Annotated in this window: 91 protein-coding genes and 2 riboswitches (2 of these 93 only partly in view); of the genes, 54 read left to right on the top strand and 37 right to left on the bottom strand. The window is 70.7% G+C overall.

Annotated features, from left to right (window positions below; translation table 11 throughout):
• The 3 genes from ACIRA5_RS12565 to ACIRA5_RS12555 all read right to left on the bottom strand — a co-directional run.
• On the bottom strand, positions 1-89 hold the 5' end (the start) of the coding sequence (locus tag ACIRA5_RS12565; RefSeq protein ID WP_403690139.1) for a hypothetical protein. 748 nt of this gene lie to the left of the window's left edge; the window shows 89 of its 837 coding nt (coding positions 1-89); it begins with the start codon at positions 87-89; the stop codon falls past the left edge of the window.
• Between the two features lie 146 nt (positions 90-235).
• Positions 236-2,206, bottom strand: a complete 1,971-nt coding sequence (locus tag ACIRA5_RS12560) for a glycosyltransferase family 2 protein (RefSeq protein WP_403690136.1) — start codon at positions 2,204-2,206, stop codon at positions 236-238.
• A gap of 183 nt (positions 2,207-2,389) precedes the next feature.
• Positions 2,390-4,387: a glycosyltransferase family 2 protein gene (locus ACIRA5_RS12555; protein ID WP_403690134.1), complete on the bottom strand. Its 1,998-nt coding sequence runs from the start codon at positions 4,385-4,387 to the stop codon at positions 2,390-2,392.
• 458 nt (positions 4,388-4,845) lie between these two features.
• Between ACIRA5_RS12555 and ACIRA5_RS12550 the strand changes: the two genes are divergently transcribed.
• The 4 genes from ACIRA5_RS12550 (at position 4,846) to ACIRA5_RS12535 (ending at position 17,434) form a co-directional block, all read left to right on the top strand.
• On the top strand, positions 4,846-6,360 hold the full coding sequence (locus ACIRA5_RS12550) for a hypothetical protein (protein WP_403690132.1): 1,515 nt from the start codon (positions 4,846-4,848) through the stop codon (positions 6,358-6,360).
• Between the two features lie 119 nt (positions 6,361-6,479).
• Positions 6,480-10,055, top strand: coding sequence for a LamG-like jellyroll fold domain-containing protein (locus ACIRA5_RS12545; RefSeq protein WP_403690130.1), 3,576 nt, complete (start codon positions 6,480-6,482; stop codon positions 10,053-10,055).
• A gap of 127 nt (positions 10,056-10,182) precedes the next feature.
• Positions 10,183-16,995 (top strand): RHS repeat-associated core domain-containing protein, encoded by a 6,813-nt coding sequence (locus ACIRA5_RS12540; RefSeq protein WP_403690128.1) that lies wholly within the window; start codon positions 10,183-10,185, stop codon positions 16,993-16,995.
• Between the two features lie 109 nt (positions 16,996-17,104).
• Positions 17,105-17,434 carry a hypothetical protein gene (locus ACIRA5_RS12535; protein ID WP_403690125.1) on the top strand — a complete coding sequence of 110 codons (330 nt, stop codon included), beginning with the start codon at positions 17,105-17,107 and terminating at the stop codon, positions 17,432-17,434.
• 186 nt (positions 17,435-17,620) lie between these two features.
• Here the strand turns inward: ACIRA5_RS12535 and ACIRA5_RS12530 are convergent, their stop codons facing one another.
• On the bottom strand, positions 17,621-17,800 hold the full coding sequence (locus ACIRA5_RS12530; RefSeq protein WP_403690124.1) for a DUF397 domain-containing protein: 180 nt from the start codon (positions 17,798-17,800) through the stop codon (positions 17,621-17,623).
• Between the two features lie 3 nt (positions 17,801-17,803).
• Positions 17,804-18,655: a helix-turn-helix domain-containing protein gene (locus tag ACIRA5_RS12525; RefSeq protein ID WP_403690122.1), complete on the bottom strand. Its 852-nt coding sequence runs from the start codon at positions 18,653-18,655 to the stop codon at positions 17,804-17,806.
• A 249-nt stretch (positions 18,656-18,904) separates the two neighbouring features.
• On the opposite strand from ACIRA5_RS12525, the gene ACIRA5_RS12520 reads away from it, so the two are divergent.
• The 4 genes from ACIRA5_RS12520 (at position 18,905) to ACIRA5_RS12505 (ending at position 23,734) form a co-directional block, all read left to right on the top strand.
• Entirely contained in the window at positions 18,905-19,384 is a 480-nt protein-coding gene (locus ACIRA5_RS12520) for an ATP-binding protein (protein ID WP_403690120.1), read from the top strand.
• 91 nt (positions 19,385-19,475) lie between these two features.
• Positions 19,476-20,072 carry a Uma2 family endonuclease gene (locus ACIRA5_RS12515; protein WP_403690703.1) on the top strand — a complete coding sequence of 199 codons (597 nt, stop codon included), beginning with the start codon at positions 19,476-19,478 and terminating at the stop codon, positions 20,070-20,072.
• Positions 20,073-20,226: 154 nt separating this feature from the next.
• Positions 20,227-21,864: a succinic semialdehyde dehydrogenase gene (locus ACIRA5_RS12510; protein ID WP_403690119.1), complete on the top strand. Its 1,638-nt coding sequence runs from the start codon at positions 20,227-20,229 to the stop codon at positions 21,862-21,864.
• Between the two features lie 64 nt (positions 21,865-21,928).
• On the top strand, positions 21,929-23,734 hold the full coding sequence (locus tag ACIRA5_RS12505) for a GMC family oxidoreductase N-terminal domain-containing protein (protein WP_403690116.1): 1,806 nt from the start codon (positions 21,929-21,931) through the stop codon (positions 23,732-23,734).
• 178 nt (positions 23,735-23,912) lie between these two features.
• Here the strand turns inward: ACIRA5_RS12505 and ACIRA5_RS12500 are convergent, their stop codons facing one another.
• Positions 23,913-24,896 carry an LAETG motif-containing sortase-dependent surface protein gene (locus ACIRA5_RS12500; RefSeq protein ID WP_403690115.1) on the bottom strand — a complete coding sequence of 328 codons (984 nt, stop codon included), beginning with the start codon at positions 24,894-24,896 and terminating at the stop codon, positions 23,913-23,915.
• A gap of 223 nt (positions 24,897-25,119) precedes the next feature.
• Here ACIRA5_RS12500 and ACIRA5_RS12495 point away from each other — a divergent pair, with 223 nt between their 5' ends.
• Positions 25,120-26,349 carry a hypothetical protein gene (locus ACIRA5_RS12495; protein ID WP_403690113.1) on the top strand — a complete coding sequence of 410 codons (1,230 nt, stop codon included), beginning with the start codon at positions 25,120-25,122 and terminating at the stop codon, positions 26,347-26,349.
• Between the two features lie 500 nt (positions 26,350-26,849).
• On the opposite strand, the gene ACIRA5_RS12490 is transcribed toward ACIRA5_RS12495, so the two are convergent.
• A complete protein-coding gene (locus ACIRA5_RS12490; RefSeq protein WP_282459373.1) occupies positions 26,850-27,173 on the bottom strand; it encodes a chorismate mutase in 324 nt (107 codons plus the stop codon).
• A gap of 433 nt (positions 27,174-27,606) precedes the next feature.
• Here ACIRA5_RS12490 and guaA point away from each other — a divergent pair, with 433 nt between their 5' ends.
• Positions 27,607-29,187: a glutamine-hydrolyzing GMP synthase gene (gene guaA, locus ACIRA5_RS12485; RefSeq protein WP_403690111.1), complete on the top strand. Its 1,581-nt coding sequence runs from the start codon at positions 27,607-27,609 to the stop codon at positions 29,185-29,187.
• 9 nt (positions 29,188-29,196) lie between these two features.
• On the opposite strand, the gene ACIRA5_RS12480 is transcribed toward guaA, so the two are convergent.
• Positions 29,197-29,715: a pyridoxamine 5'-phosphate oxidase family protein gene (locus tag ACIRA5_RS12480; protein ID WP_403690110.1), complete on the bottom strand. Its 519-nt coding sequence runs from the start codon at positions 29,713-29,715 to the stop codon at positions 29,197-29,199.
• 189 nt (positions 29,716-29,904) lie between these two features.
• On the opposite strand from ACIRA5_RS12480, the gene ACIRA5_RS12475 reads away from it, so the two are divergent.
• Positions 29,905-30,699: a class II aldolase/adducin family protein gene (locus tag ACIRA5_RS12475; RefSeq protein WP_403690107.1), complete on the top strand. Its 795-nt coding sequence runs from the start codon at positions 29,905-29,907 to the stop codon at positions 30,697-30,699.
• 17 nt (positions 30,700-30,716) lie between these two features.
• Here ACIRA5_RS12475 and ACIRA5_RS12470 read toward each other — a convergent pair whose 3' ends face one another.
• Positions 30,717-31,634 (bottom strand): DUF4429 domain-containing protein, encoded by a 918-nt coding sequence (locus tag ACIRA5_RS12470; protein WP_403690106.1) that lies wholly within the window; start codon positions 31,632-31,634, stop codon positions 30,717-30,719.
• 164 nt (positions 31,635-31,798) lie between these two features.
• On the opposite strand from ACIRA5_RS12470, the gene ACIRA5_RS12465 reads away from it, so the two are divergent.
• Together ACIRA5_RS12465 and ACIRA5_RS12460 are read left to right on the top strand one after the other, a co-directional pair.
• Positions 31,799-33,103 (top strand): hypothetical protein, encoded by a 1,305-nt coding sequence (locus ACIRA5_RS12465; RefSeq protein WP_403690103.1) that lies wholly within the window; start codon positions 31,799-31,801, stop codon positions 33,101-33,103.
• 262 nt (positions 33,104-33,365) lie between these two features.
• Positions 33,366-33,902, top strand: coding sequence for a TQO small subunit DoxD (locus ACIRA5_RS12460; protein WP_352050563.1), 537 nt, complete (start codon positions 33,366-33,368; stop codon positions 33,900-33,902).
• Positions 33,903-34,038: 136 nt separating this feature from the next.
• On the opposite strand, the gene ACIRA5_RS12455 is transcribed toward ACIRA5_RS12460, so the two are convergent.
• Positions 34,039-34,263, bottom strand: coding sequence for a hypothetical protein (locus ACIRA5_RS12455; protein WP_075028455.1), 225 nt, complete (start codon positions 34,261-34,263; stop codon positions 34,039-34,041).
• Positions 34,250-35,716, bottom strand: a complete 1,467-nt coding sequence (locus ACIRA5_RS12450; RefSeq protein ID WP_403690100.1) for a PspC domain-containing protein — start codon at positions 35,714-35,716, stop codon at positions 34,250-34,252. Before ACIRA5_RS12450 ends, ACIRA5_RS12455 begins: the two co-directional genes overlap by 14 nt.
• A gap of 180 nt (positions 35,717-35,896) precedes the next feature.
• Between ACIRA5_RS12450 and ACIRA5_RS12445 the strand changes: the two genes are divergently transcribed.
• Both ACIRA5_RS12445 and ACIRA5_RS12440 read left to right on the top strand, forming a co-directional pair.
• Positions 35,897-37,186, top strand: a complete 1,290-nt coding sequence (locus ACIRA5_RS12445; protein ID WP_373306448.1) for a PspC domain-containing protein — start codon at positions 35,897-35,899, stop codon at positions 37,184-37,186.
• Positions 37,183-38,064: a LuxR C-terminal-related transcriptional regulator gene (locus tag ACIRA5_RS12440; RefSeq protein ID WP_403690098.1), complete on the top strand. Its 882-nt coding sequence runs from the start codon at positions 37,183-37,185 to the stop codon at positions 38,062-38,064. The genes ACIRA5_RS12445 and ACIRA5_RS12440 overlap by 4 nt, the downstream gene beginning before the upstream one ends.
• Positions 38,065-38,086: 22 nt before the next feature.
• Here ACIRA5_RS12440 and ACIRA5_RS12435 read toward each other — a convergent pair whose 3' ends face one another.
• Both ACIRA5_RS12435 and ACIRA5_RS12430 read right to left on the bottom strand, forming a co-directional pair.
• On the bottom strand, positions 38,087-38,719 hold the full coding sequence (locus tag ACIRA5_RS12435) for a hypothetical protein (RefSeq protein WP_352050567.1): 633 nt from the start codon (positions 38,717-38,719) through the stop codon (positions 38,087-38,089).
• Positions 38,720-38,856: 137 nt separating this feature from the next.
• Positions 38,857-39,948, bottom strand: a complete 1,092-nt coding sequence (locus ACIRA5_RS12430) for an NlpC/P60 family protein (RefSeq protein ID WP_403690095.1) — start codon at positions 39,946-39,948, stop codon at positions 38,857-38,859.
• Positions 39,949-40,360: 412 nt separating this feature from the next.
• Between ACIRA5_RS12430 and ACIRA5_RS12425 the strand changes: the two genes are divergently transcribed.
• Positions 40,361-40,714, top strand: a complete 354-nt coding sequence (locus tag ACIRA5_RS12425; RefSeq protein ID WP_403690093.1) for a hypothetical protein — start codon at positions 40,361-40,363, stop codon at positions 40,712-40,714.
• 93 nt (positions 40,715-40,807) lie between these two features.
• On the opposite strand, the gene ACIRA5_RS12420 is transcribed toward ACIRA5_RS12425, so the two are convergent.
• A complete protein-coding gene (locus ACIRA5_RS12420) occupies positions 40,808-41,782 on the bottom strand; it encodes a tellurite resistance/C4-dicarboxylate transporter family protein (protein WP_403690090.1) in 975 nt (324 codons plus the stop codon).
• A gap of 95 nt (positions 41,783-41,877) precedes the next feature.
• Positions 41,878-43,056: an NlpC/P60 family protein gene (locus ACIRA5_RS12415; protein WP_403690087.1), complete on the bottom strand. Its 1,179-nt coding sequence runs from the start codon at positions 43,054-43,056 to the stop codon at positions 41,878-41,880.
• Positions 43,057-43,062: 6 nt separating this feature from the next.
• A riboswitch (cyclic di-AMP (ydaO/yuaA leader) is annotated at positions 43,063-43,236 on the bottom strand.
• A gap of 326 nt (positions 43,237-43,562) precedes the next feature.
• Here ACIRA5_RS12415 and pcrA point away from each other — a divergent pair.
• Positions 43,563-46,082 (top strand): DNA helicase PcrA, encoded by a 2,520-nt coding sequence (gene pcrA / locus ACIRA5_RS12410; RefSeq protein WP_403690084.1) that lies wholly within the window; start codon positions 43,563-43,565, stop codon positions 46,080-46,082.
• Between the two features lie 124 nt (positions 46,083-46,206).
• Here pcrA and ACIRA5_RS12405 read toward each other — a convergent pair whose 3' ends face one another.
• Positions 46,207-47,874, bottom strand: a complete 1,668-nt coding sequence (locus tag ACIRA5_RS12405) for a peptidoglycan DD-metalloendopeptidase family protein (protein ID WP_403690081.1) — start codon at positions 47,872-47,874, stop codon at positions 46,207-46,209.
• An 84-nt stretch (positions 47,875-47,958) separates the two neighbouring features.
• A complete protein-coding gene (locus ACIRA5_RS12400) occupies positions 47,959-48,831 on the bottom strand; it encodes an esterase/lipase family protein (protein WP_403690079.1) in 873 nt (290 codons plus the stop codon).
• Positions 48,832-49,286: 455 nt separating this feature from the next.
• Between ACIRA5_RS12400 and ACIRA5_RS12395 the strand changes: the two genes are divergently transcribed.
• A complete protein-coding gene (locus tag ACIRA5_RS12395; RefSeq protein WP_067366859.1) occupies positions 49,287-49,703 on the top strand; it encodes a cobalamin B12-binding domain-containing protein in 417 nt (138 codons plus the stop codon).
• Positions 49,704-49,804: 101 nt separating this feature from the next.
• On the opposite strand, the gene ACIRA5_RS12390 is transcribed toward ACIRA5_RS12395, so the two are convergent.
• Positions 49,805-51,436 (bottom strand): DUF5691 domain-containing protein, encoded by a 1,632-nt coding sequence (locus ACIRA5_RS12390; protein WP_403690076.1) that lies wholly within the window; start codon positions 51,434-51,436, stop codon positions 49,805-49,807.
• 127 nt (positions 51,437-51,563) lie between these two features.
• Entirely contained in the window at positions 51,564-52,919 is a 1,356-nt protein-coding gene (locus ACIRA5_RS12385) for an SWIM zinc finger family protein (protein ID WP_403690074.1), read from the bottom strand.
• A 133-nt stretch (positions 52,920-53,052) separates the two neighbouring features.
• Between ACIRA5_RS12385 and ACIRA5_RS12380 the strand changes: the two genes are divergently transcribed.
• The 6 genes from ACIRA5_RS12380 (at position 53,053) to sucD (ending at position 61,610) form a co-directional block, all read left to right on the top strand.
• Positions 53,053-54,219, top strand: a complete 1,167-nt coding sequence (locus tag ACIRA5_RS12380) for an AAA family ATPase (protein WP_403690071.1) — start codon at positions 53,053-53,055, stop codon at positions 54,217-54,219.
• The gene (locus tag ACIRA5_RS12375) at positions 54,216-56,546 is read left to right on the top strand and encodes a DUF5682 family protein (protein ID WP_403690069.1); all 2,331 of its coding nucleotides are present in this window, start codon (positions 54,216-54,218) and stop codon (positions 56,544-56,546) included. The genes ACIRA5_RS12380 and ACIRA5_RS12375 overlap by 4 nt, the downstream gene beginning before the upstream one ends.
• Entirely contained in the window at positions 56,543-57,742 is a 1,200-nt protein-coding gene (locus ACIRA5_RS12370) for a VWA domain-containing protein (protein WP_403690068.1), read from the top strand. Before ACIRA5_RS12375 ends, ACIRA5_RS12370 begins: the two co-directional genes overlap by 4 nt.
• 117 nt (positions 57,743-57,859) lie before the next feature.
• The gene (locus ACIRA5_RS12365; protein WP_403690067.1) at positions 57,860-58,813 is read left to right on the top strand and encodes a hypothetical protein; all 954 of its coding nucleotides are present in this window, start codon (positions 57,860-57,862) and stop codon (positions 58,811-58,813) included.
• A gap of 712 nt (positions 58,814-59,525) precedes the next feature.
• Positions 59,526-60,704, top strand: a complete 1,179-nt coding sequence (gene sucC / locus ACIRA5_RS12360) for an ADP-forming succinate--CoA ligase subunit beta (protein WP_060901446.1) — start codon at positions 59,526-59,528, stop codon at positions 60,702-60,704.
• Between the two features lie 21 nt (positions 60,705-60,725).
• Complete coding sequence (gene sucD / locus ACIRA5_RS12355) at positions 60,726-61,610, top strand: succinate--CoA ligase subunit alpha (RefSeq protein ID WP_060901445.1); 885 nt, start codon at positions 60,726-60,728, stop codon at positions 61,608-61,610.
• A 78-nt stretch (positions 61,611-61,688) separates the two neighbouring features.
• On the opposite strand, the gene ACIRA5_RS12350 is transcribed toward sucD, so the two are convergent.
• Positions 61,689-62,921: a sigma factor-like helix-turn-helix DNA-binding protein gene (locus ACIRA5_RS12350; RefSeq protein WP_403690063.1), complete on the bottom strand. Its 1,233-nt coding sequence runs from the start codon at positions 62,919-62,921 to the stop codon at positions 61,689-61,691.
• A 108-nt stretch (positions 62,922-63,029) separates the two neighbouring features.
• Here ACIRA5_RS12350 and ACIRA5_RS12345 point away from each other — a divergent pair, with 108 nt between their 5' ends.
• Positions 63,030-64,577, top strand: a complete 1,548-nt coding sequence (locus tag ACIRA5_RS12345) for a DUF6350 family protein (protein WP_403690061.1) — start codon at positions 63,030-63,032, stop codon at positions 64,575-64,577.
• A gap of 202 nt (positions 64,578-64,779) precedes the next feature.
• Here the strand turns inward: ACIRA5_RS12345 and ACIRA5_RS12340 are convergent, their stop codons facing one another.
• Positions 64,780-65,697, bottom strand: coding sequence for a hypothetical protein (locus tag ACIRA5_RS12340; protein WP_403690059.1), 918 nt, complete (start codon positions 65,695-65,697; stop codon positions 64,780-64,782).
• A 465-nt stretch (positions 65,698-66,162) separates the two neighbouring features.
• Between ACIRA5_RS12340 and purN the strand changes: the two genes are divergently transcribed.
• Positions 66,163-66,783, top strand: a complete 621-nt coding sequence (gene purN, locus ACIRA5_RS12335; RefSeq protein WP_352054013.1) for a phosphoribosylglycinamide formyltransferase — start codon at positions 66,163-66,165, stop codon at positions 66,781-66,783.
• Positions 66,780-68,369: a bifunctional phosphoribosylaminoimidazolecarboxamide formyltransferase/IMP cyclohydrolase gene (gene purH, locus ACIRA5_RS12330; RefSeq protein ID WP_403690056.1), complete on the top strand. Its 1,590-nt coding sequence runs from the start codon at positions 66,780-66,782 to the stop codon at positions 68,367-68,369. The genes purN and purH overlap by 4 nt, the downstream gene beginning before the upstream one ends.
• A gap of 55 nt (positions 68,370-68,424) precedes the next feature.
• Here the strand turns inward: purH and ACIRA5_RS12325 are convergent, their stop codons facing one another.
• Positions 68,425-69,621: a helix-turn-helix domain-containing protein gene (locus ACIRA5_RS12325; RefSeq protein WP_403690054.1), complete on the bottom strand. Its 1,197-nt coding sequence runs from the start codon at positions 69,619-69,621 to the stop codon at positions 68,425-68,427.
• Between the two features lie 224 nt (positions 69,622-69,845).
• Here ACIRA5_RS12325 and ACIRA5_RS12320 point away from each other — a divergent pair, with 224 nt between their 5' ends.
• Positions 69,846-70,277, top strand: coding sequence for a peptidase inhibitor family I36 protein (locus ACIRA5_RS12320; protein ID WP_403690052.1), 432 nt, complete (start codon positions 69,846-69,848; stop codon positions 70,275-70,277).
• Positions 70,278-70,565: 288 nt separating this feature from the next.
• Here ACIRA5_RS12320 and ACIRA5_RS12315 read toward each other — a convergent pair whose 3' ends face one another.
• On the bottom strand, positions 70,566-71,174 hold the full coding sequence (locus ACIRA5_RS12315) for a proline-rich domain-containing protein (protein WP_403690049.1): 609 nt from the start codon (positions 71,172-71,174) through the stop codon (positions 70,566-70,568).
• A 260-nt stretch (positions 71,175-71,434) separates the two neighbouring features.
• Here ACIRA5_RS12315 and ACIRA5_RS12310 point away from each other — a divergent pair, with 260 nt between their 5' ends.
• The 8 genes from ACIRA5_RS12310 to ACIRA5_RS12275 all read left to right on the top strand — a co-directional run bounded on the left by ACIRA5_RS12310 (position 71,435) and on the right by ACIRA5_RS12275 (position 80,424).
• The gene (locus ACIRA5_RS12310) at positions 71,435-72,289 is read left to right on the top strand and encodes a bifunctional methylenetetrahydrofolate dehydrogenase/methenyltetrahydrofolate cyclohydrolase (RefSeq protein WP_054233749.1); all 855 of its coding nucleotides are present in this window, start codon (positions 71,435-71,437) and stop codon (positions 72,287-72,289) included.
• A 319-nt stretch (positions 72,290-72,608) separates the two neighbouring features.
• Complete coding sequence (locus ACIRA5_RS12305) at positions 72,609-73,094, top strand: DUF3017 domain-containing protein (RefSeq protein ID WP_403690701.1); 486 nt, start codon at positions 72,609-72,611, stop codon at positions 73,092-73,094.
• Positions 73,095-73,363: 269 nt separating this feature from the next.
• Positions 73,364-73,891: a helix-turn-helix domain-containing protein gene (locus ACIRA5_RS12300; protein ID WP_403690047.1), complete on the top strand. Its 528-nt coding sequence runs from the start codon at positions 73,364-73,366 to the stop codon at positions 73,889-73,891.
• Positions 73,892-74,322: 431 nt separating this feature from the next.
• Positions 74,323-75,639 (top strand): XRE family transcriptional regulator, encoded by a 1,317-nt coding sequence (locus ACIRA5_RS12295; protein WP_403690046.1) that lies wholly within the window; start codon positions 74,323-74,325, stop codon positions 75,637-75,639.
• A 522-nt stretch (positions 75,640-76,161) separates the two neighbouring features.
• Positions 76,162-77,151 (top strand): malate dehydrogenase, encoded by a 990-nt coding sequence (locus ACIRA5_RS12290; RefSeq protein WP_054233746.1) that lies wholly within the window; start codon positions 76,162-76,164, stop codon positions 77,149-77,151.
• Positions 77,152-77,463: 312 nt separating this feature from the next.
• Positions 77,464-79,092 (top strand): hypothetical protein, encoded by a 1,629-nt coding sequence (locus ACIRA5_RS12285; RefSeq protein WP_403690044.1) that lies wholly within the window; start codon positions 77,464-77,466, stop codon positions 79,090-79,092.
• Positions 79,085-79,447 (top strand): hypothetical protein, encoded by a 363-nt coding sequence (locus tag ACIRA5_RS12280; RefSeq protein ID WP_075028428.1) that lies wholly within the window; start codon positions 79,085-79,087, stop codon positions 79,445-79,447. The genes ACIRA5_RS12285 and ACIRA5_RS12280 overlap by 8 nt, the downstream gene beginning before the upstream one ends.
• A gap of 41 nt (positions 79,448-79,488) precedes the next feature.
• Positions 79,489-80,424 (top strand): hypothetical protein, encoded by a 936-nt coding sequence (locus ACIRA5_RS12275; RefSeq protein WP_403690041.1) that lies wholly within the window; start codon positions 79,489-79,491, stop codon positions 80,422-80,424.
• A gap of 166 nt (positions 80,425-80,590) precedes the next feature.
• Here the strand turns inward: ACIRA5_RS12275 and ACIRA5_RS12270 are convergent, their stop codons facing one another.
• Positions 80,591-81,493 (bottom strand): GNAT family N-acetyltransferase, encoded by a 903-nt coding sequence (locus ACIRA5_RS12270; protein WP_403690039.1) that lies wholly within the window; start codon positions 81,491-81,493, stop codon positions 80,591-80,593.
• 247 nt (positions 81,494-81,740) lie between these two features.
• Here ACIRA5_RS12270 and ACIRA5_RS12265 point away from each other — a divergent pair, with 247 nt between their 5' ends.
• Genes ACIRA5_RS12265 through ACIRA5_RS12245 form a run of 5 tightly spaced genes read left to right on the top strand, consistent with a single transcriptional unit; the run spans position 81,741 to position 88,938 of the window.
• The gene (locus tag ACIRA5_RS12265; RefSeq protein WP_403690038.1) at positions 81,741-83,279 is read left to right on the top strand and encodes an aldehyde dehydrogenase family protein; all 1,539 of its coding nucleotides are present in this window, start codon (positions 81,741-81,743) and stop codon (positions 83,277-83,279) included.
• Positions 83,280-83,332: 53 nt separating this feature from the next.
• Complete coding sequence (locus ACIRA5_RS12260) at positions 83,333-84,880, top strand: GMC family oxidoreductase (protein WP_403690035.1); 1,548 nt, start codon at positions 83,333-83,335, stop codon at positions 84,878-84,880.
• Positions 84,880-86,019 (top strand): glycine betaine/L-proline ABC transporter ATP-binding protein, encoded by a 1,140-nt coding sequence (locus ACIRA5_RS12255; protein ID WP_403690033.1) that lies wholly within the window; start codon positions 84,880-84,882, stop codon positions 86,017-86,019. The genes ACIRA5_RS12260 and ACIRA5_RS12255 overlap by 1 nt, the downstream gene beginning before the upstream one ends.
• Positions 86,019-87,980 (top strand): ABC transporter permease, encoded by a 1,962-nt coding sequence (locus ACIRA5_RS12250; protein WP_403690030.1) that lies wholly within the window; start codon positions 86,019-86,021, stop codon positions 87,978-87,980. Before ACIRA5_RS12255 ends, ACIRA5_RS12250 begins: the two co-directional genes overlap by 1 nt.
• Before the next feature lies 1 nt (position 87,981).
• A complete protein-coding gene (locus tag ACIRA5_RS12245; RefSeq protein ID WP_403690028.1) occupies positions 87,982-88,938 on the top strand; it encodes an ABC transporter substrate-binding protein in 957 nt (318 codons plus the stop codon).
• A 15-nt stretch (positions 88,939-88,953) separates the two neighbouring features.
• Here ACIRA5_RS12245 and ACIRA5_RS12240 read toward each other — a convergent pair whose 3' ends face one another.
• Positions 88,954-89,382 (bottom strand): carboxymuconolactone decarboxylase family protein, encoded by a 429-nt coding sequence (locus ACIRA5_RS12240; protein ID WP_403690026.1) that lies wholly within the window; start codon positions 89,380-89,382, stop codon positions 88,954-88,956.
• A gap of 35 nt (positions 89,383-89,417) precedes the next feature.
• Positions 89,418-89,939 carry a carboxymuconolactone decarboxylase family protein gene (locus ACIRA5_RS12235; RefSeq protein WP_403690023.1) on the bottom strand — a complete coding sequence of 174 codons (522 nt, stop codon included), beginning with the start codon at positions 89,937-89,939 and terminating at the stop codon, positions 89,418-89,420.
• Positions 89,940-89,986: 47 nt separating this feature from the next.
• Here ACIRA5_RS12235 and ACIRA5_RS12230 point away from each other — a divergent pair, with 47 nt between their 5' ends.
• Positions 89,987-91,498 carry a PLP-dependent aminotransferase family protein gene (locus ACIRA5_RS12230; protein ID WP_403690020.1) on the top strand — a complete coding sequence of 504 codons (1,512 nt, stop codon included), beginning with the start codon at positions 89,987-89,989 and terminating at the stop codon, positions 91,496-91,498.
• On the top strand, positions 91,491-91,982 hold the full coding sequence (locus tag ACIRA5_RS12225; RefSeq protein ID WP_403690017.1) for a carboxymuconolactone decarboxylase family protein: 492 nt from the start codon (positions 91,491-91,493) through the stop codon (positions 91,980-91,982). The genes ACIRA5_RS12230 and ACIRA5_RS12225 overlap by 8 nt, the downstream gene beginning before the upstream one ends.
• Positions 91,983-92,101: 119 nt before the next feature.
• Here ACIRA5_RS12225 and ACIRA5_RS12220 read toward each other — a convergent pair whose 3' ends face one another.
• The 6 genes from ACIRA5_RS12220 to ACIRA5_RS12195 are packed head-to-tail and all read right to left on the bottom strand — an operon-like array spanning position 92,102 to position 100,152.
• Positions 92,102-92,908 carry an aminotransferase class IV gene (locus ACIRA5_RS12220; RefSeq protein WP_403690014.1) on the bottom strand — a complete coding sequence of 269 codons (807 nt, stop codon included), beginning with the start codon at positions 92,906-92,908 and terminating at the stop codon, positions 92,102-92,104.
• 18 nt (positions 92,909-92,926) lie between these two features.
• Entirely contained in the window at positions 92,927-94,126 is a 1,200-nt protein-coding gene (locus ACIRA5_RS12215; RefSeq protein WP_403690011.1) for an FAD-dependent monooxygenase, read from the bottom strand.
• Entirely contained in the window at positions 94,123-95,694 is a 1,572-nt protein-coding gene (locus tag ACIRA5_RS12210) for a class I adenylate-forming enzyme family protein (RefSeq protein ID WP_403690008.1), read from the bottom strand. The genes ACIRA5_RS12215 and ACIRA5_RS12210 overlap by 4 nt, the downstream gene beginning before the upstream one ends.
• 46 nt (positions 95,695-95,740) lie before the next feature.
• The gene (locus ACIRA5_RS12205; protein WP_403690006.1) at positions 95,741-97,312 is read right to left on the bottom strand and encodes an AMP-binding protein; all 1,572 of its coding nucleotides are present in this window, start codon (positions 97,310-97,312) and stop codon (positions 95,741-95,743) included.
• A complete protein-coding gene (pabB, locus tag ACIRA5_RS12200) occupies positions 97,309-99,507 on the bottom strand; it encodes an aminodeoxychorismate synthase component I (RefSeq protein WP_403690004.1) in 2,199 nt (732 codons plus the stop codon). Before pabB ends, ACIRA5_RS12205 begins: the two co-directional genes overlap by 4 nt.
• A gap of 30 nt (positions 99,508-99,537) precedes the next feature.
• Complete coding sequence (locus ACIRA5_RS12195) at positions 99,538-100,152, bottom strand: hypothetical protein (protein ID WP_403690699.1); 615 nt, start codon at positions 100,150-100,152, stop codon at positions 99,538-99,540.
• A gap of 195 nt (positions 100,153-100,347) precedes the next feature.
• Between ACIRA5_RS12195 and ACIRA5_RS12190 the strand changes: the two genes are divergently transcribed.
• Entirely contained in the window at positions 100,348-101,127 is a 780-nt protein-coding gene (locus tag ACIRA5_RS12190; RefSeq protein WP_403690001.1) for a DUF3050 domain-containing protein, read from the top strand.
• A gap of 203 nt (positions 101,128-101,330) precedes the next feature.
• Complete coding sequence (locus tag ACIRA5_RS12185; RefSeq protein WP_403689999.1) at positions 101,331-102,029, top strand: DUF4232 domain-containing protein; 699 nt, start codon at positions 101,331-101,333, stop codon at positions 102,027-102,029.
• Between the two features lie 90 nt (positions 102,030-102,119).
• On the opposite strand, the gene ACIRA5_RS12180 is transcribed toward ACIRA5_RS12185, so the two are convergent.
• Positions 102,120-102,947: a DMT family transporter gene (locus tag ACIRA5_RS12180; RefSeq protein ID WP_403690698.1), complete on the bottom strand. Its 828-nt coding sequence runs from the start codon at positions 102,945-102,947 to the stop codon at positions 102,120-102,122.
• 135 nt (positions 102,948-103,082) lie between these two features.
• On the opposite strand from ACIRA5_RS12180, the gene ACIRA5_RS12175 reads away from it, so the two are divergent.
• The gene (locus ACIRA5_RS12175) at positions 103,083-103,466 is read left to right on the top strand and encodes a hypothetical protein (protein ID WP_403689996.1); all 384 of its coding nucleotides are present in this window, start codon (positions 103,083-103,085) and stop codon (positions 103,464-103,466) included.
• Between the two features lie 67 nt (positions 103,467-103,533).
• On the top strand, positions 103,534-104,721 hold the full coding sequence (locus ACIRA5_RS12170; protein WP_403689993.1) for a glutathionylspermidine synthase family protein: 1,188 nt from the start codon (positions 103,534-103,536) through the stop codon (positions 104,719-104,721).
• 135 nt (positions 104,722-104,856) lie between these two features.
• Here the strand turns inward: ACIRA5_RS12170 and rocD are convergent, their stop codons facing one another.
• On the bottom strand, positions 104,857-106,062 hold the full coding sequence (gene rocD / locus ACIRA5_RS12165; RefSeq protein WP_403689991.1) for an ornithine--oxo-acid transaminase: 1,206 nt from the start codon (positions 106,060-106,062) through the stop codon (positions 104,857-104,859).
• A 152-nt stretch (positions 106,063-106,214) separates the two neighbouring features.
• Positions 106,215-106,302, top strand: a riboswitch (ZMP/ZTP riboswitch).
• On the opposite strand from rocD, the gene ACIRA5_RS12160 reads away from it, so the two are divergent.
• Positions 106,284-107,780: a glycine hydroxymethyltransferase gene (locus ACIRA5_RS12160; RefSeq protein WP_099942983.1), complete on the top strand. Its 1,497-nt coding sequence runs from the start codon at positions 106,284-106,286 to the stop codon at positions 107,778-107,780. (Overlaps the previous riboswitch by 19 nt.)
• 13 nt (positions 107,781-107,793) lie before the next feature.
• Here the strand turns inward: ACIRA5_RS12160 and ACIRA5_RS12155 are convergent, their stop codons facing one another.
• Positions 107,794-108,483 carry a hypothetical protein gene (locus ACIRA5_RS12155; protein WP_403689988.1) on the bottom strand — a complete coding sequence of 230 codons (690 nt, stop codon included), beginning with the start codon at positions 108,481-108,483 and terminating at the stop codon, positions 107,794-107,796.
• Positions 108,484-108,602: 119 nt separating this feature from the next.
• Between ACIRA5_RS12155 and trpS the strand changes: the two genes are divergently transcribed.
• Both trpS and ACIRA5_RS12145 read left to right on the top strand, forming a co-directional pair.
• Positions 108,603-109,616: a tryptophan--tRNA ligase gene (gene trpS, locus ACIRA5_RS12150; RefSeq protein WP_099925437.1), complete on the top strand. Its 1,014-nt coding sequence runs from the start codon at positions 108,603-108,605 to the stop codon at positions 109,614-109,616.
• A gap of 198 nt (positions 109,617-109,814) precedes the next feature.
• Positions 109,815-110,399: a 2'-5' RNA ligase family protein gene (locus ACIRA5_RS12145; protein ID WP_403689984.1), complete on the top strand. Its 585-nt coding sequence runs from the start codon at positions 109,815-109,817 to the stop codon at positions 110,397-110,399.
• A gap of 125 nt (positions 110,400-110,524) precedes the next feature.
• On the opposite strand, the gene ACIRA5_RS12140 is transcribed toward ACIRA5_RS12145, so the two are convergent.
• Entirely contained in the window at positions 110,525-111,280 is a 756-nt protein-coding gene (locus ACIRA5_RS12140; protein ID WP_403689982.1) for a decaprenylphospho-beta-D-erythro-pentofuranosid-2-ulose 2-reductase, read from the bottom strand.
• A 43-nt stretch (positions 111,281-111,323) separates the two neighbouring features.
• Complete coding sequence (locus ACIRA5_RS12135) at positions 111,324-112,715, bottom strand: FAD-binding protein (RefSeq protein WP_403689979.1); 1,392 nt, start codon at positions 112,713-112,715, stop codon at positions 111,324-111,326.
• Between the two features lie 142 nt (positions 112,716-112,857).
• Here ACIRA5_RS12135 and ACIRA5_RS12130 point away from each other — a divergent pair, with 142 nt between their 5' ends.
• The 4 genes in view from ACIRA5_RS12130 to ACIRA5_RS12115 are tightly spaced (each overlapping or abutting the next) and all read left to right on the top strand, a layout consistent with a single transcriptional unit that may run on beyond the window.
• Positions 112,858-113,388, top strand: a complete 531-nt coding sequence (locus ACIRA5_RS12130; protein WP_403689977.1) for a phosphatase PAP2 family protein — start codon at positions 112,858-112,860, stop codon at positions 113,386-113,388.
• Entirely contained in the window at positions 113,381-114,325 is a 945-nt protein-coding gene (locus ACIRA5_RS12125) for a decaprenyl-phosphate phosphoribosyltransferase (protein WP_403689974.1), read from the top strand. Before ACIRA5_RS12130 ends, ACIRA5_RS12125 begins: the two co-directional genes overlap by 8 nt.
• Positions 114,322-114,768, top strand: a complete 447-nt coding sequence (locus ACIRA5_RS12120) for a GtrA family protein (RefSeq protein WP_352049081.1) — start codon at positions 114,322-114,324, stop codon at positions 114,766-114,768. Before ACIRA5_RS12125 ends, ACIRA5_RS12120 begins: the two co-directional genes overlap by 4 nt.
• Positions 114,756-115,343 carry the 5' portion of a YihY/virulence factor BrkB family protein gene (locus ACIRA5_RS12115; RefSeq protein WP_403689971.1) on the top strand. It continues 372 nt past the right edge of the window, so the window shows 588 of its 960 coding nt (coding positions 1-588); its start codon is at positions 114,756-114,758; its stop codon lies off the right edge, out of view. The genes ACIRA5_RS12120 and ACIRA5_RS12115 overlap by 13 nt, the downstream gene beginning before the upstream one ends.

Below are 115,343 nucleotides of genomic sequence, written 5' to 3'. Positions count from 1 at the left end.
CCGGAGTCGGAACAGCCTGTGGCCAGGGCGAGCGAGAGCGCCGACGCGACCACTGCGACGCCGGGGCGCGACAGCGCGGATCTCTTCATTCTGGGGAAGTCCTTCGGTGTGCGGACGTGACCGGCCGCGCCTGGAGGCGCGGCCGGGTACCTGCCGTGTACATGAGGTGAAAGGACTATGTGGTAAAGGTCAAGGAAACGTCAAGTTGGTAAAGCACTGCTCGAGGCGGTGGCGGTCACGTCTTCAGCTTGCCCGCGACCGCCCTGACCAGGTTCGTCCTCGAGACCTGCAGGGCGAAGCGATTCCCGGCACCGGGGACCGGCTTGGCGTACCAGGGCAGTCCCCGTCGGCGCCACTTGACGGGGGCCAACTTCTTCGGGAGCGCCGGGAGGGGCAACGGCCAGTCGCCGAGACGTAGTTCGCCGGTCCACTCGCCGGCGGTGAGTTCAGCGACCTTCACCCGCACGATGAAGGTGCCGTCACCGCGGACGGCGGTGAAGGAAGCACTCCCACCGTGACCGTCGTCCAGGACTGCAGCCAGCGCGTTCTCCGGGTACTCGGCGAGGGTGCACCGCCCGGCGATCTCCAGTTCGGTGGGCGCGCCGGTGGCCCAGCGCACGCCGTCGAACCGGAGGTGCGACCGCACGCCGTGCTTCTTCTCGCCGAGGTCGAGCGTGAAGTTGCCGTGCGGGTTGGTCGTGTACAGCGTGACCGCCCGCACGCCCGCGCCCGTGTCGACCACCCGTGTGCTCGCCTTGCCGGACACATCGTCGGCGCGCTTGCTGCCGATGCGGACCTCGCGCGACACGCCCTGGGCGCCGACCGCGAGCGAGATGTCCCAGAGCCCGTTGTCGAGGGGCCTGCCGTCGGCGGCGGTGGTGATGTCGACGACCGCCTCGAACCCGGCCAAGTCGTACGCGTACGCGCCCTCGTCCGCATCGGCGCCGAGGTCCGGTGTCGCGGTGTGCGTGACGGGCAGCCGGAACTCCGTGCCGCTGTCGCGCTCGCGCAGGACAAGTCCGGTGGTGACGTCCTGCGTCTCCACACGGTGCAGATAGGCGTGTCCGGCCAGGTGGAGCGCGGTGCCCCGCAGTTCGGCCCGGCTGACGTGGTGGCGGACACCCAACTGGCCCGTGACGTCGTAGCAGGCGTCGGGAACGGTGCGGGTGGGGTCGCGGAGGAAGGGGTAGCGGGCGTAGGCGCGGCCGCCGTCGAGGAGGACGGGGGTGGCCGCCTTGCTGTCGGCCAGTTCTTTTTCGAACTCCACCAATTCAAGTACCTCGTCCAGCATCCCGTGCCGTACGAGATGCAGTCGAACCCGGGCCATCGCCGAGAGCCGGTCGTTCATCCCCTCGTGCCACAGCGGGGCGATGATCTCCGCCATCTCGGCGAGGGACTTCAACTGCTGCGTGCGGGGTTCGTGTACCAGATGACTGTCGAGCACATGGGGCACGTCGACGGTGAGGTGCCGGTGTGCCAGGTGGTCGCGGCCGGGGCCGGGCGGCACGTTTTCCAGGATGAGGTCGACCATGGCGGCGAGGAACCGCAGGCGAGGTTCCGAACCCTTGGTGCGCACGGTGATGTTGCCGCCGTCTTCCCGCAGGGTGCAGAACAGGCAGTCGTAGTCGGCGATCGCGGAGATCCCCGAGGCGTGCAGGTACGCCAGGGCGGTGAACGGCTGGTCCTCACCGACGGGCATGCCGGTCGGGAATCGCAGTGCGTGCCGCTCCAGCAGCCTGCGCCGGAACAGCTTCAGCGGGTTGAGGGCCCAGTAGACACGGGAGTTGAAGACATCGGTCTTCGGCTGATTGCTTCGGAACATCGACATGGGCAGGCCGCGGCCGCCGATGCCGACCATCTTGCCGAGCACAATGTCGGTGCCGTTCTTCTCGGCCATGGTGACCATGCGCTCCAGGGCCTCGGGTCCCAGGTAGTCGTCGGCATCGAGGAAGAAGACGAACTCCCCGCGAGCGAGGTCGAGTCCGGCGTTGCGCGGCGCTGAGGGGCCACCAGAATTCTCCTGGTGGACGACCTTCAAGAGCCCCGGAAACTCCTCGGCGAGACGTTCGAGTTCCTTGGCCGTTCCGTCCGTCGAACCGTCGTTGACCGCGATGATTTCCAACGCGTCCCGCCCGATGGTCTGTTCGGTCACGGAGGTGATGGAACGCGTCACATAGGGCATCGCGTTGTAGGCAGCGATAATCACCGAAACGGTGGGACCGGCCATCGTCACGCTCTCCAATTAGTCCGGGTGCCCCTTCTTCCGGTCGACTTGGCCATTTCTTTCATGGCCGCCGAGTGTGCAAGGGAAGGGGCTGGAAATGCTGTGAAAAAATCACGATTTAGCTGTACTTTTACTGAGTGCTTCTCGTGAAGCCGGCCGTTTTCCTCAGGGCTTGAGCTTGCCGGAGATCGCCCTGACGAGATCCGTCTTCGCCACCCGGAGGGCGAACGCCGCACCGCTGCCGGACACGGGCTTCGCGTACCAGGGGACGCCCCGACGCCGCCACTTGGCCGCTGCCAGGTCCTTCGGAAGTCGGGGAAGGGGCACAGACCAGCCGGAGAGACGCAGTTCGCCGTTCCAGAGGCCGGCTGGGAGGTCGGTGACGGGCACGCGCGCAGTGAAAGTGTCGCCGTGTGCGGTGCGTGTGACCGGGAAGTCGCTGGTTGCACCCTCGTCGTTACCGAGTACGAGGGTCAGCGGGCCTTCGGGGTAGGCACCCAACGTCCACCGACCGGTGATCAGCAGCTCCGTGGGGGTACTGGCGTTCCAGCGGGCCGCCTCGAGTTTCAGATGCGACACCACCCTGTGCTTCTTCTCGCCGAGGTCGAGCGTGAAGTTGCCGTGCGGCTTGGTGGTGTACAGGGTGACGGCACGAACGCCTCGAGTGGTGTCCACGACACGGGTGTCCGATACGCCGGACACGTCCGAGGCGCGCTTGCTGCCGATTCGTACCTCGCGTGAGAGTCCCTGGGCCCCGACGGCCAGGGAGATGTCCCACAGCCCGTCGCCGAGCGGCGCGCCGTCGGCCGCGCTGTCGATGCCGACGGCAGCCTCGAACCCGGCCGTGTCGTACGTGTACCGGCCCTGGTCCTCGTGGGCGCCCAGCCTCGGGGTGGCGGTGTGCGTGACGGGGAGGCGGTACTCCGTCCCGCTGTCACGCTCGCGGAGCACGAGCTCGGTGGTCACGTCGTCGGTCGCCACGCGGTGGAGGTACGCGTACCCCGCCAGATAGAGCGTGGTGCCGCGCAGCTCGGCGCGGGAGACGTGGTGCCGGACACCGACCTGGTCGGTGACGTCGTAGCAGTCGTCGGGCACGGCGCGTACGGGGTCGCGGAAGTACGGGTACTGGGCGTAGGCGCGGCCCTTGTCGACGACGAGCGGGGTGGCCACGCCGGACGCGTTCAACTCGTCTTCGAAGAGGTCGAGTTCGAGGAGCTCGTCAAGCATCTCGTGCCGTACGAAGTGGAGGCGCAGCCAGGCCATCGCTGAGAGTTCCTCGCGCAGGCCGTCGTGCAGCAACGGGGCGATGATCTCGGCGAGGCGGGCAAGGGTCCTGCGCTGGCTGTCGCGGGTCTCGAGCTTGAGGTGCCAGTGAATGAGCGTCCGCACCTCGACTGTGAGGTGTCGGTGCGCCATACGGTCGCGTCCGGGGCCGGGCGGGACCTTGTCGGTGATCAGGTCGACCATGCGCGCGAAGTAGCGCAGGCGCGGTTCGGAGCCAGAGGTGCTTGTGGTGACGTTGCCGCCGTCGTCCCGCAGGACCCAGAAGATGCAGTCGTAGTCGGCGACCACGGAGATCCCGGACGCGTACAGATAGGCGCTGGCCACGAACGGCTGGTCCTCGCCGGTGGACAGATCTGTCGGGAAGCGCAGCTCGTGCCGTTCCAGCAGCTCGCGGCGGAACAGCTTCATCGGGCTGAGAGTCCAGTACACGCGGGAGGTGAAGACGTCCGTCCTGGGCTGGTTCTGCCGGAACATGGAGGTGGGCGCGCCGCGTCCGCCGACACCGACCATCTTGCCGAGCACGACGTCTGTGCCGTTCTTCTCCGCCATGGTGACCATGCGCTCCAGGGCCTCCGGACCCAGATAGTCGTCGGCGTCCAGGAAGAAGACGAACTTCCCACGGGCCAGGTCGAGTCCGGCGTTGCGGGGCGCCGCGGGTCCGCCGGAGTTCGCCTGGTGGACGACGCGCAGCCACTGGGGATGAAGGGCGGCCAACCGATCGAGTTCGGCGCCGGTCCCGTCGGTCGAGCCGTCGTCGACGACGATGACTTCGAGTTGCTCCTGGCCGATGCTTTGCTCGGCGACCGAGGAAAGGGTGCGCGTCACATAGGGCATCGCGTTGTAGGCAGCGATAATCACCGAAACGGTGGGCGTGGCCATCGTCACGTTCTCCTGGCAAGACGGGGCACGCCTCGTTTTAGGCCGCATTTGAAACCGCGAAAGCGAAGGTCCAGGTGCGCGGGAGAAGGTGCCGACAGGGATATGAATATACCGTGAGTTGCCAGTGTGTACAACATGAATGCCCGGTGAAGTGCGGGCTTGGGGCGTGCTGCAGGTCACTGTTCTGTGGTCGATTTATTCATTCTTCTGGTGAAATGGATCTTCTGCTCATTTGATCTCGAATGGGTGGGCTTGTCGATGCCGGTACACCCCCCCCATGGCAACAAAGCATGAGTAAAGGGGGGGTTGACACTTGTTATAGATCCAATATTTAGTCGGCGCCTACAGCTTTCACAGGGTGGGCCGAGGGGGGTCCATCCGGGGGCGGGATCGAGGGGTGGGGTGTGCGTACGCGTACGCGGGCGGCTGGATTATTGGCGACGATAGCAAGCGCTTTCATGGTGGCAGCGGGGCTTGTGGCACTGGGGTCACCCCAGGCCGTGGCTGCCACATGCGCGGCGGGAACGTCGACGGACTTCAATGGCGACGGGCTCGTCGACACGGTCATCTCGGATCCAGAGGCCACCGTGAGCGGGGTCAAGGGCGCTGGCCTGGTGCGGGTGGTCCTCGCCGGCGGCAAGGGTGTGTCCGAGATCTCCCAGGCGACCAGCGGCATGAATGCCACACCCGAGGTCAGCGATCACTTCGGTTCGTCTCGTACTTCCTACGACGTTGACGGAGACGGGTGTTCGGACCTGGTGGTGGGTGTCCCGGATGAGGACATCGTCAAGGACGGGGTCAATCTCGTCGACGCCGGTGCGATCTACATCATCCACGGCACACCCACCGGCATCGGAAGTGGCTCCAAGATCGAGGGCTATTCCCAGGCGGGATTCGACTCCAGCACGACGACTGAGGCGTATGACTGGTTCGGTTTCGCGGTCAGAGCAGGCGAGACCTCGGACGGGAAGCCCTATCTCGTCGTCGGTGCTCCCGGTGAGAATGTCACCGGCGACGACGGCAAGACCTATTCAGACGCCGGCTGCGTCACCTACGTCCAGGGCACGACCAAGGTGACGGTGAGTGAGAGGACCGCGGGTGTGCCTGGGGTCGTCGAGGCGAACGACCGGTTCGGCTACTCCGTGGCCGGCACGAATCGATTCTTCGCAGTCGGCGGGCCCGGTGAAGCGATCGGGGACCAGGAGTTCGCCGGAGGCGTCACGGTCTTCAGTCACACCCTTGTGGATGGGCTTCCTACCCCGCTTGCTGGCATTGGACAAGGAACGACTGGCGACGCGATCCCTGGTGTGGCAGAAGCCGGCGATGCATTCGGCACGTCCATCTCCATGACGAACTACCGGCCCAGCAACCAGACGTACAACTCCGATGCGCTCCTGGCAGTCGGTACTCCCGGAGAAGACATTGACGGGGTCGTCGACGCCGGGAGCGTCACAGTTGTTCGGATCCAACCCTCTGGTGCCTATTCGCTGATCGCCGGGATTGATCCCGCGCCTGGCGACATAGAGGGGGAGCTCGCCGCAGGGGACTTCTTCGGCCAGCGCGTCACCATCGCCAACACCAACACCGCCGTTGTCACCAGTGCGGCCACCGTCCGACTTGCGGTCGGTATTCCGGGGCGGGACGCGGGCTCCGTGAAGGACGCGGGCGCTGTCCAGATCTTCCGGCCGCTGGACACCGCCATCGGCATGAACGACAAGATCCTGACCCGTGGCTCGAGTGTCCTGCCCGGCACCGTCACAACCCGCGACTACACCGGAATGGCTATGACCTCCGGAGGCAGCAGCCTCTACCTGGGTGTTCCGTACAGCAAGGAATCCGACACCTCCAAGGGTGCGCTGTACGTCGTCTCGTGGACGGATGTTGACGGGACGACCAGCGCCGGAGCCACCACCTACAAGCCCGGCTCGGGGGGCCTTCCTGACGAGGGCATTGCATTCGGAGCGGTGGGATGACCGGTGGTGCGGAGAGAAGGAAGCACAGCACGATGAAGCTCCGCAGGCACAGAAGATGGCCCTGCAGAGGGCGTACCGTAGCCATCGCCACAACTCTCGCAGCCCTGCTGACGACCGGGATGAGCGGCGCGCCCGCTCTCGACCGGACGGTCCGCGCCGGTGCCGGTGAGGTGGGCAAGGCGGACCAGGTCGGCGACAGCCCGGCGCTCACCCAGGACGCGGCGCAGACCAAGGCCGCCAAGTCGGGCGACCCCGTGGAGGTCTTGAGCTTGCGCGACGAGCGCAGCACGACGGTCGCCAACCCTGACGGCACCTTCACCGTCAAGCAGTACGTCCAGCCAGTCCGTACGCGCAAGAACGGCAAATGGGCGGCGATCGACACGACACTGGTCAAACGGAGCAACGGGTCGTACGCGCCCAGGGCCGCCCTCAGCGCGATGTCCTTCTCCGGCGGCGGTGACACGACGTTCGCCGAGATCGAGAAGGACGGGCGCTCGTTTGCCCTTGACTGGCTGCACGAGCTTCCCAAGCCGGAGATCGACGGCTCGACCGCCACATACAAGAACGTCCTGGACGGGGTCGACCTCAAGGTCACCGCCAGCGCCGAGGGCTTCTCGCACGTCTTGGTGGTCAAGAGCGCGAAGGCCGCGGCTAACCCTGAGCTGGCACAGCTCGAACTGCCCGTGGACTCCACCGCCGTCGAGCTGAATGATGCGGTGGGCGGCGGCCTGACCGTCACCGACAGCGGTTCCGGCGGCACCGTCTTCGAGGCGCCGCAGCCTCTGATGTGGGATTCCAGTCATGAGAACGGGGCGGACGACGGCGCCAAGTCGTCGCCCTCCCCGTCGGCAGAGGCGGCCGGGGACACCGAGACGGTTACCCCTCCCGACGGGGCTCAGGTCGCGGATGTTGCCGTAGGCCTTGCGCCGGACTCCATGACGCTCACCCCGGATGCCGGGCTGCTCACCGGCAAAGACACGGTTTTCCCGGTCTACATCGACCCCGTCATCAAGACCGCCAACCGCAGCAGCTGGGCCATGGTGTCCTCGCACTGGTCGTCCAACTCCTACTGGAAGTTCGATGACGACGAAGGCGTGGGCCGCTGCCCGTCCGACGTGTCCTTCCGCTGCGCCAGCAACGACGACGTCAAGAGGCAGTTCTTCGCGATCCCGACCGGGACGTTCGAGGGCAAGGACATCGTCGACGCCGAGTTCGCGGTGACGATGGTATTCACCTACAGCGACTCCGCGCGCGAGGCACAGCTGGCCCGGGTCAACAGCAGTGGCGCGAGCGCGATCAGCTCGTCGACGAACTGGTCCAACCAGCCGTCCTCGAAGGGCACCGTCGACTCCAAGTCGCCGACGAACCCGGCGGGTTCGTGCACGTCGACCAACCAGAACGTGCGGTTCGACGCCAAGAGCACGATCCAGAAGGCCGCCGACAGCGGCTGGGACACCACCACGTTCCGTCTCAAGGCGGCCAGTGAGTCCGACACCTCGTACTGGAAGCGCTTCTGCGGCAACGCGTACGTCTCCGTGACGTACAATCGGCCGCCACTGGAGCCGGACATGGACGAGCTGGAGATGGCGCCTGGCGGCTCGTGCGAGTACGGCAAGGCCACTGAGCACTACGTGACCGAAGCGCCGCACGTGACCGCTGTGGTCAAGGACTACGACCACAACGACGTCAAGGGCAACAGTGAGACGTTGCAGGCGAAGTTCAAGGTCTGGTGGACGAACAGCTCCGGCGCCGAGGTCGTCCACTACGCGACGACGGGCAAGCAGAGCACCACCGGCAAGGGCAGCACCGGCCAGGCCGTGTTCAAGTACACCATCGGCAGCGACCTCACCGGCGACGGCGAGGCGGGCTTCAGTATCCCGCAGAACACCACCATCGCCTGGGCGGTCCAGGGGTACGACCAGACTGCGTGGGGTCCCTGGTCCACCGACGGCGACCAGACCCGCTGCGAGTTCATCTACGACACCAGCAAGCCCAAGTCGGCTGTGATCACCTCGTCCCGGTACCCGGACGACGATGCCTGGCACGCGGGCACCGGTGACTATGGCGCGTTCACCATGGACTCGCCGTCCACCGACGTGACGAAGTACAAGTACTACTTCACAGGCCCGCACGCCGTGAACACGCCCGTGACGGTGAACGCCGAGTCCACCGGTGGCCCGGCGACCATCCGTTGGATGCCACCGAGCGAAGGCCCGTACTTCTTGCACGTCACCGCGATCGACGGAGCGGGCAACCCGCAGACGACTCCGACCACCCACACCTTCCTGGTCAGCGACGGTCGTGCTCCGGTCGCGGGCTGGACGCTCGGCGACGCAAAGGGCGCCTCATCAGCGGCCGGCAGCAACGGCGCGCCCAATGCGGCCGTAGGCTCGGGTGTGACCTTCGGTGTCCAGGGGCCGCTCGGCTCCACCGACACGGCGGCCTCGTTCGACGGCACCGCGAGCGCCTACCTGGATTCCGGCAAGTCCGCGGTCGACACCGGTTCTACATTCTCGATCAGTGCCTGGGTGATGCTCCCCTCACTCCCCGCTGAGAATATGACCGTCGTCAGCCAGGACGGCACGGCTCAGCCGGGCTTCGAACTTGGCTACGACGCGGTCAGCGCGTCGTGGACCTTCCGCATCCCCGTCTCCGACATGGACTCGCTCGGCACCTGGAAAGTCTCGGGCGCGGCGGCAGTCCCCGGCAGTTGGACCCACCTCATCGGGGTGTACGACGCCGAACTCGCAACGATGATGCTGTACGTCAATGGAGTGCTCGTCGCCGATGATGTCCAGGCGCGGCACTCCACGTGGAGCGCCACCGGTGGCGTCCAGATCGGCCGCAAGCTTTCCCTGAATGGCTACACCACTTTCCTCAAGGGCAGCGTCGCCGACGTCAAGCTCCACGACCGGGTAATCCCTGTGACCGAGGGGCAGGAGCTGGGAGGCATCCAGCCCCACCAGCTCGCCTACTGGCAGCTGGACGCGGCGACGTCCGGTGTCTCGCCGGAGACGGGCGGCGACACCGGGCTGACGCTGGGCGGCGGTGCCTCCATCTACCTGCCCGACGACTCCTGCGACCCCGAGCTCGACCCGGACTGTGTGCCCCCGGCCGAGCCCCTGTGGGGTGACGGACACCTGGCGCTGAACGGCACAAGCGCCTATGCGACCAGGGCGGCGGGTCTGCTCTCCGCCGAGGACAGCTTCACGTTGACCGCCCGCGCCCGGCTCGCCGCGGTGAACCCGAGCGGCAACGAGACGGTTCTCTCACTGTCCGGCACGAATAACAGCGCGATCACCGTGAAGTACCTGGCGGCCAGCAACCGTTGGCAGCTGGGAGTGACGGGAGCCGATACGTCGGCCCCGGTCACCACCACCGTCCTCGACAACGGCGACCTGCCCAGCTTGGAAGGCGATGGCGACCATCTCGCCCTCGTCTACAACGCGGTCTTCGGCGATGTGCTCCTGTACGTCAATGGCGTCGCGGTGGCCGAGGCGCCCTGGGACAACACCTGGGACTTCAGCAAGACGGGGCTCCAGGTCGGCCGGACACTGACCGGTTCGACCGCGAGCGAGTACTTCTCCGGCGCGATCGACGAAGTGCGCATGTACCAGGGGCCGCTGGACGCCTCGCTGGTGACGTTGGTCGCGGTGATGCCCGCGGGTGCCAGCATCGACGAGACCTCCGCATAACCCAAGGACGCGCGGGCGGGCGGCACCCAGGCCGCTCACCCGCGCGTCCCGCTGTTGCCTGCCGCTGGCACTGAGCGTGTCCGTCCACTCACTGACGTCCGCATCCCCCGATTCCGATGGAGATGTCATGCCCCTGCCTATTTGGTTCCGGTCTGCCAGACCGGGCCGGCGCCGCGGCCGACGCCGCGCCGCGCTGGTCCTCGGTCTGGCGCTGTCCATAGGTCTGCTCCCGCAGTACACCCCTACGGATGCCGTGGCCGACACCGGCCAGACCAAGCCGAAGACCCAGACCGATCTCGACGCCCCGGTCCGCGGGAAGAATGCCAAGGCCAAGACGTACAACAAGGCCAACGCCGCGAAGAAGGCCGCGGTCAAGCAAGCCGACAAGGTCCACTGGCCCAAGGCGGGCAGCGCCGAGATCGACCTCTCAGGCAAGGCGGCCAAGGCCGCGGACCTGCCCCTGACGGCCAAGGCTGCTGGTGGAGACAAGAGCGCGGAGTCTGTACGTGTCGAGGTGCTGGGCCGTAAGGCAGCCCAGGCCGCCGGTGTGGACGGGGTCCTGTTCACCGTGGCCCGCACAGACGGCGAGAGCGTCCAGGGTGACGCGCAAGTCACCCTGGACTACTCGGACTTCGCGGACGCCTACGGCGGTGGCTACGGCTCCCGGCTGCGGCTCGTGCAGTACCCGGAGTGTGTGCTGACCACGCCGGAGAAGAAGAGCTGCTCGACGCCGACCAATCTGAAGAGCAGCAACAACGCGGCGAAGCAGACGCTGACGGCGAAGGTTGCCGCAGCCCGTGACACCACGGGCGCCACGACCCAGATGATGACCGAGGCGGCCAACGCGACCTCGGCGACGGTGCTGGCGGCCACCGCGAGCAGCGGCGGCGGACAGGGCGACTACAAGGCGACGAGCCTGGCTCCGTCCTCGGAGTGGGGTGTCGACACCAGCTCGGGCGCGTTCACCTGGTCGTACCCCCTGACTACGCCGCCGGTACCGGGCGGGTTGCAGCCCCCGGTCGGCCTCAGCTACAACTCCCAGTCAATCGACGGCCAGACCGCGGCCACGAACAATCAGGGCTCGTGGGTCGGCCAGGGCTTCTCCTACGATCCCGGCTACATCGAGCGCAGCTACAAGAGCTGCGCCGACGACGGTCAGGCCTCCAATCTCGGCGACCAGTGCTGGGCGTTCGACAACGCGACGCTCTCGCTCACAGGAGGCACCTCCGGTGAGATCGTCAAGGACGACACCACGGGCGAGTGGCGGATCAGCAATGACGACAACTCCAAGGTCGAGCACCTGACCGACGCCACCAACGGCGACAACAACGGCGAATACTGGAAGATCACGACCGGCGACGGTACCCAGTACTTCTTCGGTCTGAACCGGCTGCCCGGCTACGCCAGCGGCAACGAGGAGACCGACTCCACCTGGACCGTCCCCGTCTACGGCGACGACTCGGGCGAGCCCTGCTACAACGCCACCTTCGCCAACGCGTACTGCACACAGGCCTGGCGCTGGAACCTCGACCACGTCATCGACCCGCACGGCAACGTCATGTCGTACTTCTACGGCAAGGAGACGAACTACTACACGCAGGGCCTCAAGACCACCGAGAACGGCAAGTCCTACGTCCGCGGCGGTTACCTGAAGCGTATCGACTACGGCCAGCGCGTGGGCAAGGCGTACTCCACCAAGCCGGCCGCCCAGGTCGCCTTCACCACTGCCGAGCGTTGCATCGGGTCCTTGACCGACTGCTCGGTCGACGCGCTCAAGGACTCCACGGCCGCCGACTGGCCGGACATTCCCTGGGACCAGAACTGCAAGGCCGACACCAAGTGTGCCGGTCAGAACTCGCCGACCTTCTGGACCCGCAAGAAGCTCACCAAGATCACGACGCAGATCCGGACCGGCGACTCCATATACACCCCGGTCGACGAGTGGAGCGTCTCCCACATCTTCACCGACAACGGAGACGCCTCGAAGTCGCTGTGGCTGAACAACATCACCCACACCGGCAAGGTGGGCACCGACGCCTCCGTGCCGTCCGTCGAGCTCTACGGCAAGCAGCTCGCCAACCGAGTCGACGTGAGCGGCGACAACCTGCAGCCCTTCTACCGCTTCCGGCTCTCCGCAGTGGTGAGCGAGTCGGGCGGCAAGCTGAGCGTCAACTACGCCGACACGCAGTGCACGCCGAGCAGCCTGCCGACCGAAGACTCCTCGGCCAAGCGCTGTTTCCCGGTGAAGTGGACCCCTCCGGGCGTCACCGACCCGATCGTGGACTGGTTCCACAAGTACGTCGTCGCGTCGGTCGTCGAGCAGGACCTGACCGGCGGCAACCCGGATCAGGTCACCTCGTACACGTACCTGGGTGACGCGGGCTGGCGCAAGGCCAAGGCCGATGGCATCACCAAGGACGAGTACCGCACGTGGGGCGACTGGCGCGGCTACGGCAAGGTCCGCGTCGAGACCTCCGACGGCACCAACTCCGCCTCCAACACCAAGACCGAGCACACCTTCTTCCGTGGCCTCGACGGCGACGTCGACAAGACTGGAGCCACCCGCCCCGCGACGGTGACCGACACCAACGGCGTGTCGTACACGGACTCGGACTGGAAGGCCGGCTTCGAGCTGGAGACGGTCACCTATAACGGTGACAAGATCACCGAGAAGGCCGTCACCGAGCCGTGGTCCGCGGTCACCGCGACCGACACCCACGACTGGGGCACGCGCAAAGCCCGTTACGTGGAGAAGGGGACCACCAACTCCTACACGGCACTCACCACGGGCGACTGGCGCAACACCCGCTCCACCAACGTGTACGACGACACGACCGGCCGTATCACCCAGGTCGACGACGACGGCGAGGTCGGCGTCGCCGACAACCAGTGCACACGTACCGAGTATGCAGACAACGCGAGCGCCCACCTGTACGCGTACGTCTCGCGCACGGAAACGGTCGCCGTGGACTGCGCCACGACACCCAACCGCGCCACCCAGGTCATCTCCGACGACCTGACCCTGTACGACGGTTCGACCACTCTGGGGGCGGCTCCGACCAAGGGTGACCCGACCCTCACCAAGCGCCTGACGGCCCACGACGGCAAGGTGGCCACGTACCAGACGTCCGCCGATACGACGTACGACCCCTACGGGCGCCCGCTCTCGGTCAAGGACGCGGAAACCCACACCACGACGACCGTCTACGCGGACAACGCCTACGGCCTGGCCACGAAGTCCACGGTCACCAACACCTTGGGCTGGACGACCTCGACCGAGTACGCCACCCAGTGGGGCCTGCCGAGCGCCAAGGTCGACGAGAACGGCAAGCGCACGGAGCTGGCCTACGACGGCCTGGGTCGCCTGACCTCCGTCTGGCTCTCCGACCGCATCGGTCTGACCCCGTCGATCAAGTATGACTATCTGATCCGCGGCGATTCCGGCCCGACCGCGGTCCACACCCAGAAGATCGAGAACGACGGCACCTCGTACGGCAGTGAGTGGACCCTCTACGACGGCCTGCTCCGCCCGCGCCAGCAGCAGACCGAGGGCGACGGCGGCGGCCGCATGGTCGCCGACACCATCTACGACGGCTCCAACCGCGTCGCCAAGGTCAACGACACCTACTACACCTCCGGAGCCCCGTCCTCCACGCTCTTCCAGCCCCTCAACTCGGACGTGGACGCGCAGACGGTCACCGAGTACGACGGCGCGAGCCGCGCCACGGCATCGATCTTCAAGGTCGCGGGCACGGAGAAGTACCGCACCACGTACACGTACGGTGGCGACCGGATCACGGCGAACCCGCCGGCAGGGCAGTCGGCCACCACGGTCGTGTCCGACGCGCGGGGGCAGGCGACGACGCGAATCGAGTACCCCACCGGGGGCGCGGCGGTCACCACGTCGTACGGCTACACGCCCTCGGGCCAGCTGTCGAAGGTGACGGACGACGCCGGGAACGTCTGGTCGTACGAGTACGACCAGCTGGGGCGGAAGAAGACGGCCGTCGACCCCGACACCGGTACCTCCACGCTCACCTACGACGCGATGGACCGTCCGACATCGGTCACGCTCAACGGCACCAAGACGTCGACGAAGTACGACGAACTGGGCCGGGAGATCTCGACCTGGCAGGGCGAGGCTGACACCGGCACCAAGCTGTCGGTGACGAAGTACGACACGATCTTCAAGGGGGAGCTGTACGGCAAGTACACGTACAAGGACGGCGCGGTCTACTCGTCGGTGATCTACCCGGTCCTCGACGCGGACAACGACTACAAGCCGACCTCGACGAAGTTCACCCTGTCGAAGACGGCCGAGCCGCAGCTGGGCGGCACGTACGAGTACACGGCCCAGTACAACGACGACAGTTCGGTGCAGGGTCAGGGGCTGCCTGCGGCAGGTGACTTGCCGGCTGAGGCGATCAAGTACGGCTACGACGACCTGCAGCGCCTGTCGGGCCTCACCACCTCGCTCGGCGGCCTCAGTTACGTCACGGACGTGACCTACTCGCCCACATCCAACCTGGAGCAGCTCGAGCTGTACACGGGCGCCAGCGGCGACAAGAAGACCTGGCTGTCGTACAACTACGAGGCAGGCACCGACCGGCTCAAGAACTCCAACGTCAGGGTCGAGGGCGGAGCGAGCGCGGCGTACGACGCGGACTACACGTACGACTCCAGCGGCAACATCCTCTCCATCGCCGACACCCCGAGCGCCGGCACGAGTGATGTGCAGTGCTTCACCTACGACGGGTTGAGCCGCCTGACGGACGCGTGGACCTCGTCCACGACGCCCGGCGGTGCCTCGGGAACCGGCAGCACGGAAGCGGCCTGTTCCTCGGGCGCGTCGGCCTCGACGGTCGGCGGAGTCTCCCCTTACTGGACGGAGTACGGCTACGACTCGATCGGCAATCGCAAGAGCGAGGTGCGCCACGGCCTGAACGGCGCAGGCACCTCGACCCGCGACTACACCTACGCCAAGGGCTCCGGCCCGAACGGCACGGACTCCGGTCCACACACCGTCTCGTCGGTCGTCGAGAAGACGGCGGCCACCAGCACCACGCCGCAGGTCACGTCCCAGGGCACCTACACCTACGACATCTCGGGCAACACCCACACGCGGGTCCTGTCCGGTGACACGCAGACCCTGGACTGGGACAAGCAGAACGAGCTGACCCAGGTCACGAATGCCGACGGGAAGGTGACGTCGTACAAGTACGACGCTTCGGGTGAGCGCATCCTGCGGGACACCCCCACCGAGAAGACCGTCTACCTGCCCGGCACGGAACTCCACCTGGACAAGGCCACGTCCAAGGTGACCGCGACCCGCTACTACACCTTCGGTCCGACCACGGTGGCGATGCGGGACGCGAGCGGGGTGCACTTCCTCGGCGCGGATCACCAGGGCACGGCGGAACTCTCCATCGACGCCAAGACGGGCGCGACCTCACGCCGACGCACGGATCCGTTCGGCAACACCCGCGACCAGTCGTCGTCCTCCGGCGCGTCATGGGTCAACGACAAGGGTTTCGTGGGCGGCACCATCCAGGCGTCCACGGGCCTCGTCACACTCGGGGCACGCGAGTACGACGCCGACACCGGCCGCTTCATCTCGGCCGACCCGATCATCGACTACGGCGACCCGCAGCAGATCAACGGCTACGCCTACGCCAACAACAGCCCGGTGACTCGTAGTGACCCCTCGGGGCTCGAAAGCTGCGGCCCGTCCAACTACAGCTGCACCAAGGACACCATCGACACCATCAACAAGGCCGGCAAGGGTGGCGGAGGCACAGGCGGCGACGGTTCCGGTTCCGGAGGCAATGGCGGCGGCAGTGTCGACACGCCTGCCAAGGCAAAGGCAGAACAGGCCCGCGCCAAGGAGGACGCCGCCAAGCAGCGCGCGATCGACATCGCCAAGGAACTCGCCAAGATCATCGCCGACGAACTCGGCATCACCGACGCCCTTGACTGCTTCACCACGGGCAATCTCGGCTCGTGCGGCAACACTGCGCTCAACGTGGTGAGCTCGCTCATCAGTGGTGGCCCTATCGGCCGACTGGTGGCGAAGTACGGGTGGCGGGTCGACAAGGCCTATGCCGTGGGCAAGCGGATCGTTGGCTTGGGCGAGAAGCTCTGGGACGACTTCCAGGGGTGGCGCAGGGCCAAGAAGGTCGCGAAGGAAGCCACGAAGGCAGCCGAGGAGTGCAATAGCTTCACGCCCGACACCAGGGTGCAGATGGCCGATGGCACCACAAAGGCGATCAAGGACGTCGACATCGGCGACAAGATCTTGGCCACGGATCCCGAGACCGGTGAGACGAGGGTCGAGACGGTCACGGCCGAGATCAAGGGCACCGGCCTCAAGCACCTAGTCAAGATCAGCCTTGACGTAGACGGCGAAACAGGCAATAAGACGTCCACGGTCACCGCGACCGATGGTCACCCTTTCTGGGTACCGGAGCTCGGCAGATGGATTGATGCTGCCGACCTGGAGCCGGGGGAGTCGCTGCGCCTCACCGCCGGAACCCGAGTCCAGATCACCGCGGTCAAGCGGTGGACGGTGCAGCGGGCGACGGTGCACAACCTCACTGTTGCCAACCTGCACACGTACTACGTGCTGGCGGGCTCGGCTCCCGTCCTTGTCCACAACGCGAGTTGCTCGGTTCCGATTTCAAAGGGGCGCTGGGATCACATCTGGGACCGCCACGTCAACAGGAACGATCCCAAGTGGGCACACAAGAGCAAGTTCAACACCACCAGCAAAGCCAAGATTCAGAAGATGATCAACAGGGCCCTGGGGGATGACACGACCGATGGGGCGTATACCTATCGTTTCCCGACCGCGATCGGAAAGACTGCGGCAGGGGAGGACCAGTTCAATATTCGGGTCGTTGTGCGCGACCATAAGGTGATCAGTGCCTTCCCGTCCGACTGAGGTGATTCTGTCGGCGATTCGGCTCTGATTTTGGCGGACTGATGGGGGCAGGGTACCTCGGGAGGGTTGCCCTGCCCCTATATCGACGCCCATACCTTAAGATGCAAGCATGGGCGTTGATGTCATTCTTATGCAGATAAACCAAAAAGGGACGAGTCCGAAAAGGCGTCAAATGGCGGTCGTTGAAATTGTTCCGGACGGCGCGGATTCCTTCTCTCGGATGTGCGCGGAAAGCGATACCCCGATGTTGCAAAGGGTAGACCCCTATGGGTCGCTGGTCCTGACAGCGCAGCAGATGGAGCAGTTCGTGCAAGAGGTCGACCTGCTTCGGGGGCGGACGGAATCCACGTCGAACATTGCTCAGTTGGATCGGATCAAGACCCTCGCGGAGAGGTGCATGGGTGATTCGTTGCTGGAGTTGCATCTGGAGGGTGACTGACTGCGGTCGTGCGCGCGCCCCGAGATCTTGCGGACTGCGTGGGCTGCCCTGGCCCGAGATGTCGGAGGTGCCGGTCGGATCGATGGCGGTCGAGCCGAGGTAGCTATTGACGATGCGAAGAGCAGCCCATCGGTGGGAGTACTGGTGGGGTTGTTTCGCCTTCAGGCGGGATGGGTTCCGTCCGTCTTACGGTCGCAGGGTGGCTATCAGGGCACCGAGTTGGTCCGGGCCAGTGGTGAGGATGGTCTCTGGTTCGTCGCTTTCGCGGAGGAGGATGGTTCCGGTGGGGGTGGTGGCGAGGTAGACGCAGGAGGAGGCTTCCTCGCTGTACGTGGACTTCTGCCAGTTCAGTTCAGTCACGGTCATCCTTCACGTTGCGTGGGCGATGCGGTCGATGAGGTCGCGGGAGTCATCCGCTTCAAGGGTGGCCTTCTCCATGCGGTCAAGCACCAGTCGGTACTTAGTCAACTGCGCTGAAGTGTCGATGAGTTCGCTTCCGTAGGCGGCGTCGAGCTGAGCCGTGTCGAGTGCGGGTACGGGTCCGTAGGCGTAGTCGAGCCCATGGCCGACGGTGGGGAATGCGGTCCCGTCGAAGGGGATGACCCGGACGGTGATGTGGGGCTGTTCGCTCACCTTGACGATGTGCTTCAACTGCGCCCGGGCCACCTCGGTTCCACCGAACTGCATACGCAGCGCGGCCTCGTGGATGATCGCGGTGTACGGCGATGGCTGCTCGCGGTAGAGGATGGCCTGGCGCTTGATCCGGTGGGAGATGCGGTACTCGATCTGGTGCGGACGCAGGGTGGGGACCACCTGGCGGAAGAGCGTACGGGCGTGTTCCGGGGTCTGGAGCAGTCCGGGGATGTTGATGACCTGGGCCACGCGCAGGGCGGTGGCGTGGTGCTCCATCTCCGCGAGGTCCAGGAAGCGAGGTGGAAGGGTGTCCCGGTACTCCTCCCACCAGCCGCGTTCGCGGTGGGCCGCCATGGCGACGAGGGCGTCGACTAGGGGCTCATCGGTGCAGTCGTAGTTGTGGGCGAGGGTTCGGATGCGCTGCTCGCTGAGTCCGAAGCGGCCCGTCTCGATGTTGCTGATCCGTGCCTGGTTGGCGCTGATCATCTCGCCGGCTTCGCGGGCGGTGAGTCCCGCGCGTTCACGCAGCTTGCGGAGCTCAACTCCCAGCCGGAGCTGGCGTGCCGTTGGGGTCTGCCGTGGCGGCATGTGCTTCCGCTCCTTGTCGTGGGCCGTGCGCGGTCACTCACACGAGTGGAACGTCGGATGCATCCGCAGATTCTGTAGCAACCATTCTACGGACGTCGATACGGTGAGTCTCAAGCCGCTCAACTGACCCGGCTGGCAAGCCGGAAGCGCACTGCGCTGCACTCGACACCCACGTGTGCACGCGGCATGCCACCGCCCGGCCCCGGATCCGTCGAGCGAACTCAAATCCCCCCACTGCAGGAGGCGTTCATGGTCACCGTATCCCCGCAGAAGTCCGGTCCGTCCGCATCTTGGGCCTACGTCCTCCAGTTGCCGCACGATCCGCTCGCGCCGCACATCGCCCGCGGCACCCTCAGAGCAGTACTCGCCGGACACGGCATGACCCAATTCACCGACACCGCAGAACTCCTGACCTCGGAACTCGTGACGAACGCCTACCAGCATTCCACTGGCCCCGCCACCCTCCGCCTCCGCGCCCTCGGCGACACCCGCCTCCGCGTGAGCGTCTGGGACGCCAACCCCCACATTCCGCCCCCCTTCGACGAGCACCCCACCCCACTCCATCCCGTCCCCGCCACGGCTGGCGGCGGACGCGGACTGTTCCTCGTATGTCATTACGCGGATGCGTGGGGTGGCTACCCGCTCGGCGGCGACCTCTTTGGGCGGGGTGGAAAGCTGCTGTGGTGCGAGCTGGGACCGTGGGCCGATGGCCAGGCGGCCGCGGCGTGAGGGTCCACGGTTGCGAGCGGCGCAATCCGCGCGGCGCTACCGTGGAGGCAGCGACACGCCCTGTAATCGGTGGAGGACCGCGGTGACCATCATGAGCGAGCGTCCGGCGGCCATAGACGCTCCTTCGGCCGGAGCCTTTGGGGACATGCTTCGGACCGTCGAGGAGCTGGACACGCCTGAGGGTTACAAGGCCGAACTCATCCGGGGGAAGATCGTCGTGTCGCCGTGGTCGAAGCTGCGTTATCTGCGTCCCATGCGGAGGCTTCGCAGCCAGGTGGAGGCTCATGCGCCTGAAGGGCATGTCGCGGAGACCTCACCATTCCTCTTCGTGTTTCCGCCTGCTGAGCGAGGCTTCGGGCCCGACCTCTTTGTCGCCGACGAAACCGCCTTCGAAGCCGAAGGCCGGCACGCCGACGGCGCTGCCCTCTCCCTAGTCGCCGAGCTGACCTCCGCGTCCACCAAGGACGCCGACTGGCTCGACAAGCTGGACACGTACGGGCGCGTCGTCCCCGTGTATCTGGTGCTGGACATGCAGGTGGGGGAGATCACCGCGTTCTGGGACCCCTCCTCGAAGGGCTATCGGTCGCGGACCACGGTCACCTTCGGTACGCCCTTGCATGTTCCCCCGCCCTTCGACTTCGACCTCGACACCTCGGAGTTCGTGGGTGGCGCGGACGTGGAGAGCTGACCAACCTGGTCGGCCCCGGATTGGGTCCGGCTGCTTGAACAACGCCCTGATCAGGGCGTTCCCTGCCAGTGACCACTGGCGCGGTGTGTGCAGTCGGTGAAAGCGAGTTACCAACGGGTACCCAAAGCCCGCGCTCCGTCATACGCTGCGCCTCATGACGGACTCGCAGGCCTCGGAAATCACCGGCACGGTCAAGTCGGAAAAGACCGGCACCAACCCCCTCGCCCCCGCACCCGTGGGCGCCCGCACCGCCGCCGACGTGGTCACGCCCGAGCTGGTCGCGCAGCTCACCAGGGGTGTCGTCGGCTCCGGACGGACCGCCAACCACACCCCGTTCACCGGCGAGAAGCTGGCCGACCTGCCCGAGTCCACCCCCGAGGACGTACAGGAGGCCTTCGAGCGGGCCCGTAAGGCGCAGGTCGCCTGGGGTGCCGCGCCCGTACGGCAGCGCGCCGCCGTCCTGCTCCGCTTCCACGACCTGGTGCTCGCCCGCCAGGCCGAGGTGCTCGACCTCATCCAGCTGGAGACCGGCAAGGCCCGGCTGCACGCGCACGAAGAGGTACAGGCCGTCGTCGTGGCCGCCCGCCACTACGGCAGGAAGGCTCCCGCCTACCTCAGCCCCAAGCGGCACGCCGGGGCCATGCCCACCCTCACCAAGGTCACCGAACTGCGCCACCCGCGCGGTGTCGTGGGCCAGATCGCGCCCTGGAACTACCCCCTCGAACTCTCCGTCGGCGACGCGCTCCCGGCCTTCGTCGCGGGCAACGCGGTGGTGATGAAGCCGGACACCGAGACCTGCCTCACCGCCCTGTGGGCGCGCGACCTGCTCGTCGAGGCCGGGTTGCCCGCCGAGGTCTTCCAGGTCGTCATCGGGGACGGTCCGGTCGTCGGTCCCGAGGTCGTCAAGCACGCCGACTACGTCTCCTTCACCGGGTCCACCCGGACCGGCCGCGAGGTCGCCCAGGGCGCCGCTGCCCGGCTCGTCGGCGTCTCCCTCGAGCTCGGCGGCAAGAACGCGATGGTGGTCCTGGAGGACGCCGACATCGACAAGGCCGCCGCGGGCGCCGTTCGCGCCTGCTTCTCCTCCGCCGGGCAGCTCTGCATCTCCATCGAGCGGTTGTACGTCCACGAGTCCGTCGCCGACGCGTTCGCGGAGCGCTTCGCCGCCCGGACCAGGGCCATGCGGCTCGGCACCTCCCTCGCCTACGGCGCCGACATGGGCTCGCTGGTGGGGGAGCGGCAGCTGGAGACCGTGACCCGGCACGTGGAGGAGGCGGTCGCGAAGGGCGCGAAGATCGTCGCCGGCGGCGTCGCCCGCCCCGACATCGGCCCCTACTTCTACGAGCCCACCATCCTCGACGGCGTGGAAGCCCCCATGGCCGTCTGCAACGAGGAGACCTTCGGGCCCGTCGTCTCCCTCTACCGCTTCAAGACGGACGACGAGGTCGTCGAACTCGCCAACTCCACGTCGTACGGCCTCAACTCCTCCGTCTGGACGAAGGACGGGCGGCGCGGACGCGCGGTCGCGGCGCGGCTGCGTACCGGCACGGTCAACGTCAACGAGGGATACGCGCCCGCCTACGGCAGTGTCCAGTCGCCGATGGGCGGCATGAAGGACTCCGGCCTCGGCCGCCGGCACGGCTCCGAGGGCATCCTCAAGTACACCGAGGCACAGACCGTCGCCCAGCAGCGGCTGCTGCCGATGGCGCCCTCGCTCGGCATGGACGACGAGAAGTACGCGCAGTTCATGAGCCGCAGCCTGAGGGTGATGAAGGCGCTCCGGCTGCGCTAGCGCCCCGCAAGGGGCGCGGGGAACTGCGCGAGCAACCACGGACGACCCGCAGCGAGGAGAACACGTGTCGCAGGAGAACTCTGCCCGACCGCCGGTAGGCGACCCGTACGACTACGACGTCATCGTCGTCGGCTCCGGCTTCGGTGGCTCGGTCACGGCCCTCAGGCTCACCGAAAAGGGCTACCGCGTAGGCGTACTGGAAGCGGGCCGTCGCTTCACCCGTGACGCGCTGCCCAAGAACTCCTGGGACATCAAGAACTACCTGTGGGCTCCGGCGCTCGGCATGTACGGCATCCAGCGCATCCATCTGCTGGGCAACGTCATGGTGCTGGCGGGCGCCGGGGTCGGCGGCGGCTCCCTGAACTACGCCAACACCCTCTACGTACCGCCGAAGGCCTTCTTCGAGGACCCGCAGTGGAAGGACATCACCGACTGGCAGGCGGAGCTGAAGCCGTACTACGACCAGGCCCGCCGGATGCTCGGCGTGCGGCTCAACCCGACGATGACCCCCTCCGACGTCCATCTCAAGGCGGCGGCGCAGCGGATGGGCGTCGGCGACAGCTTCCACATGGCGCCGGTCGGCGTCTTCTTCGGTGACGGGCAGGACGCGGACGGCACGGCCAAGGCCGGGCCCGGCGGTGAGGTGGAGGACCCCTACTTCGGGGGCGCCGGACCCGCCCGCAAGGCGTGCACCGAGTGCGGCGAGTGCATGACCGGCTGCCGGCACGGCGCGAAGAACACCCTCAACGAGAACTACCTGTACCTGGCGGAGAAGGCGGGCGCGGTCGTGCACCCGATGACCACCGTCGTGTCCGTCACCGACGACTCGCAGGGCGGATACGCCGTCGCCACCCTGCCCACGGACGGGAAACGCAAGGGCGAAGGGCGCACGCTCAAGGCGCGCAGGGTCGTCATCGCCGCGGGCACGTACGGCACGCAGACACTGCTGCACCGGATGAAGGCGGGCGGCCAACTGCCGTTCCTCTCCCCGAGGCTGGGCGAGCTGACCCGCACCAACTCGGAGGCGCTGGTGGGCGCGCAGACCGACGACCGCCGCTACCGCAAGGCACACGGCACGCCCAGGGCCGACTTCACCCAGGGTGTCGCCATCACGTCGTCGATCCACCCGGACGCGAACACCCACATCGAGCCCGTCCGCTACGGCAAGGGCTCGAACGCCATGGGCGGCCTGTCCATCCTCCAGGTCCCGTACGCGGAGGGTTCGTCGAGGGTGGCGGGATGGCTGGCGAACGCGGCGAAGCACCCGCTGCTCGTGCTCCGCTCGCTCTCCAACCGCCGCTGGTCCGAGCGGACCATCATCGGTCTGGTGATGCAGTCGCTGGACAACTCCCTGACGACCTACCTGAAGCCGAAGGGCGCGGGCAAGGGCCTGCTGACGGCCCGGCAGGGGCACGGCGCGCCCAACCCCAAGCAGATCAGGGCGGCGTCCGAGGCCGCGTCCGCCGTCGCCGCGGAGATCAACGGGTTCGCGGGCAGCAATGTGGGCGAGCTGATGGGAACGCCGCTGACCGCGCACTTCCTGGGCGGCTGCCCGATCGGCGACTCCCGGGAGACCGGCGTGATCGACCCGTACCACCGGCTGTACGGCCACCCGGGCATCTCCGTCGTCGACGGCGCCGCGGTCTCCGCCAACCTCGGGGTGAACCCGTCGCTCACCATCACCGCCCAGGCCGAACGCGCGATGTCGTACTGGCCCAACAAGGGCGAGGCGGACCCGCGTCCGGCGCCGGGAGCGGCGTACGAGCGTCTGAAGCCGGTCGCGCCCCGTGACCCGGCGGTGCCCGCGGACGCCTTCGGCGCGCTGCGGCTGCCGTTCCTGGGAATGCCGACGGTGCCCCCGAAACCGTAAGCAGTGCAGCCGTAAGCAGTGCAGCCGTAAGCAGTACAGCCGTAGGCAGTGCAGCCGTAAGCAGTACCCACATGCAGACGGCTCATGGGAACGCGAAAAAGGACCTGTGCCCCCCTCCGAGCCCAGGTCCTTCTTCTCTTACGAGGCGTGCTGCCTACGTGGGTGTGCCGCTCACCGCTTACGCGGTCGCGTCACCCGTCTTGCGACGACGCACCACGAACACCGCACCGGCACCGGCGACGACGGCGAGGCCACCGGCGAGCGCGATCATCGGCAGGGCGGAGCTGGAGCCGGTCTCGGCGAGGCTGCCGTTGACCTCAGGGGTGTTGCCCTTGTCGGCCGGCTTGTCCGAGACCGGAACCTTGCCGCCTTCCTGCGGCTTGGTGCCATCGGTGTCGGTACCCGAGGAGACGATCTGGAACTTGTACGCGACCTCGCCGTAGCCGGTGCACTGGCCGTCCGTGTCGCCGTAGATGCTGGCGCCGAGCGAGAAGCCGGCGCCGACCGGGGCGCTGGACTTCACGTTGATACGGAGCGGGATGTCGACCTCGTAGTCGGGCTTCAGCTCGTCGGTGTAGCCGACGAACCCGACCGCGTAACCCTCGGAGTCGACGTCCTCCCAGGCCTTGGTGTCCTCGTTGTAGGCCTGGAGCTGGACCTTCTTGCTCTGGAAGAGGTCGTCGCCCGCCTTGTCGGAGGACGCGCCGGCGAAGAAGCCGAGCTCGTTCAGGGTGGACTTGGAGTTGTTGAGCACGTTCAGGGAGAACTTGTGCCAGCCACTGCCCGCCGCGATCTTGCCGGGCAGGCCGGAGATGGAGACGTCGACCTTGGAGTCCTGGCACTCGGACGGCTCGGGCTCCGGCGTGTCGGACGGCTCGGGCGACGTCGACGTGCTCGGCGCGGGAGTCGCGGAGGTCGAGGTGGTGGCGGTGGCGGAGGCGCTCGACGTCGGAGCCGTCTCGGTCGCCGACGCGGACGGGGTCTCGGAGGGCGCGGGAGTGGTCTCGGTCGGGGTCGCCGACGCGGACTCGCTCGCGGACTCGGACACCGTCGCGGTGGGGGAGGGGCTCTCTTCCGCGAACGCGGCCGGCGCCGAAAGCAGCGCCAGAGGGGCTATTGCTGCCGTTGCGGCCGCCAGGGCCATGGCACGGCGAAGCTTCATGAAGACCTCGGAAAGTCCGGTACCGCGTCGTCACGGTACGCGTATGGGATGAGGCCTCCGCGTGTGGGGCGCGGGTGTGGCCGTTGGTTCTGCAGGTGTGACCCGCGAAACCTGGGAACGGTTGTGCCTTCACTCACAGAATTCTTATGTGGGCTGTGTCACACGCGGATCTGCACGGATCTGCCTTGTGTACAGCCTTTCGATCCACTTAGAACTGATCCTCGTGTCTGACAAGCAGCCCGAAGGGGCGGGGGAGTCCGGGGAGTTCAAGCAACCCTCGGTCCCCGACGAGGTGTGGGAGCGGTTCGCCCGCGACACCGAACGTGACATCCGCAGTTCGGCGCCGAAGGAGCCGTCCGCCCGGGCGCGCATGGTGACCGAACGGCTCCGGCAGAAGGACGCCAAGGGCGCCCAGCCGGAGGGGTGGCGAACGGGTCCGGCCTGGCGGGAGATGGACGGGCGCGCGTCCCGTCGGCGCCGGCTGTGGGCGATCCTCGGCGTGCCCGTCGCGATCGCCGTGGCGCTGGTCGCGGTCAAGCCCTCGCTGCTGCCCGGCGACCCCTTCGGCACGTCGTCCGGTACGCCGTCCGGGGGCGCGTCCGCCGCCGCCCTGCCCGCCGAGACCGCGCCTCCGACCGCCGCTCCCTCCAGCGCCGCGCCCGACACGCCCACCCTCGACAGGCCGTTCGCCGGCTCGCCCGCCGAGGGCTGGGCCGACGGCGCCGCCGCCATTGTCGTACCGAAGGCGAAGCCGGTCGGTACGTTCACGAGCGCGCAGGTGGCCGCCGCCCTGAAGCAGGCGAAGACCCTGCTCGTCGGCGCGAACCTGGCCCCGGGGACCCTGCGGGGCGAGCGCCCCGAGAGCGCGCTCGCCGTTCTCGACCCGAAGCAGCCCCGCATGCTCGACGACGTGAACAGCTGGCTGCGCGCGCCGGGCAAGAAGCACGATCCGCTGATGCTCTTCAGCCGGTTCGACCCGGCCGAGGTGCGGCCGGCCGGGGATGTGGTCAAGGTCCGTGGCCGGATGACGTTCAAGGCGGGCGAGCACGGGTCCGTCGCCCTCCACATGGACTACACCTTCGTCTACCCCCTGATCCAGGCGGACCAGGCATCGAAGGCGTCGGGGGCGACGGAGACGTCCGGGGCGCCGACCGAGGGTTCCGGCGGGGGCTCGGCCGAGGTGGCCCGCACCATCGTGCGCCGCGTCCTCGACCTCGAACTCCTCGACCCGCGGAAGTACCAGGCCACTCCCGGCAAGCTGTCGGTCATCCGGTACGACCAGGACCTCGGCAACACCGCCTGCGACGTCTACGACGGATTCCTGCACCCCCAGTTCGACTCGGCCGCCCCCAGCGGCGCGCCTCCGACGGGGCCCACGACCGACCCGTACGACCGCAGCCGGGACATCGAGCACTCCGGCACGGAGACGTGCGGCACGCTGTCCCGCACCTGATGCGAGGTGACGGGCGTGCGAAGGGCCCCGCGGGACGGAGACCGCGGGGCCCTTCGTCGTCAGCACCGACGTCAGGGCAGCGCCGGTGCCTGGGGAGCGGCGCCGGGGGCTGCGCCGCGGGTCTTGGTACGGACACGGGGTATGGCTACAGGTGTACTGACATGAGGGGACGGATACGGGGGGTACGGACACGGGATACGGGACGTGGGACCGTGGAACAGATTCCGCCGGACGGCCCCGGGCGTCCCCGGAGCCGACCGTTCTCTTGAGTGACCGGGCCGCTGTCCCCTGCCGTCCGGTCACACCCCTGGGACGAGGTCCCACGACGTACGGCACGATCCGTACGTCTCATCGCCCCAGTGGAGCCACGCGTGGTTCTTTCGGGCCCGCCCCTGGCTGGCACGGACACCGGGACCAACGAAGTCCGCGGCGCCGCGGTCACGCGCCGTACGGGTGAGAGGGCATGCGTACGTGCGTACGTGAGCACGTCGCGTACGGGGTCAGACGCGGCCGCGGCACAGCTCCAGCAGCGTCATGGCGAGCGAGGTGCCCGGCTTGCCGAGCGCGTCCCTGAAGTGGGCGAGGATCTCCATCTCGCGCGAGAGATTCACCCGGCGGCCACCGGACTCGATCCGGGCCTCCTGGATCACCTTCGACACGGCCATCCGTTCCTGGACGAGGCCGATGATCCGGTCGTCGAGGGCGTCGATGCGTTCACGGGCGCCGGTGATCACGTCTGCGGCCTCGTCGGTACGGGCGCCGGTCTTGTCGAGTACGTCGGCCATGGTGGGCTCCTCTTGGGATGAGGTGCCCCGGATCGGCAGGACCCGGAAACGGCAGACGCCCCGGGCCTTGTCGGCCCGGGGCGCCTGGGAAGTCGCTTGTCAGTTGCTCAAGCAGCACGACCATGGCAGCCGGTGGGCCGGTTGCCATAGGTAAACACGAAGGTCGCCTGCGTAAGCATGCAAGCAGTATGCCCACAAGGCCCTGCCACGTCCAAGCGGGTTCGGATCCTGAGATCCCCGTGCCCCTGAAGGGGCGCTGCGCGCATCTTCAGCCCGTCCGGCGTATGAGGACGAGGCCGTTCAGGCCGATCGGGGGTCCGGGGGCGGAGCCCCTGGCGGGGTCGAAGGGGCGGAGCCCCTGGGGATGGGTCGGGTAGGGGGCGGGGGCGCAGAACCCGGTGCAGGCACGCTCGCGCGGACCCCCGGTAGACTTGATACCCCACACCCCCTGCTCACCGCCGGAAGGCAAACCGTGCCAGAAGCGTCCCCCGCCGCCCCCGACACCGTCCTGGTTGTCGACTTCGGTGCGCAGTACGCCCAGCTCATCGCCCGCCGCGTCCGCGAGGCCCGGGTCTACAGCGAGATCGTGCCGAGCACCATGCCGGTCCAGGAGATGCTCGCCAAGAACCCGGCGGCGATCATCCTCTCCGGAGGCCCCTCGTCGGTGTACGCCGAGCGCGCCCCCCGCCTCGACCGAGCGATCTTCGAGTCCGGCGTCCCCGTCTTCGGCATGTGCTACGGCTTCCAGCTGATGGCGACGACCCTCGGCGGCACGGTCGACAACACCGGCGCCCGCGAGTACGGCCGTACGCCCCTGCACGTCTCGAAGCCCGGATCGACCCTCTTCGAAGGCACCCCGGACGAGCAGTCGGTGTGGATGTCGCACGGCGACGCGTGCAGCGCCGCCCCCGAGGGCTTCACGGTCACCGCGTCCACGGACGTCGTCCCGGTCGCGGCCTTCGAGAACGACGAGAAGAAGCTGTACGGCGTCCAGTACCACCCGGAGGTCATGCACTCCACGCACGGCCAGCAGGTGCTCGAGCACTTCCTGTACCGCGGCGCGGGCCTCACGCCGAACTGGACGACCGGCAACGTCATCGACGAGCAGGTCGCCCTCATCCGCGAGCAGGTCGGCGACAAGCGCGCCATCTGCGGCCTCTCCGGCGGCGTGGACTCCGCCGTCGCCGCCGCCCTCGTACAGAAGGCCATCGGCTCCCAGCTGACCTGCGTGTACGTCGACCACGGCCTGATGCGCAAGGGCGAGACCGAGCAGGTCGAGAAGGACTTCGTGGCCGCGACCGGCGTACAGCTGAAGGTCGTGGACGCGCAGGAGCGGTTCCTCACCGCGCTCAAGGGCGTCTCGGACCCCGAGGAGAAGCGGAAGATCATCGGCCGGGAGTTCATCCGGGTCTTCGAGCAGGCCCAGGCGGAGATCATCGCCGAGGCCGCGCAGGGCGAGGACGTCGCCTTCCTGGTCCAGGGCACGCTCTACCCGGACGTGGTCGAGTCCGGTGGCGGCACCGGCACGGCCAACATCAAGTCCCACCACAACGTGGGCGGCCTCCCCGAGGACCTCGAGTTCGAGCTCGTCGAGCCGCTGCGCAAGCTGTTCAAGGACGAGGTCCGGATGGTCGGGCAGGAGCTCGGTCTCCCCGACGAGATCGTCCAGCGCCAGCCCTTCCCGGGCCCGGGCCTCGGCATCCGGATCGTCGGCGAGGTCACCAAGGAGCGCCTGGACCTGCTCCGCGAGGCCGACGCCATCGCGCGCGAGGAGCTCACGGCGGCCGGCCTGGACCGTGACATCTGGCAGTGCCCGGTGGTCCTGCTCGCGGACGTCCGCAGCGTGGGCGTCCAGGGTGACGGCCGCACGTACGGCCACCCGATCGTGCTGCGCCCCGTCTCCTCCGAGGACGCGATGACCGCCGACTGGTCCCGCCTCCCGTACGAGGTCCTCGCCAAGATCTCGACCCGCATCACCAACGAGGTCGCGGACGTCAACCGAGTCGTCCTCGACGTCACGAGCAAGCCCCCGGGCACGATCGAGTGGGAGTAGTCCCACCCGTCAGGTCCGCCTGAGAGTCCGCACCGGCTCTCCGGGCATCCAGACCTGGACGACCAGGTAGGTGTCGTCCTCGACGCAGGTCCGCACGACCTCCGTCAGCTCGGTGCGGAAGAGGTGGAACGGCTCCGGCGGTTCCACCTCTTTCACGTACGCGGCCTTGATCGCCCCGTCGTCGACCTCGACGGCCCGCCCACTGATCCGGACGTCCCCGCCGCCCATCGCCGTGCCCGGCCCCGGGTTCGCCTGGAGCGCGAAGCGCGGGTCGCGGCGCAGGTCGAGTGCCTTGAGCGAGTCCGGCATCATGCCGAGCCACAGCTCGCCGCGCAGGAAACGCACCTCCAGGCCGGTGGTCCGGGGCGAACCGTCCTTGCGGAGGGTCGCCAGGACGTGGTGCGTGAAGGCCCCGAAACGCTCTTCGACCGACTGGGCGAGTGAGGGTTCGGCGGCGGCGAAGGTGCCCCAGCGTGCAGGGTTCTCATGGTCGGCAGGGCTCACGGTAAGGCCGTTGGCAGCGCTCATACGGTGAGTGTGCCGCCCATACCCGACATCTTCTGTCGGGTATGGGCGGGCGCTCGGCAGGCGCTCTCGGGCAGCCGCCTCGGCTCTCTCGTAACGGTTGCGCACTCTCTTCACCGAACGGCTCTGTTCTCCTGCACCGACCGGAGGTAACTTCCGCTCCGTATCGGACACGCCAGTGCTGGAGGACCTATGCAAGGGCCCACGCCGCCCGTGCCCCTGCCCACCGACCAGCTGCAGTTCGCCATGCCGCCGATGTACGACTCGTTGGACGACGAGCGACGCCATCGCAAGGAACGGTTGGCCGGGGCGCTGCGGATCTTCGGGCGGCTCGGCTTCGAGGACGGGGTCTCCGGTCACATCACCGCGCGCGACCCGGAGTACAGCGACTGCTTCTGGGTGAACCCCTTCGGGATGCCCTTCAAGCACGTCACCGTGAGCGACCTGGTCATGGCCAACCAGGACGGGCAGGTGATCGAGGGCCGCTACCACGTCAACCAGGCGGCGTTCACCGTGCACGCCCAGGTCCATGCCGCCCGCCCCGACGTCGTCGCCGTCGCGCACTGCCACTCCGTGCACGGCCGCGCCCTGTCCGCCCTCGGCGACCTGCTCGACCCGATCAGCCAGGAGAGCTGCGCCTTCTACGAGGACCACGCGCTGTACGACTCGTACACCGGTGTCGCCGTGGACACCGAGGAGGGCCGCCGGATCGCCTCCGCGCTCGGCACCCGCAAGGCGCTCGTGCTGCGCAACCACGGGCTGCTGACCGTGGGCGACTCGGTGGACGCGGCGGCCTGGTGGTTCCTGTCGATGGAGCGCTCCAGCCAGGTCCAGCTGACCGCACGGGCCGCGGGCCGCCCCCTCCTCATCGACCACAAGCAGGCGGTCGCGACCCGGGAGCAGCTCGGCGGCGACCTGGTGGCGTGGATCAACTACCAGCCGTTGTGGCAGGACATCAGCCGCAGCGAAGCGGACCTCCTCAGCTGAATCCCGGTGCGCAACGGCTAGAAACCCCGCAGTACGGCCGCCTTGGTCGCCGCGAACTCCTCGTCCGTGAGCACACCGTCGCGGTGCAGCTCGCCCAGCTCCCGCAGCCGCCGCAGCAGTACGTCGTGATGGTCGGCCTGGGCCGGTACCGATGCTGCTGCCGGCGACGATCCTGGTCCCGCCGCGGCGGTGAGTTGCGGCGGGACGTCGACGTGCTCGCCCGCCCGGAGGGACGGATGTGGCAGCCGGGCGGTCACCGCGGCGGCGACGAGCGCCGTGAGCAGGTCGCGGCGGGCGCTGCCCCACAGGTCGAGGGCGAACGGATCCTTCTCCGGCGGCAGCTTGGAGAACACGGTCTCGCGCGTCACGAACCGCAGAAACCCGTCCTCGTACCCGGAATTGGGCAGCCACTCCACCTGCACCAGGTCCCCGACGGCGATGATCCGCGGCCCCGTCGCCCGCTTGACCCGGTCCGAGGTGTCCGCCCAGTCGATCCGCACCTGCGCGCCGTCGAAGGAGACCGTGCCGTCGCTGGACCGGACGGACACGGGCACGGGCGGCCCCGCGAGGAGGAAGGCCTTCGCCGGCTCCTTGGGGATCTGGTCCAGGAGCAGGGCGTGCCGGATCTCCTCGGCGACGTACTCCGCGACCCCGGTACGGTCGATGTCGACCGTCAGCCGGTACGGGTCCGCCGCGTCGGGCAGCCGCCCGCCGGTCGCCTGGAGCAGCGGATCGGCACCCTCACGGAGCCTGAGGCGCAGTCTGCCGCGCTTGCGTTCGGGTTCGTAGACGATGCCTGAGACCGCCTCCAGGGGAACGGCGATCTCTCCGTACGTCTGCCGGAACAACGGCACGGAGCGATGGAGTCCCGGCGTGATCCTGACCGTGCTGCCGTCGAAGGCCCAGGTCCCGTCGCGCTGGATGATCTCGGCCATGGGGAAATTCTCGCAGCCGGGTCAACACGGGGTCCCCCGCTTCACCCGCGTTGACCAGACCTGCCCGACGCGAGCACTGTTTCGTGCGGCACAATGCCCTGTCATCGCAAGGCAGTTGCAAGACTTGCGAGGCAGCTCTCGGCGCGGGGAAGGCGGCAGCGGGCGTGGCGGTGCAGGAGGCGAGACACGGCGCGGAGCGCGGTGGCGGGCTCGGTGCGGGACAGGGGGCGGCGCACACGGGCGGCTGCACCTGCGGGGACTGTCCGCACGGAGCGCGCGAGGGGCACCGGCGCGCCGTCGCCGCGTTCCTCGCCCGGCGCGACGAGCTGGCGTCAGGACAGGGACTGCCCGCCGCCGTCGCGCACTCGGCGTCGGCGTCCCGGCAGTGGGTTTCCGACGAACTCACCCAGTCCGCCGACCTGGTCGCCGAGCGCGGACGCGTCGACGGCGAGGCATGGCTGGGACGCCTGTGGCGACGCACGGCGTACGCGGTGTGGGGGGCCGTCCTGGCCCTGCTCGTCGTCCAGGCGCTCACGGCGATCGGCGCGGGCTGGACGGCGGCGCGCACGGCGGGCCTGCTGGCCGCTCTGGTGGTGGCCGCCGGGCTGACGGGCGCGGGCTATCTGCACCGGGCGCGCGGCGGGGCCCTCGCCCCGGTCGTCGGCGAGGACAACCGCCTTTCCACCTCACGGGCAATGGCCGCCGGCTGGGTCCTGTTCGTCGTCTACGCCGTACTCGTCCTCGTGGGCCAACTGGCGGCGGCCTCCGCCCACGGCAAGCGCGACGACCTGATCGCCGGCCTCGAACTCGCCCGCGGTGCCGGTGTGGTGACCGTCGTCGCCGTCGTCTGCGCGATCGCGGTGCTGGTACGCCGGGTCGTGGGCCTGCGGGTCCTCGGGCAACGCCTGCAGAAGGTACGCGCGGACCGGCCGCGCGCCGCCGACCTCCTCACGGACGACTCCGGCCGGGGCAGCTTCGCCGACATCCAGTACGTCGTCATCGGCGCCGTCGCCCTGGTCTTCGCGGCGGTACGGCTCGCCAGGCGCCCGGAGCAACTGCCCGACCTCCCCTGGGGCCTGGCGCTCCTGGTCCTCGTCTCGGCGGCCACCTACCTCGCGGGCAAGTACGCCGAGGGCGGCCGCCCCGTCATCCTCTCCGTCGTCCGCTCCCGTGAGGCCGGCGACCTCGACGCGCCGATCCGCACCGGCGACGACATCGAGATCCGGGGCGCCGGTTTCGTCCCACCCGGCGCCCAGAGCGCGGACCGTCTGTCCCGCATGGTTGTCCGCATCGGCGCGGTGCACGTCCATGTCCCCCTGGTGCCGGTCCCCGGCGGCTTCAGCAACCCCACGGACGCGGTCCTGACCGTGCCGGTCCCGGTCGACGTGGAACCGGGCCGGGTGGAGGTCCAGGTGGTAACGGCAGCCGGAGTGGAAACGAACCGCTGCCTGATCGAAGTGACGGACTGAACCCCGCGGCCGCGGGCGGGGGTCTCACCACTCCGCGGCTGCGGGCCGGGGCCTCACCGGAGTAAGTTCGAATGCGGGCGGGTGGGCCCACCGGAGTCGTTCGACTGCGGGCCGGTGGGGGCCGTTCGCGCAGTTCTCCGCGCCCTTGGGGGCGTGCCCGCGCCATCAAAAAAACTGGCCCCGAGCATTGAGCGGGAACCCGTTCTCGTACGTATGGTCTGTTGAGGGGTCAACGGCACGTGGCGAGAGGCGGCGGAGAGCGATGACTCACGGTATGCGGTCGGACACCCAAACCCCCTATCTCGACGGCGGCGGACGAGACTGGCGGGACACCGCCACCCGCTATGCCCTGTTGCCCCTGCGCGTCTTCCTCGGCGTCACCTTCATCTACGCCGGCATCGACAAACTCACCAACAGCGCCTTCCTCTCCGACTCCGGCTCCGGCTCGATCGGCGAGCTGATGCGCAATGTGCATGACTCCTCCGCGATCCCGGCCCTTGTCGACCTCGCCCTGAAGAGCCCCGTCGGCTTCGGCTATGCCATCGCCTTCGGTGAACTGGCCGTCGGCATCGGCACCCTCATCGGCCTGCTGGCCCGTCTCGCGGCGCTCGGCGGCGCGCTCATCTCCCTCAGCCTGTGGCTGACGGTGAGCTGGGCCTCCGACCCGTACTACTACGGCAACGACCTCGCCTACCTGATGGCCTGGCTGCCCCTGGTCCTCGCGGGCGCCTCGGTCTTCTCCGTCGACGCGGCCTTGCGCGCGAGGCGCGGCCAACGGTCCGGAAACCTCCGCTACTGAGTAACGCGGGTCAGGACGGTTCAACGCAGCGCGTCGCACGGCATCGCAGGGTGGCTCGCACGTGCAGGGCCTTGCAGGCTGGTGGGTGCAGGGAGTGGATCGCCCTGCACCCACCAGCGCTCCGTTCACGCCCCCGCTACCCGGAAACCCCCGCCCCCCGCCGCCGCAACCGCCGCCGACGTATGCCATGGGTCAGGAACGCCACCGCGCCCGCCAGGCAGAGCCCACCCGTGACGACGGGGATGATCGCGAACCACGGTGTGTCCCACCAACCGCCCGCGTCGCCCGCGTAGGTGACGCCCGCGGCGGTGAGGAACAGGCCGGCGACCAGCTTTCCCGGCTGGAACTCATGACGTGGCACGGATCACCTCTGCCTGTCCCACGCCGACCTGGAGGTTCAGGTCGAGCGTGCCGCCGTTCTTGCCGCCGGTCGGGGCCGGCAGGGTCACCTGCTTGTGCTTGCCCGGTTCCACGTCCACGTCCTTCTTGCCGTCGCCCGGCAGTTGGATGTCCCCGACGCCCACTTCGATGTTCAGCTTCACGGTCGCGTCCTTGGGGACGATCACCCTCAACCGGCCCGCGCCCACCTCCGCGGCCGTCGTCACCGTCTGGCCCTTGGTGAGGCCGAGATGGGTGAGATCGAGGGTGCCCACACCCGTGCCGAGGTCGAAACGCTCCGGCACGGCGGCAGCGGTCCTGGGGGTCCACTCGACCCGCATCCAGTGGGTGCTGATGTCCTTCGGCATGGCCACGGAGCCGGCCAGCAACGCTGCCGTGATCACTGCGAGGAAGATCGACCCCGCGCCCGTACGCCCCACGAACGCGCTGAGTGCGATGCCCAGGCCGAACACGACGAGCGCGCAGGACAGACCGGTCTGCAGGCTGATGGCGAGCGGATGGTCGTGCCACGTCAGGCCGGTGCCGAGGCCGCCCGCGACCAGCGCGAGCAGGAAGACCCAGCCGCCGATCCAGCGCGGGCCGCGCGGCTGCGGCTCACGGGCCGCGCGGAGGTCCCGTATGTCCGGGCGGGGCATGCCGCGGGCGATGTTGAGCGCCGCCGCGACATCCCGGTCCCGGGCGTCCGACGGGCCCCAGAGATAGCCGGTGCCGCCCACGTGCGAGCCGTCCTTGACGATCGGGTCGCGCCACCAGGACGGGTAGGAGACGGGGACGGGGGGCGCCTGCGCCTCCGGCGGGGCGTCCGCCACCGCCTGGGCGGCGAGCGGGTCGGGGTCGGGGGCGCCGCGCTGCTGCGACCAGTACCCCGCGCCCGCGAGCAGTAGGGAGAGGACGACGGCGAACGTCAGCACGCTGCCGTTGCTCAACATCGACAGGAACACCCCGCAGCCGACCAGCGCGAAGAGCACGGCCGCCAGCGCGTGGCCGTCGACGCGGCCGGTGAGGAGCTTGCGGACCTCGTTCTCCTCCTCGTCGTCGTAGGGAACGAACAGCCAGACGAAGCCGTAGAAGATGAGACCGATGCCGCCCGTGGCGGAGAGCACGGCGAGCACGATCCGGAAGATCACCGGGTCCATGTCGCACTGCCGCCCCAGCCCGGCGCACACACCGCCCAGCATCTTCTGCCGCCGGTCGCGCCGGAACCTGCGCGGGCCCTCGGGCGCGGGCGGCTCCCCGTGCGCGCGCGGTTCCTCACCTGTCGCGCCCGGTACTCCCACGCCCTCCGCGGCTCCCCCGGCGCCCGTGGCGATGCCCGCGGAGGGCGGCACGGTGGCCCGCGGCCCGGCGCCCGACGGTGGGGCGCCCGGGCCGGGGCCGGGATCCGGCTCCGCTGCCGCGCGCTGCTGATCTGTCATGTGTCCATGGTGACGGGCGGGAAGGCCCGGCGGCAGTCGGGACGACCCTGGCCGAACCCTGATATCGGCCCTGACGGGGGCGGGGGGGGAACCGTTCGAGCACCGGTCTCTCGAAGATCAGGGGAGTATCGGGGGTCGACCCTGATGCTCCTGCCCTCCGCCCGTGTGAACATCGATGGCATGCCGGAAGCCGCAGCAGTGCCCCTCGACGACCCGCGGCCCCCGCGCAAGCTCTACCGCAGCAGCGACGGACGCTGGCTCGGGGGCGTGGCGCGAGGGCTCGCCGGGCATCTCGGGCTGCCCGTGATCTGGGTGCGGCTGGTCTTCGTCGGCCTGTTCATGGCGGACGGCCTCGGGGCGCTGCTCTATGCCGCGTTCTGGTTCTTCGTGCCGCTCGGCGTCGGCGGCGTCGACTCCGGGCGCACCCCGGCCTTCACCACCGAGACCGCCCCCGACGGCCGCCGCAGACTCGTGGCCCGCAAGCCGGACCGGGGCCAGATGGTGGCCCTGCTCCTCATGGTCGTCGTGGCCATGGTCTTCGTCGGCAATGTGAATCTCGGCGGTGGGGCAAGGGCCTATCTCTGGCCGACCGTTCTCGTCGGCGCGGGCGTCGCCCTGGTCTGGCGCCAGGCGGACAACGCGCGGCGGGCCCGCTGGGTCGAGGTCGGCCGTCGTCGTCGTACGCTCACGCTGCTGCGCTCCGCGGCCGGTGTCCTGCTCGTCACCGCGGGCGTCTCCGGAATATTCGTGCTCCAGGGCTCGGCGGCCCACCTCGGGTCGGTCCTGCAGGCGGCACTCGCGGTCCTGGTCGGCACGGCGCTCCTCGCCGGCCCCTATCTCGTGCGCATGACCCAGGACCTCTCCGAGGAGCGCCTGATGCGCATCCGCGCCCAGGAGCGGGCCGAGGTCGCCGCCCACGTCCACGACTCGGTGCTGCACACCCTGACCTTGATCCAGCGCAACGCGGAGAACGCGAACGAGGTGCGACGGCTCGCCCGCGCGCAGGAGCGCGACCTGCGCGCCTGGCTCTACAAACCGGAGGGCACCGGCAAGGACGAGGCCGACGAGCCGGCGACCCTGGCCGAGGCGGTCCGTCGCAACGCGGCCGAGGTCGAGGACAAGCACGGCGTCCCCATCGAGGTCGTCGTCGTCGGCGACTGCCCGCTCGACGAGGGCCTGACCGCACAGATGCAGGCCGCGCGGGAAGCGATGGTGAACGCCGCCAAGTACGGTGGCGAGGGCGGCGCCGTACAGGTCTACGCCGAAGTCGAGGGCAGGACGGTCTTCGTGTCCGTCCGTGACCGCGGTCCCGGCTTCGACCTCGACGGGATACCCGCCGACCGCATGGGCGTTAGAGAATCGATCATCGGCCGCATGGAGCGCAACGGCGGTACGGCGCGACTGCGCGCGGTGCCGGACGGCGGCACGGAGGTCGAGTTGGAGATGGAAAGGGCGGAGAAGACGTCATGAGCGACATGAACGGACCGACCGGGCAGACCCCGGCATCGAACGGGCCGGAGGATGCCGCCGTGGGTACGGCCGGGGCGGGGGCTGTGGCCGCGACCGGGCCGACCACCGGGTCGGCCACCGAGTCCGTCGCCGGGTCGGCCACCGAGTCCGTCGCCGGTGTGGGCGTGCCCACGGGCTCGACCGCCGGCGGCCCCCACCCGACGGCTGCCGCGGGCGGACGCCGTGTGCGGGTCGTGCTCGTCGACGACCACCGCATGTTCCGTACGGGAGTACAGGCCGAGATCGGAGAGACCGAGCGGACCGGCGTCGAGGTGGTCGGCGAGGCCGCGGACGTCGACCAGGCGGTCACGGTCATCACGGCCACCCGGCCCGAGGTCGTCCTGCTCGACGTCCATCTGCCCGGTGGCGGCGGTGTCGAAGTGCTGCGCCGCTGCGCCCCGTTGATGGCCGACGCCCGGCAGCCGGTCCGTTTCCTCGCGCTCTCCGTGTCGGACGCCGCGGAGGACGTCATCGGGGTGATCCGCGGCGGCGCCCGTGGCTACGTCACCAAGACCATCACCGGCACGGACCTGGTGGACTCCGTCTTCCGCGTCCAGGACGGCGACGCGGTCTTCTCGCCCCGCCTGGCCGGATTCGTCCTGGACGCGTTCGCCTCCACCGACGCCCCGCCCGTCGACGAGGACCTCGACCGTCTCACCCAGCGCGAGCGCGAGGTCCTGCGTCTCATCGCCCGCGGCTACGCCTACAAGGAGATCGCCAAGCAGCTGTTCATCTCCGTGAAGACGGTCGAGTCCCACGTCTCGGCGGTCCTCAGGAAGCTCCAGCTGTCGAACCGGCACGAGCTGACCCGGTGGGCCACCGCGCGTCGGCTGGTCTAGCCGATCGCGTCGAGAGGGTTGCCTACCGGTGTTGCGCGTCGGGCGCCGGGCCCAGTATCCGCAGCGCCCAGCGGTAGTGACGTACGGCCTTCACGATGCCGATGAGGCCGGTCAGCCACAGGATCAGGCCGATGCCCATGCCCTGGACGACATCGCTGTACAGGGGGTGGCCGGGCTCGGCCCGCGCGGCTGTCGTGAAGGACGTCCAGGCACCGATCGCGCAGACGCCGAGCGAGGAGAGCAGCCAGAAGAGGCTGAGGCCGGGGGAGCGGAGCCGGGAGTCGGTCGGGGGGTGCCGGTCCAACTCGGACCAGGCGTCGAGCAGTCGGTGTATGTGATGGTCCCGGCGGACGGAGAGGGCGACGGCGACGACGGTCGGGGCGAGCGCGGCCAGGCCCAGCAGGGCGAAGAGCGGGCCCAGGACGAAGCCGGTGGGGTCGCGCTGCTCGAGTTGCCGCAGCGGCAGCACCAGCAGCGCCCAGCCGACGATCGCCGCGAGCGCCAGCAGCCAGAGCAGCAGCACCCGGTGCACCCCGAGGCTCCGCCTGCGCAGCTCCTCCAGCGCCCGCCCCCGGTCGGCCAGCAGCGCGGCGCGGTCCGGCCAGGTCCTGATGTGCGCGGGCGGCGGCGGAGGCGGCAGCAGAGAGCCGGGCATCAGAACCTCTTTGGCGACGGAGCGACGACGTAACGACGACGGGACGACGGAGCGATGACGACGGAAACAGAGTCCGCGCCGACGCTACCGTGATCCACTTCTCCGTCCGCACCACACCGCGGTCGCCCCCGCGTCTTTCACGCCACTCGGGTGGCCCCCGCGAACGGCATCTCGTCGACCGGCGCCAGCCGCACGGGCGCCGACGGGTTCGGGGCGTGGATCATCTGGCCGTTTCCGACGTAGATGCCCACGTGGCTGATGCCCGAGTAGAAGAACACCAGGTCACCGGGGCGGAGTTCGGACCGTGAGACCCGGTGTCCGGCGTTGATCTGCGCGTACGTCGTGCGCGGCAGCGAGATGCCCGCGGCGCGGTACGCGGCCTGGGCCAGGCCCGAGCAGTCGAAGGCGTCGGGCCCGGTGGCGCCCCAGACGTAGGGGCTGCCGAGCTTCCCGTAGGCGTACGCGACGGCCTCCGCCGCACGCGAGTTGGGTGCCGCGACGGAGCCGGGCGACGGCACCGGGCCGAGGTCCCGCGCGGCGGAGCGCGAGGCGCGCTGCCCGGCGCTTCCCATGCCCCCGGCGCCCCCGGCCACTCCCAGGTCCCCGAGCTGTGCGCGCTGCTCGTCGGTGAGGCGCGACAGCAGCTGCCGCGCCGTGTCCAGCTTCCCGGTGATCGTCTTCTTGGCCCGCTTGAGCTCCGCCTGACGCGACTTGAGCGAGGCCAGCTCGACATGCGCGGCCCCGCGCAGCTGCTCGATCTCCCGCAGCTGCTTGCGCACCCGGGCCACGGCCTCCGCCTGCCGGCTGCCGGCCCGCTCGGCGAACGCGGCCCCTTCCAGATACTGGTCGGGGTCGTCGGAGAGCGCGAGCTGCAGCGCGGGGTCCAGGCCTCCGCTGCGGTACTGCGCGGCGGCGATCGAACCCAGCGCGTCCCGTGCCGTGTTGAGCCGGTCCTCCTTGCGTGCCGCCTCGTCGCGCAGTGCGTTCAGCCGCTGCTCGGCCTTGTCGGCCTTGTCCTTCGCGCCGTCGTACTTCTGGGTGGCGACCTCCGCCTCCTCGTACAACTTGTCCACCTTGGCCTTCACCTGTGCCGGCGACAGCTGCGGGTCCGCGTGCCCCGTCCCGTCGAAGCCCGTCGCCGTGGCCGCGCCCGCGAGGGCGATGGTCGCGGCTGTGCGGGCCGTGTTTCCACCGAGCGAGCGCTGTCTGGGCTTTCGGTGCGCTGCCACGAGGGCCCACATCCTTCCCGGGGACTTGCCTACGACCGCCGGGGACGAGCGCGGTCAGCGGGGGACACGTCCGGCGGCGGCCCACACAGGGGGAGCGGGCCGCCGCCGGACCTTTCTCGGCGGTGGTGTCCGGCTGCCGCCCCTGGCCCGGGCGGCGGTGGGGAGCCGGTCACCTGGTGGAGGACGCTAAACCTGAGAGTGATGTCCCGGTAACGCCATGTACGGAAGTGGCGTCACTGGATCGCAGGGCGACCGTATGTGACCGTGATCCCGGCCCGGCGCAGTCGACTTCACGCGGTGTGATGACCGATGGGGCGGTTCCGGGGCAATCGGTGGTTCCCAGGTGGTACGGGTCTACAGGGGGTGGGCCGGTGACAAGAGGGGGCAGGGCCTCCGATTAGGCTCCGGCTCCATGGACGTACTCATCCATCTCTTCGTCGGCCTGCACATCATCGGCATCGCCTCGCTCCTCGGTGGTTTCCTCACCCAGATGAAGGCGATGGGCCAGGGCACCGCCCGGTTCGTCCCCGCCATGCTGCACGGCGCGCTGACCATGCTGGTCACGGGCGTCGCCCTTGTCGGCCTCAACCAGGCAGACGACCACTCGGTCAACACCCTCAAGATCGGCGTGAAGCTCGCCCTGCTGATCGTGATCCTCGGACTCGTCTATGTGAAGCGGGACGACGAGAAGGTGGACAAGGGCCTGTTCGGGCTCGTAGGGCTGCTCACGACCGCGAACATCTTCATCGCAGTGCTCTGGACCTGACGTCCCCCCGAAGGCCCCCACGGACGGCTACGGCGCTTCCGGACAGCGTTACGGATGCGCCCGCCCGCTACGGCTCCCGCGGACGCCCGCCCGCTACGGCTCCCGCGGACGCCTGACCGCTACGGCCGCCACCGCCAGCCACGCCGCGACCGAGATCCACAGCAGCACCTGCCCGAGCCCCCTGAGCCGGCCGACGCCGATGGCGGCCGCGACCGACAGCGTCGCCACCGCCGTCATCCCCAGCGGGAACACGGTCGCCCAGCGCAGCACGTCGTAGCGCGGTCGGGGCCACAGGGCCTCCGCCACGGCCAGCACGCAGTACGAGCCGAGGACGAGCACGAGCAGCGCCTCGGTCACCCAGCGCAGCACGCCGTTGTCGTCGTTGTTCCACAGATAGATGTTCGCCTGGTACGCGAGGATCAGCTTCGACCCCGCCAGCGCCGAGATGGCGAGCGCGCCGCCTGCGACCCACTGGTCCCCGGCGCCCGTGGCGACCTCGCGGTAGTCGAAGTAGAACAGTGCCGCCGCGTAGAGCACGAGCCCCAGCCAGAACAGCACCAGCGCGGTGTGAGCGAGCCAGTCCGTGTGCGTCGCGGGGGCGAGCGTCGCGCCCAGCACCGCGAGCCCCTGCGTGGCCACACAGCCGAGGAACACCCCTCCGGGCATACGGGGCCGCCATTGCCGTACGACCAGGAGGAGCAGCCCCGGCCAGAGCGCCGCCGACAGGGCGAGCAGGGCCTCGGCCGGCACCTTCCACCCCAGCGTGACCAGCCGCGTGCCGAGCACGGTGGTCGCCGCGACCGCGGTGAGCGCGCTCGGTGTACCGGCCTCCGTCAGCCACCGCTCCCGCTCCCGCAGCAGCCGTACGACGAAGGCCGCGGCGAGCCCGAGCCAGCCGACGGCCGCCAGGGCCAGCACGATCCGGGACAGGATCTCGTAGCCGGTCTGCTCCAGCCCGATCGAGATGATGCCGGTGGCCAGGATCGCGGCTCCGGCGCCCGGCGGACTCTGCGCCCACCAGCTGCGCAGGCCGGTCCGCCGGGTGCCGGGCGGGGAGATGGCTGACATGGGCCCGATGCTAAGGACCTTCGAGCGGGTTGGCGGCGGGCCACGCGCGCGTGGAGCTCGATGAGCCCCACGCGCGCGTGCCGGGCGGCGAGGCGTTAGGCCGGACGCACCACGCTGTGGATGATCGACTCGCCGCCGTAGAAGATCGACTCCTCGCGGACGTACGCGCCCGGCTTGGGGGCGTGGATCATCATGCCGTTGCCGACGTAGAGGCCGACGTGGCTGATGTCGTCGTAGAAGAAGACGAGGTCACCGGGCTTGATGTCGGAGAGCGGGACCGTCGTGCCCACGTTGACCTGGTCCCAGGTGGTACGCGGGAGATCGACGCCGGCGGCCTTCCAGGCGGCCTGCGTGAGGCCGGAGCAGTCGTAGGAGCCGGGCCCGGTCGCGCCCCAGACGTACGGCTTGCCGACCTGGGTGCGGGCGAAGGCGAGGGCCTTGTCGGCCTTGGCGGTGTACGAGGAGTCGGTGGCCGAACTGCCGGAGGTGCCGGCGGAGCCCGTGGTCCCGGAGGTGCCGGAACCCGTCTGCTGCTGTGCGGCCGCCTCCTGGGCCTTCTTCTGCGCTGCGGCCTGCTGCTGGGCCAGCTCCGCCGCCTTGCGGTCGGCCGCTTCCTGCTGCTTCTTCTCGATCGCCGCGAGCCGCGCCTTCTCCTCGGCGGTCAGCTTCGACAGCAGGGAGCGGGCCTCGGCGAGCTTGCGCTGGACGTCGGCCTTGGACGTCCTCAGCGCGCTCTGCGTCGTGGTGAGCGTCTGCAGGCTCTCAGAGGCCTCCGCGCGCTTCTTCGTGGTGGCGGCCTGCTCAGTGACGTAGTCGTCGACGGCCGCCTTCTGGCGGGTGGTCAGACGGTTCATCAGCTGGGTCTGGTCGAAGTAGTCCTGCGGATTGTCGGCCAGCAGGAGGCTCGCGGTGTCGGGGGCGGCGGCGCCGGTGCGGTACTGCGCCGCGGCGAACGAACCCAGTTCCTCGCGCGCGGTGTTGAGCTTCTCGGTGCGCTGGGCCACGTCATCGAGGAGGGAGTCGACGCGCTTGCGCTGCTGGGCGGTCTTCTCCCTGGTCGCGTTGTACTTCTCGGTCGCCGTCTCGGCCTGGTGGTAGAGGTCGTCGACCTTCTTCTCGACCTCTTCGATGCTCGGCTTGGAGTCGGCCGAGGGCGCGGCGTTCGCCGTCTGGGAGAGCAGGGCCACGGAGGTGAGGGCCGCCGTGGCGAGGGCGGGAGTCCGTATACCCGCTATGCGCGTACCCGTAGGACTCCACTTGCGATGCGACGCCAAGGTGGCGACTCCTTCCGTCATCCGCCTACCGAGTTAGCTGTCGGGTTCGGGCGGGTACTTCCGGAAGGTTTGCCCTACGGTCCCTGCCCCAGCGGACAATTGGACCGATTCACCCCAAGGTCGGTTGGGTCCCCGGCTCCGGCTGCCACACGGGCGCACCGGACTCGGCGGAGGCCGCACGGCCCGGCGGTGTTCGCCGGTTGGGTCGAGCGGCCTGCCCGGCACGCTAGCCAACTCATAAGTGTTCTGTGAAGTTTGATGTGCGATATGCCCGATACATTTTTGTGACCTTGGTCCTGGCGGCCATTGATCGGGACTGGTTGTGGCTGACCGTAATGAAACGATCCTGAACGGTGACGGCGTCCGCGGTGGCAAGGGCGGCGGAAAGGCCGGTGGAAAGGGATCAGGCGCGGTCACGTAAAGAGACCATGTGCCGTCGCGGAAAACCGGTCGGGTTTTCAGGGTGGCCGCGGGTTGTCAGTGGGGCCGCCTAGACTCGGAGAGCGATGAGCAGCCTCTTTGATGACAGCTTTCTGGCGGACCTCCAGCCTTCCGGGGCCCACGAGGAAGAGCCCCCGCCGCCGCCCGAGGACGGAGCGCCGGAGCCGCTTCCGGACGACCTGTTCGGCGGCCGCTTCGACGCGCCCGCGAGCAGGGACGCCTACTACCGCGACGGCGCGCCCCGCCCCGCCGTGGACCCGGCGGCCCTGCTGGACGGGCTGAACGAGAACCAGCGCGCGGCCGTGGTGCACTCCGGCTCCCCGCTGCTCATCGTGGCCGGCGCGGGCTCCGGCAAGACCCGGGTGCTCACCCACCGCATCGCCCATCTGCTGGGCGAGCGCCATGTCCACCCCGGCCAGATCCTCGCGATCACCTTCACGAACAAGGCCGCGGGCGAGATGAAGGAGCGCGTCGAGCAGCTCGTCGGCCCGCGCGCGAACGCGATGTGGGTGATGACCTTCCACAGCGCGTGTGTGCGGATCCTGCGCCGGGAGAGCAAGAAGCTCGGCTTCACCTCCTCGTTCTCGATCTACGACGCCGCCGACAGCAAGCGGCTGATGGCGCTCGTCTGCCGTGATCTGGATCTCGATCCCAAGCGCTTCCCGCCCAAGTCCTTCAGCGCCAAGATCTCGAACCTGAAGAACGAGCTGATCGACGAGGAGGACTTCGCCGCCCAGGTCGCTGGGGGCATCTCCCAGACGGAGTCCGGGGGAGGCTTCGAGAAGACCCTCGCCCAGGCCTACGCGATGTACCAGTCGCGGCTGCGCGAGGCCAACGCGCTCGACTTCGACGACCTGATCATGACCACGGTCAACCTGCTGCGCGCCTTCCCGGACGTCGCCGAGCACTACCGTCGCCGCTTCCGCCACGTCATGGTCGACGAGTACCAGGACACCAACCACGCGCAGTACGCGCTGGTGCGTGAGCTGGTCGGCACCGGCGCGCAAGACGAGGACACCCCGCACGGCGAGCACGACCTGCTCCCCGCCGAGCTGTGCGTCGTGGGCGACGCCGACCAGTCGATCTACGCCTTCCGCGGCGCGACGATCCGCAACATCCTCCAGTTCGAGGAGGACTACCCGAACGCGACGACGATCCTCCTGGAGCAGAACTACCGCTCCACGCAGACGATCCTCTCCGCCGCCAACGCGGTCATCGAGCGCAACGAGTCCCGCCGTCCCAAGAACCTGTGGACCAACGCGGGCGCGGGCGCGCAGATCACCGGCTATGTCGCGGACACCGAACACGACGAGGCGCAGTTCGTCGCCGAAGAGATAGACCGTCTCACGGACGCGGGCGAGGCGAAGGCCGGAGACGTCGCCGTCTTCTACCGTACGAACGCCCAGTCCCGTGTCTTCGAGGAGATCTTCATCCGCGTCGGCCTGCCCTACAAGGTCGTGGGCGGCGTCCGCTTCTACGAGCGCAAGGAGGTCCGGGACGTCCTGGCCTACCTGCGTGTACTGGCCAACCCGGAGGACTCGGTCCCGCTGCGCCGCATCCTCAACGTGCCCAAGCGCGGCATCGGTGAGCGCGCCGAGGCGATGATCGACGCGCTCTCGCAGCGCGAGAAGATCAGCTTCCCGCAGGCGTTGAAGCGCGTCGACGAGGCGTACGGCATGGCCGCGCGGTCCACGAACGCGGTCAAGCGCTTCAACACGCTGATGGAGGACCTCCGTACGATCGTCGAGTCCGGTGCGGGCCCGGCCACTGTCCTGGAGGCCATCTTCGAACGCACCGGCTACCTCGCCGAGCTGCAGGCCTCGACCGACCCGCAGGACGAGACCCGGATCGAGAACCTCCAGGAACTCGCCGCCGTGGCCCTGGAGTTCGAGCAGGAGTCCGGTGCGGGTGAGGGCGAGACGCCCGTCGGGCTCGCCGCCTTCCTGGAGCGGGTGGCCCTGGTCGCCGACTCCGACCAGATCCCCGACGAGGATGAGGACGGCTCCGGCGTCATCACGCTGATGACCCTCCACACCGCCAAGGGCCTGGAGTTCCCGGTCGTCTTCCTCACCGGCATGGAGGACGGCGTCTTCCCGCACATGCGCGCGCTGGGACAGGTCAAGGAGCTGGAGGAGGAGCGGCGCCTCGCGTACGTCGGCATCACGCGCGCGCGAGAGCGGCTGTACCTCACCCGTTCGTCCATGCGCAGCGCCTGGGGCCAGCCCTCGTACAACCCGCCGTCCCGTTTCCTGGAGGAGATCCCGGAGACGCACCTGGAGTGGAAGCGCACCGGCGCGACCGCTCCCATGCCCTCGGGGCCCGTCTCCGGTGTGGCCGCCTCGCTGTCGTCCTCGCGTTCGCGGTCCGCGGCGTCCGGTGCCTCCGGCTTCGCGACGCGCCGCGGGGTCTCCGAGAAGCCGGTGGTCTCACTCGCGGTCGGCGACCGGGTCACCCACGACCAGTTCGGCCTGGGCACCGTGGTCGGCGTGAAGGGTACGGGTGCGAACGCGGAGGCGACGGTCGACTTCGGCGAGGCGAAGCCGAAGCGGTTGCTGCTGCGGTACGCGCCGGTGGAGAAGCTGTAGTTCTACGGGGCGGCAGCATGGCGCCCGGCGACGGCGTTCGGTCACGTCGCCGGGGGAGGGGCCGATGGATGACGTCGGGCGGCCCGGGGCCCCGTGGGTCACGTCAGGCCCGAGGCCCCGTGGGTCACGTCGGGTCCAGGCCGTGGCTGCGCAGCCACGGCAGCGGGTCGATCGCCGAGCCGCCCGCGGGGCGGACCTCGAAGTGCAGGTGCGGACCGGTCGAGTTGCCGGAGTTCCCGGAGAAGGCGATCTGGTCTCCGGCCTTCACGACCGTCCCCGACGGCACCTTGTAGCTGGAGAGGTGGCAGTACCAGGTCTCCGTGCCGTCCATCGCGGTGACGATCGCCATGTTTCCGTACGCGCTGTTCCACTGCGTCCGTACGGTGCCGTCGGTCGCGGCCATCACCGGTGTGCCGTACGACACCGGGAAGTCGATGCCCGTGTGCACGGACATCCAGTTGATGCCGGCCTGGCCGAAGTAGGCGCTGAGGCCCTTCTGCGTGACCGGGAGTACGAATTTCGGCCGCAGCCGCTCCTTGCGAGCCGCCTCCGCCGCCGCCTTCTGCTTCTCGGCAGCCTGCTGAGCCTTGAGGTCGATACGTTCCTGCGTCCGGCTGGCCCGGTCGGCGAAGTCGTCCGCGCCCGCGGAGAGGCTCTGGAGCTGGGTGTCCAGTTTGTTGTTGGCGGCCGACGGCTTCACCGCGGTCCCGTCGGACGCGCTGAGGGTCGTGTTGTCCTTGCTGTCGTTCCCGCCGATGGTGCCCACGGAGGCGGCGGCGATCCCCGCGACCCCCATCACACAGGCCGAGGGCACCGCGACGGTCAGCAAGGCGGAACGCTTCGCCGGGCTGCGTCGCCGGGAACGGGACGCGGACCGGTTCGCGGCACGGGGGGCCGGAATGATCTCTTCCATGCCCTCGAGCAGCGGCGCGTCCTGCGCGTCACCGGCGTCCTCGAACTCGTCCTCCGGGGCGCCGGATTCCTCGTACGACACCTGCTCGAAGGTCGCGGTCGCCTGCTGGTCGAAGGGCCGGTCGTCCACGTCGGACTCGGACACCGGCTGATGCTCGTAGGCCTCGGCGGCGAGCTGCTGCTCGTACGAATCGGCCTGCTGGTGCTGCTCGTACCCGTCGTACGGGTCGTGTTCGCCCGCGGTGTTCCACTGCGTGGCGTCGTAGGCGCCCGTTTCCTGGGTGTGCGCGGTCCACTGCTGGGCCTGGCCGGTCTGTTCGGCCTGGAGCCAGGCGGTCGCGTCCCACTGGCCGGTGCCTTCGGGGCCCGGGCGCTGCGCGGGGATGTCGGCGAGCTGCTGGTATCCGCTCGCCCAGGCGGTCGTGTCGTAGGCACCCGTGTCGTACGCGGCCTGGTGCTGCGCGGCGTACGGGTCGTAGTGCGGCATCTGGTGGCTGCCGGTGCCCCACTGCGTGGCGTCGTACGAACCCGTGCCGTCGCCGCCCGACATGTCGCCGAAGAGAGGGTCGGCCGCGAAGGTCGAGGTCTCGAAACCCGTGGTCTCGAAGCTCCCGGTCGCGTACGTACCGGTGGTGGCGTAGCCGTCGTACGAGGTGAAGTCGCCGTACTGGGCTTCCTGGCCACCGTACGACGCATAGGGCGCCGCGGCGGCATCGGAGGCCGGAGCCGGGGGCGTTACGGTCCCCGACGGGTGACGGTCGTTCACCAACTTCTCTTTCGCCTCGACAACAGGGGCTGGCAGAGCAGTGCGGCGACTGTACCCGGCGGTACGCGGGCGCGACAATCTTCCGCAGGTTTCCTCCGCTCGGGAAACGGGCATTCGGCCGTGTTTCGGGGGACGGCGGGCACGGCTTTGGCCTGGCGTTCGATTGCCGTTCGATGTTGAGGATGTTCTGTGGGGGTGTTACGCCACTGTCAGGCCCCCGGTTTCGGCGGCGGGCGCGGCGGCGGGGCGGGCCTGTGTCTCCTCGAAGTCGAGTGCCTGCCGTATCCCGGCGGCGACCGCGGGGTGGACGGGCAGGGCGAGATGTCCGATTCCGCTCACTTGGACGCTCTGCGCGAGCAGGTCCGGGTGATCGATGGAGGCGGTCTCCAGTGGGTCCATCAGATGGTCGAGGTCGCTCCAGAAGCTCACGAACTGCGTGCGGCAGTCGGGCGCGGGCTTGCGCAGCTCCTCGATCACCTCGGAACCCGGGCGCATCTGACGGACGATCGGGTGCGCGTTCATCAGCGGAATGACCTTCGTGCCCGCGTGCGGCGTACCGAGCGTGACCAGGGTGCGCACGCGCAGGTCCCCGCCGAGGCGCTGAACGTAGTAGCGGGCTATCAGTCCGCCGAGGCTGTGCCCCACTATGTCCACCTGGTCGCGCCCGGTACGCTCGCAGATGTCCTCAATGTGACGCCCGAGCAGCTCCGCGGCGGCGCGGATGTCGTTCGTCAGCGGCGAGTAGTTGAGCGACTCGATGTGCTGCCTGCCGTGCTGGGCGAGGTTGCGGCGCAACAGCACGAAGACCGAACGGTTGTCGATGAAGCCGTGCAGCAGCACGACCGGCGGCTTGGTCCCGGTGGGCAGCCGGGGCGCGTCGGGCCGGGGGAGCGCGGAGGTGCCGCGGCGCTCCTGGGTGATGCCGGACGGATAGAGGAGGAGGTGCCCGGCGAGGATGGCGAGCTCCAGGGCCGTCGCCTTCAACAGGGCCACCGAGAGCCCGGTCAGTCGGCTGGGCAGCAGGCGCTGACGGAGAGGGAGAAAGGGCAACTCAGCCCCGGTGACCTTCATGGCCGACCTCCAGTCGGCACGCAGCGGGACCGCTCTGTCCCCCGTGTGCCCTCGTGGAAAGCCGCGGTGGTGGTGCCGGTGGCGATGGCGTGGGCGGTTGCCGACGGTGCGTCCGTGGCGTGTGGTGCGCCGGTGACGCGACGGGATTCCCTGCCGTCGTGCTCCCGCCGGTGCGCCGCACCGCCGTCGCGCCTCCGTGATGCGACGGTGGTGCTGCCACCTGCTGGCGGCTCTCCTTGCGCAGGCTCCGGCCACGGCCCGCGCGTCGCAGATCCCTGCGGCGCGTGTGCCGCAGTGACGCGGAGCGGTGCGCGGCGAATGTGTCCCACCGTGTGATTTCCCCCTCGGTCTTCAGCGGGAAACTGCGGTTTGCACGGATCTGACGATAACGTTCGTTCACTTCCCCTGCCGGTGCGGTGCGGGGCGGTCGATGAAGTCCGTTCATGGAGGCAGTGATGGGTGTGGCAGCCGGTCCGATCCGCGTGGTGGTGGCCAAGCCGGGGCTCGACGGCCACGATCGCGGGGCCAAGGTGATCGCGCGGGCGCTGCGCGACGCCGGTATGGAGGTCATCTACACCGGGCTCCACCAGACCCCGGAGCAGATCGTCGACACCGCGATCCAGGAGGACGCCGACGCGATCGGCCTCTCGATCCTCTCCGGCGCCCACAACACACTGTTCGCCGCGGTCATCGATCTCCTCAAGGAGCGCGACGCGGAGGACATCAAGGTCTTCGGCGGCGGGATCATTCCCGAGGCGGACATCGCGCCGCTCAAGGAGAAGGGCGTCGCCGAGATCTTCACGCCGGGCGCGACGACCGCGTCGATCGTGGAGTGGGTCCGGGCGAACGTACGCCAGCCGGCCGGCGCGTAGCGCCTCTCCGGCGGGGGTGCGGTCCCCCTTGCTCGTGGGGCGGCCCCGGGTGGGTGGGGGCTGGTCGCGCGGTTCCCCGCGGCCCTCAAGGGGCGCTCCTGTCAGCGTGGTTCCGCACCATCCAGCTCCGAGGACATCACCGCGCGCAGACGCAGGGTGGTGACGAGGCGCTGGAAGGCCTCCGCCCAGTAGCCACCGGCACCGGGCGCCGCGTTCTCCGGCTCGTCGGCGACCGCCGTGAGTCCCTCCAGCCGCCCCGCCTCCGCCGGATCCAGGCACCGCTCGGCCAGCCCCATCACCCCACTGAAGCTCCATGGATAACTCCCCGCGTCCCGCGCGATATTGAGCGCGTCGACCACCGCCCGTCCCAGGGGCCCCGCCCACGGCACCGCGCAGACCCCGAGCAGCTGGAACGCCTCGGACAAACCGTGCGTGGCGATGAACCCCGCCACCCACTCGGCCCGCTCGGCGGAGCCCAGCGTCGCGAGCAGTTTCGACCGCTCCGCCAGCGATACCGCCCCCGGGCCGCCGGCCTCCGGAGCCGACGGCGTCCCGAGGAGAGCCCGGGACCAGCCCGGGTCCCGCTGCCGCACCGCCGCCCGGCACCACGCGGCATGCAGCTCGCTCCGCCAGTCGTCCGTCACCGGAAGCGCCACGATCTCCTCCGGCGTACGTCCGCCGAGCCGTCGCGACCACGTCCCGAGCGGCGCTGCTTCGACCAACTGGCCCAGCCACCACGACCGTTCCCCTCGTCCCGCCGGAGCTTTCGGTACAACACCGTCGCGCTCCATGCTCGCGTCGCACTCGTGCGGCGCCTCGACGACGATCGAGGGTGTGCCCCGAGTCCGGTCGACGGCCACGCATGAGCCGGCCCGTGCCGCCATCCGCGCGGCGAGCGCCGAACCGGGCAGCGCGGACAGCAGTTCCGCCGCCGTGGCCCGGACGTTGCGGCTCCGGTCGGCGAGCGCCCGCTCCAGGAACGGTTCGTCCGCCGCGCACAGTCCGGAGCGCAAGGAGTCGAGGAACATCAGCCGGTCCTCGGCCCGCTCGGTCGCCCAGCTGGTGGCGAGCAGCTCGCGTGCGGCCCCGGGGTCCTGGGCCCGTATCGATGTGAGCAGTGCGACCCGCTCGGCGAAGAGACCCTCCTGCCAGAGCCGTTGCGTACGTTCGGGGTCCTCTGGGCCGGGCAGCGTGGTGCCGCCGCCGGGCAGCGAACGCAGGGCGAAGCGCCAGTCCGGGTTCAGCCGGGCGAGCCACAGGGCGCGCGGCCCGGCGAAGGACAGGGCCGCCGGCCGCAGGTCCGTACGGCCCCGGGCGGCGTCGAGGAGCGCGGGCAGTGCTTCCGGGGGCGGTGCGAAACCCCGCGCGTTCGCCAGCGCGAGCCACTGCGGCAGCAGCTCCATGAGGTCGGGCGCCGTGCCCCGGCGGCCGCCGCCTCCCGTGCCGGGCCGGTCCGCCAGCAGCGTCGCGAGTCGATGGGCCGCGGCGGGCGGGAGGGCCGGTCGTGGGTCGGGCGCGGCGGGCTCGGGACGGGCGGCCGCCCGTGCGGCCCGCACCCCGGCCCGCCGCCGCAGGGTTTCCACCGCGGCCGCGTCCAGCAGGGCCATCGGTGCCTCGCGCCCGGCGGCCCAGGCGGGAGGCGGGCGCCGCTCGGTCCCGAGCAGGGCCATCGTGACGAGCTCCTCCCAGGAACCACCGACGGGCGCGCCCGCGGAGGCGGAGGTCGTGTTCATGAGCGTCCTTTCCGTGGGGAGGCGGTGCTGATGGCTTGAGCGGGGACAGTGGTGTTGGTGTTGGTGTTGGTGCTGTGGGCGGTGCTGGTGGTGCCGGTGGTGCCAGCGGTGCCGGTGGTGCTGGTGGTCAGCACAGGGACACCGGCTCCCCGTCGCCCTCCGGCCAGGCCGTCAGGGGAGTGAAGCCGCGGTGGCCGCACTCTCCGAAGACCGTGACGGGGGCGCCGCCGGAGAGGGCGGCGAGGCGCCACAGTCCGGGTCGGGAGAGAAGGGAAGGGGCGATCGGGAGGGCGAAGTTGCCCTCGGCGTCCGCAAGTTGCCAGGTGCCGCCGTCGGGGGTGGGTATCACCCGGGCCAGCGTGACCGGGTGGGAGTCGAGCCAGGGGTCGGCCCGCAGGGCTTCGCCGAAGCGGGCCGCCGCCTGGGGGGCGGTCAGCCCCGGTGGACGCGTCCGCGCGGGGGCGGGCGGCGTGAACCGCTCACCCAGGGCCGCTCGGAGCTGTCCGGCGCCCGGATACGCGGACACCTCCGCCTCGAAGGCCAGCCCCACCGGCAGCGTCAGCTCCGGCGCGCGGCCGGCGGCCCCATAGGAGAGGAGCAGCGCGGTGCGGTCGGTCTTCGCGCCGTAGAGCCAGATCCTGCGGGTCGTGAGCCGGGTGTCCGCCGTGTCGTACTGGGCGAGGACCAGCCAGCGGTCCCGCACCGGTGGCCCGTCCGCCGAACCGGGCAGCCCCACCCGCGAGCGAACCGTCGCGGCCAGGCCGTCCGGCAGCCGCTCACGGCGCAGCCAGCCCTGGTCGAGGAGATGGAGCAACGCGCACTCCTCCAGCAGCCGCACGGGCCAGCCGGGTCCGGAGGAGGGGATCGCCCCCAATTCCCTGACCCGCGCGGCCAGTCCGGGCGCCTGCGCGTCGACCATGCGGGCCGCCGTCTCCTCCCACATCCCGTACCCCGCCTGCTCGGCCGACGCGAGGCCGCCCCGCAGCAGATCCGCCAACCGCTGCTCCAGCTCCGCCGTCCCCGCGGTGATCCGCTCGGCCCGCCGCTGCGCTCTGCGTCGCGCCGCCTCCGGATCGCCCGGTGACGCCGTCCCAGATCCCCCGCCCGTCGTCCCCTTCTCCCCCGCTCGCTCTCGTCTCCCCTCTATCCACTGCTCCGCCCAGTCCGGCGCCGGCCCCCGCGGCACCGAACCGTCCGCGCCCGCCCAGAGCAGCAGCAGTCCCAGCGCGTGCTTGCACGGGAACTTCCGGCTCGGGCAACTGCACGTGTACGCGGGCCCGGTGGAGTCCGCGATGTCGATGACTGTCTGATAAGGCCTGCTGCCGCTTCCCCTGCACAGTCCCCATACCGTCCCCTCGTCAGAACTGCCTGCCTCCGACCACGGCCCGGCCACGCCGAGTTTGCCGCCGGCCGTACGTGACGCGGCATCAGGCGCCAGTGCCAGCACCTGATCCGCCGTCCAGCGCACCCCCTGCTGAGTCATGTCATCGAAGGTAGGTCCCGCCACTGACAATCGACCTTCGCGAGCGTATTTGCGCAGGTCAGAGCGCATTGTCAGTGGCGTGGTGCACGGTGGAACCAGATCCGAACCGGCCGAGCTGGAGGGGGAGCGAGCCATGTCCGTGCCCGTTGCGTCCGTTGAACCGACGACCGTCCGTCCGCCCGTGAGCGAGGGCCTGGGTGAAGGTGTGAGCGAGAGCGCGGGCGACGCGCTGCGACCACATGCCGAGCACGCCTTCGCCGCCGAACTCGCCGCGCTGGCCGCGCAGGACGACCGGCCGCGGCCCGCCCGCTGGCGGCTGTCGCCGTGGGCGGTGGCGACCTATCTGCTGGGCGGCACGCTGCCGGACGGCACGGTGATCACACCGAAGTACGTGGGACCGCGCCGCATCGTCGAGGTCGCCGTCACCACGCTCGCCACCGACCGCGCCCTGCTCCTGCTCGGCGTGCCCGGCACCGCGAAGACGTGGGTGTCCGAGCACCTGGCCGCGGCGGTCAGCGGCGACTCGACCCTGCTGGTGCAGGGCACGGCGGGCACACCGGAGGAGGCGATCCGGTACGGCTGGAACTACGCGCAGCTGCTGGCTCACGGCCCCAGCCGGGACGCCCTCGTGCCGAGCCCGGTCATGCGGGCCATGGCCGAGGGCATGACGGCCCGGGTCGAGGAGCTGACCCGCATCCCGGCGGACGTGCAGGACACGCTGATCACGATCCTGTCGGAAAAGGTCCTGCCGATACCGGAGTTGGGCCAGGAGGTGCAGGCCGTCCGCGGCTTCAACCTGATCGCCACCGCCAACGACCGCGACCGCGGGGTGAACGAGCTGTCCAGCGCCCTGCGCCGCCGCTTCAACACGGTGGTGCTGCCCCTGCCGGAGAGCGCGGACGCCGAGGTCGACATCGTCTCGCGGCGTGTCGACCAGATCGGCCGGTCCCTCGACCTGCCCGCCGTCCCCGAGGGCATGGACGAGATCCGTCGTGTCGTCACCGTCTTCCGCGAGCTGCGCGACGGGGTCACGGCCGACGGGCGGACCAAGCTGAAGTCGCCCAGCGGCACGCTGTCCACCGCCGAGGCGATCTCGGTCGTCACGGGCGGCCTGGCCCTCGCCGCCCACTTCGGCGACGGTGTCCTGCGCGCGTCCGACGTGGCGGCCGGCATCCTCGGCGCCGTCGTCCGCGATCCGGCCGCCGACCGGGTCATCTGGCAGGAATATCTGGAGGCGGTCGTCCGCGAGCGGGACGGCTGGAAGGACTTCTACCGGGCCTGCCGGGAGGTGAGCGCATGACGACCTTCACGGCGGGGCCGTTCCTGCTGGGGGTGCGGCATCACGGCCCGGGGTCGGCCCGAGCTGTGCGGGCCGCGCTGGAGGCGGCGACGCCCGAGGTCGTACTGATCGAGGGACCCCCGGAGGCGGACGCCCTCATCCCGCTCGCCGCCGAGAAGGACATGCGTCCTCCCGTCGCGCTCCTCGCCCATGTCGTGGACGAGCCCGGCCGCTCCGCCTTCTGGCCGCTCGCCGAGTTCTCCCCCGAGTGGGTGGCGATCCGGTGGGCCCTGGAGCACGGAGTCCCGGCCCGCTTCATCGACCTCCCGGCGACCCACACGCTGGCGTGGGGGAACGAAGAGGAGAAGGAGACCGGTGCGGCCGACCGTTCCGTCGACGCGGACGTGCGGATCGACCCCCTCGCCGTACTCGCGGAGACGGCCGGTTACGACGATCCCGAGCGCTGGTGGGAGGACGTGGTCGAGCACCGGGGCGGGGCCGGGATCGGGGCCGACCCGTTCGCGCCGTTCACCGCGCTGGAGGAGGCGATGGAGGCACTGCGGGAGGCCTACGGGGCCGGGGGACACGACCGGGACCTGGTGCGCGAGGCGTATATGCGGCTCCAGATGCGGGCGGCGCAGCGGGAGTTCGGGGACGAGGTGGCCGTGGTGTGCGGGGCCTGGCACGTGCCTGCGCTGCGGCAGAAGAGGACCGTGGCCGCCGATCGGGCGCTGCTCAAGGGGCTCCCCAAGGCCAAGGCCGACATGACGTGGGTGCCCTGGACGCACCGGAGGCTGTCGCGGGTCAGCGGGTACGGCGCGGGCATCGACGCGCCGGGTTGGTACGGGCATCTGTTCGCCGCCCCGGACCGTCCCGTCGAGCGCTGGATGACGAAGGTGGCGAGGCTGCTGCGCGACGAGGACCGGATGGTGTCCTCGGCGCACGTCATCGAGGCGGTACGGCTGGCGGACACCCTCGCCGCGATGCGCGGTCGCCCACTGCCCGGGCTGACCGAGACCACCGACGCCGTACGGGCCGTGATGTGCGAGGGCTCGGACGTGCCACTGGGGCTCGTGCACGACCGGCTCGTGGTCGGCGATGTGCTGGGCGAGGTGCCTCGGTCCGCTCCCGCGGTGCCGTTGCAGCGCGACCTGGCGCGTGCGCAGAAGCGGTTGCGGCTGAAACCCGAGCCGATGGAGCGGGAGGTGGAGCTGGACCTGCGGGGGGAGACCGACGCCGGGCGGAGCAGACTCCTGCACCGGCTGCGGCTGCTCGGTATCGCGTGGGGCGAGCCCACCGCCTCGCGCGGCAGCACGGGGACCTTCCGGGAGACCTGGCGGCTGTGCTGGGAGCCGGAGCTGTCCGTGCGGGTCGCCGAGGCCGGGGTCTGGGGCACGACGGTGCTGTCGGCGGCGACCGGCAAGACTGAGGCGGACGCCGTCGCCGCGCACGCCCTGGCCGATGTCACGGCACTGGCCGAGCGCTGTCTGCTCGCCGAACTCCCGCACGCGCTGCCCGTGGTGATGCGAGTCCTCGCCGACCGGGCGGCGCTGGACGCGGATGTCGGCCACCTCGCCCAGGCCCTGCCCGCGCTGGTCCGCTCCCTGCGGTACGGCGATGTGCGCGGTACGGACACACACGCGCTCACGGACGTCGCCGTGGGCCTCGCCGAGCGGATCTTCGTCGGGCTCCCACCGGCCTGTGCGGCCCTCGACGCCGAGGCCGCCGAGCACATGCGACGCCATGTGGACGCGGTGCACGGCGCGGTGGGGCTGTTGGGGGAGCCGGGCACGGCGGCCTCCGACGGCATACGCGAGCGCTGGCACTCCGTACTGCGGGTGCTGACCGGGCGGGACACCGTGCCGGGGGTGATCCGCGGGCGGGCGGTACGACTGCTCCTGGACGACGGGGAGTTGGAGCAGGACGAAGCCGCGCTGCTCATGGGTCTCGTGCTGTCGCCGGGTACGGAACCGGGGGACGCGGCCGCGTGGATCGAGGGGTTCGTCGGTGGTGGCTCCGGGGGCGGGATGCTGCTCGTGCACGACGAGCGGCTGCTCGGTCTGGTGGACGCGTGGCTGACCGGGGTGCCGGCGGAGGCGTTCACCGATGTGCTGCCACTGCTGCGGCGCACGTTCGCGGCGTACGAGGCAGGGGTGCGCAGAACGCTGGGCGAGCTGGTCCGGCGTGGCCCGGGGGCGCGGGGGAGCGCCGAGGCCGCCGCCTCCGGCATCCCCGGGTTCGCGCCCGACCTCGACCTCGGGCGCGCCGACGCGGTCCTGCCGGTGCTGAGCCTGCTGCTGGGGCTGGACGAGGCCCAAGACGACGACTTTGCGGGGGTGGCCCGATGACAGCGGCACCTGTGGAAGCGACCGGATCGAACGCTCCGGGCGGACCCACCGACGCCGGCGGCGAGCGGTTGCGGCGGTGGCGGCTTGTGCTGGGGGGTGAGGAGGCGGACGGCACCGGCTGCGTGCTCGCGGGCCAGGACGCGGCGATGGACGGGGCGCTCACCGCGTTGTACGGGAAGGACGGCAAGGGGCGGTCCGGGCGGGACCGTTCGGCGGGGCTGGGGGCGTCGGCGCCGTCGGTCGCGCGCTGGCTCGGGGACATCCGGACGTACTTCCCCTCGTCCGTCGTACAGGTCATGCAGCGGGACGCCATCGACCGGCTCGGGCTGTCCACCCTCCTGCTGGAGCCCGAGATGCTGGAAGCGGTCGAGGCCGATGTGCACCTGGTCGGCACGCTGCTCTCCCTCAACAAGGCCATGCCGGAGACGACGAGGGAAACGGCGCGGGCCGTCGTGCGCAAGGTCGTGGAGGATCTGGAGAAGCGGCTCGCGAGCCGCACGCGGGCGACTCTCACCGGCGCCCTCGACCGCGGTACACGCATCAGCAGACCTCGTCACCACGACATCGACTGGAACCGCACGATCGCGGCGAACCTGAAGCACTACCTGCCCGAGTACCGCACGATCGTGCCCGAACGGCTGATCGGCTACGGGCGTGCCTCGCAGTCCGTGAAGAAGGAGGTCGTCCTCTGCATCGACCAGTCGGGATCCATGGCGGCGTCCGTCGTCTACGCCTCCGTGTTCGGCGCCGTCCTCGCGTCGATGCGGTCCATCGCCACGCGGCTCGTCGTCTTCGACACGGCCGTCGTCGATCTGACCGACCAGCTCGACGACCCGGTCGACGTCCTCTTCGGCACCCAGCTGGGCGGCGGTACGGACATCAACAGGGCGCTGGCGTACTGCCAGTCGCAGATCACCCGGCCCGCCGACACGGTGGTCGTGCTCATCAGCGACCTCTACGAAGGGGGTATACGCGACGAGATGCTCAAGCGGGTCGCGGCGATGAAGGCGTCGGGGGTGCAGTTCGTGACGCTGCTGGCGTTGTCCGACGAAGGGGCGCCCGCGTACGACCATGAGCACGCGGCGGCGCTCGCGGCGCTGGGCGCACCGGCGTTCGCCTGTACGCCCGACCTGTTTCCCGAGGTGATGGCGGCGGCGATCGAGAAACGGCCGCTCCCGATACCGGACACCGCCTGAGGAGACGTGGGGAGAGGAAGAGCAGAGGAGCGGAGCGGCGACAGGGGGCTTGCGCGACCTCAGGAGACCCGTGCGAGGATCGACGCCTCTTCCCGCCGCACGGAGGATCACCCCGTCTTGACCCTGCCCGTCGTCGAACCGCCCCTCGCCGGTGCCGCTCTGCGCATGCCGCGCACGGCGGCCGGGCGGCGTGCGCTGCGACTGGCGCTGCTGGTGGCCGGGTTGTTCGCGCTCGGGCTCCTTTGCGGGGAGCGGGCGCATGCGGCGGACGGGTTGGTTCCGACGGTTCCTGCGAGTTCGTCGGTACGGGTGGTGAAGCCGGCTGCTCCGCTCCCGGTGGCGCGCTCGGCGGCCCACACCGTCACTCACGTCACGGACACCGTCGCTCACGCTCACGTCACGGACACCGTCGCTCACGCTCACGTCACGGACACCGTCGCTCAGGTCGGCGACACCGTCACCCATGTGACCGACACCGTCCGGCACGTCGTGGGGCCGGCTGCCGACAGCGTCGTACGGCCGGTCGGTGATCTCGTGGAGACGGTGACCGGCGGGTTGGGCCAAGCGCCGCCGAGGACCCTGCCGTCCCTTCCCTCGTTGCCCTCCCTGCCCGAGGTGCCGGAACTGCCTGGTCTGCCCGGTCCGCCTGTGCTTCCGGGTGCGGGGGGTCAGGTTCCGTCCGCCGGTTCGGGCCCCCAGCACTCGGGTGCGGGGCCCATGCCTTCGTCGTCGCATGCCGTGGTGCGGCACGCGGACGCCGGGCCTGTCGGTCCGACGTACTACGGCCCTACCCGCCTCGGTACGGACACGGCCGGTGTCGTCGTGCGCGGCGAGCGCCGGGGGGCGGCGCCGGGACCGGGGCCCGACCGGCAGGCACCCCCCGGCGACCCCTCGGGCGCGCTGGGCGGCCAGTCGGCCGTCGACAGCGGCACGCCGCGCCACGGCGATCCTCAGGCCGTCGTCACTCCGAGTCACCGGGTGCCGCTACGGCTCGTGCCCGGCGTTCCCGCGGCGGTGACCGCGGCCGAGACCCGGGATAGATACCGGGACATTCCGGTCTTCCCCGGCTAGGACGGTCCTTTCCCCGATGTCGGCCTGCCGCGCGGGGGCGGAACAGGTCTGCCCGCGTCCAGACCCTCTCCAGACCCTCTCCAGACCCTCTCCGGCCCCGATCCGGTCCCCATCTGGACCCTCTCCGGCAAGAAAATCCGCCGGCGCCACCGGTCTGGCCTAGGGCGTCGAGAGGAATGTCGGCGGATCCGAGGCGGGCGTCGCGGACGACGTGCGGCCGAGTCCGTCACGCCGAGCTGTCCGCACCCCCCCGTACGGCACCCCCCCGTACGGCACGTACAGCGTCTGACCGTCCCTCCCGCCGTACCGCTCGTACCGCTCGCTGTACCCACCGACCGACTCCGCGGGGCCACGGCCCGGACGGCCGAAAGCCGTCGGCCGTGTCCGACCGAAACCCCGCGGATGGGGAGGGTCGCCCCCATTGGGGTGGGGACCACCCTCCCTGGGCCCCTCAGGGGCTGTTCGAGGGGCCTCACCAGGCAAACCCCAGCCTGGTGAGGCCCCGTCCCGGCCAGATCTGTGACAGGTATCACCGCTCAGGTGTGACCTGCGATTTAGGGACCCACGTCCTGCGGCGATAACCTGCGAGACGGACATGCCGCGCGCTCGGACACCGTGTGCGCCACCCTTGTGACAGCGGACGTCACGTTGCCCTTCGCGGCACGCCCACGCATCCAACGAACCGCGAGATCACTGATAGGGACGGACGCGCGTGGACCTGTTCGAGTACCAGGCGAGGGACCTCTTCGCCAAGCACGGTGTACCGGTGCTGGCCGGTGAAGTCATTGACACGCCTGAGGCAGCCCGCGAGGCGACCGAGCGTCTTGGCGGCAAGTCCGTCGTCAAGGCCCAGGTGAAGGTCGGTGGCCGCGGCAAGGCCGGCGGCGTCAAGCTCGCCGCCACCCCGGACGAGGCCGTCGCCCGGGCGACGGACATCCTCGGCATGGACATCAAGGGCCACACGGTCCACAAGGTGATGATCGCCGAGACCGCGCCCGAGATCGCCGAGGAGTACTACGTCTCGTACCTCCTCGACCGCACCAACCGCACTTTCCTCGCCATGGCGTCCGTTCAGGGCGGCGTGGAGATCGAGGTCGTCGCGGAGGAGAACCCCGAGGCCCTCGCGAAGGTCCCGGTCGACGCCAACGAGGGCGTCTCGATCGAGAAGGCCCGCGAGATCGTCGCCCAGGCGAAGTTCCCGGCCGAGGTCGCCGAGCAGGTCGCCGAGATCCTGGTGACGCTGTGGGACACCTTCATCAAGGAGGACGCCCTCCTCGTCGAGGTCAACCCGCTCGCCAAGGTCGCCGACGGCCGCGTCATCGCGCTCGACGGCAAGGTGTCGCTGGACGAGAACGCCGAGTTCCGCCAGCCGGAGCACGAGGCGCTGGTCGACCACGCCGCCGCCAACCCGCTCGAGGCGGCGGCCAAGGCCAAGAACCTCAACTACGTCAAGCTCGACGGCGAGGTCGGCATCATCGGCAACGGCGCGGGTCTCGTCATGAGCACCCTCGACGTCGTCGCGTACGCCGGTGAGAACCACGGCGGCGTCAAGCCCGCCAACTTCCTCGACATCGGTGGCGGCGCCTCCGCCGCCGTGATGGCGAACGGCCTGGAGATCATCCTCGGCGACCCGGACGTCAAGTCCGTCTTCGTCAACGTCTTCGGCGGCATCACCGCCTGTGACGAGGTCGCCAACGGCATCGTCCAGGCGCTCCAGCTGCTCAAGGACAAGGGCGAGGAAGTCACCAAGCCGCTGGTCGTGCGTCTGGACGGCAACAACGCCGAGCTGGGCCGCAAGATCCTGTCGGACGCCAACCACCCGCTGGTCCAGCGCGTGGACACCATGGACGGCGCGGCCGACAAGGCCGCCGAGCTCGCGGCTGCGAAGTAAGGGACGAGGGAAACAACCGCCATGGCTATCTTCCTCAACAAGGACAGCAAGGTCATCGTCCAGGGCATGACCGGTGCCACGGGCATGAAGCACACCAAGCTCATGCTGGCCGACGGCACGAACATCGTCGGTGGCGTGAACCCGCGCAAGGCGGGCACGTCCGTCGACATCGACGGCACCGAGATCCCGGTCTTCGGTACGGTCGCCGAGGCCATGGAGAAGACGGGCGCCAACGTGTCCGTCCTCTTCGTGCCGCCGGCCTTCGCCAAGGCCGCCGTCGTCGAGGCGATCGACGCGGAGATCCCCCTCGCGGTCGTCATCACCGAGGGCATCGCCGTCCACGACTCCGCCGCCTTCTGGGCGTACGCGAAGTCGAAGGGCAACAAGACCCGCATCATCGGCCCGAACTGCCCCGGTCTCATCACCCCGGGCCAGTCGAACGCCGGCATCATCCCGGGCGACATCACGAAGCCGGGCCGCATCGGCCTGGTCTCGAAGTCCGGCACGCTGACGTACCAGATGATGTACGAGCTCCGTGACATCGGCTTCTCGTCCGCCGTCGGCATCGGTGGCGACCCGGTCATCGGTACGACGCACATCGACGCGCTCGCCGCGTTCGAGGCCGACCCCGACACCGACCTGATCGTCATGATCGGTGAGATCGGCGGCGACGCCGAGGAGCGTGCGGCGGACTTCATCGCCAAGAACGTGACGAAGCCGGTCGTCGGCTACGTCGCCGGCTTCACCGCGCCCGAGGGCAAGACCATGGGCCACGCCGGCGCCATCGTCTCCGGCTCCTCCGGCACGGCCGCCGCGAAGAAGGAGGCCCTCGAGGCCGCCGGCGTCAAGGTCGGCAAGACGCCGACCGAGACGGCGAAGCTGGCCCGCGAGATCCTCGCCGGCTGACCTTCTCCAGGCTGGACCTTCTCCAGACTGAACGGGCTCGCATCCCCACCGGGGTGCGAGCCCGTCGTCGTACCCGGCTCAGCCTGCCTTCGGAACCAGCCGCTCCGGCCCGCTGGCCGTCTCCCCCTTGAGCTTGGCGCGCAGGGCCAGCTCCTCCGCGGACAGCGGCCCGGGCGCGACCCGGGGCGGCACCCCGTGCACCGTGGCGCCGGGCGCCAGCGGCGGCTCGTAGTGGTCCGGGGCCGTACGGAGCGTCAGTGTCGTGGCGCCGATGAGGACGACCGTGAAGGCGATGGCGGCGCGGGTCCAGTGCCGGGCGCGCTGCTCTCCGCCCCAGCGGACCGTGGTGGGCTTCGCGGCGCGCAGCCGCTCGGCGGAGGCGACCTCGGCGAGTCGCCGGTGCAACTCCTTCGGCTCCGCCAGCTCCGGCAGCCGCGTGGCCACGGCCTCACGCGCGCGCAGCAGCCGGTTGGCCGCCGCGGGCGTGCTCGCCTCCGTCTCGGCCGCGGTCTCCGGCAGATCGAGCCCGACCCCGTCGTAGAGCAGCAGGGTCCGCCGGTACACGGGCGGCAGCTGCAGGAGTACGTCGAGCAGCGCGCGGTCCGCGGGGGCGGTGGGCGGCGGCTCCGGGTTGCGGTGCCGGGGGCGCATCCGGTGCCAGGGCGAGAGCGCGAACTCGTACGCGGTCGCCCGCACCCACCCCGCCGGGTCGCGGTCCATGGCCACCTCGGGCCAGCGGTGCCAGGCCAGCTGGAAGGCGCGCTCCACCGACTCGCGCGCCAGTTCGCGCCGCCCGGTGAGCAGGTAGGTCTGCCGTACGAGGGCGGGGGCGCAGAACGCGTAGAGGGCGTCGAAGGCTTGATCAGGCGTCAGGGAGGCCGCAAGGGGTTCGAGTTCGGCTTTGGGGCCGAGTGCGGGGAGGGGCTCGGGTTTGGGGCCGAGTGCGAGGTCGGGGCCGAGTGCGGGATCGGGTCTGGGGGCGAGTGCGGAGGCGGGTGGGGTGTCGGAGGGCGGCTCGGGGGTGGGTTCGGCGCGGTCGGGGGGCGCCTGTACGGGGCCGGTGGCGGCGCCGACCAGGGCGGGAGCCGGGCTCTCCTGATGCGTGGTCACCTCCTCGGCGCCCGTCAGCAGTCGTGCGTACGCATCCCGTTTGGTGCCGCGTGGCGTCGTACGGCCGTTCTCCCACGAGCGCACCGTCGCACGGGTGACGCCCACCGCGGCCGCGACGTCGGCCTGGCTCAGCGACTGGGCCTCGCGCAGGCGGCGGCGCTCCTTGGGGGAGGGCAGCGGGGTCACAGGGGTGCGTGTCATGTCGGACCCCATAGGGTGCCCCTTAGTACGAAAAAGTACATAGCTGCATATTGAGCGACACATCCGAGGTTCGCCTGTTACGACGAGAAAGCGCGTGTCGTTGGGAGCATGGCGGGTGTGACCCAAATGACCGACCGCAGGCTGTCGTTGTCGCCCCTGCTCACCCGGATGCGCCACCGTTCACCCGGACTGGGCGCCAGCCTCCTGGGTGGCGCCCTCGCGGCGGGGCTCGGACTCGGCTCGTTCGCCGTCCTCGTCATGATGCTGTGGATCAGCTCGCCCTATCCGGACAGCGGACCGAGTGGATCGCTGCACGTGGCCGCCGCGTTGTGGCTGCTCGCGCACGGCGTGGAGCTGATCCGCACCGAGACCCAGTCGGGCCTGCCCATGCCGGTGGGTGTGACACCGCTGCTGCTGGTCGTCCTGCCCGTGTGGCTGCTGTACCGGGCGGTGCGTGGCGTGGCGGACGCCGAGGCCGCGGCCGAGCCGGGCACGGTGTGGACGGGGGTCGTCGGGGGCTATCTGACGGTCGGACTGGCGGCCGCGCTGTACTGCTCGGGCGGGGAGTTGCGGCCTTCGTGGGTGTGGACCGCCGGATGCCTGCCGTTGCTCGCCGGGAGCGCGGCGGGCGTGGGGGTGTGGGCGACGTACGGACGCGCGGGCTTCCCCGCGCCCGCGCGGGTCCGGCGGCTGCTCGCCGTGTTGCCCGCCGGCGTACGCCGTTGCTCGCCCGAATTCCTCGGGGCCTCGGCGCGGGCGGCCGGAGCCGGGGCGGCGGTGCTCGTCGGGGGTGGCTCGCTCTTGGTGGCGGCGTCGCTCGTGTGGCACGGCGATGCCGCCCGGGACTCGTTCGCGCAGCTCACCGAGGTGTGGTCGGGGCGGTTCGCCGTACTGCTGCTCTGTATGGCGCTCGTGCCGAACGCGGCGGTGTGGGGGGCCGCGTACGGGCTCGGGCCCGGGGTCGTGCTGGGGGCCGGGCATGTTGCGGGGCCGTTGTCCGCGGCGGGGCCCGGGCCGTTGCTGCCGGCGTTTCCGCTGCTGGCGGCGGTGCCGGTGCCCGGGACGGTGTGGAGTGAGGTGGGGATGGCGGTGCCGGTGGTGGCGGGGGTGACGGTGGCGTGGTTCCTGGTGACCGCGGGGGCGCCGGGGGAGGGGCGTGAGGCCTGGTCGTGGGGGCGGGTCGTGGTGGGGGTGGGGGTCGCGGCCGTGTGGTGCGGGCTGGTGATGGCGGTGCTTGCCGGGCTGGCGGGTGGGCCGTTGGGGGTGGCGGCGCTGGCTCACTTCGGGCCGGTGTGGTGGCAGGTGGGGGGAGCGGTGGTGGTGTGGACGGTGGGGGTGGGGGTTCCTGTGGGAGTGGGGTTGTGGGGGTGGGAGCTTCGGCGGCGACGGGGGGTTTCTTGGCCTACGTGGCTCTCTCGGCCCTTGTGGGCCTCGTGGTTCTCCTGGGGGGCGTGGCGGTCGCGATTCTCGCGGGGGGTCTGGGCAGGGCGGTCGCGTGGTGAGAGGGGGCAGGTGGAGGCGGTTTCGAAGAGGGAGCCGACTCCTACGGTGGGGGCGGCTTCGAGGGCGGGGGCGGGTCCGGCTTCGGGTTCGGGCCCGGCTCGGGATCCGAGCCTGGAGCCGTACGACCTCCTGCCCTCCGATGACATGGGGTGAGTGAGGAGCCCTCGGTTCCCTCACCCCCGCCGCCCCTGCCCGTTCCCATCCCCTGGGGCTGCGCCCCAGACCCCGCCCGGGGCTGCGCCCTTGGATCCTCCTGGGGGCAGGTTGATGTTTGCTGCGGGTGTGTGGGGGGTTGGGCGCTGGGCGCGTCGTTCCGCGCGCCCCTGTCAGGGCGCGTTTTCTGTTCGCGTTTGCGCTAGCCGCGCGTTCCCAGGACGCCCCTCAGGTCCTTCGGGAGGAGGTCGTTGCAGGACTGTTTGGCGGCGTTGGTGAGGGCGTCGTTCGTGCACGAGTAGTAGTCGCTGTACACGAGCTGCGCGGTGAAGGTCGCGGCGACCATGACGATGGCCAGGGACGCGGTGACGAGGCCGCTCACCGCGGCGGTCGTCTGGGGGCGGGTGTTCGCGTCGGGGGCCGGGGTGTCCGGGTCCTGCGCGCGGGGCTTGGCGCGCAGTGCGCTGCCGCCCCAGTACAGGGCGAGCGCACCGAGCAGCAGGGCCACGTACGGCCAGCTGAACAGGGCGAAGAAGAACGCCCACATTCCGGAGAGCAGCGCGTAGCGTGCGCGGCGCTGGGCGGGGTCCGTCGGGTCCCAGCGCATTCCGGAGCCCGGCCCACCGCCGGGACCTTCCGGGCCGCCCTGACCCTGCGGAGCCCCGGGACGGTCGCCGAAACCGCCGCCGGACGAACGCCCCGGCTGCCGGTCGCTCCACTGACTGCCCCATGGGGACTGTCCGGGGCCGGAGCCAGGTCCGGAGCCGTCGTTCTCGTTCGGGCTCTGGCCGGACGCGGGACGCCGAGGCTGCCAGGGGCGGTCGGGCGTGCCCTCCGGCGGCGGAGCGAAGGGATTGTCGCCGGAGCCGGAGCCGGAGCCGGAGCCGGAGCCGGAGCCGGAGCCGGAGCCGGAGCCCGTGCCGGAGCCCGTGCCGGAGCCGGAGCCCGTGCCGGAGCCCGTGCCGGAGCCGGAGCCCGTGCCGGAGTCTGTGTCCGGGCCGCGTCCGCCCGCGGAACCGTTCCCACCCGCGGGCGTGTCCCCGCTCTCCCGCGGCGGGGTAGACGAAGGGCGCCGCTCGCGCAGCAGCAGCGGAGGGAGTCGGAGACTGCGGTCCGGCATCAGGTGTGCGTCTTCCCCTTGGTGGTTCTGGCGGGCGGCGTGTCCACACGGCATCGTGCTCGCGACGCGCACCCCGAGCGTCCTGCGCGGGGCTCGCACCCCGGGCGTTCGTTTTCAGGATCAGGACCCGGGATTCGCACCCCGGACACCGCTCCGTGGAGTCCCTGCCCCGGGTTTTCCGCCCGAGGCCCGCGCCCCGGATGTTCGCCCCCGGGGCTCGTACCCCGAACGTTCTACCCGTCCCAGGTCAACGTCCCAAGCGCACAGGGCGTTCCCCGTGCTGAACGGTGTTCCCGGGAGGATCCACCGCAGACGCTACCTTCCGGCCACGCCCCCGTCCCGTGGGGGCTGCCCGGTGTGCCGGTATCGTTGCTGACGGTCGGCCGCTTCGTAGACTTCCCCGTATCCAGGGGCGCGAAGCATTCGTACGACCGTACAAACGTTCCCCCGAGAAAGGGCCCCGTCGTGGCCAAGACCAAGCGCCTCGTCGTGCTGGTCTCCGGATCAGGCACGAATCTGCAGGCACTGCTCGACGGCATCGCCGCGGCCGGGCCGGTGGCCTACGGGGCCGAGATCGTGGCCGTGGGCGCCGACCGCGACGGCATCGAAGGGCTCGCCCGGGCCGAGCGGGCCGGGATCCCCACCTTCGTCCGCCGCGTCAAGGACTACGACACCCGGGACGAGTGGGACGGCGCGCTCGCCGAGGCCGTCTCCGACCACGAGCCCGACCTGGTGGTCTCCGCGGGGTTCATGAAGATCGTGGGGAAGGAATTCCTCACCCGGTTCGGTGGGCGCTTCGTCAACACGCATCCCGCCCTGCTGCCCAGCTTCCCGGGAGCCCACGGCGTACGCGACGCGCTCGCGTACGGCGCGAAGGTCACCGGCTGCACCGTCCACTTCGTCGACGACGGCGTCGACACCGGACCGATCATCGCTCAGGGCGTGGTGGAGGTCCGGGACGAGGACGACGAGAGCGCTCTGCACGAGCGCATCAAGGAAGTCGAGCGAAGACTGCTCGTCGATGTCGTGGGGCGGCTCGCCCGCAACGGCTATCGCATTGAGGGACGAAAGGTAGTTATCCAGTGACCGCCGACAGCACAGTCACGGCCGAGAGCACCGAGGGCACCAAGCGGGTCATTCGGCGCGCGCTCGTCAGCGTCTACGACAAGACCGGGCTCGAAGAGCTTGCCCGCGGGCTCCACGAGGCCGGTGTCGAGCTCGTCTCCACCGGCTCCACCGCCGCCAAGATCGCCGCGGCCGGGGTCCCCGTCGTCAAGGTCGAGGACCTGACCGGCTTCCCCGAGTGCCTCGACGGCCGAGTCAAGACCCTGCACCCCAAGGTCCACGCCGGCATCCTCGCCGACCTGCGGCTGCCCGACCACCAGCGGCAGCTGGAAGAGCTGGGCGTCAAGCCCTTCGACCTCGTCGTCGTCAACCTCTACCCCTTCCGTGAGACCGTCGCCTCGGGCGCGACGCCCGACGAGTGCGTCGAGCAGATCGACATCGGCGGCCCCTCGATGGTCCGTGCCGCCGCCAAGAACCACCCGTCCGTGGCCGTCGTCACCAGCCCCGACCGTTACGGCGACGTCCTCTCCGCCGTGCGGACCGGCGGCTTCGACCTCACCACCCGTAAGCGGCTCGCGGCCGAGGCCTTCCAGCACACGGCCGCGTACGACGTCGCCGTCGCCTCCTGGTTCGCCTCCGAGTACGCCCCCGTCGACGCCTCCGGGTTCCCCGACTTCCTCGGCGCCACCTGGGAGCGCGCGCACACCCTCCGCTACGGCGAGAACCCGCACCAGCCCGCCGCCCTCTACACCTCCCACGCCGGCGGTCTCGCGGAGGCCGAGCAGCTGCACGGCAAGGAGATGTCGTACAACAACTACACGGACACGGACGCCGCGCGCCGTGCCGCGTACGACCACGAGGACCCCTGCGTCGCGATCATCAAGCACGCCAACCCGTGCGGGATCGCGATCGCCTCGAACGTCGCCGAGGCGCACCGCAAGGCGCACGCCTGTGACCCGCTGTCCGCGTTCGGCGGTGTGATCGCGGTCAACCGGCCGGTGACGAAGGAGATGGCGGAGCAGGTCGCCGAGATCTTCACCGAGGTCATCGTGGCGCCCGAGTACGAGGACGGCGCCCTCGAAGCCCTCACCAAGAAGAAGAACATCCGTGTGCTGCGCGCCCACCGCGCGCCCGCGAACCCGACCGAGCTCAAGCCGATCGACGGCGGCGCGCTGCTCCAGGTCACCGACCGCCTCCAGGCCGACGGCGACAACCCGGCGAGCTGGACCCTGGCGACCGGTGACGCCCTGAACGAGGGCGAGCTCGACGAGCTGGCCTTCGCCTGGCGGGCCTGCCGCGCGGTGAAGTCCAACGCGATCCTGCTCGCCAAGGACGGCGCCTCGGTCGGCGTCGGCATGGGCCAGGTCAACCGCGTCGACTCCGCGAAGCTCGCGGTCGAGCGGGCGGGCGCCGAGCGGGCCCGTGGGTCGTACGCGGCCTCGGACGCGTTCTTCCCGTTCCCCGACGGTCTGGAGATCCTCGCCGAGGCAGGCGTCAGGGCCGTGGTCCAGCCCGGCGGTTCGGTCCGTGACGAGCTGGTGGTCGAGGCCGCGAAGAAGGCGGGCATCACCATGTACTTCACGGGGACGCGGCACTTCTTCCACTGATCCGCGGCAGGTCGGTGCGTGCGCGGCGGTCCACCGGGGTTCCGGTGGGCCGCCGCTACCGTGCGGGCGCGGTGGTGGCGGCGCCCTTGACCGCGCGCTCGCAGTTCGGCCAGTCGTGGAAATCGCGCTTCTTGCTCCAGAGGCGTCTGGCCGCCCTGATGTTCCACTCCGGGTCCAGCGCCTGACGCGGGGTCCCGCCCAGTTCGCGCAGGCGCAGGTCGGAGATCTGGAACAGACCCCAGTTACGGGTGCCGTTGGTGTTGGGCAGGATGTGCAGCGGGTCGAGGAACGACTGGCAGTCCGCGATGGCGACCGCCGCGTCGGGTGTGTCGGTGAAGACCGCGCGGATGTGCTGCCGTACCTTCGCCGGCGGCCAGACCGTCATGCGTACGTTCGAGGTGTAGAGCGCCTTCTTGGTGGCGTCCCCGACGACTCCGTTGGGCTGGAGACCGGTGAACACCTGGAAGGCGGTGACCCGGCGCAGCGTCTGCGGGCCGAAGTCCGAGTCGACGTCGATGTCGGCGCCCTTGGCGTGCAGCAGCCGTTGTACCTCGCCCACGCAGGCGTCGTGCTGGCCCATGGCCACCACGGGCTGACAGGCGGCCGAGAAGAGCAGACGGCCGTCCGCCGCGGAGCCGCCGCTGCTGCCGGACGACGGGTGATCGGTCGTCAGGGCCCAGGCGGAGACACCGAGCGTCAGGACCACGGCGCCGATCACCACGACACGGAACCGGCCCTGCCGGAACTGGTCAAGACGGAACCGGCCCTGACGGACCGGCCGAACGGGCCCGACCTCGACCGCCTCCGGCTCCACCGCTCCCGGCTCCACCGCTCCCGGCACCGCCGATTCCGGCTCGACCGCTCCTGGCTCCACGGCCGTCGGCTCCTCGGCACCAGCACCGTCCACGAGACCGACGAGATCGACGACCTCGACCATGCCTGCGTCCGCCTCCGCCTCCGCCTCCGCCTCCGCCTTTGCCTCTGTCGCCGTCCCCGGCTCCGTCCGGGCGGCGTCGGCCAGGGCCCACTGCCGGTGCAGTGTCCGCAGTTCGTCCGGGGTCGCGCCGCAGGCGGTGGCGAACCGGTGCACGCTGCCGTAGTCCTGGGGCACCGAAGTGCCGCGGCAGTAGCGGTGCAGTGTGGATCCGGCCGTTCCGGTCTTCTTGGCGAGGGCCTCGTAACTCAGACCGGACCGGTTCTTCAGCGAACGCAACAGCGCGGCGAACCGTTCGGTTTCCGGGCACGCGGGCATCGCTGTTCCCCCCTGGCACTTACGGCACGCTGGTCAGACGTTCCAGTGGCTGGACACAGTAGCCGTCCCACGGCCGTCCCAGGGGTTAGATAACGCGCCAAGTAGCGGGCGTCCGGACGTCCCGGCGTCCCATCCCGCCCGGTCTCCTTGCCCGGCCGGGACACGCGTTGCCACCTTCTGGCTGTCCGAGCACCAGCAGCCGCATCGCAAGGAGAAACAGACCCATGAACCTTTCCGTCATACGTCGTCCGCGCCGGCTCTCCCCGCTGCTCGCGACCCTCGCCGTCAGCGCGGCGGCCGCCACCACGCTGGGCCTGCCCGCCTCCGCTTCGGCGGCACCGGCCTCGGCCGCCGCCGTGGACTGCGCGTCGGGTGACGTCTGCTTCTGGACCGGCTTCAACTTCACCGGCAGCAAGTGCTCGTGGAGCGTCGCCGACCCCGACTGGCAGAGCGGCGCCATCAAGTGTTCCTGGGCCGCCACGACGAACGTGAAGTCGGTGTGGAACGCCGGCACCGGGTCGTACAGCGGTGTCGCCTTCTACGCGAACACCAACTACAACGGCCGGATCGGCTGCACCCGGCAGCAGCAGGGCGGCAACCTCGCCGGTACGTACAAGGTGCGGTCCCACCAGTGGATCACCGGTAACTGCGGCTGAGCCAGAGGGCGGCTCGCGCACATGCGCGGGTCGCCTGCCCGGCCTGATGAGTCGTGAAGCTGGTCGTGCAGTCCCGGCTCGCGCCGTTGCCGCAGGGCCGCTGAGGGGCCGAGAGCAGACAGACGCGCGAGGGCCGTGTCTCCCCCTGCGCAGGGTGAGACACGGCCCTCGGAGCGAATGGCGGGAAGTCGCCTTCGTGGCTTGGAAGTCGGCCTCGGAGTCGGCCTCGGAGTCGGCCTCGGAGTCGGCCTCGGACTTGGCCTCGTGGCGGCCGTGCCGCCGGTGGCCTCAGACCGAGTACTTCGGGCGGTCGAACCAGGCGGCGCCGTCCGCCTTGCCGACGAACACCGCGATGAGGATGGCGAGCACGGTGTGCACCAGACCGATGATGACGAACGGGTAGATACCGAGGACCGCGGTGAGGATGCCGAACACCAGCGCGGCGATGCGGACGCCGCTGCCGCCGTTCGCGCACTTGACGCCGAGCCAGATCGCGAAGACACCCCACGCCAGGACCGCGACCGTGACGCCCCACAGGACGCCGGCCGAGTAGTCCGCGAGCTGCTGGAACTGGACGTCGTCCTTGAGGTCCGCGTTGTTCTTCGCGGCGGAGACGGCGAGCGCCGAGATCGCGATCAGGATGGCGCCGAGCACCTGGAAACCGGCGATGACGAACAGCATCACGCGCGCGGCCTTGACCGTGCCGGGCATCTCCATCGGGCCACCGGGGTAGCCGCCGTACGGCTGCTGGCCGATCGGCGGGGCCTGCGGGTAGCCGTAACCGGGCTGCTGCGGGGCGCCCTGGGGGTAGCCGTAGCCGGGCTGGCCCTGGGGCGGGTAGCCGGCCGGCTGGCCCTGCGGGGGACCGTAGGGGTTGTTCGGGTCGCCGTAACTCATGGCGGGTCTTCCTCCGTTGCCTGGTGCGGGGACGCGCGGCAAGGTGCGGAGGAGAGTTCTACAGAGCGGTCCGTCCCCCCGGTACTGTCCGCGGCACTGTGATGTTCATCGTTCTCAATGCCTTACTTATTTGTCCAGAGCCCTTCCGATTGTGTTGTGCAGGTGTTGTGCAAGTGCAACACGGCTGATCACGGCTGGTCACAGGGGGAAAGGGGCGCCCGGATTGGAACCGGGAGCGGGTCATCCGCGAGGATGGGTCCATGACCGCCCAGATTCTCGATGGCAAGGCCACCGCAGCCGCGATCAAGTCCGATCTGACCGCCCGCGTGGCGGCCCTCAAGGAGAAGGGCGTCACGCCCGGCCTGGGGACCGTCCTCGTCGGCGACGACCCCGGCAGCCAGAAGTACGTCGCGGGCAAACACCGCGACTGCGCCCAGGTCGGTATCGCCTCCATTCAGCGTGAACTGCCCGCGACCGCCACGCAGGAGGAGATCGAGGCGGTGGTGCGCGAACTCAACGAAGACCCCACGTGCACCGGCTACATCGTCCAGCTCCCGCTCCCCAAGGGCATCGACGAGAACCGCATCCTGGAACTGATGGACCCGGACAAGGACGCCGACGGCCTGCACCCGATGAACCTCGGGCGGCTGGTCCTCAACGAGCCGGCCCCGCTGCCGTGCACCCCCAACGGCGTCCTCACCCTGCTGCGCCGCTACGGCGTGGAGATCAAGGGCGCCGAGGTCGTGGTCGTCGGCCGTGGGGTGACCATCGGGCGTCCGATGCCGCTGCTGCTGACGCGGCGCAGCGAGAACGCCACGGTCACCCAGTGTCACACCGGCACCCGTGATCTCTCCGCGCACCTGAAGCGCGCCGACATCATCGTCGCCGCGGCCGGGTCCGCCCATCTCATCCGCGCCGAGGACGTGAAGCCGGGCGCCGCCGTCCTCGACGTCGGTGTCTCGCGCAGCGCCGAGGGCAAGATCGTCGGAGACGTTCACCCGGATGTCGCCGAGGTCGCCGCGTGGATCTCCCCGAACCCCGGCGGCGTGGGCCCGATGACCCGCGCCCAGCTGCTCGTCAACGTGGTGGAAGCGGCGGAGCGCAGTGTCGGCTGACGGCGGACCCGAGGACGCCGCGGCCCGCGACTCCGGCTCCGGCATCGACTCCGACGCCGAGTCGGCCGTGCGGGAGGCCGCGTCCGCGAACGGCGGGTCGGCCGTGCGGAGGGCGAGGGCTGTGAAGGGTGCGTCCGTCATGCGGGAGTCGGGGTCCGTGAACGGTGAGGCCAGTGCTCGGAAAGCGGGGTCCGTGAACGGTGAGGCCGGTCCTCGGAAAGCGGGGTCCGTGAACGGTGAGGCCGGTCCTCGGAAAGCGGGGTCCGTGAACGGTGAGGCCGGTTCGGGGAAGGCGGGGGCCGTGAACGGTGTGGCGGGTGTGCGGGAGGCGGAGGGCGCCGAGGGAGAGCCGGGTGCGCCCGACGCCGTGAGCGCGCCCGACGCCGTGAGCGCCCCCGACGCCGAGGGGAAGCCGCGCCGCACCACACGTCGCTTCCCCCTGTTCACGAGGGATACCGCGAGGCCCGAGGGCGGCGGCCGGGCGGCGGGCGGCGACGCCCCGGCCCCGGCCCGCCAGTGGCCGATCCTCGCCGTGCTGTCGGCCGTCGGACTCGGCCTGCTGCTGACCGCCCTCGACGTGTTCCGGCTCGGCACGATCCTGATCGGCGCCGCGCTGCTGGCCGGCGCCGTGATGCGCTGGATGCTGCCCGACGTGGGCATGCTCGCGGTCCGCTCCCGCTTCACGGACATGCTCACGTACGGCGTGCTGGGCGTCGCCATCGTGCTGCTCTCGCTGATGGCACAGCCCAACCCGTGGCTGGTGATCCCGTTCCTGGACGACACGCTGCACTTCACGGTCCGCTGAGACCCCCGCGCATGCCCTGAAGCAGCGCGCGGCCCGTCCCCTCCCCCGAGTAAGGACGGGCCGCGGCCGGGCGGCCGGACCGCCCGGGTCAACCCTTCTGTACAGGCACCGCCTGTACAACAGCCGTCAGTTCCCTGTGGCACGGAAGTGACCATTCCGCCACGGTGTCCGCGCCACGTCACGGGAACCGTCAACCGCCCGGCGTCGTCAATCGCTCACGGGGAACGACACGGGGCGCCTGGTGAGCGCCGCGGGAGGTGGGTGAAGCGATGGGTGCCTGGCAGCCGCTGCCGGAGGAGCTTCCGGCGGAGGTACGGCACTTCGTCGAGCAGTTGCGGCTGCTCAAGGACCGCACCGGGATGAGCCTGGTCGCGCTGGGCACGCGCACCGCGTACAGCAAGTCCTCCTGGCAGCGCTACCTCAACGCGAGCCAGCCGCCGCCCCGGCAGGCGGTCGTCGCCCTGTGCCGGGTCGCGGGTGTCGCGGACGAGGAGACCGAACGCTTCGGGGTGCGCTGGGAACTGGCGGTGCGGGCCTGGCCGCGCGAGCCCGTGCCGCCCGTGCCGCCCGTACGGGTACCGGCGGGCGGTCCCGGCCCCGTCGCGCATGGCGTTCCCGCCGTGCGCGGCCGTGACGGCTACGAGGAGGACCCCACGCTCCCGTGGTGGGACCTGCTCGACGAGGAGGCGTCCCGGCGGCCCGCCGGGCCCCGTACGCCCCGCCTCCTCCTCTACGCGGCCCTCCTCGCCGTCGTCATCCTCCTCGCCTCCGTCGTGGGTGCCGTCACCCTCGGGTGAACTGAGCGTTCTCGTGACGGGTGAGGTCGCACCTGTGTTCCCGTTGTGTCGATGTCTTGACAAGTTCAAGGATTTACCCTGATCCGTACCAACAACCCGGTTAGCGTGGCCAATCGGGACGGTATCGGACGTCCTGTTGCGGAGGGCGAGGGTCCGATTGGCGGGCATGACGTCGATGGGACAATGGGCTGCAGTCCGCAGTCCGCAGTCCGCAGTCCGCAGTCCGCAGTCCGCGGGGCGTGCAACGGTGCATGCCCGGGCCCGAATGCTCCCGTGCGCCCCCATCCCGGGAACTGAGATCCTGACCGATCGCATCCCTGTGGGTAGCCAGAACGGGGACCGGGGGCCGGGGGGACTCGACGGAGGGGCGCCGAACACGCGGGGGAACAGTCAGGCACGTACGGGGGGAAAGAAGCAGGGGGGGAGCAGTAATGCCTCGTTGGAGGGACTTGCCGGATGAACTCGATCCGCAGGTCAGGGAGTTCGCCAGCCAGTTGCGCCGACTGGTCGACCGGAGCGGGCTGGGCATCGCCGCGGTGGCCGACCGTACGGGCTACAGCAAGACGTCCTGGGAGCGGTACCTCAACGGTCGGCTCCTCGCGCCCAAGGGCGCGATCGTCGCCCTGGCCGAGGTGACCGGGACCAATCCCATCCATCTGACGACCATGTGGGAGCTGGCCGAGCGTGCGTGGAGCCGCTCGGAGATGCGCCACGACATGACCATGGAAGCGATCCGGATCTCCCAGGCGCGCGCCGCGCTCGGGGAGTTCGGGGCGCCCCCGGCGAAGGGGAGCAACGGCAAGCAGGCCCGCAAGGGCGGCAGCGCGACCGCGACGCCCGGCATCACGCCGGGGATCGCCGGGCCCGCGGGGGTGTCGCCGACGGTGCCGCCGCAGCCGTCCGCCACGGAGGTGGAGGACTCGTCGTACGGCTCTTCGTCGCCGCTCGGGGGTGGGGCGCGTGGGAGTGCCGGGTACGGCGGGTCCTCTTCGGGCGGGTCTTCGGGTGGGCCTTCGTCCGGTGGGGGCTCGCGTGGTGGGGGCTGGGGGGCCGTCGCCACGCCGTCAGGTGACGGGGGGCGGTACGGTCCGTCGACTCCGGCGGGGTCTGTGGGGCCGGGGGGTTCTACGGGTTCCGCGGGTTCCGTGGGTTCGTCGGGGCCGGGGGGTTCCGTGGGTCCGGCCGGGTCTGTCGGTGCCGGTGGGCCGGGTGCGCCCGTGGGGGGATCCGCGGGGGGATCCGCGGAGGCGGCGGCGCGGCGTAAGCGGCGACTGACGATGTTCCTCGCGGGGGTTGTGGGTGCGCTCGTGGTGATAGCCGCGGCCGTGTACTTCACCGGGGGCGGCGACGGCAAGAAGGCGGCGAGCGCGCCGAAGACGCCCTCGGCGTCCGCCTCGGTCAATCCCGATCTGCCGGCCGGGGTGAAGTGCAGTGGCGCCGACTGCACGGGCAAGGACCCGGAGAACATGGGGTGCGGTGGGCAACTGGCGACGACCAGCACCAGCATCACCGTGGGTACCACCCTTGTCGAGGTGCGCTACAGCAAGACCTGCGCCGCGGCCTGGGCCCGCATCACCCAGGCCGTGATCGGTGACTCGGTGCAGGTGACGGGTGGGGGCGCCGCCGCGCAGACCGGGACCGTCGACAACGCCACCGATGCGTACACCCCGATGATCGCCGTCAAGGACGCCGCCGAGGCGAAGGCGTGCGTCACGTTGAAATCGGGCCAGAAGGGCTGCACGAAGTGAAGTAGCGGGAGGGGGGCTTGGCTGGGGCGGGTGGGCGTGCGCGGCATGGTTCTCGCCCCCGCCGCCCCTACCCGTCCCATCCCTACCTGGGGGCTCCGCCCTCAGCCCCCCACCAGGGGCGCTGCGCCCCCTGGACCCCCGCACGGCCTGAACGGCCTCGTCCTCAAATGCCGGACGGGCTGAGAGAACCACCCTCGAAAACCGCGGCGCAGGAATGTTCCGGCACCGTGGGGGCAGGCGCACCGTACCCCCACGGGATCCGGCCCCGGCCGGTCACCCCGACGGCGGTCGTCGTGTCATCCTCTCCCGGACCGGCGGCCGCCCGGTCGGGGGCTGTGGGGTGGGCCACACGGGACCCGGCCGTGCGGGATCCTGGATGCGCGATAGCCTGACGGCGGATCTCTCTTGACGCCGAGAGATCGATCATCGGTTCCTTTGATCGATCATTGCGGTGGACGCAGGGGATGATCCTGCACCCCGGGGCAGGGACGCCCCACCGCCTGCTGTCATACGGAGAACGCCATGACCCGCACTCCCGTGAACGTCACCGTCACCGGCGCGGCCGGCCAGATCGGTTACGCCCTGCTCTTCCGCATCGCCTCCGGCCAGTTGCTCGGCGCGGACGTGCCGGTCAAGCTGCGCCTCCTGGAGATCACGCCGGCGCTGAAGGCCGCCGAGGGCACCGCGATGGAGCTCGACGACTGCGCCTTCCCGCTGCTTGCGGGCATCGACATCACGGACGACCCGAACGTCGCCTTCGACGGCACGAACGTCGCGCTGCTCGTCGGGGCCCGCCCCCGTACCAAGGGCATGGAGCGCGGTGACCTGCTCTCCGCCAACGGTGGCATCTTCAAGCCGCAGGGCAAGGCCATCAACGACAACGCCGCGGACGACATCAAGGTCCTCGTCGTCGGTAACCCGGCCAACACCAACGCCCTCATCGCCCAGGCCGCCGCCCCGGACGTACCGGCCGAGCGCTTCACCGCGATGACGCGCCTCGACCACAACCGCGCGCTGACCCAGCTCGCGAAGAAGACGGGCTCGACGGTCGCCGACATCAAGCGGCTCACCATCTGGGGCAACCACTCCGCCACCCAGTACCCGGACATCTTCCACGCCACGGTCGCCGGCAAGAACGCCGCCGAGGTCGTGAACGACGAGAAGTGGCTCGCCGAGGACTTCATCCCGACCGTCGCCAAGCGCGGTGCCGCGATCATCGAGGCCCGTGGCGCGTCCTCCGCCGCCTCCGCCGCCAACGCCGCCATCGACCACGTCTACACCTGGGTCAACGGCACCGCCGACGGTGACTGGACCTCCATGGGTATCCCGTCGGACGGTTCCTACGGCGTGCCCGAGGGGATCATCTCCTCCTTCCCCGTCACCACCAAGGACGGGCAGTACGAGATCGTCCAGGGCCTGGACATCAACGAGTTCTCCCGCGCCCGTATCGACGCCTCCGTCAAGGAGCTCGAGGAGGAGCGCGACGCGGTCCGCGGTCTCGGTCTGATCTGACGTACCCGACTCACCTGAGTCACTCGCAACTCATCGGCCCCGCCCGGGAAGTGCTCCGGGCGGGGCCGACGCATGCGTACAGAAAGTACGCATCGAACGTACGTGCTTTCTCGCTGTATGCGGGGGTGCACGGGGAGTAACTCTCGCTATCGTCGTGACGTACGGTCCGGTAGGGGAGCGCAGGGCTGCTCAAGAGAGCTGGGGCGCGGCCGGGGGAGACACACGGGGGTGGTCCCAGTGACGGAATCGGCGAGACGGTACGCACACAGCGAGGCGACACGGCTGTTGTGTGCCGGAGTACATCTGGACACCGTGTTCCGGGCACGGGTCATCGACGAACTCATAGGGCACGAGGAGCGCCCCGCGGCACCGTCCCTCGGTGTCGACGTCGTCGCCGTGCTCGCGCACGCGCTGCGGGCGCGCCGCAGGGAGGCCCTGACCGGGCTCGGCCTGCTGGCCATCTGGGTCGTGTTCTTCCTGGTGGAGGTGGTTCGGGCGGCCACCAGCGTCGCGGACTCCGGGGTCCAGGGCTTCGCGGGCGTGTTCGGCGCCGCCGCCGTGTTCTTCTATGCCGCCGTCTGTGTTCTGCTGTGGTCCGCGCGGGCCGCGTCCGGGTGGGGCATGAGCATGTACGCCGCGAGCCGGGACGAGTCCGCCCGGCTGCGTCTGCCGCGCAGGGCGACCGCCTGGGGGCTCACCTTCATGGCGCGGGCCGCGGAGATCGCCTACTGGGTGTACGCGTTCACCCAGTTGCTCCACGACCCCTTTCTGGTGATCTTCCCGCTCCTGCTCACCTTCGTGATCGGTGCCCACCGCTCCCAGGTGGCCGCGGTCATGAGCGTCGAACTCTCCCGGGACGCCTTCGCCCGTACGTCCGTGGCGCTGCCCATGGGCAGCGAGCGTCAGCTCCGGGTCGCGCGGGCCGTCACCTGGGAGCAGCACGCGTCCGTGGCGCTCTACGACGCCCACCGCCCGTTCGTCGGCGCGGGAAAGCCGTACGAGCCCTGGTCGTTCGCGATGGAGATCACCCCCGCCAAGAAGCCGTTCGACGGCCTGAACGGCAAGCTGCCCGAGCAGACCGGCGACGGTTCGGCGAACGGGCACCGCCCGCCCGTGCAGTTGACCAACCGGCAGATCCTCGACCTGGTCGTACCGAAGCTGGAGGCGCTGCGGGAGTCCGCCGCGCGCACCAGCCGGGACCGGCTCAAGGACCTGGAGGTCGAGGAGTTCGTCTACCTGCCGTACGGCGTGGGCCGCAACCAGGGCGTGTACGAGCCGTCGTCGGCCCGGCTGCACCTGGACGGGGCGGTGGACGAGGGCGGCGAGGCGCGCCGTCACTTCCTGCGGGTCAGGGTCGGCGCCTGGGACGAGCAGGTGGTGGTCTCGGTGCTGGTCCGCGTCCACACGCAGGGCGGGATGCTGGTCCTTGAAGTCGTACCGCACGTACTGGGGCCGATCTTCGAGGAGTACCGGCGCGTCGACTTCATCGCGGCCTCCGGGGAGGGTGCGACGGCGCGTGAGGTGCTGCGGACGGTGCTGTCCGCCCCGGCGACGGGCGTGGTGGCCGGGTTCTCCATGCTGCGCACCCTCGTCCAGTGCCTGCGTACCTGGCTGGCCCGGCCCGAACAGGCCCCGCCGGACGCCCCGTTGGTGTCCGTGCGGGAGATGGGCAGCACCGACCGGCTGTCGCTGTTCCAGGAGATGGACGTCAGCCGTTACATCAAGACCGTCGAGGACCGCATCGCGAGCGGGGTGCGCGAGGCGCTGCGGCGCAGCGGCTGTGAGACGGGCAGCTTCGAGCAGAACATCTTCAACGTGGCCGCGGGCGGCCAGTTCATCGGGCAGATGAGCGGTGGCACCGCGGTGGGCCGGATCAGCAAGAGCGCCGTCTCCATGGGCAGTGGGGGCGCGTCGTACAACGAGGGGAGCAGGGATGACTGAGGGCTCGGGCGGGCGGGTCGACCGGATCACGCGCAGTGCGGTGAACTTCGGCGACCACGGCACCGCGAACTATCACGAGGCGCCGCCCGCGGCCGGTGCCGACGAGACGACCGTGGCGCTCCTGGAGGCCGTCCGCACGTTGCGCGACCATCTGCGGCTGCTCACGGAGACCGACGACACGACCGGGCTCGACGGCGAACTGGCCGTGGTGCAGGGGGAGATCGAGAGAACGGGCCAGGCGGACCCGGCGCGGCTCGGCCGGCTGCGGATGCGCCTGGAGACCGCCGCCGCGGCCGTGGCGGGGCTGGCGTCGACGGCGGCCGTGGTGCAGGTGATCGCGCAGCTGGCCGGTTAGCGGTCGGCGCGGGATCGGTCTAGTGGGAACGGGGTGACGAGGTGGCGCAACGGTGGGACGAGGACCGCCAGCGGTGGGTCGACGACGACGACGGCGCGGGCGGGCAGGGCAGGGGCGGGGCCGGTGGTGGCGGGGTGCCGCCGGACGCGGAGCAGCAGTGGTGGGCGTCGGCGACGACCCAGGCGGGGCCACCGCGCCCGCCCGAGACGCCCCTGCCGCCACCGTCGTGGTCCGGGCCCGGCGGGAGTTCCGGCGGCGGCCGGGGACCGGCCCCCACGGACTCGCGCCGGCTGCTGGTGGTGATCGTGGCCGTCGCCGTCCTCGCGGGCGGTGTCGGAGGTGCGGTGTGGGCGCTGACCAGGAGCGACTCGTCCGGGCACACCGGCGCCGACCCGTCGCGCCCGGCGGTGACCGTCACGGCGACCCAGAGCGTTCCTTCCCCGGACACCGGGTACACCTCCGGGAGTCCGGACATCTACGCCGGTTCGGGCGGGTCCAGCGACCCGGCGACCGAGCCCACGACCCCGGAGCCGTCGCCCGGCTACAGCAGGTCGGTGGATTCGGTGGGCTACACGGTGGACGTGCCGGACGGCTGGGTACGCGAGGAGGTCCAGGGCAAGCTGGCACCGGTCGTCACCTACACGGCCCCCGGCGGCAGCAGCAGGCTCATGCTGTTCGAGGTCAAGGAGAGCTCCCTGGCCGAGTCGTCGTCCCAGGCCGAGGCGATCTCGCAGAAGCTCCCTGGGTACCGGCTCATCGAGCGGCAGAACGGCACCGGCTGGACGGAGGTCACCTACCGCTACGACAGCCCGCAGAAAGGCGCCACGCACGTGGTCGACCACCGCTTCCAGGCCGCCGACGGCACGCTCTACGCGATCAACGCGAGCGGTCCCGAGGGCGTGGACATGACGGGCCCGCTCACCACGGCCCTGAACTCCTTCTGCCCCACCGACGCGAACTGCGCGAGCAGTACCTGAGCGCTCCGCTGGAAGTGCCGGGACGTGCAGGGATGTGCCGGGATGTGCCGTCGATCGGCTGCGGTGCCGTGGTGGCTGGTCGCGCAGTTCCCCGCGCCCCTTCAGGGCGCTGCCGAATCGCCCCTTCAGGGCGCTGGCGAATCGCAGCGGACTTCGCCCGACCCGCTCAGTCCTCCGACGGGCCGGGCAGCCGCTTCTCGAACCAGTGGGCGGCGTAGACGTTGTCGCCGTAGTGCGGGATCTCGGTGTAGCCGCACGCCCGGTACATCGCCTGCGCCTCGGTGAGGACCGAGTGGGTGTCGAGTCGTACGACGCCGTACCCGCGCGCGACGGCCGCCCGCTCCAGCCCGTCGAGGATCCGGCCGGCGAGGCCGAGCCGCCGGGCCTCGGGCCGCACCCACACATGCCGGATCTCGCCGGTGTCCGGCGTGAGCCGCCGCAGCGCCCCGCACCCCACGGGGCGCCCCTCCTCGTACGCGACCAGAAAGGCACCCGAGTCCCCCGACACCTCGCCGGGCCGTACGAGGGCGGCGGGGTCGAAGCCCTCCGGGAACCGTGCGTCGATGTCGGCGGCGTACCCGGCGAGGCAGTCGCGCGCGTCGCGTGACGCACCGTCGACGGACTCGACGGTGATCGCGGCCAGCCGCAGCAGCCGCTCGGCGGCGGCGATGGCGGCGGTGAGCTCGCCGCGCCGGCGTTCGTCGAGGGAGCCGAGCAGCCCCTCGGCGAGCGTGTCGGCCCGCCGGTTCTGCTCCTCGATCTCGCCCCGCCCGGCCGGCGTGAGTTCCGCGACCCGCAGCCGGCTGTCCTCGGCCGGCACGGTCACCCGCACCAGCCCCTGCGCCTGCAGCGCCCGGACCATCCGGCTCAAGTACCCGGCGTCCAGGCCGAGCCGGCGGCGCAGCTCCCGCAGTGAGACCCCGTCCCCGATCTCGAACAGCAGCCGGGCCTCGCCGAGCGGCCGGTCCTGTCCGAGGTAGTGGTCGTCGAGGGCTCCGATGCGCCGGGTGAAGTACCGGTTGAAGCGCCGCAGCGCCCGTACGTCTTCCGCTGACACCGGTCGATTCATTCTTTGACTTTAGTCAACCTTTGACTTGAGTCAAAGGAGGCCGGGACCGGTTCGACCACTGGCAGCATACGTTTTGCGGTTTCTGATCGTATTTCTGCTCATTTTTCAGTGACGCCGGGCACTTTTGGTCACTGGTTGTGCATGCATTCCGGGTCGAGGGGCAGGCGCTCCCGGTCCCCGAGAGTGACACGCGTGTGACACACGGGCACGCAGGGGCACGGAACAGGAACGGAAGGCAACACCGACCATGGCCGGACACCAAGCGCACCAGGCTCAGCAGGCACAACAGACCCTTCACGTGGGTGGAGAGTGGCGGGAGGCCGTCTCCCGTGCGACCCGCGAGATCCTCGATCCCGCGGATGCCAAGCCTTTCGCCGTGGTCGCGGAGGGTGACGAGCACGACGCGGACGCCGCCGTCGCCGCCGCCCGCCACGCCTTCGACACGGGGGAGTGGCCCCGTACCCCGGTCGCCGAGCGCGCCGCGCTGCTGCGCCGCGTCGCCGACCTCCTCGTCCGCGACCGCGAGGAGCTGGGACTCCTGGAGAGCCGCGACGCGGGCAAGACCCTGGAGGAGGGGCGGGTCGACATCGACTGTGTCGCGGACGCCTTCCGGTACTTCGCCGACCTCGTCGTGGCGGAGGGCGGCGGGCGGGTCGTCGACGCCGGGTCCGCCGACGTCCACAGCGTCGTCGTGCACGAGCCCGTCGGTGTCTGCGCGCTGATTACCCCCTGGAACTATCCGCTCCTTCAGGCCAGTTGGAAGATCGCGCCCGCCCTCGCCGCCGGGAACACCTTCGTGGTCAAGCCGAGCGAGATCACCCCGCTGACGACGATCGCGCTGATACGGCTGCTCACCGAGGCCGGCCTCCCCGCCGGGGTCGCGGGCCTCGTGACCGGCCCTGGGCACACGGTGGGCGCCCGCCTCGCCGAGCACCCCGACGTCGACCTCGTCTCCTTCACCGGCGGCCTGGTCAGCGGCACGAAGGTGGCGCGGGCCGCCGCGGAGAGCGTCAAGAAGGTCGCCCTGGAACTCGGCGGCAAGAACCCCAACGTCGTCTTCGCCGACGCCTGCGCCACGGACGAGGACTTCGACACCGCCGTCGACCAGGCGCTCAACGCCGCCTTCATCCACAGCGGCCAGGTCTGCTCGGCCGGATCCCGGCTCATCGTCGAAGAGTCCGTGCGCGAGCGCTTCGTCGCCGAACTCGCCCGCAGGGCAGGCAGGATCAGGCTCGGCCGCGGTACCGAGGACGGCGTCGAGTGCGGCCCCCTCGTGTCGGAGGGGCAGCGCGAGAAGACCGAGGCGTACGTCGCCTCCGCGCTCGCGGAGGGTGCGGTGCTGCGGGCGGGCGGCCGGCGCCCCGAGCCGTCCGCCGAACGGCCCGCCACCGGGTACTTCTACGAGCCGACCGTCCTCGACCAGTGCCACCGGGAGATGAAGGTGGTCCGCGAGGAGGTCTTCGGGCCCGTCCTGACCGTGGAGACCTTCCGCACCGAGGACGAGGCCGTCGCGCTCGCCAACGACACCGAGTACGGGCTCGCGGGCGCCGTCTGGACCACCGACGCGGGCCGCGCCCGGCGCGTCGCGGGACGGCTGCGGCACGGCACCGTCTGGATCAACGACTTCCACCCCTACCTCCCGCAGGCGGAGTGGGGTGGCTTCGGGAAGAGCGGCGTGGGGCGCGAACTGGGCCCCGCGGGCCTCGCCGAGTACCGCGAGACCAAGCACGTCTACCAGAACCTGGCGCCGAAGCCGGTCCGCTGGTTCGCGGGCCGACCCCGGTGACGTAACCCCAGCACCCCACACCGCACTTGCCCCTTGCACCCTGGAGCACCCCCATGCACGAAAGCACGCACGAGAACGCGTCCGAGAACACGTACGACTACGTCGTCATCGGCGGCGGCACGGCAGGCTCCGTCATCGCCTCCCGTCTCACCGAGAACGCCGACGTGACGGTCGCCGTCATCGAGGGCGGTCCCAGCGACGTCGGCCGTGAGGACGTCCTCACCCTGCGCCGCTGGATGGGCCTGCTCGGCGGCGAACTGGACTACGACTACCCGACCACCGTGCAGCCGCGCGGCAACTCGCACATCCGGCACAGCCGGGCCCGCGTCCTCGGCGGCTGTTCGTCCCACAACACGCTGATCGCGTTCAAGCCGCTGCCGTCCGACTGGGACGAGTGGGAGGCGGCGGGCGCCAAGGGCTGGGGCGCGGTGCCCATGGAGGCGTACTTCGCGCGGCTCCTCAACAACATCGTCCCGGTCGACGAGAAGGACCGCAACGCCATCGCCCGCGACTTCGTCGAGGCCGCCCAGGGCGCGCTGGGCGTGCCCCGCGTCGAGGGCTTCAACAAGAAGCCGTTCACCGAGGGCGCCGGCTTCTTCGACCTCGCCTACCACCCCGAGAACAACAAGCGCTCCAGCGCGTCGGTCGCGTATCTCCACCCGGTGATGGACGAACGGCCCAACCTCACGCTGCTGCTGGAGACCTGGGCGTACCGGCTGGAGCTGGAGGGGACGCGCGCCACGGGCGTGCACGTACGGGCCAAGGACGGCACGGAGACCCTCGTACGGGCCCGGCGCGAGGTCCTGCTGTGCGCGGGCGCGGTCGACTCGCCGCGGCTGCTGCTGCACTCCGGGATCGGGCCCGCCCACGACCTGGCGGAACTCGGCATACCCGTCGCCCACGACCTGCCCGGCGTCGGTGAGAACCTGCTCGACCACCCCGAGTCGGTCATCGTCTGGGAGACCAACGGGCCGATCCCGGAGAACTCGGCGATGGACTCCGACGCGGGCCTGTTCGTGCGCCGCGACCCCGAACAGGCGGGCCCCGACCTGATGTTCCACTTCTACCAGATCCCCTTCACGGACAACCCGGAGCGGCTGGGCTACGAGCGCCCGGCGCACGGCGTCTCCATGACCCCCAACATCCCCAAACCGCGCAGCCGCGGCCGCCTCTACCTGACCAGTGCCGATCCATCGGTCAAGCCCGCCCTCGACTTCCGCTACTTCACGGACGAGGACGACTACGACGGCCGCACCCTCGTCGACGGCATCCGCATCGCCCGCCGGATCGCCCGCACCGAGCCGCTCGCCGGCTGGCTGGGGCGCGAGGTGTGCCCCGGGCCCGAGGTCACCGACGACGAGGAGCTGAGCGCGTACGCCCGTCAGGTCGCGCACACCGTCTACCACCCGGCGGGCACCTGCCGGATGGGCGCCACGGATGACGGACTCGCCGTGGTCGACCCCGAGTTGAGGGTGCGTGGCCTCGACGGTCTGCGGATCGCCGACGCGTCCGTCTTCCCGACGATGCCCGCCGTGAACCCGATGATCGGAGTGCTCATGGTCGGGGAGAAATGCGCCGAGCTGATCGGGGGCGGTGCGTGATGAGTACGACCACCGGCACCCCCGCGAATACCCCTGCCGGTTCCCCCGGTTCTGCCGACGCCGTCTTCTCCGTCGACGGCCTGTGGAAGGTGTTCGGGCCGAAGGCCGAGCGCGTCCCCGCCGACCCCGGGCTCGCCGCCCTCAACCCCGCCGAGCTCCGCTCCCGCACCGGCTGCACGGCCGCCGTCCGGGACGTCAGTTTCGACGTCCGCAAGGGTGAGGTCTTCGTCGTCATGGGGCTGTCCGGCTCCGGCAAGTCCACGCTGGTCCGCTGCCTCACCCGGCTGATCGAGCCGACCGCGGGCGCGATCGTCATCGACGGCGAGGACGTACGCGCCATGGACAAGAACCGACTGCGGGAACTGCGCCGCCACCGCGCCGCGATGGTCTTCCAGCACTTCGGCCTGCTCCCGCACCGCTCGGTGCTCGACAACGTGGCCTACGGCCTGGAGATCCAGGGTGTCGGCAAGGCGGAGCGCCGCGAGAGGGCCGCCGAGGTCGTCGCCAAGGTCGGTCTGGAGGGCATGGAGCAGCGCAGGCCCGGCCAGCTGTCCGGCGGCCAGCAGCAACGCGTCGGGCTCGCCCGCGCGCTCGCCGTCGACCCCGAAGTCCTGCTCTTCGACGAGCCGTTCAGCGCGCTCGACCCGCTGATCCGGCGCGACATGCAGGAGGAGGTCATCCGGCTGCACCACGACGAGGGCCGCACGATGGTCTTCATCACCCACGACCTGAGCGAGGCGCTGCGCCTCGGCGACCGCATCGCGCTCATGCGCGACGGCCGTGTCGTCCAGCTCGGCACCCCCGAGGAGATCGTCGGCTCGCCCGCCGACGACTACGTCCGCGAGTTCGTCCGGGACGTACCGCGTGAACAGGTCATGACCGTCCGTACGGCCATGCGGGCCGCGTCCGCCGCGGAGGCCGCCCGGGGCCCGGCGCTCGCTCCCGACGCGACCGTCTCCGAGGCCATCGAGGTGGTAGCCCGCTCGGGCGACCCCGCCCGCGTGATGGACCAGGGACGCTGCGTCGGCGTCGTCGACTCGGCGGCGCTGCTCGGCGTGGTGGCCGGCGCGGACACGCCCACCGGCGCGGACACGCCCGCCGCCGGGGCGCCGGACGGCCCCCGTGGGGAGGCCGCCTGATGGCCACCGTCACCGCGACCGTCGGTCACTCCGGCGTCCTTGCGCTGTTCAAGAACCTCGGCAGACACCGGGCCGTCGGCAAGCTGCTGCTGCTCGCCGTCGCGGCGGCCGTGATCGTCCCGGTCCTCGACTCCCACTGGGCGAGCGGCACCTGGCCGGGCGCCCTCACCGTCGATTTCTCCGCACCCCTCGGCCGAGCCAGCGAGTGGATCATCGACAACCGGGACAGCCACCCCCTGTTCCTGTACTTCTTCGGGTACGTCAGCAGCGCCGTCGTCCTCTCCGTACGCGCCGTCTACGTGGTGCTGCTCGCGGCGGGCTGGGCCGGTGTGACAGCCCTCGCGGCGCTCGTCGCCTGGCGCACGGCGGGCGTACGGCTCGCGCTCGGCACGGCCGCCGCGTTCCTCGCCTGCGGACTGCTCGGCATGTGGGTGCCGACCATGCAGACCCTCGCGCTCATGGTGGTCGCCGTCCTCGCGTCCGTCCTGCTGGGCGCGCTGCTCGGCCTCGCCGCCGGGCTCTCCGACCGCACCTATCGCGCGCTGCGCCCCGTCCTCGACACCATGCAGGTGCTCCCGGCGTTCGCGTACCTCCTGCCCGTCGTCCTCGTCTTCGGCATCGGCGTCCCCGCCGCCGTCCTCGCCACCGTCGTGTACGCCGCCCCGCCCATGGCCCGCCTCACCGCGCTCGGCCTGCGTGACGCCGACGCCGGGGTGATGGAGGCCGTCACCTCGCTCGGTGCCACCGCCCGCCAGCGCCTGCTGACCGCCCGCCTCCCACTGGCCCGCAAGGAACTCCTCCTCGGCCTCAACCAGACGATCATGATGGCCCTGTCCATGGCGGTCATCGCCTCCGTGATCGGCGCGGGCGGCCTCGGCGACCGCGTCTACCAGGCCCTGGCCTCCGTCGACGTGGGCGCCGCACTCGCCGCCGGCATCCCGATCGTGCTGCTCGCGGTCGTCCTGGACCGGGTCACGGGAGCGGCCGGGGAGCGACTCGGCTCGGACTCCGGGGCGACGGCACCGCGCCGCTGGGTGTACGCCGCCGCCGCGGCCCTCGCCGTGGCGCTGGCCGGACACCTCACGGGCCGTCTCGACTGGCCCGCCTCCTGGACCCTCTCCATCGCCGAGCCCGTGAACCGCGTCGTCGACTGGATGACCAACCACCTCTACTCCGGCGTCCCCTACATCGGCGGCACCGCCGACTGGGCGGGCCACTTCACCACCTGGGTCCTGGACCCCATCCGGGACGGCCTCCAGTGGCTGCCCTGGTGGTCGGTCCTGCTGATCGTCGCCGCCCTCGCCTGGCTGATCGGCACCTGGCGCACCGCACTCACCGCGGTCCTCGCGATGGCCGCGATCGGGGTGCTCGGCGTGTGGAAGCCGTCCCTGGACACGCTGTCGCAGGTCCTCGCGGCGGTCGCCGTGACCCTCGTGCTCGGCTTCGCGACCGGCATCGCGGCGGCGCGCAGCGAGCGCGTCGAGCAGCTGCTGCGGCCGGTCCTGGACGTCTTCCAGACGATGCCGCAGTTCGTCTACCTGATCCCGGTGGTGGCGCTGTTCGGCGTGGGCCGCGCGCCCGCCGTGGCCGCCGCGGTCGTCTACGCACTGCCCGCCGTCGTCCGCATCACCACCCAGGGCCTGCGCGCCGTCGACCCGGCCGCGCTGGAGTCGGCCCGCTCGCTCGGCGCCACCGGCGCCCAGCAACTGCGCCAGGTCCAGCTGCCGCTGGCCCGCCAGTCGCTGCTCCTCGCCGTCAACCAGGGCGTCGTCCTCGTCCTCGCCGTCGTCATCATCGGCGGTCTGGTCGGCGGTGGCGCGCTCGGCTACGACGTCGTGTTCGGCCTCGCGCAGGGCGACCTGGCGACCGGCCTCGTCGCCGGCGCGGCGATCGTCTGCCTCGGCCTGATGCTCGACCGGGTGACCCAGCCGACCGCGCGGACCACGAAGAAGGGAGCGTGACATGCGTCTACGTACGACTTCGGTGATGGCCGGTGCGGCCGCGCTGCTGACGCTGACCGGTTGCGGCGCCGTCGACATGACCAAGCAGGCCTCGCCCTTCGCGAACGCGCGGGGCTCGAAGAGCCTGACCCTCTCCGTCCAGTCCTGGGTGGGCGCGCAGGCCAACGTGGCCGTCGCGCAGTACCTGCTGGAGCACCAGCTCGGCTATCGCGTCGACACCGTCCAGGTCGACGAGGTCCCCGCGTGGGACGCGCTCAGCCAGGGCCGGGTCGACGCCATCCTGGAGGACTGGGGCCACCCCGACCAGGAGAAGCGGTACGTCGAGGACAAGAAGACGATCGCCCCCGGCGGGGACCTGGGCGTCACCGGGCACATCGGCTGGTACGTCCCGACGTACTTCGCCCAGCAGCACCCCGACGTGACCGACTGGAAGAACCTCGACAAGTACGCCGGCCTCATGCGCACCGCGGAGAGCGGCGGCAAGGGCCAGCTCATGGACGGCTCACCCTCCTACGTCACCAACGACAAGGCCCTGGTGACCAACCTGAAGCTGAACTACCAGGTGGTGTTCGCCGGTTCGGAAGCCGCGCAGATCACCCAGATGAAGCAGTTCGCCAAGGAGAAGAAGCCCTTCCTCACCTACTGGTACTCGCCCCAGTGGCTCTTCAAGAAGGTTCCGATGACGGAGGTGAAGCTGCCCGCGTACAAGGAGGGCTGCGACGCCGACGCCGCCAAGGTCGCCTGCGCCTACCCGCACACACCGCTCCAGAAGTACCTGAACGCCGACTTCGCGAGGAGCGGCGGCAAGGCGGCCGCCTTCCTGAAGAAGTTCAAGTGGACCACCGAGGACCAGAACGAGGTCTCCCTGATGATCGCGAACGACAAGATGTCGCCGCAGGACGCGGCGAAGAAGTGGGTCGACAGCCACGCGTCGACATGGCGCGCGTGGCTGTCGTGACCCCGGCCGACCCGCTCACGGCGCGTATCCCCCCGGCGGGATCCGACGGCTCACCATCACCCGGTTCCAGCCGTTGATCGCGGTGATCAGGGCGATGAGGTGCGCGAGCCGGACGTCGTCGAAGTGTCCGGCCGCCCGCGCGTACACCTCGTCCGGCACGAAGCCCTCCGTCAGGACGGTCACCGCCTCCGTCAGCGCCAGCGCCGCCCGCTCGCGCTCGCTGTAGAGGTCCTCCGCTTCCTCCCAGGCGTTGAGGAGCTGGAGGCGGTCCTCGGACTCGCCGTTCTCGCGGGCGAGTCCGAGGTGCATGTCGAGGCAGAACGCGCAGTGGTTGAGCTGGGAGGCGCGGATCATGACGAGTTCGGCGAGCGCGGGCTCGCCGAGCCCCTTCTTCGCGGCGGCGCTCAGCGCGGACAGGGCCCGACCGACCGCCGGGTCGAGCACCTTCGTACGCTCCCTCGTGGCTTCGCCGCGCTCCGTCACTGGTGCCGGCCCGCCTCGTAGTGGCCCGGGACCATGCGCGTGCTCACGCCGAACCGGTTCCACGCGTTGATCACCGTGATCGCGGCGATCAGCTGCGCCAGCTCGGCCTCCTCGAAGTGCTGCGCCGCCTTCTCGTACACCTCGTCCGGTACGAATCCGTCGGTGAGGACGGTGACGGCCTCGGTCAGCTCGATCGCCGCGAGTTCCTTCGCCGTGTAGAAGTGCTTCGACTCCTCCCACGCGCTGAGCTGGACGATCCGCTGCACGCTCTCCCCGGCGGCCAGCGCGTCCTTGGTGTGCATGTCGAGGCAGAACGCGCAGTGGTTGAGCTGCGAGGCACGGATCTTCACCAGCTCGCGCAGCTTCGGCTCCAGCCCCTGCTGCGCGGCGGTCTCCAGCCGGAGCATGGCCTTGTAGACCTCGGGGGCGTGCTTGGCCCAGTGCAGGCGGGGGCTGTGCTCGGGGGCGTACTCGGCGGTGGTGGCGGTCGTCTCGTCGGTGGTGTCGTTCGTCGTCATGCTCTCGACCTTACGAGCGAAGCAGCCCAGGAGTATGGTCCATTTACATGGCGAAATCCTGGGCCACTTTCGGGGTCGACCTGCACGTCGAGCCGACCGGACCCGGTGTCCGCAGAGGTCTGACGGAAGCCCTCCGCGAGGCGGTCCGCAGTGGCCGCCTCGCGCCCGGCACCCGGCTGCCGTCCTCCCGGTCCCTCGCCGCCGACCTGGGCATCGCCCGCAACACGGTCGCGGAGGCGTACGCGGACCTGGTCGCGGAGGGCTGGCTCACCGCCCGCCAGGGCTCGGGCACGAGCGTCGCACGCCGCCCGGTGCCGGCCCCCGCCACCACCTCCGCACCCGGCCGCCCGGCCCACGCCCGCCCGGCGTACGACCTGGTCCCCGGCTCCCCCGACCTGTCCGCCTTCCCCCGCGCGGCCTGGCTGAAGGCCGCCCGCCGCGCCCTGGCCGTCGCCCCGTACGAGGCGCTCGACTACGGCGACCCGCGTGGCCGGGTGGAACTGCGCACCGCCCTGGCCGGCTATCTGGCCCGCGCCCGGGGCGTCCGCACGGACCCGGAGCACATCGTCATCTGCTCCGGCTTCGTGCACGGCCTGATGCTGCTCGGCCAGGTGCTGCGCGGGCGGGGACTGGACTCGCTGGCCGTGGAGTCGTACGGGCTCGACGTCCACTGGCGGCTGCTGGAGCGGGCCGGGCTGCGGACGGTGCCGCTCGGACTGGACGAACTCGGCACGCGCACGGAGGAGTTGGCGGCCGGTTCACAGGGCGGGGACGCACTGGGAGGTGTACGAGCGGTGCTGATGACGCCCGCCCACCAGTTCCCGATGGGCGTACCACTGCACCCCGACCGGCGGGCGCAGGTGGTGGACTGGGCGCGACGCGGCGGCGGTCTGATCCTGGAGGACGACTACGACGGGGAGTTCCGCTACGACCGTCAGCCGGTCGGCGCCCTCCAGGGCCTCGACCCCGACCACGTGGTCCATGTGGGCACGGCCAGCAAGTCCCTGGCCCCCGGTCTGCGGTTGGGCTGGCTGGTGCTGCCGCCGTCGCTCGCCCCGGAGGTGGTCGCGGCGAAGGGCGGGGTGGACTGGTCGTGCGGGGTGCTGGACCAGCTCACCCTGGCGGAGTTCATCACGTCGGGCGCCTACGACCGCCACGTCCGCGCGTCCCGGCTGCGTTACCGGCGCCGCCGGGACGCCCTGGTGGCGCGGCTCGCCGAACAGGCTCCCGGGGTCCGGGCCACGGGCATCGCGGCGGGCCTGCACGTGGTGCTGCGCCTGCCGCCCGGCACCGAGCAGGAGACGCTGCGGGCGGCGGCCTGGCAGGGGCTCGCGCTGCACGGGCTCGACCGCTACCGCCACCCGCAGGCTCCCGCCGGGCGGACCGACGCGCTGGTGGTGGGGTACGGGACACCGCCGGACCACGGGTGGTCGGGGGCGCTGGACGCATTGTGCGCGGCACTGCCTTCCCACGGGACTTTCAGCGGAAATTTCAACGGTACTTTCCACGACGAGGGAGGCGACGGCCCTTTTCATGGAATAGAGTCGCCCCATGAGTAATAGTGAAACCCTGTCCCGTGTGGCCCTCAAGAAGATTACCCCCGAGGTGTCCGGTGCCATGGGCGCCTTGCACGGCGCCGCCGTTTCCGCGGCCCAGGACGCCAAGGTCGAACCGGAACTCCTGGAGCTGATCAGGATTCGCGCCTCGCAGGTCAACGGCTGCGCGTTCTGCCTCGACATGCACACCAAGGACGCCCGTGCCGGGGGAGAGACCGAGCAGCGGATCTACGCCCTGAACGCCTGGCGGGAGACCCCGTTCTTCACCGAACGGGAGCGTGCCGCACTGGCGTTGACCGAGGCCGTGACGCTGGTCCACGACGGACACGTGCCGGACGCGGTCTACGCCGCGGCGGCGGAGGTCTTCGACGAGGCCCAGATCGCGGCGCTGATCTGGGTGGCCACCGTCATCAACGCGTACAACCGGACCGCGATCGCGACCCGTATGGTGCCGGGCGCCTATCAGCCCGCCCAGAAGAAAAGCTGAATTCGGGAACGAGGGAATGAGAGGGAGCGCCGGAGCGAATTCAATTCGTCCCGGCGCTGCTTTTCTGTCTTCGGTCCTTCTTCGGCTTTCGCGCCGTCCTCGGCTTTTGTGTCCGGAATTCAGTCGGCAGGCAGCGGTTCCATGACGCCGTCCAGCCACTGCCGCCATTCCGGGGCGCGCACGGCCGGCGCCGGGCTCATCGGCCGTGCCGTCCAGGCGGTCACCGGCCGGATCCCGTGCAGCGCGTTCACGAGCCACACCTCACGGCCGTCGAGCTCGGCCACGGTCCGTTCGCGGTGGGCGACACGGATCCCGGACCGGTGGGCCCGCTCCTGGATGAGGCCGGCGGTCACTCCGGCCAGGACGGGCAGCTGCGGCGAGGGCAGGCACAAGGTGTCGTCCTCCCACCACAGCAGGCTGGCCGTGGCCGTCTCCAGCACCACACCGGAGGACGCGATCAGCACCGCCTCTTCCGCGCCTTCCCCGGCGGCCCGCCGCCTCACCCGGGCCAGGGCGTCCAGGTCGGGTCCCTTGCGACGGGGGACGGTCCGTGGATCGCTCTGCCCCGCCGCCCAGACCCGTACGCCCGTGCCGAGCGGCGGCGCGTGCCGCAGCAGCAGCCTCAACTCCATGGAGCCCGAGGCAAGTTCGACCCGGGGGAACCACTCCCCGGTGCGCGGCAGCGCGGCGGTCATGTCCCGCCAGAACGCGACGAGCCGGTCCAGCGACGGGCCGCCGCAGTCGCCGCAGGCCCGCAGGAAGCGTTCCCGGTGCCGGTCGAAGCCGCGCATCCGGCCGTCGCGCAGCAGCCACGAGTCCGCGGCGAGCAGCCGGCCGCCCGGCGACGTGCCGGGGGCCGGTCCGGAGGTCAGCCCACGGCCGGGCGACCACGCCAACAGCTCCTCCGCGATGGCCGGTTGTGTCACTGGGTACCCCTCTCGATCTCAGTACTTGCGGCCCGCGACAGCGGGCGAACCGTTCCGTGGCCCGTACGGCGCGTGCTCCAGCCAGGAACCGCACCACGGCAGCACGGGCGCGAGCGCCGCCGCCGCCCGCTGTTTGACCCGGACGATCCGGCGGTGCGGCCGCAGATGGTCCAGCGCGCTGCCGGCGGCCGCGCTGTTGAACAGGGCCGCCGCCCGCCGGACCTCGGCGAAGTCGGCGACCGCGGCGGCCGTCCCGTCGGCGATCGCCCGCGCGGCAGCCGCCGCGTCCGCGATCCCGCTGTTCATCCCGCGCGCGCCGAACGGCGGGAACAGATGGGCGGCCTCGCCGACGAGCAGCACCCGCCGGTGCGGGTCGCTGAACGAGACGGCGACCTTGCGCAGGAAACGGTACGTCGACACCCACAGGATCCGTTCGGCGTACCCGTCGCCCACCACCGCGGGCAGCCATTCCCGTACGGCCTCCTCGGTCCCGTACGCCTCCTGCGTGTCGTCGTCCCGGCACTGCAGGTCGACCTGGAAGCCCCCGGTGAACGGCACCCGCATCACACTGCGGCGGCCCACCCCCGGGTGCTCGTAGTGGAAGACCCGCTCCAACGGCAGCTCGGCGCCCGGCAGGTCGGCGACGTCCACGACGACATGGAAGCCGTCCGCGCGCGTCCCCTCCATCGGGATGCCCAGCTCGCCCCGGACCGCCGAGCGCGCCCCGTCGGCGGCGACGGCGTGCGTGCCGGTCCAGACGCGGCCGTCCTCGCCGGTGAGCACGACCTCCGTCGGTGCGACGCGCACCCCCGTCACCCGCGCCCCCCACGCGAACTCCACTCCGGCCGCCTCGCACGCGGTGCGCAGGAAGCGCTCGGTGTCCACCTGACGCAGGCTGGTGAAGGGCGGGAGGCCGGGCGTGGACGGTGGCGGGAAGGTGCGGGCGTACACCTCGCGGCCCCGGTACAGGGTCCGTCTGGTGTGCCAGGTGCGCCCGTACGCCGTGATCTCGGCGGCCAGCCCCGGGCGCATCCCGTCGAGCAGTCGCAGGGTCTCCCGGTGCACGAACAGAGCGCGGCTGCCGGGGCGTTCGCGCTCCTCGGGGTCCGCCTCCAGGAGCACGACCGGCAGCCCGTGCGCCCGCAGCGCGAGCGCCGCCGACAGCCCGACGGGCCCGGCACCCACCACGAGGACCGGATGGCCGGGCGCGCCGCTCACGCGCGTACGCCCTCGGTCAGCATGCGGGTGAGCTCCACCCGCTTCACCTTCCAGGTCGCGGTCATCGGCAGCTCCTCGAAGCGCCACTGCCGGGGCTCGGCCAGGGGCGGCAGACCGGCCGTGGCCTCCCGCCAGCGCGCCGGGTCCAGCGGCTGTTCGCGGCGCACGCACACCACCGGCACCGGTTCGCGGTCCGCGCCGGGCACGATGACCACCTCACGCAGCTCATCGAGGCGGTCCATCAGGGCGTCCTCGACCTCCAGATTGCTGTGCACCGAGTCGATCTGATCGATCTCACGGTCGATCAGATGGAGTCCGCCCAGCCGGTCCTGGTACCCCATGTCGCCCATCTGCCACCAGCCGCCGTCGTCGAGTTGGCGCTGGTACTGCTCCCGGGCGCCGAGATAGGTGAGGATCCGCCCTCGGGTGCGGGCCTCGATGCGGCCGGGCGTGCCGGGCCTGGCACGCCCGCCGGAGTCGTCCGTGACCCGGACCCGGGTGAAGCCGGGGATCCCGATCCCGACCCGGCGCCCGTCCGCGCGGCCGGCACTGCGCCGGGTGAACCACTGGAAGGCCACCGGACCCGTCTCGCTCTGCCCGTACAGCTGGATCAGCCAGGGCGTACGCCGCTTCGAGGCGTCCAGCAGCCGCCGTACGGTGCGCGGATGGATCGCGTCGAACGTGGAGCCGTACGAGCGGACCCGGGACAGCGGCGCTCCGGGCGCGTCGGCCAGTTCCTCCCACAGCACGAAGGTGTTGGGGTGGGTCTCGACGATGCCGGGACGGTGCCGGGTCAGCAGCGGTCCCACCGCGGCGGGGTCCGGGTCGGTGATGAGCACCAGCGGGCTGCCGAAGTGCAGCAGGACGCCGAGCAGATGGTAGAAGCGCGAGTGCACGAACGACATGTGCAGCGCGGCGGTCTCGCCGCGGGTGGGCCAGCCCATCGCCTTCTGCGGGACGAGCCGGTTCCACATGGTGTTCGCGCAGTGCACGGCGAGCTTGGGCAGGCCGGTGGTGCCCGAGCTGTGGGTGATCAGGGCGGGCTCGCGCGGATGCAGCCGGACGGGAGAAGGAGTCTCTGCCCCGGCGTACTTCTCCAGGGATTCGGCCCCGGGCGCGTCGTCGACGCTGAGCGTCCGCCGTACGAGCGTGGAGAGGTCGACGTCCGCCAGCGGGCCTTCCAGCTTGGCCCTGTCGGTGATCAGCCAGGGTTTGTGGAGCCGTTCGAGAAGCCGGCCCACCACCGGGCCCGCGAGCCCGGGCGACAGGAGCACGGGAACGGCCCCGATACGGGAGGCGGCGCAGGTCAGCAGGACGATGTCGACGTTGTCCGTCTTGTGGACGACCACCTCCTCCGAGGGCCGGACCCCGGCCTCCCACAGCCGTCCGGAAAGCTCCTCGACCACCTCGGCCAGGACCGGATAGCTGAGGTCGACCCCGAGGCCGGGACGGACGTCGAGCGGCCGGTCCAGGGTGACGAAGACGGCTCCGTGGCGGTCCGCCGCCTGCCGGAACATCGGGCCCAGGTAGAAACCGCGGTCGGCGAGCAGGGGCTGCTGCTGTCGCATGTGCCCGTTCCCTTCTGTGGTGGTGCGCGTGGCGGTCATGGACGGGTCACCAGGCGCCCTGGCGGACGAGGTGGCGGCGGAGTTTTCCCGTCGAGGTGCGGGGCAGCGACGGGACGAAGCTGATGGCTCTGGGGACCTTGAACGCGGCGAGGTGCTCGCGCGCCAGGCCCACGAGTTCCGCCTCGAGACCGGACGGCCCCGACAGTCCGGAGAGACCGGGCGGCAGGGGCGAGACGGGGACGACGAAGGCCCGCAGCCGGCTGAAACCGCGCCAGTCGGTCATGGCCGCGACCGCGACCTCCTTCACCGCCCGATGGGCCCGCAGCACGGCCTCCACCTCCAGCGGGGAGATGGTGATCCCGCCGACCATCTCCAGGTCGTCGGTGCGTCCCAGGTGCCGGTAGCTGCCGTCCGGCTCCCGGCGCGCCCGGTCGTGGGTGGCCAGCCAGCCCCCCACCAGGGTGCGTTCCGTCTCCTCGGGCCGGTTCAGATAGCCGGGCGTCAGCGTCGGCCCGCGCACCCAGAGTTCGCCCTCCGCGCCGTCCTCCACCGGCACCCCGGCGCCGTCGCGCAGCTCCACCTCGAAGCCGGGGACCGGGCGGCCGACCGTGCCCGGGTGGTTGTGCTCGAAGCTGTTGGCGCAGAACGCGTGACCGGCCTCGGTGGAGCCGATCTGCTCCAGGACCGGCGCGCGCAGCAGATCGGCGACCTGCTTTTCGAGCCCCTCGGGCAGGCCCTCCCCGGCCGACACGGCGGCGCGTACGGAGGCGAAGCAGGTCGCGTGGCCGTTGCCCCGGTCGGCGACGAGGGCGGCGTACGCGGAGGGCACGGAGTAGAGCAGGGTGACCCGGTGCCGGGCGACCAGCTCGTCCACGGCGGCCGGGTTCGGACGCCGGTCCACCAGGACGGCGGAGGAGCCGGAGAAGAGCGGGAAGACGAAGGCGTTGCCGAAGCCGTACGCGAAGTACAGCTTCGACACCGACAGGGTGACGTCGTCCGGGGTGATCCGCAGCAGCCGCCGGCCGATGAGGTCGTGGTACGTCTTCGGGTCGCCGTGACAGTGCACGACACCCTTGGGCCGGCCGGTGGTGCCGGAGGTGTACTGGACGTAGAGCGGGGTGTGCGCGTCGACCGGGTGCGCGGCGGCCGGCTCGGCGTCGGGGGTGAGCGCCATCAGCTGATCGGCGCCGAGGCGCACACGGTCGGTGAAACGGTCCTCCAGGCCCGGTCCGGTCACGCAGAGCACGGCCTTGGCGTCCTCGGCCATGAACGCGTGCTCGGCCGGGGGCAGTTCGGGGTTGACCAGGACCGCGACGGCGCCCAGCCGGGCGGTGGCGAGGAAGGCCGCCACCCAGGCGATGCCGTCGGGCAGCGCGAGCAGCACCCGGTCGCCCGCGCCCACGCCGTGTCCGGAGAGCACACCGGCCGCGCGGCCCGCGAGCTCGTGCACCTCGCCGTGCGTCCAGGCCCGGTGGCCCTGGTGGAAGGCGATCCGCTCGCCCCAGCCGCGCCGCTCGGCGAGCGCGGCGAGATGGGTGGCGAGGTTGCCGGGGGCGTCGACGTCGGCGTGGGTGCCGGTCGGCGACTGCGGAGTCGGCGTGGACGTGGGGATCGTCACCGGGCGGGCTCCTCTACGGCGGCTCGGCGGGGGGTGTCCGCCCGACGGGCGCTCACCCCTACCGGGGTGGTTTCCTGGTGCTCCCGCAGGGCCCGCATCTGTGCCGCCGTCTTCAGCAGCATCTCGTCGTACTCCGCGGCCGGATCGGAGTCGAGGACGATCGCGCCGCCCGCGCCCAGGTGCGTCAGCCCGTCCGCGAGTACGGCGGTACGGATGACGATGCTGAGGTCGGCGCCGCCGCTGCACCCCAGGTAGCCGAGGGCACCGGAGTACACCCCGCGCGCCTCGGTCTCCAGCGTGTCGATGATCTCCATGGTGCGCAGCTTCGGCGCGCCGGTCATCGAGCCGCCGGGGAAGCAGGCGCGGACGCAGTCCACCGCGTCCGTCTCCGGGCGCAGCCGGCCCTCGACGGTGGAGACGAGCTGGTGCACGGTGGCGTAGGTCTCGGTGGCCATGAGCCGGGAGACGCGTACCGTCCCGGTCCGGCAGACCCGGCCCAGGTCGTTGCGGAGCAGGTCGACGATCATCAGGTTCTCGGCGCGGGTCTTGGCGTCCGCGGCGAGCGCGTCCCGCAGGCGTGTGTCCTCCTCGGGGGTGCCGCCCCGGGGCGCGGTGCCCTTGATGGGACGGGCCTCGGCGACGCCGCCGCGGGTGATCCGCAGGAAACGCTCGGGGGAGGCGCTCGCCACGTCGAGGTCGCCGAACCGCAGGAAGGCCGCGTACGGCGCCGGGTTGACGAGGCGCAGCACCCGGTAGAAGTCGTACGCGTCGGGTGGCGCGGGCAGCCGGGCGGCGTTGGTCAGACAGATCTCGTAGCTGGTGCCCGCGCGGAGTTCGCGCACGCAGGCCTCGATGTCCGCGAGGTAGGTGGCCCGGTCGCGGACGAGCCACGGTTCGGCGGCGCCGAGGTCCGGCTCGGCCGACACGGGAGCGGGCGGTAAGGGCTGCGGGTCGGGGCCGACGAAGGTGAGCTGGGCGAGTGCGCCGTCGAGCCAGTCGCCGGCCTCCCGGGTGGCCTGGGGAGTGTCCTCGGCCACACAGACGGCGTAGGTGAAGCCCTCCTGGTGGTCCACCGCGATCAGCCGGTCGGCGAACAGCCAGCAGGCGTCGGGGGTTTCGGCCCGGTGGCGGTTGGGGGAGCCGCAGTCGGCCTTGGTCTCGTACCCGAAGTAGCCGACGTATCCGCCGGTGAAGTCGAAGGGCAGCCCGGTGGCGTCCACGTGGCGGTTCGCCAACTGCCGCTTGAGGTAGTCGAAGACGCTCGCCCGGACCTTGCGCGGCGGCCGGCCGGCCCGCTCGATCTCGCAGCGGCCGCTCGTGACGTCGTACCGGACGAACTCCGACAGCGGCCCGGAGCCGTCACCGAAGAACGAGAACCGTGACTGCCCTTCCTCGACGCGTGCGCTGTCCAGCCAGAACGCACGCGGAGAGGCGGCGTACATGCGGGTGAAGGCGGCCTCCGCGTCGACGGCGGTGGCGATGCGGCGGGTGTGCAACCGGTGGGCGGGGCGGACGGTCCGCGTGGGCCGGGAGGGCGTGGCGGGGGCGGGGATGGCCGCCGCGGACGGGGTGACCGCGGTGTTCTTCGTACGGGTCTTGCGGGCGCGTTGCGCCGTGAGGTTGCGGAAGTTCACGAGCATCCGGTGGCCGTACTCGCTCAGGACGGACTCCGGGTGGAACTGCACCCCCCACAGCGGCCGGGCGCGGTGCCGCAGCCCCATCAGGACGCCGTCCTCGGACCAGGCCGTGGCTTCCAGCGTCTCGGGCAGCGGCTCGCGCACGGACAGCGAGTGGTAGCGGACCGCGGTGAAGTGCTGCGGCAGCCCCTGGAACAGGTCCCGCTCGTCGTGCCGGATTCTCGACAGATGCCCGTGCCGGGGCTCCGGGGCGGGCAGCACCCGGCCCCGCTCCCCGAGCGCGATGCCCTGGTGGCCCAGGCAGACACCGAGCACCGGGATCGTGGCCTCCGCGAGCACTCTGGCGCTGATCCCGAAGTCACGGGATTCGGCCGGGTGTCCCGGGCCCGGCGACACCACCACGTTGTCGAATTCCGAGAGATCCGGAGTTCTTCCGGCTGTTCCGTCGGGGGCGGCGTCGTTGAGGATCACCACCGGCTCCTCGCCGTTGACCTCGGCGATCAGCTGGAACAGGTTGTACGTGTACGAGTCGTAATTGTCGATGAGCAGGGTCTTCACCCGCCCACCTCCCTTTGATCGTTCTCGGGCCTACGCGGTCCGTCTTTTGTGGCGTCCGCGGAGCGCCTGGAGCGGTGGGTACAGCCATTTCTTGAAGAATCGCTGAAGGCGCGGCATGAGAATCCAGGTGACGAGGGCCGTCACACACAGACATAGCAGCAGCGTTCGGATGAGCGGATTGAGACCACCGAGATACGGAATCACGAGCAGATTGAATAAGAGCACCGGTGGGAAAACCGCGCTCATATTGATGAACCAAAGCTTCCATTTCGCGGGTGGGGGCGGTGCGGCCGGCGGTTTCGCGGCGCCGGTCTGGGCGTCGAACCAGCTCTTGGAGCCCCGCACACTCCGCCGGCCCGTCTCCCGGGCGAACGGGTCCGCCCGGGTGGCCCACTGCGCCCGGATGATCGAGTCTTCCCAGGCCAGGGCCGATCCCTCGCTGTCGAAGCGGTAGACCACATGCCACTCCGCCTCTCCGTCGGCAAGTACACCACCCCCCAGGAAGCCCGGTTCGCGCGAGCTCGCCCGCAGCACGGCCCACCCCCAGGAGTGGAAGTCGGTCTCGCGGCCCGGGATCACGTGATACGCCACGGTGACGGTTACGGGATTCCTGGTCACGCCATCGAGTACGGAAAGCGCATACAGCGCGTTCAAATCTTCAACGAAGTTTTTCGAGTGTCCGAATCGTGACCATTTGTTTATCTTTTGGTTATCTTGACGTCTTCTGTCGATCGATACTCACGGTAACTCTCGCATGATTTCCGAAAGTGCTTGCGGGGGCCGCTGATAAAGCTGCACGATCGCCATCCCCCGTCAATGTGTCCCCAAGAAGGAGATCCCATGTCCAGGTACGACTGGAATATGAACCACGAGGGAATCGAGCAGGCGCGTTCCGCGATCGAACCCGCTCGGAAGGAGGTCACCACCCACCCGATTTACCAGCGGATAAACAGCCGGGAGGACATGGCGACGTTCATGGCGCACCATGTGTTCGCGGTATGGGACTTCATGTCGCTCCTGAAGTCCCTCCAACGGGAACTGACCTGCGTCGACGTCCCCTGGGTGCCGCGCGGCACGGAGGTGAGCCGACGCCTGATCAACGACATCGTCCTGGTCGAGGAGAGCGACGAACTGAACGGCGGTTTCACCAGCCACTTCGAGCTGTACCGCGCGGGCATGGCCGAGGCGGACGCCGACGCGACCAGGATCGACACCTTCCTCGCCCTGATCACCGAGGGCCACGACGTGCCCTCGGCGCTCCGCGTCGCCCAAGTCCCCGCCCCCGCCGCGGAGTTCGTCCGCACCACCTTCGAGATCATCTCGGACCGGCCGCTGCACTGCCGGGCGGCCGCGTTCGCCTTCTCCCGGGAGGACCTCATCCCCGACATGTTCGACCAGGTCATCAAGAAGGAGGGCACCGACCGCTTCCCGCTCTTCTGCGACTACCTGGCCCGACATATCGAGGTCGACGGCGAGGAACACACCCCCATGGCCATGCAGATGGTGGCCGACCTCTGCGGCACGGACGACACGCGCTGGCAGGAGGCGGTCGAAACGGCGACGCTGGCCCTTGAGGCGAGGGTCCGGTTGTGGGACGGGATCGTGGGGGCGATGGCCTGAGGCCGTCGCCGGTTGATGTGCGGGGCTGTCGGCGACTGCGGTCGCACGCGGACCCCGGAACCTGACGAGTGCCCTGAAAGCCTTCCGAATGACTGACGCTGCATCAGGATGCCTCCGTGGCAGGGTGGTTGTGAATCCTCTCGTATTGTGGTGATCAACACGGCGCCCGCCAGCGCCCCCTCATGCAACGGAGACGAACCACGATGCGCCTGTTCCACGCCGCCACCGCACTCGCCGCCACGTCCGCGCTGGCCCTGACGCTCACCGCCTGCGGGAACGACAGCGGCAACGACGCCTCGGGCGACCAGTCGTCCGCACCGACCTCCTCGTCCTCGGCCGCTGCGGCCGGCGGCGCTTCGGCCGAGAACGCGGGTGCCACCAAGGACGCGGGCGGCAGCACGGGCGGCGGCGGTACGGGCACCAGCACCGGCGGCACGACCAGCACCAGCGGCACCGGCGGCACCGGCAACAGCGGCGGCACCGGCGCGAGCCGCTGCCACACCGCCGGGCTGGGCTTCTCGTTCGGCTCCGGCGACGGCAAGGTCAGCAGCTCGGACGACCAGCAGCAGCTGGCCGTGGTGCTGAAGAACAAGGCGTCCGCCACGTGCACCATCCAGGGCTTCCCCGGGGTCGACCTGAAGTCCTCCGGCGGCAGCTGGTCGCTGACCCGCAGCGGTGCGACGCCCAAGAAGGTCACCCTGGCCGCCGGCAGCAGCACGACGTTCACCCTCACCTTCCTGCCGTGGAACCAGGGCAGCGGCACCGAGTTCAAGGCCACCTCGGTCGTCGTCACCCCGCCGAACGAGACCACCTCGGCCACCCTGGCCTGGCCCGGCGGCAGCGTCCTGCTCCAGGACGGCGCCACGCACCCCGGCACCTACACCGGCCCCGTCGGCGGCTGACGGCAACCGGCTACTTCGGCTGCGGGCCGGTGGGGGCCGGGCGCGGGTGTGCCCGGCGTTCGCGGGCGAGGAACTCCCCGGCCTGCCCCGTCAGCCCTCCTCCACCGGCGCTTCCCCGAACCGTGCCAGCGCCAACGCCCCCGCCACCGCCACCACAAAACCCAGCACGGCCAGCCACTCCAGTCCCTCCCGCGTACGGTCGCCCAGCCAGATCACTCCCACCAGGGCCGGTCCGATGGTCTCCCCGATGACCAGACCGGCCGTGGCCGTCGTCACCGAGCCGCGCTGCAACGCCGACGTCAGCAGGATGAACGCGGCGCCTCCGCCGATGAGGAGCGCGTACGTCGCCGGATTGCGCACCAGCGCCCCGAACGCCAGCTCGTCGATCAGCCGCACCGACACCTCGACGACCCCGAACCCGAACCCGGCCCCGAGGCCGAGGACCAGCGCCCGACCCCGCCCGGACATCCGCCCGCCCACCAGGCCGAGCAGCAGCACCACCACCGCGGTCCCCAGCATCCAGTACTTCAGCGTCATGGACCCCGCCTCGCTGCCCTCCGCCCCGGACGCCAGCCCGAGCATCGCCAGCCCCGCGCACACCACCCCGACCGCGGCCCACTCCACCCCGCTCAACCGCACCTGCAGCAGCCGCGCGGCGACCACCGCCGTCACCGCGAGGCTCGCCGCCAGCGCCGCCCCGACCGCGTAGATGGGGAGAGAGCGAAGTGCCGCGATCTGCAGCAGGAAGCCCAGGCCGTCCAGCGCGAGGCCCGCGAGATACCGCCACTGCCGCAGCGCCCGCAGCAGCAGCGCCGCGTCCCCGCCCGAGCCGCCGCTGTCGGCCGCCGCCCGCGCGGCGATCGCCTGCAACACCGTCGCCGTACCGAAACAGACCGCCGCACCGAGTGCGCACACCATTCCAAAGAGCACGAAGTGACTGTAGGGGACGCCGAATCGGAGGGGTCCCTCGCCTGCCTTGCGCAAAGCACCTCTAATCTGATCGCCTGCGCCAGGCAAAGCGCGCGCACTGTCCTGACAAACGGGGGATCGAAGATGGCGGACACACGACGGCAACTGCGCTCGGGCACAGTCGTACTCGGCGGCATGGGACTCCTCGCGGCAGCCCTCACCGCCTGCTCCTCGGAGCCGGACAAGCGCTGTGTCGACCGCGACAGCTACACCTCGCTCAAGGGCTACAAGGTCGTCGCCGACAAGAACTGCAAGACCACCAAGTCCGTCAAGACCACCAAGACCAGGACCACCAAGACCTCGGTCAGCAGCGGCTGGTACTACGGCGGCAAGAAGAAGGGCGGCTGGGTCGACGGCGGCTCCTTCACCAAGGCGAGCAAGGGATCCGGCAGCAGCACCAGCGGCGGCAGCCACCACTCCGTCGACCGCGGCGGCTTCGGCAGCGGCAAGGGCAGCTCCGGCGGCTGAGCGACACCACGTCACCGCACCCGTAGCCGTGGGCCGCGCGCCCAGCACCGATCGGACCCGTACGCGCATGGAACGCCGCACCATCGAGCCCCGCGCCGGCTGGCAGCAGACCGTCGAGCGACAGGGCCTCATCTACCCGCTGACCCGCTACCCGGACGACTCCCTGCGCCCCTACTGGGACGAGAGCGCGTACTACGCCTTCTCACTCCCGGAGGTGGAGGCGCTGGAGGAGGTCGTCGAGGAACTGCACCGCATGTGCCTGGCGGCGGCCGAGCACATCGTCACGGAGAACCGTTTCGCCGACCTCGGCATCACCGACCCGCGCGTCGTGCGGGCGGTCGCCGAGGCCTGGCGGCGCCGCGGCGAACTCCCCTCCGTCTACGGCCGGTTCGACCTGCGCTACGACGGCACGGGCCCCGCCAAGATGCTGGAGTACAACGCGGACACCCCGACGTCCCTGGTCGAGGCGGCGAGCCCCCAGTGGTTCTGGATGGAGGACCGTTTCCCCGGCGCCGACCAGTGGAACTCCCTGCACGAACGCCTCGTCGCAGCCTGGAAGAAGCAGGCCGCCCTCCTCCCGCCGGGCAGCCCCCTCTACTTCGCGCACTCCGCCGACGACGAACTCGGCGAGGACCTCATGACCGTCGCGTATCTGAAGGAGACGGCGGAACAGGCGGGCCTCGACACCGACTGGATCTCGGTGGAGGAGATCGGCTGGGACACCCTCTCGGGTCGCTTCGTCGACAACCAGCTCCGTTTCATCCGCAGCTGCTTCAAGCTCTATCCCTGGGAGTGGCTCACCACCGACCGCTTCGCCGACCACGTCCTGGACACCCTCGACAACGGCGGCGGTACGGGCACGACCCTGTGGATCGAGCCCGCCTGGAAGATGCTCCTCAGCAACAAGGCCCTCCTCGCCGTCCTCTGGGAGCTGTACCCGGGCCACCCCAACCTCCTCCCCGCCTACCTCGACGGACCCCGGGAGCTGGCCACCACCCAGGGGTACGTCGCCAAGCCGCTCCTCGGCCGCGAGGGCGCCGGGGTGACGGTGCACGCGCCGGGCGCCGCCCCCGTCGTACGCGAGGACGAGGCCTGCTGCTACCAGGAACTGGCCCCCCTTCCCTCCTTCGACGGCAACCATGTCGTCCTCGGCGCCTGGGTCGTGGACGGCGAGTCGGCGGGGCTCGGCATCCGCGAGTCGTCCGGGCTGGTCACGGACGAGTACGCCCGCTTCCTGCCCCACGTGATCCTCTGAGCGGCTCCGGCGAAGTCCGCCGCGGTACCCGCGCCCCTCGGGGGCGCGGGGCTGTGACAACGTGCGGCTCCGCCGCGTGGGTGCGACCGGCCATGGACGGCCCGCGGGTTCATCACCGCGCTTCCAGCGGAGCGCTCAGGCACCCAGCACCGCACGCAGCTGAGCCAGCCCCCAGTCCAGGTCCTCCTTGCTGATGACCAGCGGCGGGGCGATCCGGACCGTGACCCCGTGGGTGTCCTTGACCAGGACACCCCGGTCCATCAGCCGCTCGGAGATCTCGCGTCCCGTGCCGTACTCGGGGGCGATGTCGACGCCCGCCCACAGCCCCCGCCCGCGCACCGCCGTGACATGCCCCGAGCCCGTCAGCAGCCCCAGCTCCCGGTGCAGGTGGTCACCCAGTTCCGCGGCGCGCCGCTGGTACTCGCCCGACCGCAGCATCGCGATCACCTCGAGCGCCACCGCGCAGGCCAGCGGGTTCCCGCCGAACGTCGACCCGTGCTCACCGGGCCGGAACACCCCGAGCACCTCCCTGCTCGACACCACCGCCGACACCGGTACGACCCCGCCCCCGAGCGCCTTGCCCAGGACGTACATGTCCGGCACCACGCCCTCGTGCTCGCACGCGAAGGTGCGGCCCGTGCGACCCAGCCCGGACTGGATCTCGTCCGCGACGAAGAGGACGTTCCGCTCGCGCGTCAGGTCCCGCACCCCGGCGAGGTAGCCGGGCGGCGGCACCAGCACGCCCGCCTCGCCCTGGATCGGCTCCAGCAGCACCGCGACCGTCTCCTCGGTGACCGCCGCCCGCAGCGCGGCCAGGTCCCCGTACGGCACGATGTCGAAGCCCGGCGTGAACGGCCCGAAGTCCGCCCGCGCCTCCGCGTCCGTGGAGAAGCTGATGAGCGTCGTCGTACGGCCGTGGAAGTTGTCGCTCGCCACCACGATCCTCGCCCGGCCGTCGGGGACGCCCTTGACGCGGTACCCCCACTTCCTGGCCGTCTTCACGGCGGTCTCCACCGCCTCCGCACCCGTGTTCATCGGCAGCACCATCTCCATGCCGCACAACTGCGCGAGCTGCGCGCAGAAGTCGGCGAACCGGTCGTGGTGGAAGGCCCGCGAGGTCAGCGTCACCCGCTCCAGCTGCGCCTTCGCCGCGTCGAGCAGCCGCCGGTTGCCGTGGCCGAAGTTCAGCGCCGAGTAGCCGGCCAGCAGGTCGAGGAAACGGCGCCCCTCGACGTCCGTCATCCAGGCCCCGTCCGCCGTCGCCACGACGACCGGCAGCGGGTGGTAGTTGTGCGCGCCGTGCGCGTCGGCCGAGGCGATGAGTCGTTCGGTGGTGGTCACGGGATCTCCGTTTCCTGCAGCGCGGGGACCGCTGCCGCACGGGGGGTCGGGCTCGTGGCTCCCTTCCTATCGTCGCTCGCACGGTGGACGCGGCGGGACACTCTGCGGCTACCACCGCGTGGCCGGTGATCCGGCGCGCCCGGTAGGCTGGCCGACGGGGCCGTGACTGGCGCGCTGGGATGGGATCGACCATCGGGGAGCGGTCCCGTGAACTGTGTGCCGTGCGCCTGGGCCGACCCGTGAACGCTGAACGCCACGTCCGGAGGCCGTCAATGCCCGAGCCCCTTTCCACCGAGTCCACCGCCTTCCGCAGCGCCCTCGACGTGATCCGGGCCGTGGAGCCCCGCGTCGCCGACGCCATCGGCCAGGAGATCGCCGACCAGCGCGACATGCTCAAGCTGATCGCGTCGGAGAACTACGCCTCCCCGGCCACCCTGCTGGCCATGGGCAACTGGTTCAGCGACAAGTACGCCGAGGGCACCGTCGGCCGCCGCTTCTACGCCGGCTGCCGCAACGTCGACACCGTCGAGGCCCTCGCCGCCGAGCACGCCCGCGAGCTCTTCGGCGCCGAGCACGCCTACGCCCAGCCGCACTCCGGCATCGACGCCAACCTGGTCGCCTTCTGGGCCGTCCTGGCCGCCCGCGTCGAGGCCCCGGCCCTCGCCAAGGCCGGGGTCCGGGGCGTCAACGACCTCTCCGAGGCCGACTGGGCCGAGCTGCGCCAGGCCTTCGGCAACCAGCGCATGCTCGGCATGTCCCTGGACGCGGGCGGCCACCTCACCCACGGCTTCCGCCCGAACATCTCAGGAAAGATGTTCGACCAGCGTTCCTACGGCACCGACCCGGCCACCGGCCTCATCGACTACGAGGCGCTGCGGACGTCGGCCCGTGAGTTCAAGCCGCTGATCATCGTCGCCGGCTACTCCGCCTACCCCCGCCTGGTGAACTTCCGGATCATGCGGGAGATCGCCGACGAGGTCGGCGCGACCCTGATGGTCGACATGGCGCACTTCGCCGGTCTGGTCGCGGGCAAGGTCCTCACCGGCGACTTCGACCCCGTCCCGCACGCCCAGATCGTCACCACCACCACGCACAAGTCGCTGCGCGGCCCGCGCGGCGGCATGGTCCTGTGCGACGAGAGCCTCGCCGAGCAGGTCGACCGCGGCTGCCCGATGGTCCTCGGCGGCCCCCTCCCGCACGTCATGGCCGCCAAGGCCGTCGCGCTCGCCGAGGCCCGCCGCCCCGAGTTCCGCGACTACGCCCAGGCCGTCGTCGACAACGCCCGCGCCCTCGCCGAGGGCCTGATGCGGCGCGGCGCCACCCTGGTCACCGGCGGCACGGACAACCACCTCAACCTGATCGACGTCGCCTCCTCCTACGGCCTCACCGGCCGCCAGGCCGAGTCCGCGCTGCTCGACTCGGGCATCGTCACCAACCGCAACGCCATCCCCGCCGACCCGAACGGCGCCTGGTACACCTCCGGCATCCGTATCGGCACGCCCGCGCTGACCACCCGTGGTCTGGGCACCACCGAGATGGACGAGATCGCCGGTCTCATCGACCGCGTCCTCACCGCGGCCGAGCCCGGCACCACGGCCAAGGGCGCCCCGTCCAAGGCCCAGCACGTCCTGGACCCGAAGATCTCCGACGAGATCTCCCACCGCGCCACCGACCTGCTGGCCCCGTTCCCGCTCTACCCGGAGATCGACCTCGGCTGACCCACCTCCTGGTTCAGAGGTCGATCAGCTCCTGTCGTGGTTCCCGCGGCGGTCCGGCGCCCTCGCGCCGGGCCGCCGCGCGGCGTACCAGGAGGGTGCCGCCGACCCCGAGGAGCAGACCCGCTCCCAGCCCGGGCAGCACCCGCCGCGCACGCTCCTCGACACCCCGTTTCGAGGCCGGTGCGCCTGCGGCGTCCTCGATGAACCTCCCGCGCCCCACCATCCGCTCGAACACCGAGCGCGACGCGCGGTGCCAGCGGATGTCGTCGTCCACCACGTCGGGAGAGGGGTCCGTGCGCACCCAGGGCGTGCCGTCCGCGGCCAGGAACAGCTGGTCCTGGCGCCCCATGGCGACATCGCCCCCCGGCGCGCTGTCCGTCTGCGGCCAGCCCCCGACCCCGCTCAGCCCCCACATCACGGTGGCCCGTACCGGCGGGAAGTCGCCCGCCGTCCACGCGTCCGGCACCCGCTCCGTCCCCATGTAGGTGGGAGTCAGCAGGTCCCACAGCCGCGTGAAGTCCTGCTCCCCGGAGTGCAGCGCGGTCGTGCGCCCCGTGCCGCCCTCGATGACCACGGCCATGTCCGGCCCTCTGCGCCCCGCGGCCGGTGCGAGAGCCCCCGCCGGGTGCGCCGCCAGCACGGCGAGCACCACACCCGAGAACACCGCGATCCCCGCTCTCACCCGTCTGCCTCGGCCCGTCATGCGTGTCCCCCGTCCGCCCCCAGCACGTGCCTCGAGTATCCGCCCGGGTCCTCTCTCCGGGGAGAGCTCTGTTCCCACCTGTTCCCGAGCTCCCGGGCGCACCTGAGAGAATGGTGAACATGGCCTCTGAACGTCCCCGCGTGCTCTCCGGAATCCAGCCCACAGCAGGCTCGTTCCACCTCGGCAACTACCTCGGCGCCGTCCGCCAGTGGGTGGCCCTGCAGGAGTCCCACGACGCCTTCTACATGGTCGTCGACCTGCACGCGATCACCGTTCCGCAGGACCCGGCGGACCTGCGCGCGAACACCCGGCTCGCCACCGCGCAGCTGCTCGCCGCCGGTCTCGACGCGGACCGCTGCACGCTTTTCGTGCAGAGCCATGTCCCCGAGCACGCCCAGCTCGCCTGGATCATGAACTGCCTCACCGGCTTCGGCGAGGCCTCCCGCATGACCCAGTTCAAGGACAAGTCCGCCAGGCAGGGTTCGGACCGCGCGTCCGTCGGCCTGTTCACGTACCCGATCCTCCAGGTCGCCGACATCCTGCTGTACCAGGCGAACGAGGTCCCGGTCGGCGAGGACCAGCGCCAGCACGTCGAGCTCACCCGCGACCTCGCCGAGCGCTTCAACGGCCGCTTCGGCGAGACCTTCACGATCCCGAAGCCGTACATCCTCAAAGAGACGGCGAAGATCTACGACCTCCAGGACCCGTCGATCAAGATGAGCAAGTCGGCGTCCACGCCGAAGGGCCTCATCAACCTGCTCGACGAGCCGAAGACCACCGCCAAGAAGGTCAAGAGCGCGGTCACCGACACGGACACCGTCATCAGGTATGACAGCGAGCACAAACCGGGTATCAGCAATCTGCTGACCATCTACTCGACCCTCACCGGTACCGGTATCGCGGAACTGGAGGAGAACTACGCGGGCAAGGGCTACGGTGCGCTCAAGACGGACCTCGCCGAGGTCATGGTCGACTTCGTGACCCCGTTCCGGGAGCGCACCCAGCAGTACCTGGACGACCCGGAGACGCTCGACTCGATCCTGGCCAAGGGGGCCGAGAAGGCGCGCGCCGTCGCCGCGGAGACGCTCGCGCAGGCGTACGACCGGGTGGGCTTCCTGCCCGCCAAGCACTGAGGCGTACGACCGCACACACGTACCACGGGGCAGAGCGCTGCACATCACTACGGCTGCGCCTGCCCACAACACGGCCGTGGCACTTACAGTCGAAGCCGGACGGCTGAGTACGAACCAGACAACGCGCCCGGCGACGCGAAGGACAACGCAACCGGTGACGCGACCGACGACGCACCGGACACGACGACAGGAGACGACGTGGGGACCGTAACGATCGGCGTGTCGATCGCGGTCCCGGAGCCTTACGGCAGCCTGCTCCAGGAGCGGCGCGCGGGCTTCGGCGACCCCGCGGCCTGTGGCATCCCCACGCACATCACCCTGCTGCCGCCGACGGAGGTCCACGCCGCCGACCTGCCGGCCGTCGAGGCGCACCTGACCGAGGTCGCCGTGGCCGGCCGGGCCTTCCCGATGCGGCTGTCGGGCACCGGCACCTTCCGGCCCCTGTCGCCGGTGGTGTTCGTGAAGGTCGTCCAGGGCGCCGAGGTCTGCGCCTGGCTCCAGCAGCGGGTCCGTGACGCCTCCGGTCCCCTGGCGCGCGAACTGCAGTTCCCGTACCACCCGCACGTCACGGTGGCGCACGGCATCGACGACGCGGCGATGGACCGCGCGTTCCATGAACTCGCCGACTACGACGCGGAGTGGCCCTGCACGGGGTTCGCGCTCTACGAACAGGGCTCCGACAGCGTGTGGCGCAAGCTTCGGGAGTTCGCCTTCGGCGGATCCGTGGTGCCACCGCAGGCGGGCCACGTGGACGTGGAGCGCGGGACCATCGCCAGCCGCTGAGCGGGGCCTGCGGTTCGGCGGCGCCCCGCAGGGGCGCGGGGAACCGCGCGGCCGGCCACGAGGGCGCCGCAGACGATCGACGGCACGTCCCGGCACTTCCGGCGGAGCGCTCAGCCGCCGTCGAGCTAGATCGGCAGGCGGCGGAACACCGCTCGCGGTACGTGCCGCAGCGCCGCCATCACCAGCCGCAGCACCCCCGGCACCCACACCGTCTCCGAACGCCGTCGCAGCCCCACCTCGACGGCCGTCGCGACCGCCTCCGGTGTGGTGGCCATGGGTCCTTCCGCGCGCCCCGCGGTCATCTTCGTACGGACGAACCCCGGGCGTACGACCATCACGTGGACGCCGGTGCCGTGCAGCGCGTCGCCCAGACCCTGGGCGAAGGCGTCCAGGCCCGCCTTGCTCGACCCGTAGATGAAGTTGGAGCGGCGGGCGCGCTCGCCTGCGACCGAGGAGAGCACCACCAGGGAGCCGTGCCCCTGCGTCTGGAGGGCCCGCGCGCACACGAGCAGAGCCGACACCGCGCCCGTGTAGTTGGTCTGCGCGATCCGGGCGGCGGCCACCGGCTCCCGCTCGTCCCGGGCCTGGTCGCCCAGGACTCCGAAGGCGAGCAGCACCATGTCGAGGTCGCCCTCGGCGAAGACCTTGCCGAGGACCGTCTCGTGGGACTCGGGGTCGAGCGCGTCGAAGGCGAGGGTACGGACGTCCGCGCCCAGTGCGCGCAAGTGCTCGGCGTCCCGCTCCAGGGCCGGCGAGGGCCGTCCGGCGAGCCACACCGTGCGGGTGCGCCGGGCGATCAGACGGCGCGCCGTGGCCAGCGCGATCTCGGACGTGCCGCCGAGGATCAGCAGGGACTGGGGGGCTCCGAAGGCGTCCTTCATGACAACTCCTAGAGGGGTGAGGAGGCGGGACGGTCGACCGGTTCTAGAGGCCGAGGCGGCGGGACAGGTCGGAGGTGAACACCCCACCCGGGTCCAACTCGGCCCGCAGTTCCCGGAATTCGGTCAGCCGTGGATACATGTCGGCCAGCAGTTCCGGCCGCAGCCGCGCGTCCTTCGCCAGGTACACGCGTCCGCCCGCCCCGGCCACCTCCTCGTCCAGCCCGTCGAGGAAGGCGCCGAGGCCCGGCAGGTTCGCGGGGATGTCCAGGGCGAGGGTCCAGCCCGGCATCGGGAAGGAGAGCCAGCCCGGATCGCCCTCGCCGAAGCGCTTCAGGACGGCGAGGAAGGACGGGCACCGGCGTTCGGCGATGCGCCGCACGATGCGCCGCAGGGCCTCCTCGCGCCCGTGTCCGACGACGAACTGGTACTGCACGAAGCCACCGCGCCCGTAGATCCGGTTCCAGTGCGGCACCCCGTCGAGCGGGTGGAAGAAGGCCGGGATCCGCTGTAGCTCACCGGCACGCGCACGGGGCGCCTTCCGGTACCAGAGCGCGTTGAAGAGGCCCACCGTTGCGCGGCCGAGCAGTCCCTCCGGCACGAAGGCGGGCGCGGACGGGAACCGCGGCGGTCGGAACGCCAGCGGGCGCCGGCGCGCGCGTGGGGGGAGCGCGTCCAGGGGGGCGTGTTCCCCGCGGGTGAGCACCGAGCGTCCCGTCGAGCGGCCGCGCGCGAGCAGGTCGATCCAGGCGACCGAGTACCGGTAGCGATGGTCCGTGGCGGTGAGACGGGCCATCAAGTCGTCCAGGTCCGCCGCGCGTTCGGTGTCGACGGACATCAGCGAGGTCTCGACGCGCTGGAGCCGGACGGTCGCCGTGAGGATCACCCCGGTCAGGCCCATGCCGCCCGCGGTGGCGTCGAAGAGGGGGGTGCCCCGGCCCACCGTGCGGATCGCGCCGTCCGCGGTCAGCAGCTCGAAGGAGAGGACATGGCGGGCGAACGCGCCGGACACGTGGTGGTTCTTGCCGTGGATGTCCGCGCCGATCGCGCCGCCGACGGTCACCTGGCGGGTCCCGGGCGTGACCGGTACGAACCAGCCGAGCGGGAGCAGGACTTCCATCAGCCGGTGCAGGCTCACGCCCGCGTCGCAGAGCACGGTCCCGCCGTCGACGTCGATCGCGTGGACGCGGTCGAGGCCGGTCATGTCGAGCACGGCCCCGCCCGCGTTCTGCGCCGCGTCCCCGTACGCCCGCCCCAGGCCCCGGGCGATGCCTCCGCGGACCCCGCAGGCGCGGACGGCAGCCACCGCTTCCTCGTAGGTGCGCGGTCGGACCACACGGGCGGTGGTCGGGGCGGTGCGGCCCCAGCCCGTGACGGAGACGGGTTCGGCCGGGCCGGAGGCGGATCCGGCCGGGTCGGAGGCGGTGTCGGCAGACATGACCGTGACCGTATCGGCGAAAAAGGTGCGTAAAGCCCTCACCTCTCCCGTCTTCTCGGCTCCTCACCGAAATGGGTGATTAATGGGATGTCGTACGAGATTGCCGTAATTCTGCGGCCACTCCCTAGAAGAGTGAGATCACATGGACGACCTTGACGACATGGACCGCCGACGGTGGGACGGCATGGACCGTCGGCTGCTGTCGGCCCTCCACGAGCGCGGCACGGATCCACGCGTGGCATCCGTCGCACGCGCCCTGTCCTGGAGCGGGGAGCACGGCGTGCTGTGGCTCGCGGCCGGGCTCACGGGCGCGGTGGTCGACCGCGGGCGGTGCGGCGCGTGGCTGCGCGGCACGGCGCTCACCGCCACCGCGCACCTCGCCAGCATGGGCGTGAAGCGGATCGTGCGCCGTCCACGCCCCACGCACATCGTCCCGCTGGTGCGCACGGCCGGACGTCACTCGTTCCCCAGCTCCCACGCGGCTTCCGCGACGGCCGCGGCGGTCGCCTTCGGTGCGCTCGGTGTCCGCCCGCTGCTGCCGCTCGCCGCCGCGATGTGCCTCTCCCGGCTGGTGGCCGGCGTCCACTACCCCTCGGACGTGCTCGCGGGTGCCGCCCTGGGCGCCCTGACGGCCCGTCTGGGTGCCCGCTGGATCGAGGCCGGCCATGGCTGAACGCACGGTGCTCCTCGACCCCACGCCGACCGCCCCGGTTCCCGTACGGACCCTCACCGGCCTCGCCCGGGGTCTCCTCAGGACCACCCGCCCCCGCCAGTGGGTGAAGAACCTGCTCGTCGTGGCGGCCCCGGCGGCGGCGGGCCAGCTCTTCTCCCGGCACGCGGTGATCCAACTCGCGCTCGTCTTCGTCCTGTTCACGGCCTGCGCCGCCGCCGTCTACCTGATCAACGACGCCCGGGACGCCGAAGCCGACCGCGCCCACCCCGTGAAGCGCCACCGCCCGGTCGCCACGGGCCAGGTCCCCGTCCCCCTCGCGTACACCGCGGGAGGCGTGCTCGCCGTCCTCGCCCCGACCGCCGCCGCCCTGCTGTCCTCCCCGGTCACCGCGGCACTGCTGACCGCCTACCTCGGCATGCAACTGGCGTACTGCGTCAGCCTCAAGCACGTCCTGGTCGTCGACCTCGCCGTCGTCACGACCGGGTTCCTGATGCGGGCGATGATCGGCGGGCTCGCCCTCGGCATCCCGCTCTCCCGCTGGTTCCTGATCACCACGGGCTTCGGCGCGCTCTTCATGGTGGCGGCGAAACGGTACTCCGAGGCCGTCCAGCTGGCCGGGAACGCCGGTGCCACCCGCGCGCTGCTCACCGAGTACACCACTGGCTATCTGCGCTTCGTCTGGCAGCTGGCCGCCGGGGTCGCCGTGCTCGGCTACTGCCTGTGGGCCCTGGAGGAGGGCGGCGTGCCCAGCGCCGGGGTGCTGCCCTGGCGCCAGCTGTCCATGGTCGCCTTCATCCTGGCCGTCCTGCGGTACGCCGTCTTCGCCGACCGGGGTGCGGCGGGCGAGCCCGAGGACGTCGTCCTGCGCGACCGCGCGCTCGCCCTGATCGGACTGGTGTGGCTCGCGATGTACGGGCTCGCGGTCGTGAACTGGTGAGCCTCGCCCGGCGGCCGCTGACCCAGGAGCTCCTGGGCTTCGCCACCGTCGGCGTCCTCGCCTACGCCGCCGACCTCGGCCTCTTCCTCTGGCTGCGCGGCCCGGTGGGCCTCGACCCGCTCACCGCCAAGGCGCTGTCGTTCGTGGCGGGCTGCTCGGTCGCGTACACCGGCAACGCGCTGGGCACCTACCGGCACCACGCCGTGCGGGGACCCCGGCGGTACGCCGACTTCCTCGTTTTCCTCGCCGTGAACCTCGCGGGCGCCCTCGTCCAGCTCCTGTGTGTCGCCGTCAGCCACTATGGCCTCGGGCTCACCTCGCGACGCGCCGACACGGTCTCCGGTGCGGGGATCGGTATGGCACTCGCCACGGTCCTGCGTTTTTGGGGTACCCGGACATGGGTTTTCCGAGGTGAGGGCAGAGTCGGATCATGGACTGGCTGAAAAAGCTCCCCGGCGTGGGGCCGTTGGTCACCCGTCTGATGGCCACGCACGGGTGGCGGTCGTACGAGCGTCTGGACCGGGTGAAGTGGACGCGGCTCGCTGCCGCGATGACCTTCATCAGCTTCGTGGCGCTCTTCCCGCTGCTGACCGTCGGTGCCGCGATCGCCGCCGCCACCCTCACCAGCCAGCGGCAGAAGGAGCTCCAGGACAAGATCGTCGAGCAGGTGCCGGGCATCTCCGACCAGCTCGACATCAACGCGCTGGTGCAGAACGCCGGCACCATCGGGCTCATCGCGGGCGCCGTCCTGCTGTTCACCGGCATCGGCTGGGTCGGCTCCATGCGGGACTGTCTGCGCGCGGTCTGGGAGCTGCCCGACCGCGAGGAGAACCCCCTCCTGCGCAAGCTCCTGGACGCCGGGATCCTCGTCGGACTCGGCGGTGCCGTCCTCGTCACCATCGCCGTCTCCACCATCGCGTCCTCGCTGGTCGGCTTGACGGCCCGGCAGCTCGGTATCGGCGAACACGACTGGGGGAGCGTGCTGCTGCAGTCCGCCGCGTTCGCCGTCGCCGTACTC

The sequence above is a fragment of the Streptomyces sp. NPDC096311 genome, from assembly GCF_044763085.1.
Classification (GTDB): domain Bacteria; phylum Actinomycetota; class Actinomycetes; order Streptomycetales; family Streptomycetaceae; genus Streptomyces.
This window is presented reverse-complemented; position numbering and strand designations above follow the sequence as displayed.

Bases quoted from the DNA above. Each gene is read 5' to 3' on its own strand.
- ACIRA5_RS12555 (WP_403690134.1), bottom strand. From the start codon at position 4,387: ATGGCCACGCCCACCGTTTCGGTGATTATCGCTGCCTACAACGCGATG.
- ACIRA5_RS12550 (WP_403690132.1), top strand. From the start codon at position 4,846: ATGGTGGCAGCGGGGCTTGTGGCACTGGGGTCACCCCAGGCCGTGGCT.
- ACIRA5_RS12545 (WP_403690130.1), top strand. From the start codon at position 6,480: ATGAGCGGCGCGCCCGCTCTCGACCGGACGGTCCGCGCCGGTGCCGGT.
- ACIRA5_RS12540 (WP_403690128.1), top strand. From the start codon at position 10,183: ATGCCCCTGCCTATTTGGTTCCGGTCTGCCAGACCGGGCCGGCGCCGC.
- ACIRA5_RS12535 (WP_403690125.1), top strand. From the start codon at position 17,105: ATGGGCGTTGATGTCATTCTTATGCAGATAAACCAAAAAGGGACGAGT.
- ACIRA5_RS12530 (WP_403690124.1), bottom strand. From the start codon at position 17,800: ATGACCGTGACTGAACTGAACTGGCAGAAGTCCACGTACAGCGAGGAA.
- ACIRA5_RS12525 (WP_403690122.1), bottom strand. From the start codon at position 18,655: ATGCCGCCACGGCAGACCCCAACGGCACGCCAGCTCCGGCTGGGAGTT.
- ACIRA5_RS12520 (WP_403690120.1), top strand. From the start codon at position 18,905: ATGGTCACCGTATCCCCGCAGAAGTCCGGTCCGTCCGCATCTTGGGCC.
- ACIRA5_RS12515 (WP_403690703.1), top strand. From the start codon at position 19,476: ATGAGCGAGCGTCCGGCGGCCATAGACGCTCCTTCGGCCGGAGCCTTT.
- ACIRA5_RS12510 (WP_403690119.1), top strand. From the start codon at position 20,227: ATGACGGACTCGCAGGCCTCGGAAATCACCGGCACGGTCAAGTCGGAA.
- ACIRA5_RS12500 (WP_403690115.1), bottom strand. From the start codon at position 24,896: ATGAAGCTTCGCCGTGCCATGGCCCTGGCGGCCGCAACGGCAGCAATA.
- ACIRA5_RS12480 (WP_403690110.1), bottom strand. From the start codon at position 29,715: ATGAGCGCTGCCAACGGCCTTACCGTGAGCCCTGCCGACCATGAGAAC.
- ACIRA5_RS12475 (WP_403690107.1), top strand. From the start codon at position 29,905: ATGCAAGGGCCCACGCCGCCCGTGCCCCTGCCCACCGACCAGCTGCAG.
- ACIRA5_RS12470 (WP_403690106.1), bottom strand. From the start codon at position 31,634: ATGGCCGAGATCATCCAGCGCGACGGGACCTGGGCCTTCGACGGCAGC.
- ACIRA5_RS12460 (WP_352050563.1), top strand. From the start codon at position 33,366: ATGACTCACGGTATGCGGTCGGACACCCAAACCCCCTATCTCGACGGC.
- ACIRA5_RS12450 (WP_403690100.1), bottom strand. From the start codon at position 35,716: ATGACAGATCAGCAGCGCGCGGCAGCGGAGCCGGATCCCGGCCCCGGC.
- ACIRA5_RS12445 (WP_373306448.1), top strand. From the start codon at position 35,897: ATGCCGGAAGCCGCAGCAGTGCCCCTCGACGACCCGCGGCCCCCGCGC.
- ACIRA5_RS12440 (WP_403690098.1), top strand. From the start codon at position 37,183: ATGAGCGACATGAACGGACCGACCGGGCAGACCCCGGCATCGAACGGG.
- ACIRA5_RS12435 (WP_352050567.1), bottom strand. From the start codon at position 38,719: ATGCCCGGCTCTCTGCTGCCGCCTCCGCCGCCGCCCGCGCACATCAGG.
- ACIRA5_RS12425 (WP_403690093.1), top strand. From the start codon at position 40,361: ATGGACGTACTCATCCATCTCTTCGTCGGCCTGCACATCATCGGCATC.
- ACIRA5_RS12420 (WP_403690090.1), bottom strand. From the start codon at position 41,782: ATGTCAGCCATCTCCCCGCCCGGCACCCGGCGGACCGGCCTGCGCAGC.
- pcrA (WP_403690084.1), top strand. From the start codon at position 43,563: ATGAGCAGCCTCTTTGATGACAGCTTTCTGGCGGACCTCCAGCCTTCC.
- ACIRA5_RS12405 (WP_403690081.1), bottom strand. From the start codon at position 47,874: ATGCCCGTTTCCCGAGCGGAGGAAACCTGCGGAAGATTGTCGCGCCCG.
- ACIRA5_RS12400 (WP_403690079.1), bottom strand. From the start codon at position 48,831: ATGAAGGTCACCGGGGCTGAGTTGCCCTTTCTCCCTCTCCGTCAGCGC.
- ACIRA5_RS12395 (WP_067366859.1), top strand. From the start codon at position 49,287: ATGGGTGTGGCAGCCGGTCCGATCCGCGTGGTGGTGGCCAAGCCGGGG.
- ACIRA5_RS12390 (WP_403690076.1), bottom strand. From the start codon at position 51,436: ATGAACACGACCTCCGCCTCCGCGGGCGCGCCCGTCGGTGGTTCCTGG.
- ACIRA5_RS12385 (WP_403690074.1), bottom strand. From the start codon at position 52,919: ATGACTCAGCAGGGGGTGCGCTGGACGGCGGATCAGGTGCTGGCACTG.
- ACIRA5_RS12380 (WP_403690071.1), top strand. From the start codon at position 53,053: ATGTCCGTGCCCGTTGCGTCCGTTGAACCGACGACCGTCCGTCCGCCC.
- ACIRA5_RS12375 (WP_403690069.1), top strand. From the start codon at position 54,216: ATGACGACCTTCACGGCGGGGCCGTTCCTGCTGGGGGTGCGGCATCAC.
- ACIRA5_RS12370 (WP_403690068.1), top strand. From the start codon at position 56,543: ATGACAGCGGCACCTGTGGAAGCGACCGGATCGAACGCTCCGGGCGGA.
- sucD (WP_060901445.1), top strand. From the start codon at position 60,726: ATGGCTATCTTCCTCAACAAGGACAGCAAGGTCATCGTCCAGGGCATG.
- ACIRA5_RS12350 (WP_403690063.1), bottom strand. From the start codon at position 62,921: ATGACACGCACCCCTGTGACCCCGCTGCCCTCCCCCAAGGAGCGCCGC.
- ACIRA5_RS12345 (WP_403690061.1), top strand. From the start codon at position 63,030: ATGGCGGGTGTGACCCAAATGACCGACCGCAGGCTGTCGTTGTCGCCC.
- ACIRA5_RS12340 (WP_403690059.1), bottom strand. From the start codon at position 65,697: ATGCCGGACCGCAGTCTCCGACTCCCTCCGCTGCTGCTGCGCGAGCGG.
- ACIRA5_RS12325 (WP_403690054.1), bottom strand. From the start codon at position 69,621: ATGCCCGCGTGCCCGGAAACCGAACGGTTCGCCGCGCTGTTGCGTTCG.
- ACIRA5_RS12320 (WP_403690052.1), top strand. From the start codon at position 69,846: ATGAACCTTTCCGTCATACGTCGTCCGCGCCGGCTCTCCCCGCTGCTC.
- ACIRA5_RS12315 (WP_403690049.1), bottom strand. From the start codon at position 71,174: ATGAGTTACGGCGACCCGAACAACCCCTACGGTCCCCCGCAGGGCCAG.
- ACIRA5_RS12310 (WP_054233749.1), top strand. From the start codon at position 71,435: ATGACCGCCCAGATTCTCGATGGCAAGGCCACCGCAGCCGCGATCAAG.
- ACIRA5_RS12300 (WP_403690047.1), top strand. From the start codon at position 73,364: ATGGGTGCCTGGCAGCCGCTGCCGGAGGAGCTTCCGGCGGAGGTACGG.
- ACIRA5_RS12295 (WP_403690046.1), top strand. From the start codon at position 74,323: ATGCCTCGTTGGAGGGACTTGCCGGATGAACTCGATCCGCAGGTCAGG.
- ACIRA5_RS12290 (WP_054233746.1), top strand. From the start codon at position 76,162: ATGACCCGCACTCCCGTGAACGTCACCGTCACCGGCGCGGCCGGCCAG.
- ACIRA5_RS12280 (WP_075028428.1), top strand. From the start codon at position 79,085: ATGACTGAGGGCTCGGGCGGGCGGGTCGACCGGATCACGCGCAGTGCG.
- ACIRA5_RS12270 (WP_403690039.1), bottom strand. From the start codon at position 81,493: ATGAATCGACCGGTGTCAGCGGAAGACGTACGGGCGCTGCGGCGCTTC.
- ACIRA5_RS12265 (WP_403690038.1), top strand. From the start codon at position 81,741: ATGGCCGGACACCAAGCGCACCAGGCTCAGCAGGCACAACAGACCCTT.
- ACIRA5_RS12260 (WP_403690035.1), top strand. From the start codon at position 83,333: ATGCACGAAAGCACGCACGAGAACGCGTCCGAGAACACGTACGACTAC.
- ACIRA5_RS12255 (WP_403690033.1), top strand. From the start codon at position 84,880: ATGAGTACGACCACCGGCACCCCCGCGAATACCCCTGCCGGTTCCCCC.
- ACIRA5_RS12250 (WP_403690030.1), top strand. From the start codon at position 86,019: ATGGCCACCGTCACCGCGACCGTCGGTCACTCCGGCGTCCTTGCGCTG.
- ACIRA5_RS12245 (WP_403690028.1), top strand. From the start codon at position 87,982: ATGCGTCTACGTACGACTTCGGTGATGGCCGGTGCGGCCGCGCTGCTG.
- ACIRA5_RS12235 (WP_403690023.1), bottom strand. From the start codon at position 89,939: ATGACGACGAACGACACCACCGACGAGACGACCGCCACCACCGCCGAG.
- ACIRA5_RS12230 (WP_403690020.1), top strand. From the start codon at position 89,987: ATGGCGAAATCCTGGGCCACTTTCGGGGTCGACCTGCACGTCGAGCCG.
- ACIRA5_RS12225 (WP_403690017.1), top strand. From the start codon at position 91,491: ATGAGTAATAGTGAAACCCTGTCCCGTGTGGCCCTCAAGAAGATTACC.
- ACIRA5_RS12210 (WP_403690008.1), bottom strand. From the start codon at position 95,694: ATGCGACAGCAGCAGCCCCTGCTCGCCGACCGCGGTTTCTACCTGGGC.
- ACIRA5_RS12190 (WP_403690001.1), top strand. From the start codon at position 100,348: ATGTCCAGGTACGACTGGAATATGAACCACGAGGGAATCGAGCAGGCG.
- ACIRA5_RS12185 (WP_403689999.1), top strand. From the start codon at position 101,331: ATGCGCCTGTTCCACGCCGCCACCGCACTCGCCGCCACGTCCGCGCTG.
- ACIRA5_RS12180 (WP_403690698.1), bottom strand. From the start codon at position 102,947: ATGGTGTGCGCACTCGGTGCGGCGGTCTGTTTCGGTACGGCGACGGTG.
- ACIRA5_RS12175 (WP_403689996.1), top strand. From the start codon at position 103,083: ATGGCGGACACACGACGGCAACTGCGCTCGGGCACAGTCGTACTCGGC.
- ACIRA5_RS12170 (WP_403689993.1), top strand. From the start codon at position 103,534: ATGGAACGCCGCACCATCGAGCCCCGCGCCGGCTGGCAGCAGACCGTC.
- ACIRA5_RS12155 (WP_403689988.1), bottom strand. From the start codon at position 108,483: ATGACGGGCCGAGGCAGACGGGTGAGAGCGGGGATCGCGGTGTTCTCG.
- trpS (WP_099925437.1), top strand. From the start codon at position 108,603: ATGGCCTCTGAACGTCCCCGCGTGCTCTCCGGAATCCAGCCCACAGCA.
- ACIRA5_RS12140 (WP_403689982.1), bottom strand. From the start codon at position 111,280: ATGAAGGACGCCTTCGGAGCCCCCCAGTCCCTGCTGATCCTCGGCGGC.
- ACIRA5_RS12135 (WP_403689979.1), bottom strand. From the start codon at position 112,715: ATGTCTGCCGACACCGCCTCCGACCCGGCCGGATCCGCCTCCGGCCCG.
- ACIRA5_RS12130 (WP_403689977.1), top strand. From the start codon at position 112,858: ATGGACGACCTTGACGACATGGACCGCCGACGGTGGGACGGCATGGAC.
- ACIRA5_RS12125 (WP_403689974.1), top strand. From the start codon at position 113,381: ATGGCTGAACGCACGGTGCTCCTCGACCCCACGCCGACCGCCCCGGTT.